General features: G+C 66.1%; 108 protein-coding genes (2 of these 108 only partly in view). 54 read left to right on the top strand and 54 right to left on the bottom strand.

Features of this window, described 5'->3' with window-relative positions; genetic code table 11:
• On the top strand, positions 1-1,187 hold the 3' portion of the coding sequence (murA, locus tag G370_RS0103890; RefSeq protein WP_019659444.1) for a UDP-N-acetylglucosamine 1-carboxyvinyltransferase. It extends 85 nt beyond the left edge of the window; the window shows 1,187 of its 1,272 coding nt (coding positions 86-1,272); the start codon falls outside the window, past its left edge; the stop codon is at positions 1,185-1,187.
• A complete protein-coding gene (locus G370_RS0103885; protein WP_019659443.1) occupies positions 1,184-1,501 on the top strand; it encodes a hypothetical protein in 318 nt (105 codons plus the stop codon). Before murA ends, G370_RS0103885 begins: the two co-directional genes overlap by 4 nt.
• A 114-nt stretch (positions 1,502-1,615) precedes the next feature.
• Here G370_RS0103885 and G370_RS0103880 read toward each other — a convergent pair whose 3' ends face one another.
• The 7 genes from G370_RS0103880 to purM all read right to left on the bottom strand — a co-directional run bounded on the left by G370_RS0103880 (position 1,616) and on the right by purM (position 6,532).
• Positions 1,616-2,299, bottom strand: coding sequence for a DUF3108 domain-containing protein (locus G370_RS0103880; RefSeq protein WP_019659442.1), 684 nt, complete (start codon positions 2,297-2,299; stop codon positions 1,616-1,618).
• Between the two features lie 2 nt (positions 2,300-2,301).
• On the bottom strand, positions 2,302-3,120 hold the full coding sequence (locus G370_RS0103875; RefSeq protein WP_019659441.1) for a DUF3108 domain-containing protein: 819 nt from the start codon (positions 3,118-3,120) through the stop codon (positions 2,302-2,304).
• A gap of 68 nt (positions 3,121-3,188) precedes the next feature.
• Positions 3,189-3,848, bottom strand: coding sequence for a phosphoribosylglycinamide formyltransferase (purN, locus tag G370_RS0103870; RefSeq protein ID WP_019659440.1), 660 nt, complete (start codon positions 3,846-3,848; stop codon positions 3,189-3,191).
• Entirely contained in the window at positions 3,845-4,504 is a 660-nt protein-coding gene (locus G370_RS0103865; RefSeq protein WP_019659439.1) for a DUF2238 domain-containing protein, read from the bottom strand. The genes purN and G370_RS0103865 overlap by 4 nt, the downstream gene beginning before the upstream one ends.
• Before the next feature lie 40 nt (positions 4,505-4,544).
• Positions 4,545-4,967, bottom strand: a complete 423-nt coding sequence (locus G370_RS0103860; protein ID WP_019659438.1) for a hypothetical protein — start codon at positions 4,965-4,967, stop codon at positions 4,545-4,547.
• Positions 4,964-5,452 carry a hypothetical protein gene (locus tag G370_RS0103855; protein ID WP_019659437.1) on the bottom strand — a complete coding sequence of 163 codons (489 nt, stop codon included), beginning with the start codon at positions 5,450-5,452 and terminating at the stop codon, positions 4,964-4,966. Before G370_RS0103855 ends, G370_RS0103860 begins: the two co-directional genes overlap by 4 nt.
• 21 nt (positions 5,453-5,473) lie before the next feature.
• Positions 5,474-6,532 (bottom strand): phosphoribosylformylglycinamidine cyclo-ligase, encoded by a 1,059-nt coding sequence (purM, locus tag G370_RS0103850; RefSeq protein WP_019659436.1) that lies wholly within the window; start codon positions 6,530-6,532, stop codon positions 5,474-5,476.
• 99 nt (positions 6,533-6,631) lie between these two features.
• Between purM and G370_RS0103845 the strand changes: the two genes are divergently transcribed.
• The 3 genes from G370_RS0103845 to hda are packed head-to-tail and all read left to right on the top strand — an operon-like array spanning position 6,632 to position 9,644.
• On the top strand, positions 6,632-7,771 hold the full coding sequence (locus tag G370_RS0103845) for a DUF2066 domain-containing protein (RefSeq protein ID WP_019659435.1): 1,140 nt from the start codon (positions 6,632-6,634) through the stop codon (positions 7,769-7,771).
• On the top strand, positions 7,768-8,937 hold the full coding sequence (locus tag G370_RS0103840; protein ID WP_019659434.1) for an AI-2E family transporter: 1,170 nt from the start codon (positions 7,768-7,770) through the stop codon (positions 8,935-8,937). Before G370_RS0103845 ends, G370_RS0103840 begins: the two co-directional genes overlap by 4 nt.
• Entirely contained in the window at positions 8,937-9,644 is a 708-nt protein-coding gene (gene hda, locus G370_RS0103835) for a DnaA regulatory inactivator Hda (RefSeq protein WP_019659433.1), read from the top strand. The genes G370_RS0103840 and hda overlap by 1 nt, the downstream gene beginning before the upstream one ends.
• A 238-nt stretch (positions 9,645-9,882) precedes the next feature.
• Here hda and murU read toward each other — a convergent pair whose 3' ends face one another.
• From murU to G370_RS0103815, 4 genes are all read right to left on the bottom strand, one after another.
• A complete protein-coding gene (murU, locus tag G370_RS0103830; RefSeq protein ID WP_019659432.1) occupies positions 9,883-10,593 on the bottom strand; it encodes an N-acetylmuramate alpha-1-phosphate uridylyltransferase MurU in 711 nt (236 codons plus the stop codon).
• Positions 10,590-11,615, bottom strand: a complete 1,026-nt coding sequence (locus tag G370_RS0103825) for an aminoglycoside phosphotransferase family protein (protein ID WP_019659431.1) — start codon at positions 11,613-11,615, stop codon at positions 10,590-10,592. Before G370_RS0103825 ends, murU begins: the two co-directional genes overlap by 4 nt.
• 62 nt (positions 11,616-11,677) lie before the next feature.
• Positions 11,678-11,947 (bottom strand): GlsB/YeaQ/YmgE family stress response membrane protein, encoded by a 270-nt coding sequence (locus G370_RS0103820; protein WP_019659430.1) that lies wholly within the window; start codon positions 11,945-11,947, stop codon positions 11,678-11,680.
• Between the two features lie 70 nt (positions 11,948-12,017).
• On the bottom strand, positions 12,018-13,511 hold the full coding sequence (locus G370_RS0103815) for a M20 family metallopeptidase (RefSeq protein WP_019659429.1): 1,494 nt from the start codon (positions 13,509-13,511) through the stop codon (positions 12,018-12,020).
• Positions 13,512-13,725: 214 nt separating this feature from the next.
• On the opposite strand from G370_RS0103815, the gene G370_RS0103810 reads away from it, so the two are divergent.
• From G370_RS0103810 to G370_RS0103795, 4 genes are all read left to right on the top strand, one after another.
• The gene (locus G370_RS0103810; RefSeq protein WP_224329378.1) at positions 13,726-14,037 is read left to right on the top strand and encodes a ComEA family DNA-binding protein; all 312 of its coding nucleotides are present in this window, start codon (positions 13,726-13,728) and stop codon (positions 14,035-14,037) included.
• A gap of 351 nt (positions 14,038-14,388) precedes the next feature.
• Positions 14,389-15,474, top strand: a complete 1,086-nt coding sequence (locus tag G370_RS0103805) for a L,D-transpeptidase (protein ID WP_019659427.1) — start codon at positions 14,389-14,391, stop codon at positions 15,472-15,474.
• Positions 15,475-15,491: 17 nt separating this feature from the next.
• Positions 15,492-16,217, top strand: a complete 726-nt coding sequence (locus G370_RS0103800) for a murein L,D-transpeptidase catalytic domain family protein (RefSeq protein WP_019659426.1) — start codon at positions 15,492-15,494, stop codon at positions 16,215-16,217.
• Positions 16,218-16,251: 34 nt separating this feature from the next.
• Positions 16,252-16,857 carry a HutD/Ves family protein gene (locus tag G370_RS0103795; protein ID WP_019659425.1) on the top strand — a complete coding sequence of 202 codons (606 nt, stop codon included), beginning with the start codon at positions 16,252-16,254 and terminating at the stop codon, positions 16,855-16,857.
• 84 nt (positions 16,858-16,941) lie between these two features.
• On the opposite strand, the gene G370_RS0103790 is transcribed toward G370_RS0103795, so the two are convergent.
• The 13 genes from G370_RS0103790 to G370_RS0103730 form a co-directional block, all read right to left on the bottom strand.
• Entirely contained in the window at positions 16,942-18,546 is a 1,605-nt protein-coding gene (locus G370_RS0103790; protein WP_019659424.1) for a sulfite reductase subunit alpha, read from the bottom strand.
• On the bottom strand, positions 18,543-19,514 hold the full coding sequence (locus G370_RS0103785; protein ID WP_026346960.1) for an FAD:protein FMN transferase: 972 nt from the start codon (positions 19,512-19,514) through the stop codon (positions 18,543-18,545). Before G370_RS0103785 ends, G370_RS0103790 begins: the two co-directional genes overlap by 4 nt.
• 52 nt (positions 19,515-19,566) lie before the next feature.
• The gene (locus G370_RS0103780; RefSeq protein ID WP_019659422.1) at positions 19,567-20,370 is read right to left on the bottom strand and encodes a DUF4198 domain-containing protein; all 804 of its coding nucleotides are present in this window, start codon (positions 20,368-20,370) and stop codon (positions 19,567-19,569) included.
• Positions 20,371-20,444: 74 nt separating this feature from the next.
• Complete coding sequence (locus tag G370_RS0103775) at positions 20,445-20,963, bottom strand: DUF2271 domain-containing protein (protein WP_019659421.1); 519 nt, start codon at positions 20,961-20,963, stop codon at positions 20,445-20,447.
• Between the two features lie 26 nt (positions 20,964-20,989).
• Complete coding sequence (locus tag G370_RS0103770) at positions 20,990-21,628, bottom strand: PepSY-associated TM helix domain-containing protein (protein WP_019659420.1); 639 nt, start codon at positions 21,626-21,628, stop codon at positions 20,990-20,992.
• A 127-nt stretch (positions 21,629-21,755) separates the two neighbouring features.
• A complete protein-coding gene (locus G370_RS0103765) occupies positions 21,756-24,176 on the bottom strand; it encodes a TonB-dependent receptor domain-containing protein (protein WP_019659419.1) in 2,421 nt (806 codons plus the stop codon).
• Positions 24,177-24,321: 145 nt separating this feature from the next.
• Positions 24,322-24,723 carry a hypothetical protein gene (locus G370_RS0103760; protein WP_019659418.1) on the bottom strand — a complete coding sequence of 134 codons (402 nt, stop codon included), beginning with the start codon at positions 24,721-24,723 and terminating at the stop codon, positions 24,322-24,324.
• Positions 24,724-24,885: 162 nt separating this feature from the next.
• Positions 24,886-25,563, bottom strand: coding sequence for a Fe2+-dependent dioxygenase (locus tag G370_RS0103755; protein ID WP_019659417.1), 678 nt, complete (start codon positions 25,561-25,563; stop codon positions 24,886-24,888).
• Positions 25,564-25,573: 10 nt separating this feature from the next.
• A complete protein-coding gene (locus G370_RS0103750) occupies positions 25,574-26,293 on the bottom strand; it encodes a tetratricopeptide repeat protein (protein WP_019659416.1) in 720 nt (239 codons plus the stop codon).
• Positions 26,294-26,361: 68 nt separating this feature from the next.
• Positions 26,362-28,668: a TonB-dependent receptor gene (locus G370_RS0103745; protein WP_019659415.1), complete on the bottom strand. Its 2,307-nt coding sequence runs from the start codon at positions 28,666-28,668 to the stop codon at positions 26,362-26,364.
• Positions 28,669-28,816: 148 nt separating this feature from the next.
• Positions 28,817-29,221, bottom strand: coding sequence for a hypothetical protein (locus G370_RS0103740; protein WP_019659414.1), 405 nt, complete (start codon positions 29,219-29,221; stop codon positions 28,817-28,819).
• A 203-nt stretch (positions 29,222-29,424) separates the two neighbouring features.
• Positions 29,425-29,757 carry a non-heme iron oxygenase ferredoxin subunit gene (locus tag G370_RS0103735; RefSeq protein ID WP_010483575.1) on the bottom strand — a complete coding sequence of 111 codons (333 nt, stop codon included), beginning with the start codon at positions 29,755-29,757 and terminating at the stop codon, positions 29,425-29,427.
• The gene (locus G370_RS0103730) at positions 29,754-30,293 is read right to left on the bottom strand and encodes a GNAT family N-acetyltransferase (RefSeq protein WP_019659413.1); all 540 of its coding nucleotides are present in this window, start codon (positions 30,291-30,293) and stop codon (positions 29,754-29,756) included. The genes G370_RS0103735 and G370_RS0103730 overlap by 4 nt, the downstream gene beginning before the upstream one ends.
• 241 nt (positions 30,294-30,534) lie before the next feature.
• Between G370_RS0103730 and G370_RS0103725 the strand changes: the two genes are divergently transcribed.
• The 10 genes from G370_RS0103725 (at position 30,535) to G370_RS1000000121805 (ending at position 43,135) form a co-directional block, all read left to right on the top strand.
• Positions 30,535-35,865, top strand: coding sequence for an RHS repeat domain-containing protein (locus G370_RS0103725; RefSeq protein WP_026346959.1), 5,331 nt, complete (start codon positions 30,535-30,537; stop codon positions 35,863-35,865).
• 3 nt (positions 35,866-35,868) lie between these two features.
• Positions 35,869-36,792, top strand: a complete 924-nt coding sequence (locus tag G370_RS1000000121185; RefSeq protein WP_080112493.1) for an RHS repeat-associated core domain-containing protein — start codon at positions 35,869-35,871, stop codon at positions 36,790-36,792.
• Positions 36,779-37,234 (top strand): hypothetical protein, encoded by a 456-nt coding sequence (locus tag G370_RS0103720; protein WP_019659411.1) that lies wholly within the window; start codon positions 36,779-36,781, stop codon positions 37,232-37,234. The genes G370_RS1000000121185 and G370_RS0103720 overlap by 14 nt, the downstream gene beginning before the upstream one ends.
• 447 nt (positions 37,235-37,681) lie before the next feature.
• Entirely contained in the window at positions 37,682-38,194 is a 513-nt protein-coding gene (locus G370_RS1000000121565; protein ID WP_154081314.1) for a hypothetical protein, read from the top strand.
• Positions 38,195-38,197: 3 nt separating this feature from the next.
• On the top strand, positions 38,198-38,401 hold the full coding sequence (locus tag G370_RS0103715; protein ID WP_019659410.1) for a hypothetical protein: 204 nt from the start codon (positions 38,198-38,200) through the stop codon (positions 38,399-38,401).
• A 480-nt stretch (positions 38,402-38,881) separates the two neighbouring features.
• Positions 38,882-39,247, top strand: coding sequence for a hypothetical protein (locus G370_RS0103710; protein WP_019659409.1), 366 nt, complete (start codon positions 38,882-38,884; stop codon positions 39,245-39,247).
• Between the two features lie 491 nt (positions 39,248-39,738).
• Positions 39,739-39,960: a hypothetical protein gene (locus G370_RS0103705; protein ID WP_019659408.1), complete on the top strand. Its 222-nt coding sequence runs from the start codon at positions 39,739-39,741 to the stop codon at positions 39,958-39,960.
• Between the two features lie 543 nt (positions 39,961-40,503).
• A complete protein-coding gene (locus G370_RS1000000121560) occupies positions 40,504-41,010 on the top strand; it encodes a hypothetical protein (protein WP_134730473.1) in 507 nt (168 codons plus the stop codon).
• Between the two features lie 685 nt (positions 41,011-41,695).
• Entirely contained in the window at positions 41,696-42,133 is a 438-nt protein-coding gene (locus tag G370_RS0103695; RefSeq protein WP_019659406.1) for a hypothetical protein, read from the top strand.
• A 699-nt stretch (positions 42,134-42,832) separates the two neighbouring features.
• Positions 42,833-43,135, top strand: a complete 303-nt coding sequence (locus tag G370_RS1000000121805; protein ID WP_010483559.1) for a hypothetical protein — start codon at positions 42,833-42,835, stop codon at positions 43,133-43,135.
• A gap of 176 nt (positions 43,136-43,311) precedes the next feature.
• On the opposite strand, the gene G370_RS0103685 is transcribed toward G370_RS1000000121805, so the two are convergent.
• The 5 genes from G370_RS0103685 to G370_RS0103665 form a co-directional block, all read right to left on the bottom strand.
• Positions 43,312-44,568 (bottom strand): cysteine desulfurase, encoded by a 1,257-nt coding sequence (locus G370_RS0103685; RefSeq protein WP_019659405.1) that lies wholly within the window; start codon positions 44,566-44,568, stop codon positions 43,312-43,314.
• Positions 44,565-45,827, bottom strand: a complete 1,263-nt coding sequence (gene sufD / locus G370_RS0103680) for a Fe-S cluster assembly protein SufD (RefSeq protein WP_019659404.1) — start codon at positions 45,825-45,827, stop codon at positions 44,565-44,567. Before sufD ends, G370_RS0103685 begins: the two co-directional genes overlap by 4 nt.
• Entirely contained in the window at positions 45,827-46,591 is a 765-nt protein-coding gene (gene sufC, locus G370_RS0103675; RefSeq protein WP_019659403.1) for a Fe-S cluster assembly ATPase SufC, read from the bottom strand. Before sufC ends, sufD begins: the two co-directional genes overlap by 1 nt.
• A 74-nt stretch (positions 46,592-46,665) precedes the next feature.
• Positions 46,666-48,141: a Fe-S cluster assembly protein SufB gene (sufB, locus tag G370_RS0103670; RefSeq protein WP_019659402.1), complete on the bottom strand. Its 1,476-nt coding sequence runs from the start codon at positions 48,139-48,141 to the stop codon at positions 46,666-46,668.
• Between the two features lie 18 nt (positions 48,142-48,159).
• On the bottom strand, positions 48,160-48,615 hold the full coding sequence (locus tag G370_RS0103665; protein WP_005408436.1) for an SUF system Fe-S cluster assembly regulator: 456 nt from the start codon (positions 48,613-48,615) through the stop codon (positions 48,160-48,162).
• A 206-nt stretch (positions 48,616-48,821) separates the two neighbouring features.
• Between G370_RS0103665 and G370_RS0103660 the strand changes: the two genes are divergently transcribed.
• Both G370_RS0103660 and G370_RS0103655 read left to right on the top strand, forming a co-directional pair.
• Entirely contained in the window at positions 48,822-49,289 is a 468-nt protein-coding gene (locus tag G370_RS0103660) for an SET domain-containing protein (RefSeq protein ID WP_026346957.1), read from the top strand.
• A 161-nt stretch (positions 49,290-49,450) separates the two neighbouring features.
• A complete protein-coding gene (locus G370_RS0103655) occupies positions 49,451-49,993 on the top strand; it encodes a type 1 glutamine amidotransferase domain-containing protein (protein ID WP_019659400.1) in 543 nt (180 codons plus the stop codon).
• A 72-nt stretch (positions 49,994-50,065) separates the two neighbouring features.
• Here the strand turns inward: G370_RS0103655 and G370_RS0103650 are convergent, their stop codons facing one another.
• The 4 genes from G370_RS0103650 to G370_RS0103635 all read right to left on the bottom strand — a co-directional run bounded on the left by G370_RS0103650 (position 50,066) and on the right by G370_RS0103635 (position 52,338).
• Complete coding sequence (locus tag G370_RS0103650) at positions 50,066-50,662, bottom strand: YceB family lipoprotein (RefSeq protein WP_019659399.1); 597 nt, start codon at positions 50,660-50,662, stop codon at positions 50,066-50,068.
• An 82-nt stretch (positions 50,663-50,744) separates the two neighbouring features.
• Positions 50,745-51,293 (bottom strand): hypothetical protein, encoded by a 549-nt coding sequence (locus tag G370_RS0103645; RefSeq protein WP_019659398.1) that lies wholly within the window; start codon positions 51,291-51,293, stop codon positions 50,745-50,747.
• A gap of 55 nt (positions 51,294-51,348) precedes the next feature.
• A complete protein-coding gene (locus tag G370_RS0103640) occupies positions 51,349-51,657 on the bottom strand; it encodes a DUF3861 family protein (protein WP_019659397.1) in 309 nt (102 codons plus the stop codon).
• 282 nt (positions 51,658-51,939) lie between these two features.
• Positions 51,940-52,338 (bottom strand): HU family DNA-binding protein, encoded by a 399-nt coding sequence (locus G370_RS0103635; RefSeq protein WP_005408442.1) that lies wholly within the window; start codon positions 52,336-52,338, stop codon positions 51,940-51,942.
• Positions 52,339-52,710: 372 nt separating this feature from the next.
• Here G370_RS0103635 and G370_RS0103630 point away from each other — a divergent pair, with 372 nt between their 5' ends.
• Positions 52,711-53,142 carry an OsmC family protein gene (locus tag G370_RS0103630; RefSeq protein WP_019659396.1) on the top strand — a complete coding sequence of 144 codons (432 nt, stop codon included), beginning with the start codon at positions 52,711-52,713 and terminating at the stop codon, positions 53,140-53,142.
• A gap of 99 nt (positions 53,143-53,241) precedes the next feature.
• Here the strand turns inward: G370_RS0103630 and G370_RS0103625 are convergent, their stop codons facing one another.
• Positions 53,242-54,120, bottom strand: coding sequence for a PhzF family phenazine biosynthesis protein (locus G370_RS0103625; RefSeq protein WP_019659395.1), 879 nt, complete (start codon positions 54,118-54,120; stop codon positions 53,242-53,244).
• Positions 54,121-54,233: 113 nt separating this feature from the next.
• The gene (locus tag G370_RS0103620; protein WP_019659394.1) at positions 54,234-55,109 is read right to left on the bottom strand and encodes a PhzF family phenazine biosynthesis protein; all 876 of its coding nucleotides are present in this window, start codon (positions 55,107-55,109) and stop codon (positions 54,234-54,236) included.
• A gap of 75 nt (positions 55,110-55,184) precedes the next feature.
• Between G370_RS0103620 and G370_RS0103615 the strand changes: the two genes are divergently transcribed.
• From G370_RS0103615 to G370_RS0103600, 4 genes are all read left to right on the top strand, one after another.
• A complete protein-coding gene (locus tag G370_RS0103615) occupies positions 55,185-57,779 on the top strand; it encodes a bifunctional aspartate kinase/diaminopimelate decarboxylase (protein ID WP_019659393.1) in 2,595 nt (864 codons plus the stop codon).
• A 76-nt stretch (positions 57,780-57,855) separates the two neighbouring features.
• A complete protein-coding gene (murL, locus tag G370_RS0103610; RefSeq protein ID WP_019659392.1) occupies positions 57,856-59,208 on the top strand; it encodes a UDP-N-acetyl-alpha-D-muramoyl-L-alanyl-L-glutamate epimerase in 1,353 nt (450 codons plus the stop codon).
• Entirely contained in the window at positions 59,189-60,598 is a 1,410-nt protein-coding gene (gene murD / locus G370_RS0103605) for a UDP-N-acetylmuramoyl-L-alanine--D-glutamate ligase (protein WP_019659391.1), read from the top strand. Before murL ends, murD begins: the two co-directional genes overlap by 20 nt.
• Positions 60,599-60,693: 95 nt before the next feature.
• Positions 60,694-61,227, top strand: a complete 534-nt coding sequence (locus G370_RS0103600; protein ID WP_019659390.1) for a hypothetical protein — start codon at positions 60,694-60,696, stop codon at positions 61,225-61,227.
• 60 nt (positions 61,228-61,287) lie between these two features.
• On the opposite strand, the gene G370_RS0103595 is transcribed toward G370_RS0103600, so the two are convergent.
• Positions 61,288-61,881 carry an SMI1/KNR4 family protein gene (locus tag G370_RS0103595; protein WP_019659389.1) on the bottom strand — a complete coding sequence of 198 codons (594 nt, stop codon included), beginning with the start codon at positions 61,879-61,881 and terminating at the stop codon, positions 61,288-61,290.
• Between the two features lie 133 nt (positions 61,882-62,014).
• On the opposite strand from G370_RS0103595, the gene G370_RS0103590 reads away from it, so the two are divergent.
• Positions 62,015-62,806, top strand: a complete 792-nt coding sequence (locus G370_RS0103590; RefSeq protein ID WP_019659388.1) for a dienelactone hydrolase family protein — start codon at positions 62,015-62,017, stop codon at positions 62,804-62,806.
• Between the two features lie 184 nt (positions 62,807-62,990).
• On the opposite strand, the gene G370_RS0103585 is transcribed toward G370_RS0103590, so the two are convergent.
• On the bottom strand, positions 62,991-63,989 hold the full coding sequence (locus tag G370_RS0103585) for a polyprenyl synthetase family protein (protein ID WP_019659387.1): 999 nt from the start codon (positions 63,987-63,989) through the stop codon (positions 62,991-62,993).
• Between the two features lie 214 nt (positions 63,990-64,203).
• Here G370_RS0103585 and G370_RS0103580 point away from each other — a divergent pair, with 214 nt between their 5' ends.
• Positions 64,204-65,817 carry an alpha-glucosidase family protein gene (locus G370_RS0103580; RefSeq protein ID WP_019659386.1) on the top strand — a complete coding sequence of 538 codons (1,614 nt, stop codon included), beginning with the start codon at positions 64,204-64,206 and terminating at the stop codon, positions 65,815-65,817.
• Between the two features lie 230 nt (positions 65,818-66,047).
• Here G370_RS0103580 and G370_RS0103575 read toward each other — a convergent pair whose 3' ends face one another.
• Together G370_RS0103575 and G370_RS0103570 are read right to left on the bottom strand one after the other, a co-directional pair.
• Positions 66,048-68,804 carry a TonB-dependent receptor gene (locus G370_RS0103575; protein ID WP_026346956.1) on the bottom strand — a complete coding sequence of 919 codons (2,757 nt, stop codon included), beginning with the start codon at positions 68,802-68,804 and terminating at the stop codon, positions 66,048-66,050.
• A gap of 225 nt (positions 68,805-69,029) precedes the next feature.
• Positions 69,030-71,084 (bottom strand): glycoside hydrolase family 97 protein, encoded by a 2,055-nt coding sequence (locus G370_RS0103570; protein WP_019659384.1) that lies wholly within the window; start codon positions 71,082-71,084, stop codon positions 69,030-69,032.
• A 237-nt stretch (positions 71,085-71,321) separates the two neighbouring features.
• Between G370_RS0103570 and G370_RS0103565 the strand changes: the two genes are divergently transcribed.
• From G370_RS0103565 to G370_RS0103540, 6 genes are all read left to right on the top strand, one after another.
• Positions 71,322-73,514 carry an MGH1-like glycoside hydrolase domain-containing protein gene (locus G370_RS0103565; protein WP_019659383.1) on the top strand — a complete coding sequence of 731 codons (2,193 nt, stop codon included), beginning with the start codon at positions 71,322-71,324 and terminating at the stop codon, positions 73,512-73,514.
• Complete coding sequence (locus G370_RS0103560) at positions 73,511-74,998, top strand: MFS transporter (protein ID WP_019659382.1); 1,488 nt, start codon at positions 73,511-73,513, stop codon at positions 74,996-74,998. The genes G370_RS0103565 and G370_RS0103560 overlap by 4 nt, the downstream gene beginning before the upstream one ends.
• The gene (locus G370_RS0103555; RefSeq protein WP_019659381.1) at positions 74,998-76,713 is read left to right on the top strand and encodes an alpha-amylase family glycosyl hydrolase; all 1,716 of its coding nucleotides are present in this window, start codon (positions 74,998-75,000) and stop codon (positions 76,711-76,713) included. Before G370_RS0103560 ends, G370_RS0103555 begins: the two co-directional genes overlap by 1 nt.
• Positions 76,714-76,838: 125 nt before the next feature.
• The gene (locus tag G370_RS0103550) at positions 76,839-77,225 is read left to right on the top strand and encodes an SseB family protein (protein ID WP_019659380.1); all 387 of its coding nucleotides are present in this window, start codon (positions 76,839-76,841) and stop codon (positions 77,223-77,225) included.
• A 140-nt stretch (positions 77,226-77,365) separates the two neighbouring features.
• On the top strand, positions 77,366-77,830 hold the full coding sequence (locus tag G370_RS0103545) for a GNAT family N-acetyltransferase (protein WP_019659379.1): 465 nt from the start codon (positions 77,366-77,368) through the stop codon (positions 77,828-77,830).
• Positions 77,827-78,135, top strand: a complete 309-nt coding sequence (locus G370_RS0103540; protein WP_019659378.1) for a hypothetical protein — start codon at positions 77,827-77,829, stop codon at positions 78,133-78,135. Before G370_RS0103545 ends, G370_RS0103540 begins: the two co-directional genes overlap by 4 nt.
• Here G370_RS0103540 and G370_RS0103535 read toward each other — a convergent pair.
• The 4 genes from G370_RS0103535 to G370_RS0103520 form a co-directional block, all read right to left on the bottom strand.
• Entirely contained in the window at positions 78,125-78,505 is a 381-nt protein-coding gene (locus tag G370_RS0103535) for a hypothetical protein (protein ID WP_019659377.1), read from the bottom strand. The genes G370_RS0103540 and G370_RS0103535 overlap by 11 nt on opposite strands.
• A 167-nt stretch (positions 78,506-78,672) precedes the next feature.
• Entirely contained in the window at positions 78,673-82,257 is a 3,585-nt protein-coding gene (locus G370_RS0103530) for an ABC transporter permease/M1 family aminopeptidase (protein ID WP_019659376.1), read from the bottom strand.
• A gap of 12 nt (positions 82,258-82,269) precedes the next feature.
• Entirely contained in the window at positions 82,270-83,172 is a 903-nt protein-coding gene (locus G370_RS0103525; RefSeq protein ID WP_019659375.1) for an ABC transporter ATP-binding protein, read from the bottom strand.
• A gap of 131 nt (positions 83,173-83,303) precedes the next feature.
• Complete coding sequence (locus G370_RS0103520) at positions 83,304-84,335, bottom strand: LacI family DNA-binding transcriptional regulator (protein WP_019659374.1); 1,032 nt, start codon at positions 84,333-84,335, stop codon at positions 83,304-83,306.
• 139 nt (positions 84,336-84,474) lie between these two features.
• Here G370_RS0103520 and G370_RS0103515 point away from each other — a divergent pair, with 139 nt between their 5' ends.
• The 6 genes from G370_RS0103515 (at position 84,475) to G370_RS0103490 (ending at position 89,759) form a co-directional block, all read left to right on the top strand.
• Complete coding sequence (locus G370_RS0103515; protein ID WP_019659373.1) at positions 84,475-84,870, top strand: hypothetical protein; 396 nt, start codon at positions 84,475-84,477, stop codon at positions 84,868-84,870.
• 171 nt (positions 84,871-85,041) lie between these two features.
• Complete coding sequence (locus tag G370_RS0103510) at positions 85,042-85,614, top strand: single-stranded DNA-binding protein (RefSeq protein ID WP_019659372.1); 573 nt, start codon at positions 85,042-85,044, stop codon at positions 85,612-85,614.
• A 202-nt stretch (positions 85,615-85,816) separates the two neighbouring features.
• The gene (locus G370_RS0103505) at positions 85,817-86,713 is read left to right on the top strand and encodes a hydroxypyruvate isomerase family protein (protein WP_019659371.1); all 897 of its coding nucleotides are present in this window, start codon (positions 85,817-85,819) and stop codon (positions 86,711-86,713) included.
• 27 nt (positions 86,714-86,740) lie between these two features.
• Positions 86,741-88,426 carry a GMC oxidoreductase gene (locus G370_RS0103500; protein WP_019659370.1) on the top strand — a complete coding sequence of 562 codons (1,686 nt, stop codon included), beginning with the start codon at positions 86,741-86,743 and terminating at the stop codon, positions 88,424-88,426.
• Entirely contained in the window at positions 88,426-89,001 is a 576-nt protein-coding gene (locus G370_RS0103495) for a gluconate 2-dehydrogenase subunit 3 family protein (protein WP_019659369.1), read from the top strand. The genes G370_RS0103500 and G370_RS0103495 overlap by 1 nt, the downstream gene beginning before the upstream one ends.
• Positions 88,986-89,759: a 3-keto-disaccharide hydrolase gene (locus G370_RS0103490; RefSeq protein ID WP_019659368.1), complete on the top strand. Its 774-nt coding sequence runs from the start codon at positions 88,986-88,988 to the stop codon at positions 89,757-89,759. Before G370_RS0103495 ends, G370_RS0103490 begins: the two co-directional genes overlap by 16 nt.
• 30 nt (positions 89,760-89,789) lie before the next feature.
• Here G370_RS0103490 and G370_RS0103485 read toward each other — a convergent pair whose 3' ends face one another.
• The 5 genes from G370_RS0103485 to G370_RS0103465 are packed head-to-tail and all read right to left on the bottom strand — an operon-like array spanning position 89,790 to position 94,425.
• Positions 89,790-90,086 (bottom strand): c-type cytochrome, encoded by a 297-nt coding sequence (locus tag G370_RS0103485; RefSeq protein WP_019659367.1) that lies wholly within the window; start codon positions 90,084-90,086, stop codon positions 89,790-89,792.
• Positions 90,087-90,104: 18 nt separating this feature from the next.
• Positions 90,105-90,971, bottom strand: a complete 867-nt coding sequence (locus G370_RS0103480; protein WP_019659366.1) for a sugar phosphate isomerase/epimerase family protein — start codon at positions 90,969-90,971, stop codon at positions 90,105-90,107.
• 19 nt (positions 90,972-90,990) lie between these two features.
• The gene (locus G370_RS0103475) at positions 90,991-92,115 is read right to left on the bottom strand and encodes a Gfo/Idh/MocA family protein (protein WP_019659365.1); all 1,125 of its coding nucleotides are present in this window, start codon (positions 92,113-92,115) and stop codon (positions 90,991-90,993) included.
• Positions 92,116-92,127: 12 nt separating this feature from the next.
• Complete coding sequence (locus tag G370_RS0103470; protein WP_019659364.1) at positions 92,128-93,345, bottom strand: nucleoside permease; 1,218 nt, start codon at positions 93,343-93,345, stop codon at positions 92,128-92,130.
• A gap of 27 nt (positions 93,346-93,372) precedes the next feature.
• Entirely contained in the window at positions 93,373-94,425 is a 1,053-nt protein-coding gene (locus G370_RS0103465) for a sugar phosphate isomerase/epimerase family protein (RefSeq protein WP_019659363.1), read from the bottom strand.
• 95 nt (positions 94,426-94,520) lie between these two features.
• Here G370_RS0103465 and G370_RS0103460 point away from each other — a divergent pair, with 95 nt between their 5' ends.
• The 3 genes from G370_RS0103460 to G370_RS0103450 all read left to right on the top strand — a co-directional run bounded on the left by G370_RS0103460 (position 94,521) and on the right by G370_RS0103450 (position 97,837).
• Positions 94,521-95,528, top strand: a complete 1,008-nt coding sequence (locus G370_RS0103460; RefSeq protein WP_019659362.1) for a LacI family DNA-binding transcriptional regulator — start codon at positions 94,521-94,523, stop codon at positions 95,526-95,528.
• Between the two features lie 114 nt (positions 95,529-95,642).
• Positions 95,643-96,695, top strand: a complete 1,053-nt coding sequence (locus tag G370_RS0103455) for a sensor domain-containing diguanylate cyclase (RefSeq protein WP_019659361.1) — start codon at positions 95,643-95,645, stop codon at positions 96,693-96,695.
• A 116-nt stretch (positions 96,696-96,811) separates the two neighbouring features.
• Positions 96,812-97,837, top strand: coding sequence for an AI-2E family transporter (locus tag G370_RS0103450; RefSeq protein ID WP_019659360.1), 1,026 nt, complete (start codon positions 96,812-96,814; stop codon positions 97,835-97,837).
• Positions 97,838-97,911: 74 nt separating this feature from the next.
• Here G370_RS0103450 and G370_RS1000000121865 read toward each other — a convergent pair whose 3' ends face one another.
• Positions 97,912-98,091 carry a hypothetical protein gene (locus G370_RS1000000121865; RefSeq protein WP_227851995.1) on the bottom strand — a complete coding sequence of 60 codons (180 nt, stop codon included), beginning with the start codon at positions 98,089-98,091 and terminating at the stop codon, positions 97,912-97,914.
• On the opposite strand from G370_RS1000000121865, the gene G370_RS0103445 reads away from it, so the two are divergent.
• The 7 genes from G370_RS0103445 (at position 98,084) to G370_RS0103415 (ending at position 104,802) form a co-directional block, all read left to right on the top strand.
• Positions 98,084-99,742: a GGDEF domain-containing protein gene (locus tag G370_RS0103445; protein WP_245541197.1), complete on the top strand. Its 1,659-nt coding sequence runs from the start codon at positions 98,084-98,086 to the stop codon at positions 99,740-99,742. The genes G370_RS1000000121865 and G370_RS0103445 overlap by 8 nt on opposite strands.
• A 229-nt stretch (positions 99,743-99,971) precedes the next feature.
• Positions 99,972-100,403: a pyridoxamine 5'-phosphate oxidase family protein gene (locus tag G370_RS0103440; RefSeq protein ID WP_026346954.1), complete on the top strand. Its 432-nt coding sequence runs from the start codon at positions 99,972-99,974 to the stop codon at positions 100,401-100,403.
• 94 nt (positions 100,404-100,497) lie between these two features.
• Complete coding sequence (locus G370_RS0103435) at positions 100,498-101,082, top strand: NMCC_0638 family (lipo)protein (protein ID WP_019659357.1); 585 nt, start codon at positions 100,498-100,500, stop codon at positions 101,080-101,082.
• Positions 101,083-101,266: 184 nt separating this feature from the next.
• On the top strand, positions 101,267-101,734 hold the full coding sequence (locus tag G370_RS0103430) for a DUF2975 domain-containing protein (protein WP_026346953.1): 468 nt from the start codon (positions 101,267-101,269) through the stop codon (positions 101,732-101,734).
• Positions 101,734-101,958, top strand: a complete 225-nt coding sequence (locus tag G370_RS0103425; protein WP_019659355.1) for a helix-turn-helix domain-containing protein — start codon at positions 101,734-101,736, stop codon at positions 101,956-101,958. Before G370_RS0103430 ends, G370_RS0103425 begins: the two co-directional genes overlap by 1 nt.
• A gap of 43 nt (positions 101,959-102,001) precedes the next feature.
• The gene (locus G370_RS0103420; protein ID WP_019659354.1) at positions 102,002-103,543 is read left to right on the top strand and encodes a TerC family protein; all 1,542 of its coding nucleotides are present in this window, start codon (positions 102,002-102,004) and stop codon (positions 103,541-103,543) included.
• Positions 103,544-103,665: 122 nt separating this feature from the next.
• On the top strand, positions 103,666-104,802 hold the full coding sequence (locus G370_RS0103415; protein WP_019659353.1) for a metallophosphoesterase: 1,137 nt from the start codon (positions 103,666-103,668) through the stop codon (positions 104,800-104,802).
• Positions 104,803-104,937: 135 nt separating this feature from the next.
• On the opposite strand, the gene G370_RS0103410 is transcribed toward G370_RS0103415, so the two are convergent.
• The 5 genes from G370_RS0103410 to G370_RS0103390 all read right to left on the bottom strand — a co-directional run bounded on the left by G370_RS0103410 (position 104,938) and on the right by G370_RS0103390 (position 108,467).
• Complete coding sequence (locus G370_RS0103410; protein WP_026346951.1) at positions 104,938-105,576, bottom strand: ferric reductase-like transmembrane domain-containing protein; 639 nt, start codon at positions 105,574-105,576, stop codon at positions 104,938-104,940.
• A 14-nt stretch (positions 105,577-105,590) separates the two neighbouring features.
• On the bottom strand, positions 105,591-106,361 hold the full coding sequence (locus G370_RS0103405) for an HvfC family RiPP maturation protein (protein ID WP_019659351.1): 771 nt from the start codon (positions 106,359-106,361) through the stop codon (positions 105,591-105,593).
• Positions 106,354-107,199, bottom strand: a complete 846-nt coding sequence (locus G370_RS0103400) for an HvfB family MNIO-type RiPP peptide maturase (protein ID WP_019659350.1) — start codon at positions 107,197-107,199, stop codon at positions 106,354-106,356. The genes G370_RS0103405 and G370_RS0103400 overlap by 8 nt, the downstream gene beginning before the upstream one ends.
• A 54-nt stretch (positions 107,200-107,253) precedes the next feature.
• Positions 107,254-107,727 carry an HvfA family oxazolone/thioamide-modified RiPP metallophore gene (locus G370_RS0103395; RefSeq protein WP_019659349.1) on the bottom strand — a complete coding sequence of 158 codons (474 nt, stop codon included), beginning with the start codon at positions 107,725-107,727 and terminating at the stop codon, positions 107,254-107,256.
• Positions 107,728-107,822: 95 nt separating this feature from the next.
• Entirely contained in the window at positions 107,823-108,467 is a 645-nt protein-coding gene (locus G370_RS0103390; protein ID WP_019659348.1) for an HvfX family Cu-binding RiPP maturation protein, read from the bottom strand.
• A 342-nt stretch (positions 108,468-108,809) separates the two neighbouring features.
• On the opposite strand from G370_RS0103390, the gene G370_RS0103385 reads away from it, so the two are divergent.
• The 4 genes in view from G370_RS0103385 to G370_RS0103370 are tightly spaced (at most 57 nt apart) and all read left to right on the top strand, a layout consistent with a single transcriptional unit that may run on beyond the window.
• The gene (locus tag G370_RS0103385; RefSeq protein WP_019659347.1) at positions 108,810-109,598 is read left to right on the top strand and encodes an alpha/beta fold hydrolase; all 789 of its coding nucleotides are present in this window, start codon (positions 108,810-108,812) and stop codon (positions 109,596-109,598) included.
• Positions 109,599-109,601: 3 nt separating this feature from the next.
• Entirely contained in the window at positions 109,602-110,147 is a 546-nt protein-coding gene (locus tag G370_RS0103380; RefSeq protein ID WP_019659346.1) for a redoxin family protein, read from the top strand.
• Between the two features lie 57 nt (positions 110,148-110,204).
• On the top strand, positions 110,205-110,945 hold the full coding sequence (locus G370_RS0103375) for a response regulator (protein WP_019659345.1): 741 nt from the start codon (positions 110,205-110,207) through the stop codon (positions 110,943-110,945).
• On the top strand, positions 110,942-110,997 hold the 5' portion of the coding sequence (locus tag G370_RS0103370; protein WP_019659344.1) for a sensor histidine kinase. The gene runs 1,258 nt beyond the window's last position; only the first 56 of its 1,314 coding nucleotides appear in the window; its start codon is at positions 110,942-110,944; its stop codon lies off the right edge, out of view. The genes G370_RS0103375 and G370_RS0103370 overlap by 4 nt, the downstream gene beginning before the upstream one ends.

Below are 110,997 nucleotides of genomic sequence, written 5' to 3'. Positions count from 1 at the left end.
TCTGCGCGACCCTGCTGGCCGATGCGCCGGTGGAGATCACCAACGTGCCGCACCTGCACGACGTGGTCACCACGGTGAAGCTGCTGGGCGAACTGGGTGCCAAGGTCACCATCGACCAGGGCACGCTGTCGCGCGGCAGCGCGATCGTGGTCGACCCGCGTTCGGTCAACCAGCACGTGGCACCTTACGAGCTGGTCAAGACCATGCGCGCCTCGATCCTGGTGCTGGGCCCGCTGCTGGCCCGCTTCGGCGCGGCCGAAGTGTCGCTGCCGGGCGGCTGCGCGATCGGTTCGCGTCCGGTCGACCAGCACATCAAGGGCCTGCAGGCACTGGGTGCCGAGATCGTGGTCGAGAACGGCTTCATCAAGGCCAGCGCCAAGCGCCTGAAGGGCGGCCACTTCACCTTCGACATGGTCAGCGTCACCGGCACCGAGAACGTGCTGATGGGCGCGGTGCTGGCCGAAGGCACCACCATCCTCGACAACTGTGCGATGGAGCCGGAAGTGACCGATCTGGCGCATTGCCTGATCGCGCTGGGCGCGAAGATCGAAGGACTGGGCACCGCCCGCCTGGTGATCGAAGGCGTCGAGCGCCTGTCCGGTGGCCGCCACGAAGTGCTGCCCGACCGCATCGAGACCGGCACCTTCCTGGTGGCCGCAGCGATGACTGGCGGCAAGGTCACGGTCAACCGTGCGCGCCCGAACACCATGGACGCGGTGCTGTCCAAGCTGGTCGAGGCCGGTGCGAAGATCGAGACCACCGACGACACCATCACCCTGGACATGCAGGGCAAGCGGCCGAAGGCGGTCAACCTGACCACCGCGCCGTACCCGGCATTCCCGACCGACATGCAGGCCCAGTTCATGGCGCTCAACTGCGTGGCTGACGGCGTGGGCGTGATCAACGAAACGATCTTCGAGAACCGTTTCATGCACGTCAACGAACTGCTGCGCCTGGGCGCGGACATCCAGGTTGAAGGCCACACCGCCATCGTGCGTGGCAGCGAGCACCTGAGCGGTGCGCCGGTGATGGCCACCGACCTGCGTGCGTCGGCCTCGCTGATCCTGGCCGGCCTGATGGCCAGCGGCGAGACCACCATCGACCGCATCTACCACCTTGATCGTGGCTACGAGAACATCGAAGAGAAGCTGTCTTCGCTCGGCGCCACCATCCGGCGCGTGCCATGATCCTGCGCGGCAAGTTCAGCCCGCGTCGCAAGGCACTGCTGGCCCTGGTGCTGATCGTGCTGGCGTGGCTGGGCTATGCCTGGTACGCCAACATCGCCATTACCCAGGGCATCGAGCAGAGGGACATGGACTGGAACGGCGATGGCACGGTCTCGCGCGACGAGATCATCGAGTCGTTCTACGCGGTCGCGGTGAACGACAGCCAGGACGGCAACCGTCATTGCCGCACCTTCGTCTGGCGCAGCACCGGCGAGCAGATCCGCGTGGACTGCCGCACCGAGTTCAAGCCCGCTGCGGCCGAGGAAAAGAAGTAAGAAAAACGCCCGCGAAAGCGGGCGTTTTTCCCGGGGCGTCCATCCACGCATGGCGTGGATCTACTCCAGGTTTCCAGTAGATCCACGCCATGCCTGGATGACGTGGATCTCCGGTCAGTTCAGCGCCTTGATGGTCAGGTCCAGCGCATCGCGTCCGCCCTCACGCTGCAGCATGCGCGCCGGCACCGGGAACTCCGGCACGATCCAGGCGATCAGCTCCTTGTTGCCGTCGGCGCGCGAGACCTTGGTGGCCTCGTAGCTCTTGCCGCCCACGGTGATCGATTCCTTGCCGACCACGCGGTAGGTCATGTTCTTGATGCGGCCTTCGTCGACCATGCGATAGGTCAGGGGCTTGCCGGCGGCCAGGTCACGGGTGATCGCCAGGTTGATCAGCAGCGCATCCATGTCACCGGCCTTCAGCGCGATGGGGCCGGCACGGTCCGGCTTGATGTCGCCGGTCCAGGTGGCCTGGTTGCTGGTCCAGTTGTAATTGGCCTGCACGTTGCGCTTCTTCACCAGCAGCGCCGAGCGGTCCTGGCTGCTCAGCGGGCGCAGTTGCCCACGTACTTCCTCGAACACGGTGCTCTGGCTCAGGTCGGCGAGCTGGTTCTTCACCTGGAGGCTGTAGCGCCACTTGTTGCTGCCTTCGTTGGACAGGGTCATCGTGCCGTTGGCCTGCATGCCCATGTAGCTGGCCAGGTAATCCGCCTTGAAAGGTTGCAGGGCCATGGCCGGCAGGCTGGCCACGGACAGGGCAGCGGCCGCGATCCAGGCGAGGGGGCGGGTCGGGATGCTCATGCTCAGACTCCTTGGTATTCGATCAGGCGCAGATCGACGCGGTCTTCGCCGTCTTCGCGTTGCAGGATGCGCACCGGGGTGGGGACCCCGTTGGCGATCCAGAGGATGGTTTCATTTTTGCCGCCGTTGGTCCGGTAGACCCGCAGCGCGTTGTAGGACAGGTCGCCGACCTCGACGTTCTCGGTCTGCGGCGCGGCCTGGTAGTCATGCTGGCGGACCTTGCCCATGTCCACGTAGCGGTAGTGCATCGCGGTACCTGGGCGGGCGTCGCGCATGATTGCCAGATTGATCAGCAGCGCACTCTGGTCGCCCGGCTGCAGCGGAATCGGCTGTGCGCGCTTCTTCTCGACATCGCCGCTCCACTGCGCGGTACCGGCCTGCCAGTTGTACGTGCCGACCGCCTTCTTGCCGAGAAACAGGCCCTTGCGCACCGTGCTCTGGCTCAGCGGTGCATAGGTGCCAGCGCGCTCCTCGAAGACCGTGCTCTGCTCGATGTTCAGTCCCAGCACGCTGGCGAACCCGCGGCGGCCGACCACCTGCATGTCCACCCGCCACTGGTTGCCGCCGGTGTGGGTGACCTGCATGCTGGCGTCGCCGGCCTCCTTGCCCTTGTAGAAGGCCTGGTAGGTGGCGCTGAACGGCTGCAGCGGCGGCGGTTCCCACGCCAATGCCGGCAGGGCCGGGGCCGTCGTTTCGGCCGGCGGCTGCACCGCTGGCGCCGGAACCGGCGAGGCAGGCGCCTGTGCCTGGCCCCAACCCACGCCGGGAAGCACGACAAGCGACAGCAGCAATGAAGTGGACAGCAGGGTCGTGGTCTTCATGGAGGACAGGAGCTGCAGGAGGGGGGCAGGATGCCAGCCCCGCAGTCAGCGGGGCGTGTGCGTGGGCGTTACCGGTTCAGGTTCCCGGCGGAATCTAGGACCAGTGGGCTAAACAGGGGGTGACCATCCAGCAGTGGCTGGCCCTCCCGTTCAGCCAGGCGGCCGGCGCACAGCAGCTGCAGGGTGGCGATCAGCAGCGGATGCTCCACCCCCAGCACACGCGCCGCCAGGCTGTCGGCGTCATCGCCGGGCATTACCGGCACCCGCGCCTGGGCCAGCACGGCGCCGGCATCCAGCTCGGGCACCACCAGGTGCACGCTGGCCCCATGCTCCGCATCGCCGGCGTGCAGCGCCCGCGCATGCGTGTCCAGCCCCTTGTGCAGCGGTAGCAGGGAGGGGTGGATGTTGACCAGCCGGCCATTGAAGCGCTGCACGAAGTCGGCGCCGAGAATGCGCATGTAGCCGGCGCAGACGATCAGATCCGGCGCGACCGCGGCCAGTGCATCGCCCAAGGCCTGCTCGTAGGCGGCGCGGTCACCGAATTCTTTCGGTGCATGCGCCCAGCGCAGGCTGGCGCGGACCCGTTGCAGCGCGGCTGCGGCTGGGCGGTCGGAGAACACGCCGACAACCTCGGCGGGCAGGCGGCCGTCAGCAATTGCGTCAAGGATGGCCTGCAGGTTGCTGCCGCGGCCGGAGGCGAGCACGGCAATGCGGGTGGGCGTGCTCATTGCCGGGCACTCCGGCGGATCAACGGCCAGGTCAGCAGACTGCCCAAGGTCGCCAGCAGCATGTCGGCATGAGCGTCCCACATGTCGCCCTGCTGCCCGTTGTAGGCCTCGGCGGCGTCGGGCGACAGGGCAAGCGCGATGGCCCACTCGAACCACTCGTAGACCAGGCTGGCGCACATCACCGTCATCACCGCCAGGCTGAAGGCCTGGCCCAGGCGCAGCGCCGGCCAGGCATGCCGGGCCAGCTGCAGCAGCGCGGGGGTGAAGCAGACGCCGAACAACAAGTGGATGAGACGGTCGAAGTGGTTGCGCTGCCAGCCGAAGGCGGCATTCGGCGACCAGCCGGCCAGCGCCTGTGCCCAAGCGTCGTAGGGCACGTTGGAGTACAGCCAGCGCGCGCCCACGCAATGCAGTGCGATGAAGCCACAGATCGCGATGAAGGCGCCATTGCCCAGCCAGCCACGCCGGTCCACCCAGAGCAGGGCAGCCAGGCCGACGACGGTCAGCGAGCTGTGCAGGGCCTGTTCGACGGGCCACAGCGGATCGATCCAGCTGACCAGGAACACGGCCAGTACGGCGGCGAAGGCCAGCTTCTTGGGCAGTGAAACACGATAGCCGCGGGCAGTGGCGTTTGCGGCGGTGGCGGGCGCGGACATGTCGGATCGGTCAGGAGGGAGCGATGGGTTGCCTGCGGGCTCAGGCACTGAGGTGGTCGCCGCGGTCGAACAATGCGGCCATGTCAGGCTTGGACAGGAACACCCGGGCATAGGCCGTCAGCGCCATGCCCAACGGGCCGGCAAGCACTGCCAGCCATGCCGCGCGCTGGCACCAGGCCAGCCCGGTGCGGCGCGACAGCAGGCGCGCGGTGTGCAGCTGTAAGAAGCCAAGCGCCGCCGCCAACAACGAAATGACCCCGTAGACCGTGGCCAGCGCCGTGCCTTCGTCCAACCCCCGGGAACTGGCGACCAGGCCGATGAAACCGAGGAAGGCCAACGCGGCCAGCCAGTGGAAACCTGCCAGCGCGTAGAACAGCACCTTCAGCGTCTGCAGGTGGCTGGCCAACTGCAGCTGCGCCAGGGTCTGCTGTGGCAATGGCGGAGGCGCGCCCGGCATCGTCATGCAGCCGTGCCAGCTGCATCGAAGGCGGCCTTCACCTGCGGGCGCAGCAGTGTGACCAGGGTGAAAACCCCTAGAACGGTGCCCAGCGGCGCGAACAGGCAGAGCAGGCCGGCCACGATCAGGCACAGCAGGTAACGACGCCGCCGGGCCACGCAGCGGCCGGCATGGATGACGAATGCGGCCATGCCCAGGCCGCCGGCGACGAACACGGTCCCCAGGACCGTGAACACCCAGCCGAACAGGCGCTGTTCGGCCGGCGACGAGGGCTGGCCCCCGGAGTTCATCGGCAGATGGCCGCTCAGCGCACTGATGCCGAGCACGATGTACAGAATGAAAAACAGCGAGAGCAGCGCAATCAGGCCACCGAACACATAGTGGGCGATGGACAGCGCGCGCAGGTGGTCAGCGTCCTGCCTGCTGAAGACCGGCACCGCCGCCAACGGCGGTGGTACCGGGGTGGGTGCCAGGGGGGGCGTTGCGTCCATGCGGGCTCCTGGTTGCCGGGCTCAGCCGATGTGGACGCGCTCGGCGCCTTCGGCGGTGACCACCTGGCCGATGGTCCAGTGCTCCAGGCCCTGCGCCCTGACCGCCTCGGACACGGCAGCCTCCTGGTCCGGCGCGACGATCAGCACGAAGCCGATGCCGCAGTTGAAGGTGCGCCACATCTCGCTGTCGGCAACGGCGCCTTCCTTCTGCAGCCACTGGAATACCGGCGGCAGGGTCCAGGACGAGGCCTGGATGTCCAGGCCGAGGCCGTCGGGCACCACGCGGATGATGTTCTCGGTCAGCCCGCCACCGGTGATGTGGGCCATGCCGTGAATGGCCTCGCCGTGTGACTTCAGCAGCGCCAGGATCGGCTTGACGTACAGGCGGGTCGGCGCCATCAGCGCATCGACCAGCTTCACGCCGCCTTCCAGCTCCAGCTCGGCCGGGCGGCCGGCACGGTCGTAGATGCGGCGCACCAGCGAGTAGCCGTTGGAGTGCGGGCCGGACGAGGCGATGCCGATCAGCACGTCGCCGGCAGCCACGCTGGCGCCGTCCTTCAGCTCGCTCTTCTCGACCGCGGCCACCGTGAAGCCGGCCAGGTCGTATTCGCCCGGGGCATACATGTCGGGCATTTCAGCGGTTTCACCACCGATCAGCGCGCAGCCGGCCTCGGTGCAGCCGTTGGCGATGCCGCCCACGACCGCCGCGGCGGTGTCGATGTCCAGCTTGCCGGTCGCGAAGTAGTCCAGGAAGAACAGCGGCTCGGCACCCTGTACCAGCACGTCGTTCACGCACATGGCGACCAGGTCGATGCCGATCGTATCGTGGCGGTTCAGCTGGTGCGCCAGCTTCAGCTTGGTGCCCACGCCGTCGGTACCCGACACCAGCACCGGCTCGCGGTACTTGTTGGACAGGTCGAACAGGGCGCCGAAGCCGCCCAGGCCGCCCATCACTTCCGGCCGGAAGCTGCGCTTGACCAGGGGCTTGATCCGCTCGACCAGCTCGTTGCCGGCGTCGATGTCGACACCCGCGTCACGATAGGTAAGGGGGGAGGGGGCGGAAGACGGGGTGTTGGTCACGGGCGTCGGCGCTGGCAGGGGTTGAACGGGCGATTTTAACAGGCCGCATTGGCGCAAAGGCCGTATTCGGGCAACAATTCCCCCGGATACGTCGAGCCAATGGATGTCCTGATGCGCCGCAGCCTGATTCTGACCCTGCTCCTTGCGCTGAGCCTGCCGGTGGCCACGATGGCCCAGAGCGGCCTTCGCACCGAGGGTGATGTCGCCACCGCCAGTGGCGCGTACGAGGCCGAAGTGCCCGTCAACAGCCAAGCCGAAGCCGATCGCAACGGCGCCCTGGCCCGCGCCCTGAGCGTGGTACTGGGCAAGCTGTCCGGTGATCGCAACGTGATGTCGCGCCCGGGTGTGGTGCAGGCACTGCGCAATGCCAAGGACTACGTGGCCAGCTACGACTACAAGCAGGACCAGAGCGTAGGCGCCAGCGGCGCGCCGAGCTTCCGGACCCTGCTGGTGGCCCGTTTTCGCGAGGACGACGTCGATTCGCTGGTCTCGGCGCTGGGCCTGCCGCTGTGGCCGCAGCCGCGACCGAAGCCGGTGGTGTGGCTGGCCGTGGATGACGGCAGCGGCCCGCGCCTGGTCAGCGTGCAGCAGGCCAATGCCGCCCGCCCACTGCTGAACCGCGCCATCGAGCGCGGCTACAAGCTCGGCCTGCCCAGCGGTGGTGCCGCCGAGCAGGCGCTGGCCGGTGCCATCTGGCGCCAGGACAGTGCCGCCGTGGCCCGCGCCTCCTCGCGCTACTCACCGCCGATGCAGCTGATCGGCAAGCTCTACCGCGCCAACGGCGGCTGGCAGGCGGACTGGGTGTTCGTCGACAACGGCCGTGAGCTGAACAAGTGGACCAGCAAGGACGCCAACGCCATGCGGGCGATGGCGGCCGGCGCCGATGGCGCCGCCGATGCGCTGGTCAGGCGCTATGCGAAGGCCGGCGCCGCCGTCGGCCAGGCCGGAACCTACCGCGTGGTGGTCACCGGCATCAACAGTGCCGACGACTACCTGCGCCTTGCCGCCGGCCTGCGCGAGGTGCCGGTGGTGCGCAACGTCACCCCGCTGCATGCTTCGGCCGGCCAGCTGGAGCTGAGCCTGGAGATGACCACCGGCCTGGCCGGCTTCAACCGCATGCTGGGCGACAACGGTGTACTGGTGCCGAGCGCGCCGCTGCCGGCCCTGCCGACGCCGATCGACGACACCACCGGTGCCCCGGTCGCAGCACCGGTCAGCAATGAGTACCGCCTGCGATGACCCTGCCCCCGGAAGCGGAAATCGCGCAGTTCCTGCGCCGGCTGAAGTACATCCTGTTCGCCGGCCTGGTCGGCTGGGTGGTGTGGCTGCTGGCCCCGATCCTGACCCCGTTCGTGCTGGCGCTGGCGCTGGCCTGGCTGGGCGACCCGCTGGTGGACCGCATCGAGGCCACCGGCCGCTCGCGCATGACCGGCGTGGTGCTGGTGTTCGCGGCGATGGTGCTGGTGATCGTGGCGCTGCTGCTGGTGCTGGTGCCGATGATCGAGCGCCAGATCACCACCCTGATCGCGGTCGCGCCGCAGGCGCAGGCGTGGCTGATGGAAAAGGGGATTCCCTGGTTCGAGCAGAAGACCGGCCTGGAAGTGATGCAGTGGCTGGATCCGGACCGCCTGATCGAGTGGGTGCGCAGCCACTGGCAGCAGGCCGGCGGCGTCGCCACCACGTTCATGGGCTACGTCTCGCGTTCGGGTTTTGCGATGGTGACCTGGGTGGTCAACATCCTGCTGCTGCCGATCCTGGCGTTCTACTTCCTGCGCGACTGGGACAAGCTGGTCGAGCGGGTGGCCTCGGTGATTCCGCGCAACCACATCGGCACCATCACTGCGCTGGCGCGTGAGTCCAACGAGGTGCTGGGGGCGTTCATCCGCGGCCAGTTCCTGGTGATGCTGGCGTTGGGCGTGATCTACGCCGGCGGCCTGTCGCTGGTAGGCCTCAAGCTGGGCCTGCTGATTGGCCTGATTGCCGGCCTGATCAGCTTCATCCCCTACCTGGGCGCGACCACCGGCGTGCTGATGGCGGTGATTGCCGCGCTGGTGCAGGCACAGGGCTTCGACCTGAAGCTGCTGATCCTGGTCGGCGTGGTGTTCACCGTGGGCCAGCTGCTGGAGAGCTACGTACTGACCCCGCGCATTGTCGGCGACAAGATCGGCCTGCATCCGGTGGCGGTGATCTTCGCGGTGATGGCCGGCGGCCAGCTGTTCGGCTTCCTCGGCATGCTGCTTGCGCTGCCGGTGGCGGCGGTGACGAACGTGCTGCTGCGCTATGCCCACCAGCGTTACCGCCAGAGCGAGCTGTACGTGGGCGAGAAGCCGGCGATCGTGCTTGATGGCGTGGTCGACGCCCCCCATATCATCGTTCCGACCGACAAGGGCCCCGACCTGAAGTGATGGGCGTGCCGCAACTGCCGCTGGCCCTGCATTACCCGCGGGACCAGCGCCTGGAGACCTTCATCGGCGCGCCGGATGGCGCGCTGGCGCAGCTGCGTGCGATCGCGGTCGGCGCCAGCCACGATTGGGTCTACCTGGAAGGCGCGGCGGGCACCGGCAAGACCCACCAGGCGCTGGCGACGTGCTCCAGCGCCGAGCAGGCCGGGCGCCTGCCGACGTACGTGCCACTGGCCAGCGCCGCCGGCCGCGTTCGTGCAGCGCTCGACGGGCTGGACGCACGTGAACTGGTGGCGTTAGACGGGCTGGACGAGGTTGCCGGCAACCGCGAGGACGAGATCGCGCTGTTTGATTTCCACAACCGCGCGCGTGCAGCAGGCGTGACCGTGCTCTACACCGCGCAGAAGGCACCGGGCGAGCTGGGCCTGGTGCTGCCGGACCTGCGTTCGCGGCTGGGCCAGTGCGTGCGCGTGCTGCTGCAGCCGCTGGATGAGGAAGGTCGTGCTGCGGTGCTGCGCGAGCGCGCGCTGCGACGCGGCCTGGCCATCGACGAAGCGGCCATCGAGTGGCTGCTGTCGCACACCGGGCGCGAGCTGGGTGGGTTGATCACGCTGCTGGACTGGCTGGACCGCGAATCGCTGGCGGCGAAGCGGCGGATCACCGTGCCGTTCCTGCGCCAGGTGCTGGAAGAAGGCCGGCCTCGTTACTGAGGGTGGGGTTTGTTTGCAGGGCTGCGCCCTGCACCCGCCGAAGCCGAAGCAACGTCAACGTCAACTTCAAAGGCTGGCTTCCTGAGGGGAGGCGGGGTGGCTCAGGTTGCGGGGGACGGCGCAAGTACGTCCATGTAGCCTCGATCGCGCCATCCATGGCGCTCACGCCCCCGCAACCGGACCCACCCCGACCGGCCAAGCACGGCTTCTGCTTTCAATGAGTCCAGCCACGAGGGGCTCAGCCGTTCGCCGCCAACTCAGCATCCAGCGCGCGCAGCCGATCCACGGTCCCGACATCGGTCCAGCGCCCGCGATGGTGCTGCCCGGTCATCAACCCCCGCGCCATGAAATGCTTCTGCAGCGGCACCACCGAGAACTTCGGCGGCAGCCGCTCGCTGCCCGGCGCATCGCCGATCACCGCGCGCCAGTCGGCCACGATGGAGGGGCGATACACGCCGATGCCGGCATAGGTCAGGCACGGCCCTGCGCGGTCGTGGTGCAGCAGGCCCTGCGCATCGAGTCGGTAGTCACCGTCGGGGTGTTGCGCCGGATTGTCGACCAGCACCAGGTGTGCCTGGCCCTGCGGCTCGCGCGGCAGCGTGGCGAAATCGAAATCGGTCCAGATATCGCCGTTCACCACCAGGAACGGGGCATCGCCCAGCACCGGCAATGCGTTGAGGATGCCGCCGCCGGTTTCCAGCGGGGTCTGCCCTTCGTAAAGGAAATGCAGGCGCAGGCCCCATTGGCTGCCATCGCCCAGCGTTGCAGGGAACTGCTCGGCCAGCCACGCGGTGTTGACCACCACCTCGCGCACGCCGAGTGCGGCCAGGCGTTCCAGGTGCCAGACGATCAGCGGCTTGCCAGCCACTTCCAGCAGCGGCTTGGGCGTGTGCAGGGTCAGCGGGCGCATGCGCTCGCCGAGGCCGGCGGCAAAGACCAGCGCCTTCATCGGGCCACGCGCATCGGTGCACCCAGCTCGGCCAGCGCCGGCTTGATGCGCTCGTCCAGCAGCTGCTGCAGCGGTGCCAGCTCGCGGTAGCGCGGCAGTACTTCATCCAGGTAGCCGATGAAGCGCGGCGCGTCGTCCAGGTAATGGCCCTTGTTGTCGCGGTAGCGCAGGCGGCAGAACAGGCCAAGGATCTTCACGTGGCGCTGGATACCCATCCAGTCGGCATCGCGCAGGAAGGTGGCGCGGTCGGGTACCGGCAGGCCGGCGTCGCGTGCGCGCTCGTGGTACTGCGCCAGCCACTCGTCCACGCGCTGCAGCGGCCAGCTCAGGAAGGCGTCCTTGAACAGGCTCACCGCATCGTAGGCGATCGGGCCACGCACCAGGTCCTGGAAATCCAGCACCGCGGGGCCGTCGTCGACCGGCATCAGGTTGCGCGGCATGTAGTCGCGGTGGGTCATCAGCTGGGCCTGGCCCAATGCGTTGTCCATCAACCGGCGGTGTACCAGCTGCAGCCCTTCGATCTCGCCGCAGTCCAGTTCCAGCTGCAGGTGGCGTTGCAGGAACCATTCGTCGAACAGGCCGGCATCGCGCTGCAGCAGCGCTTCGCCGAACTGGCCGAAGTCGGCCGGTACCGGGATCGCCTGCAGGCGCAGCAGCTGTTCGATCGAACGGCCGAACCATTCATCGGCGTTGCGCTCGTCGAGGATCCTGGCCAGGGTCGGGCCGCCGAGATCTTCCAGCAGCAGGAAGCCGGCTTCCAGGTCCTGCGCCAGCAATGCAGGCACGCGCAGGCCGTTGTCGTGCAGCAGGCCGCGCATGCGCAGCCACGGCCGCGGATCTTCCAGCCCCGGCGGAGCGTCCATCACGATGTGGCTGCCGCGCGTGCTGGTGGTACGCCAGTAGCTGCGCATGCCGGCATCCACCGAAGCGCGTTCGACTACCGCGTTGGCGTCATCGAGCTGGGTACGGGCCCACTGCAGGCGCTGCGCGCTGCGCTGGGGATCGGAGGCGGGTTCGGTCATGCGGGCATATCCGGGCGCGCCGGGCGCGCCAACGTCGGGAGCAGGGGGAAGGAGGGACGGGGTCAGCGGCGGCCGCTGAACAGGCGCAGGACGGCCAGCACGGCCACCGCGCCCACTACCGCACCGAGGAAACCGGCCGGTTCGCCGGGAGCGTACCAGCCCATGTACTGGCCGAACCAACCGGCCACCAGCGCGCCAATGATGCCCAGCACGATGGTCAGCAGGCAGCCCATGCGGTTGTTGCCGGGCATGAAGAAGCGCCCGAGTAGGCCGACGACGAAGCCGACCAGCAGGATGTACAGCCAGCTGCTGCTGCCGAACAGACCATTCATGTGCATGTGTTCCGCTTTGGGTGGACGCAGCCTAGCAAGGCCAGGCTGCGTCCGTCACGGTGTGCCGTAATCAGCAGCAGCCGTGGTCGCCGTGGCGGGTGCCGCTGTCGGCAGCCACCGGCGAACCGCTGGTCTCGCCGCGCAGGCTGGCGGCATAGTGCTCGCTGATCACCGTGGACACGCAGGCGGTGACCTTCTTGCCCATCGGGATGTGCAGGAACTCGTTGGGGCCATGTGCATTGGAATGCGGGCCGAGCACGCCGGTGATCATGAACTGCGCGCCCGGGAACTTCTCGCCCAGCATGCCCATGAACGGGATCGAGCCGCCTTCGCCCATGTACATCGCCGGCTTGCCGAAGAAAGCCTGGCTGGCGTCGTCAATGGCCTGGGTCAGCCACGGCGCCATGGCCGGTGCGTTCCAGCCGGTGGAGGCCTTTTCCAGGTCCAGGGTGACCTGCGCGCCGTTCGGCGGGTCGCGCAGCAGTGCTTCCTTCAACAGTTCGCCGCAGGTCTTGCCATCGGCAGTCGGCGGCAGGCGCAGCGAGAGCTTCACCGAGGTCTGCGGACGCAGCACGTTGCCGGCCGATTCCAGCGGCGGCATGCCACCGACGCCGGTGACCGACAGCGCCGGGCGCCAGGTGCGATTGAGCACCAGCTCGGTCAGGTCCTCGTTCATGGGGCGCAGGCCGTCGACCATCGGGAACTTCTCGAAGATCTCGGTATCCACCACTTCGGCCGCGCGCTTGGCCTGTTCCAGGCGTTCGGCCGGGATTTCCACGTTCATGCCGTCGATCAGGATGCGGCCGGTGTCCTGGTCCTCGATGCGCGACAGCAGCTGGCGCAGCAGGCGGAAGCTGGACGGCACCACGCCGGAGGCATCGCCGGAATGCACGCCTTCGTTGAGCACCTTCACGGTGAAGTTGCCGCCGGTCAGGCCGCGCAGCGAGGTGGTGCACCACAGCTGGTCGTAGTTGGCGCAGCCCGAATCCAGGCAGACCACCAGCGACGGCTTGCCGATGCGGTCGGCCAGGTGGTCGACGTAGGCCGGCAGGTCGTAGCTGCCCGATTCTTCACAGGCTTCGATCAGCACCACGCAGCGGGCGTGCGGCAGGCCCTGGGCCTGCAGCGCCAGCACCGCGGCCAGCGAGCCGAAGATGGCGTAGCCGTCATCCGCACCGCCGCGGCCATACAGTTTGTCGCCGCGCAGGACCGGGGTCCACGGGCCGAGATCGTCGTCCCAGCCGGTCATTTCCGGCTGCTTGTCCAGATGGCCGTAGAGCAGGATGGTGTCGTCGCCGGTTTCCGGGCCGGAGGCCGGAATTTCCAGGAAGATCAGCGGGGTGCGGCCTTCCAGGCGCACCACTTCAACCTTCAGGCCGGGCAGCTGCTGGGCCTTGGCCCAGTTCTCCATCAGCGTGACCGCCTGTTCCATGTAGCCGTTCTGCACCCAATTGGCGTCGAACATCGGCGACTTGTTGGGAATGCGGATGTAGTCGACCAACTGCGGGACGATTTCACTGTCCCACTTGTCATTGACGAATTGGCCGAGCTTGGCGCTGTCCATCTGAAACTCCGGTTGCATGGGCTGATCCCGCCATTCTACGCCTGTGCCACGGGTAGGGTTTTTCCTACATCACGTCGGGTATTTGGCTGGCTTTTAGAAATCCAGGAAACCGATAGGCTGTGTGCATGTGGTGACGGACACTGTTCCTACCGACGGGATTGCCGGTCGGGACGTCCAGAATCACAAGGAGATACACGTCGTGCCTTGGAGTGTCGTGTTGAGGGCACTGGTGCTGGTCGTGTGGATCGCTGGGGCGCATGCCGCCGAACCGATCGACATCAACCGCGCCGATGCCCAGGCGCTGCAGCAGGGATTGACGATGGTCGGAGCCGCCAAGGCCGAGGCGATCGTCGAGCACCGGCGCAGACACGGCCCGTTTCATCGCGTCGAGGACTTGGCGCAGGTGAAGGGGATAGGGAAAGCCATCGTCGAACGGAATCGACAGCGGATCACCGTAGGGAACAGGTTGTTGCCGGCGGATCCGGTACCTGGATCGGTACCGGTGCGAACCGTACCGAGGCGCTGACAGCAGGAATCGTCGGAACCGGCAGGACGCTGGTTCACCGGTCACGGACAGGACGCCCGTGACCACCGACCGCCGCAGGACGCGGCACCACTCACCAGGATGGTGGCATCACAGACCTGTGGAAGGGGCTGAGATACAAACAGGACAGACGCGGCCGCGTGCAGGATGCAACGCTACCCCCACAGCGCAGGATGCGAGGGGGCGGCAGCAGGCCGACAAGGACGTAACGATTGCCCGGTACGACACATGGCTGTGTCGCCGGGCAGTTTCATTTCCGGCGCCTGGTTTTGCCGCGGCCACCACGGGCCGATGGTGTACGGTGGCCGCTCCGAATGGAAAGGACCCCGCTGGATGCTTGTGCACCGCCCCACCACCCTGATGCTCGCCTTGGCACTGACCCTGCCACTGCAGGCCCACGCCGCTGCGCCTACGCCGGCCGCCAAGCCTGCAGCTGCCGCTGCGGCCACCGCCGAGGTACGCGGACCGACCGACCTCAAGCCGGGCGAATACCTGTGGCATCCGGAAATCTCGCCGACCGGCCCGATCGTGCTGGTGGTCAGCCTCGATGAGCAGCGCGCCTATGTCTACCGCAACGGTATCGCCATCGGCCTGACCACGATCAGCTCGGGCAAGGCCGGGCACGAGACGCCGACCGGCGTGTTCACCATCCTGCAGAAGGACAAGGACCACAGGTCCAACCTCTACAACAGCGCGCCGATGCCGTACATGCAGCGGCTGACCTGGGACGGTATCGCTCTGCATGGCGGCAGCCTGCCCGGGCATCCCGCCTCGCACGGCTGCGTGCGCCTGCCGCAGGCCTTCGCGCAGAAGCTGTTCAGCGAAACCCAGCGTGGCGATACCGTGGTCGTGGCCGATGCCAAGAGCTCGCCGATGACCCTGGCCTATCCGTCGGTACTGGCACCCGTGAATGCGCGTGGGCAGGCCCTGCCGGAGGCAGAGGGCGGAGCGCCGGCGCAGGCGTGGTGGAACGACAGCGCAGCCCCGGCCGGGCAGGTCGGCATCCTGGTCAGCCTGCACGACCAGCGCCTGTACGTGCTGCGCGATGGGGTGATGATCGGCGAGTCGCCGTTGAAGGCGGACGCGCTGCCGGCCTTCCAGGGGACCACGCTGTTCGTGATGGGGCAGGGTTACAGCGACACCCCCAGCCCGCTGGACGTGAACCAGCGCCTGCACCAGTGGACGGCCTACCCGTTGCTGGGCCAGGACCGCGCCCAGGCCACGCCGGACCTGCTGGCCACGCCCTCGCTGCCGATGGCGCTGCCGGCCGATTTCGCCCGCCAGCTGTACCAGGTGCTGGTGCCGGGCACGACCCTGCTGGTGACCTCGCTGCCGGCGGTCCGCCCAAGCCCGGCTGAATCCGGAATGCAGCCGGTCTTGGAATCCGAGCCGCCAGGGTCCACCCTCAAGGGCAACTGAGACCCCTCGTTGTGCCCATGACTGCATCCCGCCTGTGCCGGCTGGCCGCGTTCGGCCTGCTGGCGACCTCGGCCAGCGCCCCGGCGCTGGCACAGACGCCCGCCCTCGCCACCTCTGCCGATGATCTGGCTGCCCTGCTGTCGCGCAGTGCGCCCAAGGCCGACCGCCACGTGTTGCAGCTGGCGGCGCGCGCCATGCGCTGCGCGCTGCAGCGGCCGGAGCTGGGCATCAACGGTGATCGGCTCAGCGTGATCGATTACTCGCGCCCGTCCACCGAGCCGCGCCTGTGGGTGTTCGACCTGGCCCACCAGCGCCTGCTGTTCGAGGAATGGGTGGCACATGGCCGCAACAGCGGCGAGAACCGCACCGAGCACTTCTCCAACCGCGATGGCAGTTTCATGTCCAGCCTCGGCGCGTTCACCGCGCAGGAAACCTACATGGGCGGCAACGGCTATTCGCTGCGCCTGGCCGGGCTGGAACCGGGCTTCAATGACCGCGCGCGCGATCGCGCGATCGTCATCCACGGCGCACCGTATGTGAACCCGGCCACCGCTCAGCTGCAGGGGCGCTTGGGTCGCAGCCTGGGTTGCCCGGCGGTGCGCCTGTCGGTGGCCAAGCCTCTCATCGACGCATTGCGCGGCGGCACGATGGTGTTTGCTTACTACCCCGACCAGGATTGGCTGAAGCACTCGCAGCTGCTGGCCGGCGGGTGCGGTGGCCAGGGCACGCTCGCCACGCGGTGATGCACGACGGCGCGCGGCATGATGCAATGCGCCGATGAACATCGACTCCCTGCTGCACACTCCGAGCCAGTTGATCTCCAGCCTGGACTACCGCCGCGAACGTTGGCGCAACGGCCTGGGCTGGACCCGCGAGATCCTGCGCCTGCCCGCGCAGGGGGATGACTGGGCGCTGCGCCTGTCCGTGGCCGAAATCGAACAGGACGCCGCGTTCTCCGCCTTCCCCGGCGTGGAGCGCGAACTGGTACTGCTGCAGGGCAATGGCGTGCGTCTTCGCTTCGAGGATGGCCGTGTGGCCCAGGTGCTGCCGCCGCACGGGCGCGTGCGCTTTGCGGGAGAGGAAAGGCTGCACGGCGAACTGGTGGATGGCACCACCCACGATTTCAACCTGATGTGGAAACGCGATCTGCTGCAGGCGGAACTGCTGCATCGGCCGCTGGTGGGCGCGATGTTCTTCTTCTGCGAACCGGGCGTGGCCTGGGCGTTGCATCTGTTGGCCGGTCAGGCGGCGTTCGGTGCCGACAGTGGCCTGCCGCCGCTGCAGGCCGGCGATACCGCGTGGTTGTCAGCGGGTGAACGGCAGCGGCACGCTTTGCAGGGCGGGGGCGAGTTGTTGGCGATACGGGTGAGTGCGGCAGGGTGATGATTCGTTGGCGCCGGTGGGCACGGCCAGCCGAGCATGGCTCGGCTCTACAGTAGATCCACGCCATGCGTGGATGCGGCGACCTCAATACACATCGCGCCGGTAACGACCGGCCAGCAGCAGCGCTTCCTTGTCCGCAGTCCCCAGCACCTGCTCGATCACCGCATCCACCGCCGGGGCCATGCCCTGCAGGCTGCCGCAGACCAGGATCGTGGCGCCTTCATCCACCCACTGCCGCAGCGTTGCCGCTTCGGCCAGCAGCCGGTCCTGCACATAGCGATGCGCGCCGCCGTCGCGGCTGAACACGGCATCCAACCGCGCCAGTGAGCCGTCGGCCAGCCTTGCCTGCAGTTCTTCACCGAAGTGGAAGTCGTGCGCGGCGGTGCGCTCACCGAACAGCAGCCAGGTCCGTCGTGCGCCACTGCGGATACGTTCGTGCAGATGCGCGCGCAGGCCGGCGATGCCGGTGCCGTTGCCGATCAGCAGCAGCGGTACATCGGCGGGCACGCCATGGAAATTGTCGTTGCGGCGCAGGCGCAGCTGCACCGGTTCGCCGATGGCCGCGTGGTCGCACAGCCAGCCGCTGCCGATGCCAGGCGTGCCGTCCGCGCGCAGCTGGCGACGCAGCAGCAGTTCCACCGCACCGTCGGCCATCACCGAGGCGATCGAGTACTCGCGATGGGGCAGCGGTTGCAGGGTCGCCAGCAATGCGGGCAGATCACCCGGGGGAACCAATGAGGGCAGGTGCGAGCGCGCGACGCGTGCCAGCAACGTCTGCCCGTCATCCAGCACGGTATCCGCATCGAAGCGTTGTGCGTCCAGCCAGGCACGCACGGTGTGCGGTGCGTGCTGCGGGCCGATCTCGGCGATGTCACCGGCCTGCCACTGCGCATCTGCATCGGCCGGGGGCTGCAGGCGCAACCAATACACGGGGCCGCCGGGGCTGCCCGGGTTCAGATGCTCACGTTGCAGCAGCGTCCACGGCTGGTACTCGGCCGGGCTCCAGTCGGGCAGTTCGCTGGCGCCGCCGCCGAGCTGGCCCAGCAACTGCTGCCAATGGCGCAGCGCGGCCGGATCGGCGTTGTCGACGTCGATCGCATCGAACAGCGGATGCGCACCGTGCTGGCGCAGCCACTGGTCGAGCTGGTGGCCGAATCCGCAGAAGTGGCCGTAACTGCGGTCGCCCAGTGCGAGCACGCCGTACTGCAGGTGCTGCAGCGCAGGCGGTGAGGTCATCACGCCGCGCAGGAACGGCAGCGCATGATCGGGTGGGTCGCCTTCGCCAGTGGTGCTGGCGATGAACAATGCACGCTGGCTGTCGGCCAGCAGCGTGGCGTCGACCTCATGCAGGCCGCGCACACGCACCGGCACGCCGGCACCGCGCAATGCCTCGGCACTGCGTTCGGCCAGTTCGCGGGCAAAACCGGTCTGGCTGGACCAGACCATCAGGATCGGTGCGACGTCGCCACAGGCAGCATCGTCGCGCGGTCGCCCACGCCACCACAGTGCGGCGCAGGCCAGCGCATACAGCGCGGTGGCGATGATCGCAATCTGCGTTCGCCGTGCCGGCGGCGCGCCCTGCCACCAGGCTTCGCCGAGATGCAGTCGCAGCAGCGCCCAGGCGATCAGCGCCAGCAGGAGCAGGACCAGTGCGTTGCCGAGCCACGCGCGCGATGGACGTGCGCTCATGCGTCCTGCTCGTCGAGCAGGCGCTGGAAGGCGCTGCTGAGAAATTCCTGCGGGCCGTCTGCTGCACGCTGCAGGTAACGCGCGGCCAGGCCTTCGCGTTCGGCCAGCGCCATGCCCTGTTCGTGGCCGAGCACGGTCAGTGCGGTAGCCCAGGCATCGGCGTGCATGGCATCGTCGGCGACCACGGTGACCGCTGCGGCGACCTGGCGTACCGGCATGCCGGTGCGCGGGTCGAGACTATGGCTGAAGGCCTGGCCATCGGCCTGGTACTGGTGCCAGCGATCACCGGAGGTGGCCACCGCCTTGTCCTCCAGCGCCAGCACCCGCGGTGGTGTTTCGGTGTGCGCGTCTTCTTCCGGTGCGGATTCCACCAGTACGCGCCAGGGGTGGCCGTCCGGTTTTCGGCCGTAGCCGGCCAGTTCGCCACCGACCTCGATCAGTGCAGCAGCGATGCCCTGATCGCGCAGCCAGGCGGCCACGTGATCGACGCCGAACCCCTTGGCGATCGCAGAGAGATCCAGTTCCAGTCCTCCCGGTTGCAGCAGCGCATCGCTGCGCCATTGCAGGCGCTGCCAACCGCAGCGCTCGCGCGTGGCCTGCACGGTGGCGGCGTCGGGTTGGCGGCGTTCGCCGGCATGTGCACCGAAACCCCACAGTGCCACCAACGGGCCGACGGTGGGATCGAATGCACCATCGCTGGCGGCGGCGATGGCCTGTGCGCAGGCCAGCACCTGGCGGGTTTCAGCCGGCAGCACGCACCATTGGCCCGCGTTGGCGCGGTTGTAGCGGCTCAGGTCCGAGCCGCGCACCCAGGTGCTCATCTGCGCCACCACCGCATCCAGCCGCGCCTGGATGCCGGCATGCAGCGGGTGCAGGTCGCGCTGGTGCGGCGCGACCAGCGACACGCTCCACGTGGTGCCCATGGTGGTGCCGCCGAGGCGGGCGATGTCGAGCTGGGAATCGGTCATGGTGATGCGTTGCGGTGGCGATGCCGGGGAATGCCCGGCATCGCGGTCCACATTACTGCGGCAGCACTTCCAGCGTGGCCACGTAGCTGAGGCGGCGCTTGGCGGCCTGCTTCACCGAGGTCTTGTTGTCCTCGGTGCCGGTCTCCAGCCAGTACATGCCGGCTTCCGGCCAGGTCACCTTGATCTCGCCCTTGGCATCGCTGGTCAACTTCAGTTCGTCCTGTGCGTTGCGGTAGCGGGTGGCACCACGCACGATCTCGAATTCCAGGCCGGCGGCCGGCTTGCCGTCGACCAGCACGCGGAAGGTGGCTTCCTCGCCGGCGAACAGATCGTTCGGGTGGCCGACCGCGACCAGCTCGATGCCGCGGTTGGTCGGCTTCAGCGCGGTGTCGTTCGGCGCGCCGTTGGTGACGAAGGTCTCCACGCGGCCGACCGACTGGCTCACTTCCAGCTTCTTCGCATCCTTCGGCAGTTCGCCGAAGGTGGCGACGCTGCCGCGCCAGCGCTTGCGCTCGCCGTTCTGCTCGTAGGTGGCGAACAGGCCGTCATTGACCGACGCGATGCGGTAGGTGCCCGGCTGCTTCAATTCGATGTCGAACACGCTGCGGTACTTGCCGGTCGAGGCATTCTGCGGCTGCACGGTGCTGCCGTCCGGCGCGGTGATCACCAGCGATTCCAGGCGCAGTGGCACGTGGTTGAAGTAGAACAGGTCGTTGGAGACCGCACCGTCGACGGTGATCCACGGTGCGTTGCCGGCGATCACGGTCTGCGAGGGCAGCAGCCAGGCCTTGTGGGCCAGGGCGGAGAAGGGAAGGGCAGCGGCCAGGGCGGCGGCGAGGACGAGCGTGCGCTTCATGCGGAGGACTCCAGTGGATGCGGGGTGATGCGGCAAGGAGAAGGGGATTACGACTTAATCCCCTCCGTCCCCTCTCAGGGTTTGACGGACAGGGTGACCTGGCCCAGTTCGGTGGCGCCCTGCGCCTTGCCGTTCTGCGCGGCGGTGGCCGGCCAGGCAAAGGGGATCTTCAGCAGTTCACGGCCGCCGACTTCGCGCACCGCTTCCACCACCAGGGTGTAGTTGCCCGGGGCCAGCTGCTTCAGTGCCGGCTGCTTGTCGTTGAACGACAGCGCGTGCTTGCCGGCGGGGCGGGTCGGGCCGGTCACGCCGTCCACCGGCACCTGCAGGGTGCGGCCGCTCTTGCGCCACCACTGGCGCAGGTCGGGCAGCCACTTGGTGCCGTGGCCTTCGCTGTTGCTGGTCTGCTGGTACCAGACCGACAGATTGGCCGCGACCTTCTGGTCGGCGCCTTCCAGCCACACTGCCACGTACGGGCGGTGGTACTCGGCCACGTTGAGCTTGGGCACTTCGACGTTGATGTCGAGGGTGGTGGCATAGGCCGGCGAGGTGGCCAGCAGGCCGCTGAGGGCGATGGTCAGGGTGACGCGCATGGGGCGGCTCCGGAAACGAAGGAAAGTCAGTGGATCAGCAGCAGGGCGATCAGCAGCGGGATCATCAGACCGAGGCCGACCAGCGGCCAGGTCATGCGCCGCTGCCGCGCATGCAGGTGCAGCAGGAACAGGCCGGTGATGCAGAACACCAGGCAGGCCACGGCGAACAGGTCCAGGAACCAGCCCCACGCCGGGCCCGCGTTACGGCCCTTGTGCAGGTCGTTGAGGTAGGACACCGCGCCGCGCGAGGTCGATTCGTATTCCACCGCGCCGGTCTTGCGGTCGATGCTCAGCCAGGCGTCGCCACCGGGGCGCGGCAGCGACAGGTAGATCTCCTCGGTCGACCACTCGGCCGGGCGTCCACCAATGGCGATGCCCAGCTGCGTGTCCAGCCATTGCCGGGCCGGGCGCGGAATCGGTGCGTTGCCGTCCTCGCGCGTGCCCAGTTGGCCCAGCAGTTCGGCCGGCAGCTCCAGATGCTGGTTCTGCACCTCGGGCTTGGCCTCGATCTTCGCTGCATGGTTGAGGGTCAGGCCGGTCACCGCGAACAGCAGCATGCCGATCAGGCACACCGCCGAGCTGATCCAGTGCCACTGGTGCAGCGTCCGCAGCCAGAAGCCACGGTTCTGTTGCTGCTGCACGGTGGAAGAGGCAGGACGGCTCACGGCACGGTTCGAGGCGGACGGGGACTGCCCATTACATCATTGATGAGAATAGCTCGCAATTGCGTGTCGTTCTGTATCGCTGGAGCGCGATTGCCGGCCAGCGGCCGGCACTACCGGTGCGTGGCGGTCAGAACTTCGCGTTCAACGAAATCCAGTAGCTGCGGCGCTGGTCCTTGGTCGCGTAGTCGTCCACGCAGTTGAATTCGCTCTGGCTGATCAACAGGCACGACTGCGAGACGAAATCCTTGTCGAGCAGGTTGTTGACCCGTGCGTTCACCGTCAGCCAGGGCGTGGCCTTCCAGCTGCCACCGAGATGGAAGATCGTGTAGTCCTCGTAGTAGCGGGTGTGGCTGGCGCCGTTGGCGTCCAGCAGCGTGTCGCGGTAGCGGTCGTAGCGGCCCTCGCCGATCAGCGACAGGCTGACCGCTTCGTTGACCTGCCAGTTGAGGCTGGCGTTGGCCATGTGTTTTGCCGGCATGGTGCCGCTGATCGGCAGCCCCTTCTGTGCGCCACTGGTCTGCTCGCTCCTGGTCCAGGTGTAGTTGCCGCGCAGCTGCAGGGTGTCGAGCAGGTCGACGTGGGCGGCCAGTTCGGCACCCCGCGTTTCAGCCTTGTCGATGTTCACGCTCTGGGTGAAGGTGCTGTAGCCCAGTGCGGCCCAGCCCGGGCCGATGTCCACGCAGTAGCCGCTGCCGGCGCGGGCTACTTCGCAGTTCGGGAAGGTGCCACCACTGGCGATCTTGTCTTCGAACGTGTTGAAGAAGCCAGTGACGTTGAAGCCCCAGCGTTGGCCCTCGTAGTAGGCGGCCAGCTCGTAGTTGGTGCTGGTTTCAGGCTTGAGGTTCGGCGAACCGACCAGTGGCAGCACGCCCTGGCCACCGAAGCCGGTGATGCCCGGGAACAGCTGGTCCGGTCGCGGGGTCTTGTAGCCGGTGCTGACGCCGCCCTTGAAGGTCCACGCATCGCTGGCGTTCCACACAAGGTAGCCGCGCGGGCTGACATGGCTGCCGAACACGTTGTGGTCGTCGTAGCGCAGGCCGAAGGTAGCGGTGAGGGTATCGGTCAGCGCCCAGTTGTCCTCGGCGAACAGCGCCCACATGCGGTGCTTCTGCTTGGTGTTGCTGCGGTAGCCGGCGCCATCCATGCCGAACACGCCATCGATCATGTCGGTGTCGTTGTACTGGCCGCCAACGGTCAGCGTGTGCGCGCCGAAGTCCAGGTCGAGCATCGTGTCAAGCACGTAGCCTTCCAGTTCCATGGTGCGCAGCGGACGCGGCAGGAACGCCTGCAGGCGCGCCATCTCGCTGGGATTGAGCGCAGTCAGCGCATTGCCACGGCCGGCCGCGCAGTTGTTGGCAGCACCGGTACGACGGCAGACGTCATTCCACAGCGTCTGCAGGTTGGCGCGCTCGTCCAGGGTCAGCGGCAGCGAACGACCCAGGTTGCTGCTCTTGCTGTGGGTCAGTGAGGTCTGCCAGGTGCCGAAGCTGTAGCGGCCCTGGTGGGTCAGCGATACCTGGTCACGCTCATAGCGCTGGTAGGCGGTGTAGCCCACGCGCGGCTGCACCACGCGGCGGGTGACGGTGCCGCTGCCGTTCGGGTTGGGGATGACCGCATTGCCGACGCGCCACAGGCTGGCCAGGCTGTCCAGCGTGCCGGTCTGGCCTTCGCTGTTGTCGTACTTCTGCCGCGACACGTCGTAGTCCAGCCACAGTTCGTGGTCATCGTTGACCCGGAAGTCCAGGCGCACGCCGGTATTCCAGTTGGTGTTGGCCACCGACTTGCCACCGCCGCCGAAGCCGATGCTGCGCTCCCACAGGCTGCCGTCGGGCAGGGTCAGTGCATCCCACTCCGGGTTGGAGGCCTTGGCGTCGTAGTAGCTGCCGCGCACCGCCAGGCTGAGGCGGTCCTTCAGCAGCGGGCCGCTCAAGTAAAGGTCGGTGGTGCGCGCATCACCGAACTGGTCATCCTGCTGCACGGTGAAGCCCTGGGTCACGGCGCCGTGCCAGCGGTCCTGGTTGCGTCGGGTGATGATGTTGATCACGCCGCCCATCGCGTCCGAGCCGTACAGCGTGGACATCGGGCCGCGCACGACTTCGATGCGTTCGATCGCGTCCAGCGGCGGCAAGTAGGCGAACTGGCCGCCACCGAAGTTGTTCGGATACAGCTGGCCGACATTGCTCTGGCGGCGGCCGTCGATCAGCACCAGGGTGTATTCGGACGGCAGGCCGCGCATGGAGATGGTGGCGCGGCCGTTCTTGTCGGTGGCCTCCAGGCCGACGTCGATGCCTTCGACGTCGCGCAGCGCGTCGACCAGGTTGGTGTAGGGGCGCTTGCTGAGTTCTTCGCGACTGACCACGCTGATGCTGGCCGGCGCATCGACCACCTTCTGCTCGAAGCCGGAGGCGGTGACCACCACCTTGTCCAGCGTCTGTGGCGTGCCGGAAGCGTCACCGTGGGCGAAGGCAGGGGCGGTCATGGCCGCCAGCACGGCGCTGGTCAGCAGGCTACGGGACAGGGACGAACGGACACGATGGCGCTGGGCCATGGCAGTAACCTCGGAGGATGCAGGGTGGTGCGATGCCACGCGCGAACGGCGCGGCAGGCACGGAAGGCCCGCTCAGGGGCGGCAGGGATGAAGCAGGCGGCGGCGCGCGGGCACGACCGCGCAGGCGGTCACGCGGGGCCGTGGATCAGGCCAGCGGCGGCGCCTGGCCGCGTTGCTGGCGGCGCCCGGGCGCATCGGCCCAGGGCGTGTCCGGAGCGGCCAGCGGCCAGTCCGCGCGCACGCCGGGCATGGCCGGCGTGGCGGGTACGAGTTCAAGCTCGGTGCGCAGCCACTGGCTCGCCAGCAGCAGCGGCGGGGGAGCCTTCTCGGCTGATTTCACCGGAGCTGCAGCACAGCGACGCAGCTTGGCCGGGGCCTCTTCCTGCAGGGGCGCTTCGCCACCGCGTTCTTCCAGCGGCATCTGCACGGCCATTCCGGCTTGCCCGTGTGGCAGCAGTGGCAGGGTGCCCAGCAGCAAGGCCAGCATCGCGACCCACGCCAGCAGGCTGGTCAGCGCAGGACGCTGGCCACGCATGGCGGTGCCCATCTTGCGGTGGATGAGTGGGCGAGGGCGAAGCGGGCGCAGCAAGCGGGGTCCCCTGGGGCTGCCGGCAGCGGCCGGCATCAACGGGGCGTGATTGTAATGAGAGCCGTTAGCCGTTGCAAATGAGAATGATTTCCAAAATGTCGCAGGCCGGCCCGGCAAGGCTCAGACTTCGCTCCAGCGCCGCAGCAGGTTGTGGTACACGCCGGTCAGCTGCAGGATCGCCTCGGCGTCGCCGCCGGTCTGCCGCAGGCGCTCGATCGAGCCGTCCATTTCCCACAGCAGGCGGCGCTGCACATCGTCGCGGACCATGCTCTGTACCCAGAAGAACGAGGCCACGCGCGCACCTCGGGTGACCGGCCGCACCTGGTGCAGGCTGCTGGACGGGTACACGATCAGGTCGCCAGCGGGCAGCTTCACTTCATGCTCGCCGTAGGTATCGCTGATGATCAGTTCGCCGCCCTCGTACTCATCCGGCGCGGACAGGAACAGGGTGCAGGAGATGTCCGAACGCAGCTGTTCGCCGTTGGCCAGGTTCATCACCGCGCCGTCGACGTGGAAACCATAGGTGCCGCCACCGCTGTAGCGGTTGAAGCGTGGCGGCAGGTATTTCAGCGGCAGCGCCGCGCTGAAGAACAGCGGGTGACGCGCCAGCGCGACAAGGATGATCTCGCCCAGCTCGCGGCGCAGCGGCGAGGCCTCGGGCAGCTGCTGGTTGTGCTTGGCCTGCGCGCCCAGATGGCCGACGGTCTCGCGGCCATCGGTCCAGTCGGCGGCATCCAGTCGGCGGCGAAAGTCGGCCACCTGGTCGGTGCTGAGAATGTCGGGGATGTGCAGCAGCATGCGGGACTCCTCAGAGGGACGGCGTTGCGGCCAGGGCGCGCACCTGCGGATACGGCGACGCGGCCAGTTCCGGCACGATGTGCGCCATGAACGCCGGGCTGCCGTGCGCCAGCGCCAGCTGCAGCCAGTGCACGGCCTGCTCGACCTGGCCGGCCTGCAGCAGAATCGAGGCGTAGTTGGCCTGGCCGCGGAAATCACCGGCCTCGGCCGCGCGCTGGTACCAGCCCAGGGCGGCCTGCGGATCGCGCTCGATCTCCAGGCCGTCTTCGAGGTGGCGGGCCAACAGGTTCATCGATTTGGCATGGCCCAGGTGTGCGGCACGGGTATACAGGGCCAGTGCCTGCGCGCGGTCCTGGGTCACGCCGCGGCCGGTGGCCAGCAGGTTGGCCAGGTTGTACAGGCCCCAGTCCAGCCCGGTGTCGGCCGCGCGCCGGTACCAGACTGCGGCCAGTGCCGGATTGGCCGTGGTGCCTTGGCCCAGCTCATGGCAGCGGCCGAGCATGTTCATCGCCATCGGCGCGCCGTTGTTGGCGGCGGTTTCGTACCAGAGCAGCGCCGCCGAGGCGTCCTGTACGGTGCCCTTGCCTTCCATGTGCATCTGCGCGAGCAGCAGCTGTGCCTCGACCTGTCCGGCCCGCGCGGCGTCGCGCACATGCGCGAAGGCCGCCTGCGGATCGTGCTGCAGCAGCTCGGCCAGGGCATCGCTGTCGATGGGGGTACGGGTTGCCATGAGGTGAGTATCGCCGGAAACAAAAACGGCGGCAGGAGCGCCTGCCGCCGTGGTGGAGCGAAGCTACATCAGAACTTCACGTTCAGTGCCAGGGTGGCCGAGCGACCCGGGGCGATGCTCGCGTAGTGCGAGGCATAGGCCTTGGTGAAGTAGGTCTTGTCGGTCAGGTTCTGCACGTTGAGCTGCAGGCTGATGTTGTCCTGGATCGCGTAGCTGGCCATCCCGTCGAAGCGGGTGTAGCTGGCAATCCACTTGGTGTTGGCCACATCACCGTACTGCTTGTCCGAGTAGAACGCGCCAGCGCCGATGGTCAGGCCGATCGGGAAGCGGTAGGTGGTCCACAGGTTGGCGCTGTGCTTGGCGGTGTTCGGGAACACGTTGCCGTTGTTCGGCGACGGCACGTAGACGTTGGACGGGCAGGTGCGGCCCACCGGTGCGCCACAGACAAAGCCATTGTCCTTCAGCTCGGAATCGAGGTAGGTGTAGCCGCCGTACAGGCTCCAGGCGTCGGTCAACTGGCCGTTGAAGCCCAGCTCGAAACCGTTGATCTCTTTCTTGCCGGCGTTCTGGCTGGTGCCGTTGTCGACGGTCACGCGCGCGTTGTTCATCACGGTGTGGAAGATCGCAGCAGTCAGGTTCAGGCGGTTGTCCAGCAGGTCCCACTTGGTGCCCAGTTCGAGGTTCTTCGTGTCCTGCGGCTTGAGGTCGGCAACGGCCGCGCTCAGGCCGTCCGAACCGTCACCACCGTCCATGCCCGGCGGGGTCGAGGAGGTGCCCCAGGACAGGTAGATGCTGCCGTTGGTGGCCGGCTTGAACACGACGCCGGCCTGGTAGTTCAGGAAGTCGTTGCTGTTGCGCACGCGGGTCGGTGCCTTGCCGGCCACCGGCGTGGTCAGGGTGGTACGGAAGTCGTCGTAGCGCAGGCCGAGGTTGATCATCCACTGCTCATTGAGCTCGATGGTGTCGAACACGTAGGCCGAGGTGGTCCTGGTGCGCTGCTCGACGTCAAGCGCCTTGTCGCTGCGATAGACGATCTGACCGGCCGCCCACGGATCGTTCGGGTTCGGATTGTTGAAGTCGGTGCAGTTGTAGCCGGTGGTCGCGCCGGACACCTGGCAGCGAGTGCTGTTGGCGCTGTTTTCAAGGGGATTGGCGGTGCCCGGCGACATCAGGTAGCTGCCACGGGTCATCTTCTCGTCGCTGTACTCCAGGCCCGCGCTGTAGCTGTGCTTGAGCGCGCCGGTCTGGAACGCACCGGTCAGGCCCAGCTGGTCGGCGAAGCTCTTGACGTCGACCGCACGGGTGTTGGTGCGACGCCACAAGGTGCCGTACAGGTTGGGGTTGCCCTTGCTGTCGTCCGGCTGGGTCCACAGGTAGTCGTTGCTGGTGTTGCCCAGGCGCGCGATGTTGCGAAGCTTGTGGCCACCGAAGTCGTAGCTGGCGTCCAGAGTGCTGATGTCGGCGCGGGTGCGCTGGAAGTCACGGTCGACCAGGCCGTAGTAGTTGTTGCGGTCCGGCACCACTGGGCGGCCATCACCGTTCCTGGCCACGTTCGGGCCGCTGGAGAACGGATTGTTGTAGGGGAAGCCACCCGCATCGGGCAGGTCATCGCTCTGCATGTGGTAGTGGCTGGCGATCAGCTGCGCCGGGCCGTTCAGGCCGAACGCGATCGACGGCGCGATGCCCCAGCGGCTGACGTTGGCGGCGTCGCGGCCGGCGATGTCCGACTCGTGCTTCATCAGGTTCAGGCGGGCGGCGATGCCGTCGCCCAGCACGTAGTTGGCGTCCACGGTGCCGCGTGCGTAGCTGTCGGTACCGATGCCCATGCTGGCGCTGGTCTCGTTCTTCAGCTTCGGCGTCTTGCTCACCAGGTTCAGGCTGCCACCACCGGAGTCACGGCCGCCGTAGGCCGAGCTCGGGCCCTTGACCACTTCCACCTGCTCCAGGTCGAAGATCTCGCGGGTCTGCGAGCCGACGTCGCGCAGGCCGTCGACGAACACGTTGCTCTGCGAATCGAAGCCACGGATGAACGGGCGGTCACCGGTCGGATTGCCGCCTTCGCCGGCACCGAAGGTGATGCCCGGCACCATGCGCAGCGCATCCTGCAGGTTGGTCGCACCGGTTTCGGCGATCAGCTTCTCCGGCACGATCGACACTGACTTCGGGGTGTCCAGCAGCTCGGCGGTGAACTTCGGCGAGGACGGGTTGAACCAGCTGCCGCGCACCTGCACCTTGTCCAGCTCAGTGGCGTTGCGGGAGCCGGCGTCGGCGCTGTCGGCGGCCTGCGCAGCCAGCGGCGCGAAGCCCGCGGCCAGGGTGGCGGTGGCGAGCAGGGAAACGCGCGGGGCGTGCTTGCGGGACGTGATGTAGGTCATGGCGATGGGTCGTGGCGTGGATCGGGAAAGGGGGAGAGCCGTAGCGCAGGCAGCGCGTGGGCACGTGGAGGGCTTCGTCTGTAGAGCCGAGCCGATGCTCGGCTATGGGCGAATGACGTCAGACGCACGGCAACAGCCGCAGGGCGTCTCAGCTGGCGTGCGGTGCGGGCGGTGCGTGGCCGGGGTTCAACCGCAGTGCGGGATCGTGCAGCTGCCAGCGCAGGGCGTTGGAGCGCCACAGCGGAACATGCACGACCAGGGCGGCGCGCGGCGGAGCCAGTCCGGTACAGGGCGTGGTGCCCTCGCCATCCAGCGGCGGCTCCGGTGCTGGCGCGGCAGGGTGCGGGCACTCGTCCGCCGGCGGGGCCGGCATCGGCATGACCTGCTGCAGATCTTCAGCCTGTGCCTGCCAGCCGTTGGCAGCAGGGCCGTTGTCGCGTCCTTCGTGCAGTGCCGACCAGCCCAGCAGCAGCGTCAGCAGCACGGCCACAAGCAGCGGCCACCCCTGACGGGCAAGCTGGCACAGCGTGGCGGTGGGCGCGGGCGAAGCCATGGCGCGAGGGGCGGAGTCGTTACGAAGATGTTACGTAGAATAACATCAACGATAATGATTCGCATGTACGGAGCGTGGCGGCCCCCCGAGGCGCCACGGTGGGCCCTGGAAGGGTCCTCATGGCCTTCCGGTAGATCCACCCCATGGGTTGATGCTCTCTGGCGGGGCGCCCCATGAATGATCTCTCCGGGCGGAGCGCCGCCTCAATCCCGGTCGTCGCGGGTCCAGATGGCGTCGTGCTCGCGCTTCACCGGAAACTTGGGCACAGGGCTGTAGGCCGGCGCGCACAGCGCGCGCCCGTCCCGCACGTCGAAGCGCGCCCCGTGCAGCACGCACTCCACACTGCCTTCGGTGGTGTTGAACTCGCCCGAGGACAGCTCGAACTCTTCATGCGTGCACTGGTCTTCCAGGGCGTACAGCTCGCCGTCGAGGTTGAATACCACGATCGGCGTGCCGGTCACCTCGTCGAACACACTCTTCATTTCGCCCGGCAACAGCTCGGCGCCGGCACAGACAAAGGTCCAGGCCTCGCTCACGCGACGGCTCCGGTCAACGGCTTTTCAAGGATCTCGAAGCGCAGGTCGTCGCGCTTGGGGATGCCGAAACGCTCGTCGCCATACGGGAACGGCTTCTTGATGCCGGTGCGGCTGTAGCCGCGACGCTCGTAGAAGGCGATCAGTTCGTCGCGCACGTCGATCACCGTCATCTGCATCACCGGCACGTTCCATTCGCGTGCGGCGTGCGCTTCGGCGGCGTCCATCAGCTGCTTGCCGACGCCGCCGCCCTGCTGGGCCGGATCGACCGAGAACATGCCGAAGTAGCCCTTGCCGTCGACATCGGCGACGTGGGCGCAGGCCACCAGCCGATTCCCGCGCTCGGCCAGCAGGATGGTGGAGCGCGGGCGGTCCAGGTCGGCCTGAATGCCTTCGGCGTCGATGCGGGCGCCGTCCAGCAGGTCGGCTTCGGTGGTCCAGCCGACGCGGCTGGCATCGCCGCGGTAGGCCGAGGTGACGAGGGCAATGAGGGCGGGGATGTCGGCCGGCGTGGCGGCGCGGAAGGTCAGGGTGCTCATGGGGACATTCTAGGTGGAGCAGGGAAGGGCACGGGAGGCTGCTGGCTGACGTGACTTTGCCGAGTGTGGCCAATGCGTGGACTTGACGCCATCTTCATTATTCGTTCATATCTGTGACCAGCACCCGCCCACCGTGAAGCAACGCGTGGCTGTCTGCCGGCGTGGGTGCCGCCTGGTCGAAGGTCAACTGCCGTTCGGCGCGGGTGGGGCACACAGGGACGTCGATCCAGGGAGGATCTGCATGCAGTCTGGCCTCATTTCTCATCCGCGCGCGGCAATGGCTGCCAAGGGTCTGCTTCTCGGTGTCGTTGCCCTGTGCGTGCTGGCACCGGTCGGCGTTTCCGCCCAGATCGTTCCCACCTGGCGGCAGGAGTACGACAAGCGACTGAAGTATGGGGACCTCGTCGAGCCGCTGAAGGGCGAGATCTTCGGCGAGCAGGTCAATCTCTACGACGGCTCGATCAGTTTCAAAGCCACGGATATTTCGATTCCGGGCAACAGTGGGCTCGCGGTATCGCTCAGCCGCAGTTACGGGGATGTCAGCGGCAGTGCAAATGACAAGGAATATGGAAACTGGGATCTCGACATCCCATCGCTTTCAGGCATCTATGGAGACCAGCCCGAAACCGCGATCGGCGGACATTGGACGCCAAGTGCCCGTTGCTCGACAGTCTCCGCACCCCCGTCGCTGGATGTCTGGAATTACAAGCAAACCCAGACCATCAGTTTTGCTCCGTACACCTATTGGGAGGGGGTGAGGCTTTCATTGCCGGGTGGAGGCGGTGAAACCGTCCTGGCGGGCAGCGGGGACGCGCGCCAGCCAACGCCCCAGGTTGGCACGCCAACGCCCTGGAACACAAAAGGGGGATGGTTCTTCTCCTGCCTCAGTGCACTCAAGAGCGGCCAGCCGGGCGAGGGTTTCCTGGGCCACGCGCCAGACGGAACCAAGTACTACTTCGACTGGATGGTGGCGCGCGAGAACGAGTCTGCCGTTCTCCAGCCCTACGACACCATCACCCATGCCACGCTGAAACGGAAAAAGGTCTTCCTTTATCCATCACAGGTTGTCGATCGTTTCGGCAATTGGGTCCGCTACGAATGGAACGGCGGGCGGCTGGATCGAATCATTGCCAACGATGGGCGCAGCATCAGCCTTGCCTATGACTCCCTGGGCCGTATCGCAACGGCGACGGCAGCGGGTCGAACCTGGACCTATGGCTACACCCCGGCCGGTGTGTTGCAGTCGGTGACGCTGCCGGACGGGACGGCGTGGAGCTACAACCTGCCGCCTGTCAATGTGACGAAGAAGTACCAGGAGTACACCGGGCAGGACGTTTGGGCCTATATGGAGGTCCCGGCTCTTTGCGCGAAGACGAACAAGATTGTGCAGACCGAGGTTGCAGCCTCCATCACGCACCCATCAGGCGCGGTGGGAACCTTCGTGTTCCGACCCTTCCGGCATGGCCGCAAGAATGTTCCGTTCAACTGCCAGACTTCCGGCGACGACCAGTTGCTGGCCGACGGATGGAATCTCACGCCTATCTATCGGGACGCGATGTCGCTGGTGGCAAAGCGGATAAGTGGCCCGGGGATGCCCACGGCGGAGTGGAGCTATCAGTACACCAATCTGGGGTGGGAGTACGACAGGAGAGTCGACCAGGCTGGGTGGCCGGCGATCCCGGTGGGGCAGGCAGAGCCCAAGATAACGATTGAAACCCTGCCGGATGGCACGATCCGGACATACGAATTCGGAAAGGAAGTTGGCTATAACGACGGTCTGCTGCTGTCGACGACAACCAGCTCTGGTGGCGCGGTGGTTCGAACCGAGCGCAGTAACTACTACCCGGACGCGCAGCTTGCCAGCGCACCGTTCCCGCGCGAGGCGGGTCGGAATCTCAAGTACGGGGCCACGGAGCTGGGAGAGCATCTGAACCGCCCAGTGCAGAGCACGATCATCAATCAGGACGGCGTGCAGTTCACCCGTACGGTGCAGGCCTTTGATGCCTTCGTCCGCGAAGTTTCCGTTGTCGAAGCGAATTCCGCCGGCCAGAGTCGCACCAGCAGCACCAGCTACTACGACAATCCCGCGCTATGGGTGAACGGCCAGGTGGCGCGCAGTGTGCTCAATGGCATCGAGCAGTCGCGCACCGAATTCGATACGGCCAAAGCACTGCCGTTACGCGCCTATGCATTCGGCCGCCTGGCGCAGCAGGTGACCTACGCAGCCGACGGCACGGTTGCCTCGGTGGCCGATGGCCGCGGCAATACCAGCCATCTGTCGGGATGGAAGCGTGGCGTTCCGCAGCAGCTGCGCATGCCGGCCACGCCCGAAGCGCCCAATGGCGCGGTGCGCACGGTTGCCGTCGACGACAACGGTTGGATCACCTCGCTGACCGACGAAACCGGCGCAACCACCAGCTTCAGCTACGACAGCATGGGCAGGCTGCGCAGCCAGCAGTTCCCTGGCGGCGACAGCGTGAACTGGAATGGCGTAACCATGGACCTGCAGCGGCTGGGTGGCGCGCAGCTGGGGGTGCCCGCCGGTGCGTGGAAGCACTCCCGCACGCAGGGCGGGCGGCGCACGGATACCTACCTGGATGCGATGTTCCGCCCGGTGCTGGTGACCGAAAACGCCAACAACGTGCTGGACAGCGCCGTGGTGACCCGCTACGACACCAGCGGCAAGACCGTGTTTGCCTCGTATCCCACGCGGCAGCTCTCCGATATCAATGCCGCCCTGACCGGCACCACGACGCAGTACGACGCGTTGGGCCGCCCCACCGTGGTCAGTCAATCGTCCGAGCTGGGGGCACTGGTTACCCGCACCGAGTACGTGGGCAATCTGTCGGTGAAGGTGACCAACCCGCGAGGCCAGGCGACGACGACACGCCATCTTGCCTACGACCAGCCCAGCTACGAGATGCCGCTGACGCTGCAGCACCCGGAAGGCGTGGTGACCGAGATCCAGCGAGATACGCTGGGCAAGCCGCTGGCGATCACCCGCCGCAGTGCAGACGGCAGCCAGTCGCTCACCCGCCGCTACGTCTATGACGGCTACCAGCAGCTGTGCAAGACCATCGAACCGGAAACCGGTGCGACCGTGCAGGACTACGACGCGGCAGGCAACGTGCTGTGGTCGGCGGCCGGCACGGGTTTGACCAGCACCACCGACTGCAACCGCAGTGACGCCCTGGCCAGCGGACGTGCGGTGAAGCGCAGTTACGATGCCGCCAACCGCTTGTCGACCCTGATCTTCCCGGATGGGCGTGGAAATCAGAACTGGTCCTACGCGCCTGATGGTCTGCCTGCCGAGATCAGTACGCAGAACGACCCGGCCCGGCCGATGGTCGTCAACCGCTACCAGTACAACCGCCGCCGCCTGCTCAGCGGCGAAACCCTGCAGCATCCGGATCTGGGAAGCCTGAGCCTGGCCTACGGCTACGATGCCAACGGCACACTGGCCAGCAATACCTATCCGGGTGGGCGTGTCGTCAGCTATACGCCGGACGCACTGGGTCGGGCGACGACGGTCGGCGGCTATGCGAAAGAGGCCAGTTACTTTGCCAACGGCGCATTGGCCCGCTTCGTCTATGGCAACGGGATCGTGCACACGTTGACCCAGAATGCCCGCGGGCTGCCCGACCGCAGCCGCGATGCCACCGCAGCGGCCGCAGTGCTGGATGACAGCTACGACTACGATGCCGGCGGCAATGTGATGGCCATTTCCGATGGCCTGCCCGGGGCGCCCGGTAACCGGGACATGACCTATGACGGCCTGGACCGGTTGCGGACGGTCACTGCACCGGGCTTCGGCAACGCATTGTATGAGTATGATGCGCTGGACAACCTGCGCCGTGCCAAGGTCGGCAGCCGCGATCGTACGCACTATTTCGATCCGACCAATCGGCTGGTCAACGTGATCGAAACCGGAACCGGGGCAACCGTGACCGGTCTTGGCTATGACGTGCAGGGCAATCTTTCGGTGCGCAATGGCCAGGCTTTCGCGTTTGATTACGGCAACCGACTGCGTGCGGCGGGTACAGCAGAGAGCTACGAGTACGACGCTCACGGTCGCCGGGTGAAGGCCAGCGCCAGTGGCAAGGGGGCGATCTATTCGTTCTACGACAACGGCGGTGTGCTGCGATTCCAGCGCAACGAACGTACCGGCAAGCAGACCGACTATCTCTACCTGTCAGGCAGCCTGGTGTCCCAGGTGCATGGTGAAGCCGCACCCGGCGTTCCCGCGCTGAGTGCGCCGGGCTACATCACACAGGGCAGCGTGAACCTGACCTGGAGCCCGGCCGGTGGTGCCAACCGCTATGAGCTGCAGCGTGCCCTTGCGGGCACCTGGAGCACGGTCTTTGATGGCGCGGCGCAATCGTTCACCAGCACCGGCCTGATCACGGGAACCTATCAGTTCCGCGTGCGCGGCTGCCGGGCGGTGTGCGGCGGATGGAGCAATGTCGCATCAGTGGCCGTGGCATTGGCGCCATCCACCGTGCCGACCTTGAACGTGCCTGCCACGGCCTTCAATGGCAGCTACAGCGTGGCATGGTCTGCGGCTTCCGGTGCCGAGCGCTATGAGCTGGAGGAAAGCGCCAATGGCGGCGCATGGGCCCAGGTGCACAACGCCATTGGTCAGTCCAAGGCCTTCAGTGGCAAGGCAGCGGGAAGCTACAACTACCGGGTTCGCGCATGCAATCCGGTGGGATGCACGGGTTACAGCGCCACGGCTGCAGTGACGGTGGTGTATCCGCCTGCTACTGCGCCAGGTCTCTCTGCGCCAGCACGCGCTGCGCCGGGCAGTATCGGCATTGGCTGGAACGGGGTGGCTGGTGCCACGCGCTACACCCTGCAGGAAAGCAGCAATGGTGGTGGATGGGTCACGCTGTTCGACGGCAACGCGGGTTCCTATGCCACCGCCGCGCGTGGTGTGGGCAACTACGGCTATCGGGTTGCCGCCTGCAACGGCGCGGGCTGCGGACCCTGGTCGGCCACGTCGACGGTAGCGGTGATCGGACCACCGACGATCGAGCCGGTGATCAGCGCGCCGGGCCTGGTGAACGTGCCGCAGTACAGCCTGAGCTGGTCGGTGCCGGCCAACAGCGAGAGCTTCGTGCTGGAGGAGAGTGCCAACGGTGGTGGCTGGACGGTGGTGCATAACGGCGGCGGGAACAGCTTTGGTGCCAGCCGTGGCAAAGGCAGCTACGCCTATCGCGTGAGGGCGTGCAATTTCGCGGGGTGCAGTCCGTACTCGGGCATTGCGACGGTTGTGGTCGCACTTCCGCCAGGGACACCCTACTTCTATCTTGCGGAATGGCTGACCACCCGCAAGGCACCGTATCAGGTGCAGTGCTCGGTGGGATGGAATCAAGTGCCTGATGCCACCGAGTACCAGCTTGAGAGTGGCGGCGGAGGAAAGCGTTTGTATACCGGGCCCAACGCCTACGTGAGTGCAGACGGGAATGCCTACTGCGCCGGCGACTATCGCGTGCGTGCCTGCAATGCCGGTGGTTGCTCGCCGTGGTCGGCCGACCATCCCGTCACCCGCGGCGTACTGAGCTGGGACTAACCCATGAATGGACTCTCTTTGCTGTTGTTTCGGGCGGTACTCGCGGTGGTGGTGCTGGCGGCCTGTATGGCTCCGGCAGTCGCACAGGAAGTGGTCGAGTACATCCACACTGATGCACTGGGTTCACCGGTGGCGATCACCGATGCCAGCGGAAATGTCATCGAGCGTACGGTGTATGAGCCGTATGGGGCGGTGGTCAACCGGCCGTTGAAGGATGGGCCGGGATATACGGGGCATGTGACGGACTCCGGGACCGGGCTGAGTTACATGCAGCAGCGGTATTATGATCCGGCTATTGGATCTTTCATAAGTGCGGATCCGGTTGAGGCCAATGGGCATACGTCATCCAACTTCAATCGCTATAAATATGCCCTTGGAAATCCCTACGGTCATGTAGACCCTGACGGCCGTTGTGAGAGCGTATCCACATGCCAGATGATGAGAGATGATCTGGCTGTCATAAACGGCGAGATGGGGTTGGATGAGCGCCGGTCTCGCCAGGAGGCAAGAGCGGCCGGAGCCGTTGCGGGTGTTTCAGTTCTAGCTGCCAGTCGTATTCCGGCAGCGACTGCAGCTGTCATCGGTGGTGCGAAGAATGCATTTATCAATATTGCCAGTCGCGTTGCGTCGCTCACTCGATCTCAGCAGCAGGCAATTAAGAAAATAAATAACATTGTTGACAATAATGCAAAGCCTCACGACTTTGACGGAGTTGCTAAAGAGCTTCGCGGAATTGAGACCGGCTTTGATCATGTGACAGAGATGCAAAATTCACTGAAGGGGCTGAGCTCTGCCGCAAAAAGTTTGAGGGGGAGCTTGAATAATCCGAGTCTTTCTAGAGGGCAGCGTGTTAGGATCCAGCGAACGCTTGACAAGGCGGATGAAAACATAGCGAAGATGAAGGAGACGCTTGGTGGTGGAAGATAGCTTGCTGCTTGATAGGCTTTACAAGATCTCGGGTATTCTCACAGATGACCCCGATTCCTCAAGCTACATGTTGGTGTCGAGGTCGTTGTTTCATCGTGATCCGGAGATCCGAGAGAGGGCTATTTTCATCGGCGGGTTGCGTTGGGCAGATCCGTTGATTCTTGGTTGTTTTATTGGAATTGTTACGGTGGGGCAGGAACCTGTTGATGATAATCGTAGGCTTATGATTGAATCGCTTGTTTCTGCAGTGCTTCGGGGGAAGCTTGAAGCAGCTTCAATCGAGGAGTGGCTCAGGGCGGTGCTCCTTTCTAATGATTATGAGTCACTCCTGGCTAAGTCAGCCTACATTGGCTTGCTGCGCATTCAAGGGAAGATGTCGGTTTCTGATTTTGCATCTCTCGATTACGATGATGTATCTGTTGATTCATCATTCGTTTCTTGACGCCCGCATGTCGTTTTTCGCATTGAGAAGGCAGTGTCTCATGATGGTGGTTGAGGCTCGTTCGTCGATCAACTGTTAGGGACGGTTATGGCACTCCCTTCCTACTGGAGAACGGTGCCGATGGCGGGGGGGCATTCCGGTTCAGGCCTATGTCGGCTCCAGCTGCGATGTCTGCCGCGCTGGTGATTTTGCAGGCCTTCAATCGTAGCGTGCTGAGCTGGAACCTTTCCTGCTGATTCGAGCGAGGAGAGTGCCAACGGTGGTGCCTGGACGGTGCTGCATAACGGCGGCGGGAGCAGCTTTGGTGCCAGCCGTGATAAGGGTAGCTATGTGTATCGGGTAAGGGCGTGCAATTTCGCGGGGGCGAGTCCGTACTCGGGAGTCGTGTTCAAAGATCCGGCCGGGCGCTGCCCCCGGTGCTTGTGGGGTGCGCCAATAGGCGTAGTTGTGAAAATCGGTGTTCAGATGGCTATGGCTGAAGGGTCGATGGGCGAAAGATTCTCCCAAGTAAAATGGGGGCAAGTTGCTGCCGCAACAGCGGCTGGCGCGCTAAGTGGTGGAGTAAGTGCCGTTGCAAGCACAGCTGCCACTACCTGTGGAACCATTGCTGCAAACGTGGTTGGAAATGCAGCCGTCGGTGCATTTTCAGTCCAAGCAAATGCACAACTTGAAGGTAAGGCCGCTTCTATATCCGAGGTTGCGAAGGGCGCAGCCTTGAGCGGAGTAACGGCTGGCTTAGGGGCAGCTGTTTCTACTGCGCCTAGTGTTGCGGCTAGAAGTGCGAGTGCTGATCTGACACAGGCTGAGCGAGCTGCGGCAGGAAATATGATGCAGGGTATAAAGGAAGCCGCTCCTGGGTTTAAATACTCCAATCCCACCCAAGCAGCGGCCAATGCCGCCGGTGCGGCGGTCAGTTCATCAGGCGATCTCGAACCACTTGTGAACGATACGTCGAAGTAGGATATGAAGATCAAATTGATCCTGAAGGGCGTCGCCGTGTATTACGCGAAAGCTGCTGTTTTCACGATCGCCAGCTATGGATTGTTGCGTCTCGTGTACGGGCATACAGGGATTTCATTCATTGAATGGGCGCTCATACTTCTGGCGGCGTTCACGGTGGGTTACATGCCTCTTTACGTTGGCTTGCTACGCGGGAAGAGTTCGTAGCAGCCTTGTGCGGACGCGATACGTCCGCCGAATGGGGCCTCTTCTTTAGCGTAGCTATCTGGCAGGCTGCTGAAGCGCCAGTTGCAACGGGAGACGGCGTGATCGGCATTTTTTCGCCACAAGGCCTACGTGCAGTCGAGTGGCGGGACCTATTGCGCGCGTGAGTATCGCGCGCGTGCCTGCAATGCAGGAGATTGCTTGCCGTGGTCGAGCAACCATCCTGTCGCCCAGAGTGTGCCGAACTGGGACTAAGCCATGAATGGACTCTCTTTGTTGTTGATTCGAGTGGTGCTTGCGATAGTGGTGCTGGTGGCCTGTATGGCGCCTGGATTGCGGCATGAACGGGTCGGGATTGCGCCTTGCGGGGTGGGGTTGCCCAATTAGGGGGGGGGCAGTTGCACGTATGCCCGTAATGATCCGAACCTACGGTACTGAGCGTGTTCTTGCTTGAGCGCGAGGTCATTGGATGGGCTGGTTTCGATGAAGATCAAAGTTTTTCTATCTGCTGCCTTATCGATGCCGCTTCTTGCCTCCTGTGTGCAGGACCGCGGTTGTCTTCTTCGGGTCGCTAACCAGGACCACGACAGCTCCTCATCTCAGAAGATCCATGCTGATATGGATGAGCTCATGCATTCGCGTCCTGTGGACGGGGCGCGGAAAGTGAATGCAGAGTTGGTGGTATCGCAGCTCGAACTCTCTCGGGAGGGTCGGAGAAATAGAAGGATTTTCTATGTACTGACTGATGGCGGCGGGAAATTCTTGACTGCGGGGACTTGTGGTATTGACGAAGGCCAGTGTGCCTCGGTCATCGTGAAGCGAATGATCGGGGCCTGTGAAAGGATGTAGATTGCGCGTGCGCTAAGTTTTGGGAGGGGATTCAGTGAAAAATTCCCAAGTGCTTGATCGCTTTGGGCGGCTGGTCGATATTATTGTAGCGGCGCTTTGCTTGTTAGGGCTTGCAGCCTGTGGCGGGAGAGATGGAGGTTTGGGTGTGGTCATAAATCATGAGCCAAGAAACGCAGCGGCTAATCACTACGCACAGGCGCTCGAGTCAGTTTTCAGTTCCGAAAGTGTGCCAGAAGCGCAAATATGCAGGGTGCATTTAATTGATGTCAGGAAATCATTTGATCGGGCTGGAAGCGAAAGATTGAGGGTATATTTCGTCTTAGCCGATCATCAAGGTGTCGTCAGGTCGGCGGACACCTGTGGGCTTCCTGTGAATGAGTGCGTGACGATTGTTGCCGAGAGGTCGAGGGCGGGCTGTCGGCTGGAAAAAGGGCTGGCTCTCCACTGATTCGGGCGGTACTCGCGGTGTTGGTGCGTGTGGCCTGAATATAGTGCTGGCCGCTGCCCAGGAAGTGGTCGAGTACAGTTACACCGATGCGTTGGTTTCAACGGTGGCGATCACCGCTGTCAATGGAAATGTCATCGAGCGTACGGTGTATGAGCCTTCTGGTGAGCTGGTTCAGATGGCCATGGCTGAAGGGGCGAGGGGCGAAAGGCTATCCCAAGTAGAATGGGAGCACGTTGTCGTCAAACAGTCGCTGACGCGCTATTGATAGAATCATTACTGCAAGGGGGGGGGGGGGGGGGGCAGGCGGCCCACGGTGTTCCTTCCTGGGTTTCTCGACAAGTGGCGGGAGTGCTGTGAAATCCACAAGTTCATCTCGATGCCGACGACGAGCGATGGTTCTTCAAGGGCTTGCGCTAACTTCAGCGCTATGTCTCGTATCTGTCGCTGGTTGTTCGCTACATGAAATAGGAAGCGGTCGACTGGATGACGACTGTCTTTTGGTGGTGGCTGACTATGTAAAGTCGTCGCGGGGGTGGGGTGGGGATATCTACAACATTGCTCCTGAGGGGACGGTGGCAGGGTTGCGCGGATATGCAGTAATGCATCGCTCGGACGACGGGAAACTACCGTCCGAGGAGTTGAAATCATTTCATGTCGATTTGGATTCCAAGTGCAAGGCTGTTGTTGATGAACTTGGCTATCAATGATTCTGCGAATTTTTCGGCTGGCAGAGGAGGGGCGGTTTGCGGGAGTGCAGCGAAAGTGAGCGGTATCCCATGGCGCTGGATGGCGACGCGGGGGTGTGGGCGTGAATGTTGATTTCCGGTTTTTCGTGGTTATTGTTTTTATTTTTTATGGGGCTGGTTGCAGGTATCAAGAAGGTGTGGGCGTACCGTTTGGAACGACCTGTGGCGTCGAGGGCAGCTCCGCCTGCCGGGTCAGCTTCCGGGAACTGGCTGCTACGCCCCGGCTATTCGATGGAAAGTTGGTGCGGATGGAGGGCTATCTCGGGGTGAGCCGGGAGCTCTTTGTACTGAATTCAAGCAAAGAGTTGTTTGAGGCCGGAGTGACTGAGGAGACCCAAGTTCGAATCAGAGGGCCAATAGATCTGCAGCAAAGCGTATTTGATGAATACGCGTATTCATGGGTCTCGATAATCGGGGTGTTCAGGACAAGAGAGAGTGACAATTCGACAGGTGATCTGCTGCTTGGCGAAATTCACGCCCCCCTTGAAGTTCGCTCCCTACGAATCCCTGGTCCCGTTCCACGTGCGGAATTTGGAGATGTGCTCGTCAATCTTGAAGATCTGAAGTGAGTGATAGGTTGTGGAAATGGCGTTATGTGCTTTCATTTCTGCCTTCTGTGGCAGGAAAGCGGGATGATCCACAGGCGCGCCTAACATGTGATCGCATGGTCTCCATGTTAGGATTGACACTTGCCAGACAGAGACTTCGGAACATTCTCGATGGCTGGCAGAGTCACAGATATCACAGTACGCCATTTCACTCCTGGGCTGTTCAATTCTACACGTTGCGCGATTGCGTCTGTGTCATTGCGAGCTGATCGATCACGTCGATAGGCTTTGGGGGGTTGCCCCTTGGTTGAAGAATATGAGGTATCGCATTGGGCGCTATCGATGAAAAGAATCTCGTTCTAGCCTGTCTGTGGAGGCTGTTGGAATCCGAGCCTGCTTCCGAGGAACAGGTGTCTGGTTGGTACCAGAGGGCGCAATTTATCAAGAACGTGATTCGGTCAAGTTCGTATGAAATCGGGGTTCCTCACGTGATATGGCACTATCTTGATGATGCTGATATCCGTATTCGCGATTCCCGCTATGCCGAAGCACAAGTGTTGGCCGTTAGACGGAGTATTGATGAGTGGGCTTGAGTGCACTCAGAGAAGCCATGAGCATTACATGTTGCTGGCCAGATTTCATTGCGGCATCCCTCTCGGATGCTAACCCTCCGGATATCCCTCTCCTCCGTGAGGACTGGGTAGGGATGGCGTTTGATCGCAACCTGTATGAGGATTTTGCTCCGAACGATGTTTGGGCGGCGTGGCTGAGCGCACTTTCGGAGCACTTTGCAGATATCGCAATGTGCGCGGTTCGATGTTCAGAGTGCTCCGACAGGGGAAGCCTCGTGGAAATTGAGCGAGGTCTGGATGGCCTGCGCTCCTACTGGCTGGAAGATGGGAACTTCATGCGTGATCATTTCTTGCTTTCGCGTGATGGTCGCTGGGTTGTAAAGCTGGATCAGGACGTGACGTTATTTGCGGGAGATGTCACTTTCCTTGCGGATGTTGTCGCGCGACTTGGTGGTGTAGAGCATGTCGAGAAGATGATGCGACGGGACCTGATTGGTACAGCTGAGGACGTAGTTGGCCTCGGTGGGTACGTCAAGGGGCTTCTTGCGCCATTGAACGCATCGAATCCATAGCTGATTGCTACGTAGAAGATTGGGTGTGCGGGCGCTATGTGATGGAGTAGCTTCAAAGGGCCTGCAACGCCGGTGATTGTTCGGCATGCTCCGCAGGCTTTTCCGTCACCCGCGGCGTATTGAATTGGGACTAAGCCATGAATGGCTCTGTTTGCTGTTGATTCGGGTGGTACTCGCGGTGGGGCCGTGGCTTGTGTGGCTCCGGCAGTCGCACAGGAAGTCGTTTCAATGTTCGGAGGCTGCAAGAAATGGCGAAATGCAAGCTGGGTGCTGAGCACTCAACCGCGTGGAGTGGTCGAATCCGATCATGCCTGGCTGCTGTGGTTCTTTCGCTGGGGTTGCAGGGTTGTGATTGGTTGTCGGATCCGGTGATTGTTGTAAAGAATGTTGGAAGGGACGTGATTTATGGCGTCAGCTTGGAGGTTGGCGGTGGTGTGGTAGGCGTAGGATCAATTCCTGTCGGTGAAAGTAGGGTTGTGAAGCCTGAGGTCGCTACTGATTCCTCACTTCTTGTAACTTACTACGAGAGCAGTGTCCGCGTGGTTTGCCATGGGGATGTGTATTTTACGAATAATCTCTACGTCAGAGTTGAGGCGGATGTGGGTGGAGGGGTTTGCCGTATTGCAGAAATTGCGGATTGATTTGATCTTCGGCGCCTGTTTGACCAGTTTTTATAGCGCGGTGCCAGTGTGAAGAACGATGAAAAGCCTTGTTGAGAGCTTCCCCATTTGGGCTTCCATCATTCTAGGTGCCATGTGGATAAACGCATTTGCGGCTCACAGGATGTTGCTGAAAATCGAGCGTGAACGACCGGAAGTACTCGCTGCAGTCGGAATCATCAAGGTTGATTGGTGGCTTAGGTGCTTGCGCGGTATTGCAGTGCTTGCCCTTACTTCCAAAGGGCAGGCGCTCCATCAGGGGGAACGGTGGGTGCTGAGGGGCGTCGTGATGATGTACGTCTTCTTGATTGCATCCGGGGTATCCATGCTTGTTGGCATGTAGGAGACGGTGCCTCAAGGCCGTTGATGGTGGACGGATCGGCATTACGGTGAGATTGCCCGTTCCTGGCATCACTCGGTGCTTCCCGGTCACGCCTCTGCTTGGTTGCGTTCAGTGCGCAATAAAAAACGCCGCAGTTTCCTGCGGCGTTCTCATACTTCCTCGATTCTGGCGAATCTTCAGCCCAGCAGCTTTCGCACCTTCGTCAACGCCGTCATGAACCGCTCGATCTCGGCATGCGTGTTGTAGAACGCGAGCGAGGCGCGGCAGGTAGCCGCGACGCCGAAGTACTGCAGCAGCGGGTGTGCGCAGTGCTGACCCGAGCGCACGGCCACGCCTTCCAGATCCAGAAGGGTGGCCAGATCGTGCGCATGCGCGCCATCGATCAGGAACGAGACCACCGCAGCCTTCTCCGGCGCTTCGCCGATGATGCGCAGGCCGTCGACGCGGCGCAGTTCTTCGGTGAAGTGCGCCAGCAGTTCGGCTTCGCGTGCTTCCACGTTCTCCTGGCCAAGCTGCTGCAGGTAGTCGGCAGCCACACCCAGGCCGATGAAACCGGCGATGTTCGGGGTGCCGGCTTCGAATTTGTGCGGGGCATCGTTGAACACGGTGCCGTCGAAGCTGACTTCCTTGATCATCTCGCCGCCACCGAGGAACGGCGGCATCGCATCCAGATGCTCGCGGCGCGCCCACAAGGCGCCGGTGCCGGTCGGGCCGCACATCTTGTGGCCGGTAATGGCGTAGAAGTCGCAGCCGATCGCGGCGACTTCGACCTTGCGGTGCGGCACGGCCTGCGAGCCATCGACCACGGTGATGATGCCGCGCTTGCGCGCTTCACGGCAGATTTCGCGCACCGGATTGACCGTGCCCAGCACGTTGGAGACATGGGTGACAGCCAGCAGCTTGACCTCCGGGGTCATCGCCGCGCGCAGCGCATCCAGATCGAGTGCGCCGTCAGGCGTGATCTCGGCCACGCGGATGGTGGCGCCGGTACGCTGCGCGACCAGCTGCCACGGCACAATGTTGGCGTGGTGCTCCATGCGCGTGATCAGGATCACGTCACCGGCCTTCAGCCGCGGCAGCGCCCACGAATAGGCCACCAGGTTGATGGCGAAGGTGGTGCCGCTGCACAGCACCAGGTCGCTGGGGCGCACGTTGAGGAAGCGCGCCAGCGTGTTGCGTGCGCCTTCGTAGGCGTCGGTGGCTTCGCTGCCCAGTGCATGCACCGCGCGGCTGACGTTGGCGTTGTAGCGGCGGTAGAACTCGTCCACCGCGCCGATCACCTGCACCGGCTTCTGGCCGGTGTTGGCATTGTCGAAATAGACCAGCGGCTTGCCATGCACTTCACGCATCAGCAGCGGGAAGTCGAGGCGGACGCGGTCCCAGTCGGGGGCGCCGGTGCGTTCTTCGATCGGTCGCGGCGTGGATAGGTTCATGCCACACCTGCCTCGGCCAGCGCCTTGTCCAGGCGGCGTGCCAGCTGCGCACGCAGTGCGTCCGGCAGGATCTTCAACGGCTCGTGGCAGAACGCGGCGCTCAGCAGTGCCTGCGCCTGTGCCTGCGGCAGGCCGCGCGAGCGCAGGTAGAACAGCGCGTTGGCATCGAGCTGGCCGACAGTCGCACCGTGCGCGGCCTTCACTTCATCGGCGTCGATCACCAGCGTTGGCTGGGTGTCGATCTCGGCATCGGCCGACAGCAGCAGGTTCTTGTTGGACAGGTTCGCGTCGGTGCCATCGGCGCCTTCGCGGATCTGGATGCCACCATGGAACACCACGCGGCTGCGGTTGGCGGCGACGCCGCGCCACAGCAGTTCGCAGGCGGTATCGCGTGCGATGTGGTCGATACCCAGGCGGGTTTCGACGTGGCGGCGGCCATTGCCAAGCAGCACGCCGTTGGCGGTCAGCTGGGCATTGTCGCCTTCCAGGCGCACGTTCAGTTCATGGCGGCTGAGCGCGGCGCCCAGTTCCAGGTCCACGCGGTGGTACTGCGCGTCGCGGGCCAGCACGGCGTCGGTGCGCAGGAAGCTGGTCTGGCGCGCGCTGCCGGCCTGCACGCGGGCGTGCTTGAGCACGGCATCGCGAGCGACGTGGGCATGCAGCACGGTGTTGTCCAGGTGGGCGGAGTCACCCACGCTGAAGCGGTGCTCGACCACGCCCAGGCTGGCGCCGGCACGCAGTTCGATCAGGTGGCGGTGATGCCAGGCCAGGTCGGTGTCACCGGCGACGCTGGCGAACACCAGCTGCAGCGGCACGTCGACCTGCACGCCTTCATCCACGCGCAGCACCACGCCTTCATCGGCCAGCGCGGCATTCAGGCGGGCGAAGATCTCCTCGCTGCGCTCGTAGCGGCGGCCAAGGAAACGCACGGCGTCTTCGCCGGCGGCCAGTGCGGCCGACAGCGGCTGCAGCTGCACGCCGGCCGGCAAGGCCTGCACGTCGCTCAGCGCGGCGTCCAGGCGGCCGTTGACGAACACCAGGCGCGGTGCCGGGATGTCCTCCAGCAGCGCGGCATCCAGGGCCGGCGGGGACAGCGGTGCAGCCGCGAACGCACGGCGCTCCAGCTGGCGCAGCGAGGTGTACTTCCAGGCCTCGTTGCGGGCGGCCGGCAGGCCATCGCGCAGGGCCGCATCCAGCACTTCGCGGCGCGCATCGCTGCCGCAGAAGGCCTGGGCCATCGAATCAAGCAGGGCGCTCATCAGACCGCCGCCTCGGGCACGACCCGGTCCTTCAGGAAATCATAGCCGTGCGCTTCCAGTTCCAGTGCCAGCTCCGGGCCGCCACTTTTGACGATGCGGCCATCGGCCAGCACGTGCACCACGTCCGGCTTGATGTAGTCCAGCAGGCGCTGGTAGTGGGTGATGACCAGGAACGAGCGATCAGCAGCGCGCAGTGCGTTGACACCATCGGCCACGCTCTTCAGTGCATCGATGTCCAGGCCCGAGTCGGTTTCGTCCAGGATCGCCAGCTTCGGTTCCAGCACGGCCAGCTGGAAGATCTCGTTGCGCTTCTTCTCGCCACCGGAGAAGCCTTCGTTGACGCCACGGTGCAGCAGTTCGTCCTTCAGGTGCAGCACGGCCAGCTTCTGGCGCACCAGCTTGAGGAACTGCATGGAATCGAGTTCCTCCTCACCGCGTGCCTTGCGCTGGGCGTTCAGTGCCGCGCGCAGGAAGTAGGTGTTGTTCACGCCCGGGATCTCCACCGGGTACTGGAACGCCAGGAACAGGCCGGCAGCGGCGCGCGCTTCCGGGTCCTGGTCGAGCAGGTCGACGCCGTCGAACTGCACGCTGCCTTCGGTCACTTCGTAGCCGTCGCGGCCGGCCAGGACATTGCCCAGGGTGGACTTGCCGGCGCCGTTCGGGCCCATGATGGCGTGCACCTGGCCCGGCTGGACGTCCAGCGACAGGCCCTTGAGGATTTCCTTGTCGCCGATACGGGCGTGGAGGTTTTCGATCTTCAGCATGGTGGGGATTTCCGTGGGGCGGGCCGCGGCCCGCCGGTAAAGAGAATGCGTTTGCGAGGGGCAGGGGCGGGCGGTCAGCCCACCGAACCTTCCAGCGAGACTTCCAGCAGCTTCTTGGCTTCCACCGCGAACTCCATCGGCAGTTCGCGGAACACCTGCTTGCAGAAGCCGTCGACGATCATCGACACCGCGTCTTCCTGGCTGATGCCACGGGCGCGGCAATAGAACAGCTGGTCGTCGGAGATCTTGGAGGTGGTGGCCTCGTGCTCGACGGTGGCGCCCGGGTTCTTCACCTCGATGTAGGGGAAGGTGTGGGCGCCGCACTGCTTGCCGATCAGCAGCGAATCGCACTGGGTGTAGTTGCGCGCGCCATCGGCATTGCGGTCCACACGCACCAGGCCGCGGTAGGTGTTCTGGCCGCGGCCGGCGCTGATGCCCTTGCTGACGATCTTGCTCTTGGTGCGCTTGCCAACGTGGATCATCTTGGTGCCGGTGTCGGCCTGCTGGCGGTGATGGGTCAGCGCCACGGAGTGGAACTCACCCACCGAGTCGTCGCCCAGCAGCACGCAGGACGGGTACTTCCAGGTGATCGCCGAGCCGGTTTCGACCTGGGTCCAGGTGACCTTGCTGCGCGCGCCACGGCATTCGGCACGCTTGGTGACGAAGTTGTAGATGCCGCCGACGCCGTTCTCGTCGCCCGGGTACCAGTTCTGCACGGTGGAATACTTGATCTCCGCATCTTCCAGCGCGACCAGCTCGACCACGGCGGCGTGCAGCTGGTTCTCGTCGCGCATCGGCGCGGTGCAGCCTTCCAGGTAGGACACGTAGGCCTTGTCCTCACACACGATCAGGGTGCGCTCGAACTGGCCGGTGTGGCCGGCGTTGATGCGGAAGTAGGTGCTCAGCTCCATCGGGCAGCGCACGCCCTTGGGAATGAACACGAAGCTGCCATCGGAAAACACCGCCGAATTGAGCGCGGCGAAGTAGTTGTCGCCCACCGGCACCACGGTGCCCAGGTACTGGCGCACCAGCTCCGGGTGTTCCTTGATGGCCTCGGACATCGAGCAGAAGATGATGCCCTTCTCGGCCAGTTCCTTGCGGAAGGTGGTACCGACCGACACCGAGTCGAACACCGCATCCACCGCCACGCCGGCCAGCTTGGCGCGCTCGTGCAGCGGCACGCCCAGCTTGTCGTAGGTGTCCAGAAGCTCCTTGGGCACGTCATCCAGCGAGGCGTACTTCGGGCCCTTCGGCGCGGAGTAGTAGCTGAGTGCCTGCAGGTCGATCGGGGCGATCTCCAGCTTGGCCCAGTCCGGCATCGGCAGGGTCAGGAAGTGGCGGTAGGCGTCCAGGCGCCACTGCGTCATCCACTCCGGCTCGTCCTTCTTGGCCGACAGGGCACGGATGGTGTCCTCGTCCAGGCCCGGCGGCAGGGAGTCCGACTCGATCTCGGTGATGAAGCCGGCCGAATACTTGCGGCCGAGCTGCTCGTGGATCTCGCGGTTGGGGGTGTCGTCGTGGGCGACGTTTTCGATGGTTTCGGTGGCCATGGGGGGGCTGCCTGTGGATCAGGAGACGACGTCGACAGCGATGGTGCGGCGCTGTTCGTCATCGGCAAGGGGAAGAGGGGGCAGGATCTGGGCGAGGGTGACATCGCGCAGGGCCTCGGAGACCACGTCGTTGATCAGCCGCCAGCTGCTGCGCGCGCCGCACTTGGGCGCCATGCCGCACTGGTGGTGGTCGTGGCTGCATTCGGTCAGGGCCAGCGGCCCTTCCATCGCTTCGACCACTTCGAACAGCGAGATCTCGATGGCCGGGCGGGTCAGGCGGTAGCCGCCACGGACACCGCGCAGGCCTTCGACCAGGCCGGCCTGGGCCAGGGGCTTGAGCACCTTGCTGACGGTGGGCGGCTCCAGGCCGGTGAATTCGGCCAGCTCGGTGGCACTGAGCACCTCGCCCGGACGGGCGGCAAGCACGGTCAGTACCACGGTGGCGTAATCGGTGAGCTTGGTGACACGCAACATGGGGATGCGAGTGGTTCTTAAAGCGGACTGAAATTGTACGCTTTTATTCGCCGCCATCCAACCCGGGCATTCAGCCGGCGCTGGGCCGGGCGGGAGGACGCGCCCGGCCGTTGCCGGGGCGCCATGCTGCGCTACCGGGGTGATTTTCGCAATCACCCGGAATGGGCGAGAATCCAGGTTCCATCCGCTGCAAACAGCCCGTGCCGATGCCGAAGAAGATCCAAGCCCGCAAGTCCGCCATCCATGGCAACGGCGTGTTCGCCGTGGCCCCGATCAAGCAGGGCGAGCGCGTGATCCAGTACAAGGGCCTGCTGCGCAGCCACGGCGATGTTGATGCCGATGACAGCGGCGACGTCGAAAGCGGCCACACCTTCCTGTTCACCCTCAACGACGACTGGGTGATCGATGCCAACTACAAAGGCAATGACGCGCGCTGGATCAACCACAGCTGCGAGCCGAACTGCGAGGCCGTGATCGAGGAAGACGAGGACGGCGACAGCCGCGGTGACAAGGTGTTCATCGAGGCGCTGCGTGACATCACGCCCGGCGAGGAACTGACCTACAACTACGGCATCACTCTGGCCGAGCGTCACACTGCCAAGCTGAAGAAGATCTGGGAGTGCCGCTGCGGCTCGCCCAAGTGCACCGGCACCATGCTGCAGCCCAAGCGCTGACCGGTACCGGGTAGGGCCGGCCGCTGGCCGGCATGGCGCGATGCAGGTGCCGGCCAGCGGCCGGCACCACCTGGAGCTCTCCACCTGCCGTGCACGGCAGGGTCACTGCCCTGCAAGGGCCGTTCTTCCATTCTGTCGGCACCCCCAACCGGAGTGCACCCATGGCAGAACGATTGAAGGGCAAGCAGATTGCCATCCTTGCCACCCACGGCTTTGAACAGTCCGAACTGACCGAACCCAAGCGGCTGCTGGAAGCCGAAGGCGCGCGCGTCAGCGTCGTGTCGCCTGCAAAGGAGGCGACGATCAAGGGCTGGAAAGAGAAGAACTGGGGCGACGCCGTTGCAGTGGATATTCCGCTGGATGAGGCCGATCCGGCCAGCTTCGATGCCCTGGTGCTGCCGGGAGGGGTCATCAATCCGGACACGCTGCGTACCGACGAGGCTGTACTCGGCTTTGTCCGCGCAGTAGACGAAGCAGGCAAGCCTGTGGCGGCGATCTGCCATGGCCCGTGGCTGCTGATCAACAGTGGCCTCGCCGATGGCCGCGCGCTGACGTCCTGGCCGTCCCTGCAGCAGGATCTGACCAATGCGGGGGCGAACTGGCGCGATGCCGAGGTGGTGGTCGACGGTAACGTGATCACCAGCCGCAAGCCGGATGACATTCCGGCCTTCAGCGAGGCGGTGGTAAAAGCACTTGCCGCGTGATGCCTTGCCGGTAGTGCCGGCCCCTGGCCGGCACGCAAGTGAGACGCGTGCCGGCCAGCGGCCGGCACTACCTTATTTGCCCAGCAGGCCCGCTGGCACCAGGTTGCCCAGGTTCTGGTTGAAGGTGACCACCAGCTTGCCGTTCTTCACCTGTGCCGACTGCACCTGCAGGGCGCCGAGCATGCCGGCCACGGCCGGGTCCAGCTTGTAGATCGGCTCCCGCTGGGCGTAGTCGCTCAGCCAGGCGTTGAGCAGGCCGCGGGTACGGGAGTCGAGACGACCGCCCTGGTTGGCCGGGGTGAAGTCATCCACGCTCGGCTGCTGCAGGTGGAACCCCTGGGTCTGCGCGTCGTAGCGCAGGCCGCTGCTCAGCTTCACCGTACCCAGTTTGGCCGGGCTACCACCGGCAGTGGCCAGTGCCACGTCCATGCCAAGGTTCAAGCGCTCGCCGGCCGGAAGGCTCAGCTGCGGGTGGCTCATCGTCAGGGCGATCAGGCCGCCGAGCGCGTCCTGCGTGCGCGGGAAGCTGCCATCAAGGTACTGCTGTACGTCGCTGGCACCGACCGACAGTTCCCGGCCGGAAATGGAAGGCGCAGCCTGGGCGCCGATTGCAGCGGCGATCAGCACGGTGGAGGCCGCGAGGCGGGTCATCAGGGAACGCAGGCGCATGGCAGAGACCGATGGATGCGGAATGGATGGTTCAAAGAGTAGCCTTGCCGGCTGAATCGCGCGTGCATGCCGCCGCAACGGTTCAGTCCAGCGATGGCCGCAGTTGTGCCGACTGGATCTGCCAGGCGCTGCCGTCGGCGCTGGGTTGCACCCGGTACCAGCCGCCGAAGCGGAAGGTTCCCTCAGGAGTCACCGCGCGGATCCGCACCGGAACCTCCAGCAGCTGCGGCGGCTGGTGGCCGTCGCGCGCGATCGGCAGCTCGCTGGTCAGGCGCAGGCTGCGTACGTCCGTCAGCTGGCGCAATGCGGCATCGTCAGCGCGCCGGGCATCACTGGGCGGGAAAGTCCACGCGGCGTCGGCGGCCTTGCGATCGCGATTGAGCAGGGCCATGACATACGCGTTGAGCATGGCCGCGGGCAGCTCGGCGTCGGCCGCGACGGCGGCAAACAGGGGATCGACATCGATGGCCCGCGCAGCCGCTGCATCGCTTGCTGCGGCGGTCTGCGGCTTCGTGCTGGCAGTCGTCCTGGCCGCTACCGGCGGTGCGGCATCCGCTGCGTCGGATTGCGATGGCGGCCTGGAGCAGGCCAGCAGCACCAGTGGTGCGATCAGTATCAGGAACCTGCGCATGCCAGCCTCCTCCCCGAGGCGAACGGAAGGAGGCAGTGTATCGGCTGTGCGGCGATCAGCGGGAGGAGGGCAGCTGTTCCAGTGCATCCAGCGCCGGCAGCACCTGCGCGGCGATGGCGGCCAGGGCATGGCCTTCTGTTTCGGCGTGGCGCTGCACGATGTCGCGCAGCAGCTGGGTGGCGATCACCAGGGTCGCGCGCTCGTCGCCGCTGACGCCAGCGGTGCGCGGCGCCGCTTCCAGCAGGCGCATGAGGTCTCGGCTGGCGCGATGTTCCAGTTCGATGGTGCAGCGCCCGGTGCACTGCAACCCGTCCTTTTCGATGGGGGTCACCGAGATCCGGTAGCGGGTGGAGGGGCTGGCCATGGGGGTGCTCGCCGTAGCTGTGGAGGATGTGCTCACCATAGGCAAGGCCACGGCCGGCTGCGACGGCTGGCGCCGCACGCAGTGTTCCACCCGGTACGTTCCGGGGCCTGCACAGGGCGCGCCCTGCCAGTGACGGCGGGCCTGAGCGGTCGTTTCCCGATATGCGGCAACGCTGTGTTGCGGATGGCCCCGGGGCGGCGCATCCACGCATGGCGCGGGAAGCGCGCAAAAAAAACGGGACGGCCAGAGCCGTCCCGTTGCAATCCGCGTTGGGGCGCGCGCTTACAGCGCGGCGTCCTTCAGCTTCTTCAGCGGACGCACCTTCAGCTTGGTGGTGGCCGGCTTGGCAGCGAACCACTGCTCTTCCTTGGTGAACGGGTTGATGCCCTTGCGCTTCGGCTTGGCCGGCACATTGACGGTGGTGATCTTCAGCAGGCCCGGCAGGGTGAACGAGCCAGCGCCCTTCTTGTGCACCGAGGAGGCGACGGCGCTTTCCAGCGAGGCCAGCACAGCGCGGACGTCCTTGGCGACGACGCCGGAGGCTTCAGCGATGTGTGCAACCAGGCCGGACTTGGTCAGCACTTCCTTGATCGGCTTCGGAGCGGCCGGCTTGGCGGCTGCCTTCGTCGCGACTTTCTTCACTGCCTTCTTCGGGGCAGCCTTCTTAGCGGTCTTTGCCATGGTTTCCTGTTCCGTGAACGGTTGGTTGTTTGGTCGGCGCCGAACCCCGTCGGCAAGCGCAATGTAGGGCAACTCTTGGGCGCCGCCAATAGCCCGAAGCGCGGAAAGTGCATGTTTTTTCATATCCAGGCCGATTCAGTACATGGCCGGCGGTGGGGGCTGGGGGCGTGTCAGCGTGCTCGAAGCCCGCCGCCTGCCCATTGGTGCACTGCGCGAAACCACTGAAAACAAGAGGAAAATGCGTTGCGCGCTGGCGAGGAAGTGTCCATCTTCCGGGGTCGGGGGCGACGTGGGGCGTGCGGCGGAGCGACGCAGGGCTAACGCGTGGCATGCGAGGGTGGCCGTTCATCACCGCCACGCAGGAGCAGCACAATGGGAATCTCGCGACACGCCACCGCGCACTGGGAAGGCGATCTGAAGTCGGGCAAGGGGCAGCTGAGCACGCCGCAGAGTGGACTGCTGGACAAGACCCGCTACGGCTTCAACAGCCGCTTCGGCGACGAAAAGGGCACCAATCCGGAAGAGCTGATTGCCGCCGCACATGCCGGCTGTTTCACCATGGCGCTGTCGGCCAAGCTCGGCGAGGCTGGCTTTACCCCGACCTCGCTGGACACCGAAGCCAAGGTCGACCTGTCGATGGAAGGCGGCCCGCAGCTGTCGCAGATCCGGCTGAAGGTAAAGGCGGTGGTGCCTGGCATCGACGCGACGCAGTTCCGCGCCATTGCCGATGACGCCAAGCAGAACTGCCCGGTGTCCAAGGCGCTCAGTGCGGTGCCGATCAGCCTGGAAGCCGAACTGGGCTGAGCCGACGCATCTGTAGAGCCGAGCCCATGCTCGGCTTCTGCAGCTCCCGTGATCTGGCCGGAGAGCAGCCGAGCGCGGGCTCGGCTCTACAGTGTCCCTTTACCAGTCGATGGTGCCGGTGATGACGGTCTGCACCTGGCCGCCTGACCATACCTCGCCATCCTCATCGACCAGCAGGGTCAGGCGCGCGTCATGGCCGACTTCGCGGCCCTGGCTGACTTCGAACGGCGTCCGCCCACGCGGCAGCGCGTCGCGCAGGTCCAGCCATGCGGCAAGCACCGCATTGGCCGCACCCGAGGCGGCGTCCTCGAAGCGGCGACCGTTGCCGACGAAGGCACGCACGGCCAGATCGAATCCCTCACCGCCATCGCTGAAGGCATAGGCGAACACGCCCATGCTGTCGGTGGACTCGGCCAGTGCGGCCACCGCATCCCAGTCGGGTTGCAGGGCGCGCAACGCGGCTTCGTCGGCCACCTGCACCACCCACCAGCTACGCCCGCCCTGCATGCGCGCCGGCGGCAACGAACCCAGCGGCCAGCCCCTCAGTGCAGCCTGCAGGCGTGGATCGCAGGCCTCGGCAGTTTCGGCCAGCTGCGCGCGCGGGGTGCGGATGGCGATGCGCTGTTGCGTACCCTCACCGCTGACGCGCAGCGGCAGCGCGCCGGCAATGCCGTCCTGCACCAGCACACCGTCAACCGCTCCGGCCAGGCCCACCTGCAGCACCGCATGCGCGGTGCCGACGCTGGGGTGGCCGGCGAACGGCACTTCCTTCTGCGGGCTGAACATGCGCAGCCGGTAGCTGGCACCGGCTGCCTGGGGCGGGAACACGAAGGTGGTCTCGGGCAGACGCGTCCAGCGCGCGATCGCCTGCATGCTGGCGTCGTCCAGGCCCTCGGCATCGAGCACCACGGCCAGCGGATTGCCAGCGCCGGCGCGCGGGGAGAACACATCCAGCTGCAGGAAACGGCGGGTGGTCATAGGGGCGAAACTCCAGGATCGGTTGGCGCGCAGCTTAACGCGCGGTTGTAGAGCCGAGCCCATGCTCGGCTGTGTCGGGGTGTGAGAAGAAGCAGCCGAGCGTGGGCTCGGCTCTACAGCCAACGGATCTGGCCGTCGATGACCGGCTGCACCTGGCCGCCGATCCACACCGTGCCCTGCGCGTCGACCTGCACCTGCACGCGGCCATCGCGGCCCACTTCGCGGCCCTGGCTGGCCACGTAGCGGCCCTCGCGGCCGGGCAGGGCATTCCGCTGCCGCAGCCAGGCGCCTATCAGCGCATTGGCACTGCCGGTCACTGGATCCTCGGGCACGGCGGGCGCATCAGCGGGGCAGAAGGCACGCACCACGCGGGTGTGGTCGGAGCTGGCCTCGTCGGCGAAGACGGCCAGGCCTGTAGCATCGGTGGCCAGGCTCCAGTCGGCCAGCGCGGCCATGTCCGGCAGCAGGCTGCGCACGGCGTCGGCATCGCGCAGTGGCAACAGCCACCAGCGCGCGCCGTTGTCCCAGAGTTCGGGCACGTGCCCGTTGGCGGCGAGGGCCAGCAGTGTTTCGGGTGCTCCGTCCGCGGCCGTGTCCAGTTGCCGTGCCGGCGGGCTGGCCAGCTGGATCTCCAGTGCCTCGGCCGGGCCGCTCACCCGTACTGGCAGCAACCCTGCCACGCATTGCTGCAGCAGGGCGCCGTCGCGAGGCTGGGCCAAGCCGCAGCTCACCGCCGCCCAGGCCGCGCCGACGCTGGGGTGGCCGGCAAACGCCAGCTCGCGGGTCGGAGTGAAGATGCGGATGTGGTAATCGGCGCCGGGCGCGGTGGGGCGCAGGAAGAACACCGTCTCGGAGAGGTTCAGCCAGGTAGCCAGGGCCTGCATCTGGCTGCTGGAGAGCCCGTCGGCGTCCAGGATGGCGCCCAGCGGGTTGCCGGTGCCGGGGCGGGCGGCGAAGACATCGAGCTGCAGGTAACGGAGGACGGCCATCTACGGGGATATTGCGCTTAGAATCAAAGGTTCCGCCCTCGAGGGCGGCTTCCCCACATTCTACATAGCCAATCCATGTCAGCTTCCCCCCTTGTCGATCGTTGGATCGTACTGAAGTTCGGCGGCACTTCGGTGTCGCGTCGTCACCGCTGGGACACGATCGGGAAGCTGGCGAAAAAACGCGCGGAAGAGACCGGCTCGCGCGTGCTGGTGGTGGTATCGGCGCTGTCCGGGGTCACCAACGAACTGACCGCGATTGCCGACGGCGCGCCCGATAGCCGGGACCGCGTGGCAGCGCTGGTCGAACGCCATGAAGGCTTCCTGGCCGAACTCGGCCTGGGTCGCGAGGTGCTGGCCGAACGGCTGGCCGCGCTGCAGGGCCTGCTCGACGATGCGCGTGCAGCCACCCGTCCGCTCGACTGGCAGGCCGAAGTGCTGGGCCAGGGCGAGCTGCTGTCCTCCACCCTGGGCGCGGCCTACCTGCGCGCCTCGGGCCTGGACATGGGCTGGATGGATGCTCGCCAGTGGCTGGACGCGATGCCGCCGCAGCCGAACCAGAGCGACTGGTCGCAGCGGCTGTCGGTGAACTGCCAGTGGCGCGCAGACGCGGAGTGGGTGCAGCGCTTCCGCGCGCAGCCGACCCGCCTGCTGATCACCCAGGGCTTCATTTCGCGGCATGCCGATGGCGGTACCGCCATCCTCGGCCGTGGTGGCTCGGATACCTCGGCGGCGTACTTCGGTGCGCTGCTCGGCGCCAGCCGGGTGGAGATCTGGACCGATGTGCCGGGCATGTTCAGTGCCAACCCGAAGGATGTGCCGGACGCGCGCCTGCTGACCCGCCTGGACTATTACGAAGCGCAGGAAATCGCCACCACCGGCGCCAAGGTGCTTCACCCGCGCTCGATCAAGCCGTGCCGCGATGCCGGCGTGCCGATGGCCATCCTCGATACCGAGCGCCCGGAACTGCCGGGCACCAGCATCGATGGCAGCGCCGCACCGGTGCCGGGGGTGAAGGCGATCAGCCGCCGCAACGGCATCGTGCTGGTGTCGATGGAAGGCATCGGCATGTGGCAGCAGGTCGGCTTCCTGGCCGATGTGTTCAACCTGTTCAAGAAGCACGGCCTGTCGGTGGACCTGATCGGTTCGGCCGAAACCAACGTCACGGTGTCGCTGGACCCGTCCGAGAACCTGGTCAACACCGATGTGCTGGCCGCGCTGTCGGCCGACCTGTCGCAGATCTGCAAGGTGAAGGTGATCGTGCCGTGCGCGGCCATCACCCTGGTTGGCCGTGGCATGCGCTCGCTGCTGCACAAGCTGTCGGACGTGTGGGCCACCTTCGGCCGCGAGCGCGTGCACATGATCTCGCAGTCGTCCAACGACCTGAACCTGACCTTCGTCATCGACGAAGCCGATGCCGATGGCCTGTTGCCGGTGCTGCACGCCGAGCTGATCGACAGCGGTGCGATGCCGGTGGAAGAGACCGAGGTGTTCGGCCCGCGCTGGCGCGAAATCGCCGGCACCGTGCGCCCGCGTGGCACGCCGTGGTGGCGGGGCCAGCGTGCCCACCTGTTGCAGCTGGCCGATGCCGGTACGCCGCGCTACGTCTACCACCTGCCGACGGTGCGCGCCCGCGCCCGCGCGCTGGCCGCGATCAAGCCGATCGACCAGCGCTACTACGCGATCAAGGCCAACAGCCACCCGGCCATCCTGCAGCTGCTGGAAGCCGAAGGCTTCGGCCTGGAGTGCGTGTCGCACGGCGAGCTGAAGCATGTGTTCCAGCACCTGCCGGAACTGTCGCCCAAGCGCGTGCTGTTCACCCCCAGCTTCTGCCCGCGCAGCGAGTACGAGGCGGCGTTCGCGCTGGGCGTGACCGTGACCGTCGACAACGTCGAAGCGCTGCAGCGCTGGCCGGACCTGTTCCGCAACCGCGAGCTGTGGCTGCGTGTCGACCTGGGCCGTGGCGAAGGCCACCACGCCAAGGTCCGCACCGGCGGCAAGGAGTCCAAGTTCGGCCTGCCGATCGCCCGCGTCGACGAGTTCGTGCGCGCGGCCACCGACCTGGGCAGCCGCGTGGTCGGCCTGCATGCGCACCTGGGCAGTGGCGTGGAGACCGCGCAGCACTGGCGCCTGATGTGCGATGAGCTGGCCGGTTTCGCCCGCCGCATCGGCAGCGTGCAGACCATCGACATCGGTGGCGGACTGCCGATTCCGTACAGCGACGAAGACGAGCCGTTTGACCTGGACGCCTGGGCCGAGGGCCTGGCCGAGGTCAAGGCACTCCATCCGGCATTCCGCCTGGCGATCGAGCCGGGCCGCTACCTGGTGGCCGAGTCCGGCGTGTTGCTGACCCATGTCACCCAGGTGGTGGAAAAGGAGGGCGTGCGCCGCGTCGGCCTGGATGCCGGCATGAATGCACTGATGCGCCCGGCGCTGTACGACGCCTGGCATGACATCGAGAACCTCAGCCGCCAGGGCGGTTATGCCGAAGCGGCGTTCGATGTGGTCGGCCCGATCTGCGAATCCAGCGATGTGTTCGGCAAGCGCCGCAAGCTGCCGGTGTCCACCGCGCCGGACGACGTGATGCTGATCGCAGATGCCGGTGCCTACGGCTATGTGATGGCCAACACCTACAACCAGCGGATGCTGCCGCGCGAAGACGTGATCGAATGACCACCGCGCGCGCCCTGCACCCGCCCACCGACACGCCCCGCGCCCTCGCGCGGGCCCGTGCCTGACCGGATACACCATGACTGCTTTCGACAAACACCAGGTTTCCCGCTTCCGCTTCGTCCGCTGCGACTTCGCAGCGGATACCGGCGTGGCCCGGCTGGTCTACGCCTTCGACGACGGCCCGGAGATGGTGGAAACCATCACCGTGCCCGGTGCTCCGTTCGTGTTGGACGAGGCGCGCGCCGCCGCCGTGCAGCGCGCGCTGCAGCTGCTGCACCTGATCGCCGGCGTCAGCTACTACAAGGCCGGCGTACCGGATACGGTCAGCATCGACAGCTACAGCATCGATGCCGATACCGCCGCGCTGGTGGAAACCATTTACCTCAACGGCCTGGGCGAATTCGCCTACCGCAACGGTCTGAACCTGCGCGGCCGCTTCCGGTTGCCGGTGCAGGGCGAGGCCGTGCAGGCGCCGGCGCTGGGTCTGCGGCCGCACGCGCTGGTGGCCATCGGCGGCGGCAAGGATTCGCTGGTGAGCATCGAAGCGCTGCGCCGTGCCGGCGTGGACGAGACCGTGACCTGGATCGGTGGCTCGCAGCTGATCCGTGCGTGCGCTGAGCGCACCGGCCTGCCGACATTGAACCTGGGCCGCACGCTGGCGCCGGAACTGTTCGAGTTGAACCGCCAAGGCGCCTGGAACGGCCATATCCCGGTGACGGTGGTGAACTCGGCAATCATGGTGCTGGCCGCGTTGCTGCACGGCGTGGACCAGGTCGTGTTCTCCAACGAGCGTTCGGCCAGCTACGGCAGCCAGATTCCGGGCACCGGCGAAGTGAATCACCAGTGGTCCAAGGGCTGGGCCTGCGAGCAGGCGTTCGGCAGCCATGTGCGGAAGTACGTGGCGGCGGACCTGCAGTACTACTCGCTGCTGCGCCCGATGTCCGAGCTGGCGGTGGCCCGCCAGTTCGCCAAGACCGATTTCTACGACGCGCACTTCTCCAGCTGCAACCGCAATTTCCACATCCTCGGCGAGCGCCCGGTGAACCGCTGGTGCGGCGTCTGCCCGAAGTGCCATTTCGTCTTCCTGGCGCTGGCCCCGTTCATGCCCAAGACGCGCCTAGTGCGCATCTTTGGCCGCAACCTGCTGGACGATGCCGAACAGGCCGGTGGCTTCGACGCGCTGCTGGAATTCCAGGACCACAAGCCGTTCGAGTGCGTGGGCGAAGGCCGCGAATCGCGTGCGGCGATGGCGACCTTGGCGCAGCGCCCGGAATGGAAGGAAGACCTGTTGGTGAAGCGCTTCTGCAACGAGATCCAGCCGCAGCTGGATGCCGCCGAACTGGAACTGGCACCGCTGCTGCAGCTGCAGGGCGAGCACCGCGTTCCGGCTGCGCTGTGGGAACGGGTGCGTGAAGATTTCGAAGCTTGAAGGAAAGCGCGTCGCGCTGTGGGGCTGGGGCCGTGAGGGCCGCGCCGCGTTTGCGGTGCTGCGTGAGCGCCTGCCAACGCTTGGCCTGAGCCTGTTCTGCCCGGCCGCTGAAGCCGAAGCCGCGCGTGCGGAAACGCAGGGCGCGCTGCAGGTACTTGGCGAACCCTCGGCCGAAGCGCTGGCCGCGTTCGATGTGGTGATCAAGTCGCCCGGCATCAGCCCTTACCAGCCGATCGCGCTGGCGGCGGCAGAGCAGGGCACCACCTTCATCGGCGGCACCGCGCTGTGGTTTGCGGAGCACGCGGCTGACGATGGCATCGTGCACGACACCGTGTGCGTGACCGGCACCAAGGGCAAGAGCACCACCACCGCGCTGGTCGCGCACCTGCTGCGGGCCGCCGGGCATCGCACCGGACTGGTCGGCAACATCGGCCTGCCGCTGCTTGAAGTGCTGGATCCGCAGCCCGCGCCCGAGTACTGGGCGGTGGAACTGTCCAGCTACCAGACCGGTGAGGTGGCGCGCAGTGGCGCCCGCCCGCAGGTGGCCGTGGTGCTGAACCTGTTCCCGGAACACCTGGACTGGCACGGCAGCGAACAGCGTTACATCGAGGACAAGCTGCGGCTGGTGACTGAAGCCGCACCGCGCATCGTCGTGCTCAATGCCGCAGATCCGCACCTGGCGGCACTGTCGCTGCCCGAGAGTGAGGTGGTCTGGTTCAACCAGCCGCAGGGCTGGCACATGCGGGGCGACATCGTGCATCACGGTGAGCAGGCCGTGTTCGATACCCGCAACACGCCGCTGCCGGGCCGTCACAACCGCGGCAACCTGTGCGCGGTGCTGGCCGCGCTGGAGGCACTGGGCCTGGACGCGGTGGCGCTGGCACCGGCGGTGCAGGATTTCCGCCCGCTGCCGAACCGCCTGCAGCGCATCGGCGTGGCCGATGGCCTGACCTACGTCAACGATTCGATCAGCACCACGCCCCACGCCAGCCTGGCCGCGCTGGAGTGCTTCGCTGGCCAGCGCATCGCGCTGCTGGTAGGCGGGCACGACCGTGGCCTGGACTGGACCGATTTCATGCAGCACATGGCGCACGATGTGCCGCCGGTGGAGATCGTGACCATGGGCAGCAACGGCCCGCGCATCCATGCCATGCTGCAGCCGCTGGCCGATGCCGGTCGCTTCGGCCTGCACGCGGCGGGCGATCTTGCGGAGGCGATGGCGCTGGCACGTACCGCGCTGGGCGAGCAGGGCGGGGTCGTGCTGCTGTCACCGGGCGCGCCGAGCTTCGGGGCCTACCGCGACTACGTGGCCCGTGGCCGTCATTTCGCCGAACTGGCCGGGTTTGACCCGGACAGCATCAGCGCGATTCCGGGGTTGGGCATCGCCTGATCCGCCGGATCGGGGTCGAATCCCTTTCCGCAGGAAAGGGCTCTGACCCCGGCGAGTTACCATCGGCGCATCCCCGGACGGACCCGGATACCCGCATGTGCACCTTCGTCACACTGTTCCTGCCCACCTCGTTTGCGCACGTGAAAGCCGCCACGATCATGGAGCGCAGCGGCCGACGCCTGTTCGTACAGGATTCTCCCAGTCTGCAGGCGGCCGTCGGGCCCGGCTGGCAGCCGTGGCTGAGCGCAGCGCACTGCGATTGTGGCACCGCGCTGGCCTCGGCGCAGGCGGAGCCGGAATGGCAGGGCGATGCCGAGCGCTGGCGGAAGAAGGGCTGGAGCGAAGCCAAGATCGCCCGCGCGCTGGCCGCGCAGTTGGCGCGGCATGAACAGGATCAGCAGGCACGCCGCGATGAAGCGCTGGACGATGCCGGCCAGTGGTTACAGCGTATCGACGCGCTGTTGCGGGCCGGAGCCGCGCGCATCGGCCTGCTGGTGCGCGACTACGACGGTTCGGTGGGTGCCCGGCAGCCGAAGCCGCCGGAACGCCACTGGCCGCGGAATCAGCTGGCCGCAGCGGACCTGCTGGCGCTCATGCCGGGCACGTTGCATTGGATCGAGCGCGGGTGAACCCGCCATCCACGCATGGAGTGGATCTACTGTAGAGCCGAGCCCATGCTCGGCTGGATTTCAGTCCTCATGCAGGATGAACGCGTAATCGCGATCAATCAGTTGCTGCAGGTACGCATCGAAGCTGGGTGCGATGACCGTGTAGCTATCCGGGTCATGCAGGTAGCGCACCACCTGGCCGACGGTGCCGCCTGGCGCGGGATCGAAATCCAGGTACAGCATCGAGGTGCCGCCGTTGTTCATGCAGTGCGAGAAACACAGCCGGCGGCTCATCGGCAGATCCGCGTTGATGCCCTCGCCGAGAATCTCCGGTTCGTCATCCAGCCACTCTTCGTAGATGGAACGGATGCTGTCGTCCCACCGCTGCTGGTCCTCGAAGATCTGGGCGACCGATCGCAGGTAGTACGGGTAGCCACCGTCCTCCACGTCCGAGCCCAGCATCAGTACGCAGACCTTGCCGCCGGGGTACTCCCGGTAGTGCGTGCCATCCACGCGCGATAGGAGTTCCACCAGGCTGTCCGGCACCTGCGGCCACTGCACACGCAGGCGCTGCAGGTCTTCAGCGCTGGCGCCCTGCACGTGGACCCACTGCGGGGCATCCTCGGCAGGCAAACGCGGGATCAGGCCAGACAGAAAGCGATCAACAAGAGTCATGCGAAAAAAGGGGACGGAGGGGATCAAGTCGTATCCAACCACACCTGCGTCACGCCGCCAATGCAGAATGCGACGCGGGAGGGGCGAATACGGCTTAATCCCCTCCGTCCCCTTTTTCTTGCGGAGCAGGCGCATGAATCGTTGGCGATGCGGTGTGGCGGTGATGCTGGGGCTGGCGGCGATGCCGGCGTGGGCGGCGATGAAGACGCAGCCGGTGGAGTGGAAACACCAGGGCACGACCTTCAGTGGTGTGCTGGTCTATGACGATGGGGACAACGACAAGCGCCCGGGCCTGGTGATGGTGCCGAACTGGAAGGGTGTGAACGAGTCGGCAGTCGAGAAGGCCAAGCAGCTGGCCGGCGATGACTACGTGGTGCTGGTGGCCGATGTCTATGGCAAGGACGTGCGGCCGAGGACCGATGCGGAGGCGGGGCCGGTGGCCAGCAAGCTGCGCAACGACCGGCCGCTGCTGCGCGCGCGTGCACTGGAAGCGGTGAACGTGCTCAAGGCGCAGGCCGGCAAGGTACCGCTGGATGCCAGCCGGATCGGTGCGGTCGGTTTCTGTTTCGGTGGCACCACGGTGCTGGAGCTGGCTCGCGCCGGTGCGCCGCTGGCCGCTGTGGTCAGCCTGCACGGCGGGCTGGGTTCACCGCTGCCGGCGCAGGCCGGTGGCAGCCATCCGTCGGTGCTGGTGCTCAACGGCGCCGACGACAGGAGCGTGAGCGCCGAGGACATCGCTGGCTTCCAGAAGGAAATGGACGCGGCCAAGGTCGATTGGGAGTTCACCAACTACAGCGGTGCGGTGCACTGCTTCGCCGAGCGCGACGCCAACAGGCCGCCGGGGTGCCAGTACAACGAGCGGGCGGCCAAGCGCGCGTGGAAGGCGCTGGATGAGTTCTTCGAGGAGCGCTTCGAGAAACGTTGATTCGTGCAGTGGTAGTGCCGGCCGCTGGTCGGCAACCTCATGATGCTGCGGATGTCATCGGGAATGCCGGCCAGCGGCCGGCACTACCAGATGCGGTCAATGCGACCGTTTCAGTGCCGACCAACGGTCGGCACCCACCGGAATGCTGGTTTGGTAGGTGCCGACCGTTGGTCGGCACTACCGGTCAATGCGAGCGCTGCACCGCGTAGCGGGCCAGGCCACGCAGGGCGGCCACGGCATCGTTGTCGCCCAGGCCATCGAGCGCGCGCTCGGCGGCTTCGGCATATTCCTCGGCACGCGCGCGGCTGTACTCCAGGCCGCCGGTGGCACGGATCGCGGCCAGCACTTCCGGCATCGCCGAGGCGTCGCCGTCCTGCACGATGGTGCGCAGGCGTTCGCGGGTAGCGTCGTCGGAGTGGGCCATCGCGTGGATCAGCGGCAGCGTGGCCTTGCCCTCGGCGAGGTCGTCGCCCAGGTTCTTGCCCAGCTCCTCGGCGTTGGCCGAGTAGTCCAGCACGTCGTCGGCAATCTGGAACGCGTAGCCCAGGTGCATGCCGTAGTCGAACAGGGCCTGTTGCTTGGCTTCGTCCACGCCGCTGGCCAGCGCGCCCAGGCGGGTGCCGGCGGCGAACAGCACCGCGGTCTTGCGCTCGATCACGCGGAGGTACGCGGCTTCGTCGGTATCGGGGTTGTGCACGTGCAGCAGCTGCAACACCTCACCCTCGGCGATGCGGTTGGTGGCATCGGCCAGGATCTGCATCACCGACATGCGCTCCAGCTCGACCATCAGCTGGAAGCTGCGCGAGTACAGGAAGTCGCCGACCAGCACGCTCGGCGCGTTGCCCCACAGCGCGTTGGCGGTGCTGCGGCCGCGGCGCAGGCTGGATTCGTCCACCACGTCATCGTGCAGCAGGGTGGAGGTGTGGATGAACTCGATGATCGCCGCCAGCTGGTGGTGTTCCGGGCCGGCCTGGCCCACCGCGTGGCCGGCCAGCATCACCAGCATCGGGCGCAGGCGTTTGCCGCCGGCGGAAATGATGTGGTCGGCGATCTGGTTGATCAGCACGACGTCCGAAGACAGCCGGCGCCGGATCAGGGCGTCGACGGCGGCCATGTCGGCCGCGGCAAGCGACTGGATCTGGGGCAGGCCCAGGGCGGGACGGGTGTCTTCGGTGATGGTCATGCGATCAGGCTTTCAGGCTCACCACCGATTATAGGCGCTGGCCGTGAATTCGGGCGCAAACCGGTCCGCGCGGCAATTCCAGCCCGGCCTGCGCGGCCCTCCGCGTGAATACGTATGCAGGTTGCGCCATGCCCGGGAGCCCGCCGCTAAGCTTGCCGGATCAGGATTTCGGCCCGCTGCCGGCGGGTCCCGCATGCCCGGAGGGGGGCTGTCGATGTCGCACTATCCATGGTGGCGCGGAGCCGTCATCTATCAGATCTACCCGCGCAGTTACCTCGATGCCAACGGCGATGGCGTGGGCGATCTGCCCGGCATCATCCAGCGCCTGGACCACATTGCCGCGCTGGGCGTGGATGCAATCTGGATCTCGCCGTTCTTCAAGTCGCCGATGGCCGACTTCGGCTACGACATCGCCGATTACCGCGACGTTGATCCGCTGTTCGGCAGCCTGGACGACTTCGACCGCCTGTTGGCCAAGGCCCACGGCCTGGGCCTGAAGGTGATGATCGACCAGGTGCTGAGCCACACCTCGATCGAGCATGCGTGGTTCCGCGAGAGCCGCCAGGACCGCAGCAATCCGAAGGCCGACTGGTACGTCTGGGCCGACCCGCGCGAGGATGGCACCCCGCCCAACAACTGGCTGTCGCTGTTCGGTGGCTGCGCTTGGCAGTGGGAGCCGCGCCGTGAGCAGTACTACCTGCACAACTTCCTGGTCGACCAGCCGGACCTGAACTTCCATCACCCGGATGTGCAGCAGGCCACCCTGGACAATGTGCGCTTCTGGCTGGACCGCGGCGTGGATGGCTTCCGCCTGGATGCGATCAACTTCTGCTTCCACGACGCACAGCTGCGTGACAACCCGGCCAAGCCCGCCGACAAGCGGGTGGGGCGCGGCTTCAGCCCGGACAACCCGTACGCCTACCAGTACCACTACTACAACAACACGCAGCCGGAGAACCTGCCGTTCCTGGAGCGCCTGCGCGCGCTGCTGGACGAATACCCGGGGGCGGTCAGCCTGGGCGAGATCTCTTCGGAAGACTCGCTGGCCACCACGGCCGAGTACACCCGCGATGGCCGCCTGCACATGGGCTACAGCTTCGAGCTGCTGGTGGACGACTACAGCGCGGCCTACATCCGCGATACGGTCTCGCGGCTGGAAGCGGCGATGACCGAAGGCTGGCCGTGCTGGGCGGTGTCCAATCACGACGTGGAGCGTGCGGTCAGCCGCTGGGGCGGTCACCCGGCCGATCCGCGCCTGGCGCGGATGCTGGTGGCGATGCTGTGCTCGCTTCGCGGCTCGGTCTGCCTGTACCAGGGCGAGGAGCTGGGCCTGGCCGAGGCCGAGGTACCGTTCGAGGCCCTGCAGGACCCGTATGGCATCACCTTCTGGCCGAATTTCAAGGGCCGTGACGGCTGCCGTACCCCGCTGCCATGGACCGATGCGCCGTTAGCGGGTTTCACCACCGGGCAGCCCTGGCTGCCGATCCCGGCCGAGCACCGCGCGGCGGCGGTGGCCGTGCAGGAGCGCGACCCGCATTCGGTGCTGGCGGCGTTCCGCGCGTTCCTGGCCTGGCGGCATACCCAGCCGGCCCTCCTGCACGGCAGCATCAGATTCCTTGAAAGCGCCGAGCCTGTGCTGCTGTTCGAGCGTATGCTTGCAGATGAAACCCTCCTGCTGGCCTTCAACCTGTCGGCCGAGGCGGCGACCCATCCGCTGCCGCCGGGGAACTGGCAGCAGGTGGCGGTACCGGGCCCGGATGCGGGCACGGTGCAGGGCAACGAACTCCAGCTGCCGCCGCGCGCGGTGTATTGCGCCCGACGCAGCTGACCGTTTTCTCCGGTGGCGGTACTTGCGGGGACGGGGCCGAAGCGCCCCGTCCCTTTTTTGTGAGCGGCATGGCCGGGCGCCGGTCGGTGGCATGCCGGTGACCGGGCGAAAGAAAACCCGCTGCCTGCGCAGCGGGTTTCCGGTCCTGCTCCTGGCTTCCGTCGCCGGGCATGGCCCGGCGCTACCGATGGGGTGGTTGCCGGCCAGCGGCCGGCACTACCCGGCTGTGGTCAGAACTTGTAGTTCACGCCCAGCATGTAGGTGCGGCCCCATTCGATGTACTCCAGCGGGCGGTCCTTGCTGCCGGCGTAGGTGCGGTACGGCTCGTTGGTCAGGTTGCTGCCCTGCAGCAGCAGGGTCAGGCCACGCAGGGCGCTGCTGTCGCTGAAGGTGTAGCTGACCTGCGCATCGGTCACGTTTTCGCCGACGACATAGCGCAGGCTGCGGTTGCCGTTGAAGTTGCCGATCTCACCGATGAAGTCCGATCGGCGGCGCTGGCTGACGCGTGCTTCAAAACCGCTGCGCTCGTAATAGGCAGTGAAGTTGTACACGCGCTTGGACAGGCCCGGCAGGCTGATCGGGTCACTGCCCACGCTGGAGGCGCTCTCCGGATCCAGGATGGTGATGTCGCTCTTGTTGAAGGTCGCGCTGGCCTGCACGCCGAAGCCGCGCAGGCTGTCGGTCAGCATCTCCAGCGGGAACGATGCGGTCAGCTCCAGGCCCTTCAGCGTGCCGCCCTTGCCGTTCTGCGGCGCGGAGAAGGTGCCGGTGGTCAGCACCGGTGCGGTCATGCCCGGCGGCGGCACGTAGCTGCCCAGCAGCGCGGTGAAGTCGTAGTTATCGACCGACTGGGTGTAGACGTAGCTCTTCAGGTCCTTGTAGAAGATCGCGGCGGCCACGTAGGCCTTCTCGCCGAAGTACTTCTCATAGGACAGGTCCAGAGCGGTGGCACGCCATGGGTCCAGCAGCGGATTGCCGCCGCTGCCGCCGGGGCGGCCGGTGCCGGTGTCCACGCCGAACTCCAGGCCGGCGCGCATCTGGTCCACACGTGGGCGTGCGACCTGCTTGGCGACGGCGAAGCGCAGCGTCTGCTGGTGCGGGAACAGGAAGGCCAGGTTCAGGCTCGGCAGCCAATCGTTGTAGGTGCGGCCGTTCGAGTACGGCTGCACGTTATTGCCGGCCGACTGCGAGCTGTCCCAGTAGCGCGAATCCGAGCTCTGGTCGGTGTGCTGCATCTGCACGCCGATGTTGCCGCGCACGCCGACGTCGCCGATGTCGGCGTTGATGTTCAGGCGTGCCCAGGCGGTGGTGATCTTCTCCTGCACCGTCCACGACTTGGGAATCAGGTAGTCCAGGTTGTCGACCGGGTTGAAGGTCATGTAGCGGCCGACCGCGGCCGGGACGTTCCAGGCCGGGATGGTGCCGAGGCCGGCGAAGCCGAGGTTGACCGGGCGATACTGCAGGTCCGAGGCGATGTTGGCATCGCCCTGCGCACCCAGCAGGATGTTGCCTTCGGACTGGGTCTTCACCTTGCGGCGGTCGGCGTAGTTCACGCCGATGTCGATGTCCGGCGCCCACGACGCGATGGCATCGGGCAGCGCGATGGTGGCGGCCAGCTTGCCACCCTTCAGGCGGTCTTCCACCTGCGGCACCTTGCCGTAGCCGGAGCCGTAGATGGTGTTGGTCAGGAACAGCGCATCGGGATTGGAGTAGTTCAGGCCCGGGCTGATCTGCGAGAAGCCGTTCTGGCGGATCGACACGCCGACCGTATCCAGCTGTGGCATCGGGGTCAGCTGCAGGTTGTTTTCCAGGTTCAGCTCATCGCGCGTGGCCTTGGAGTAGTTCAGGTCGGCGACCAGCTTGACGCCGCCGAAGTTGAACTCGTTGTTCCAGCCGAACGCATCGATCTTGTCCTTGCGCTTGTTGTACATGCCGCGCACCAGCGGATACACGCCGCTGGCGGTGCCGCCGGTGAACGAGCCATTGGCGTTGACCTGCGGGTTGCTGACCAGCAGGCCCGGGGTGTAGTTGCCGTTGTAGTTGCTGAGGTTCAGCTCGAACTGGTTGGCGGTGTCGATCTGCTCGGCTTCGGTGTGGAAGGCATCGAAGGTGCTGGTCCAGCTGTTGTTCGGCCGGAACTGGATCGTCGCCATCACGCCGTCGCGCTTGTTGTTGCCGGTGCGGCGCAGCGCCTTGATGCCATCGGAGAAGTAGGTGCCGACGCCCACGCCCGGACGGTCGCCCTTGTCGGTGTGCTCGGTGGTCCACGGCTCGTACAGGCCGACCTGGTTCTCCTGGATCGGCATGTCGCTGTGCGCGTAGCCGATGGCGATGCCCAGGGTCTTGTCCAGGAACTGGTCGATGTAGCTGGCGCTGAAGCGGTTGCCGTATGGATCGACGTTGGCGGCGCGGCCCAGCGAACTCTTCTGGTAGCGGCCACTGACCGCGATCACGCGCTCGCCGAAGCTGAGCGGGCGCGCGGTCTGCATGTCGATGGTGCCCGACAGGCCCTGGCCGACCAGCGCCGCGTCCGGGGTCTTGTACACCGTCACGCCGTTGACCAGCTCGGACGGGTACTGGTCGAACTCGACGCCGCGGTTGTCGCCGGTGCTGACCACTTCGCGGCCGTTGAGCAGGGTGGTGGCGAAGTCCGGCGACAGGCCGCGCACGCTGATCACCTGCGCACGGCCCGCCACGCGCTGCGCGGCCAGGCCGGGCAGGCGCGAGATGGACTCGGCGATGCTGACGTCGGGCAGCTTGCCGATGTCTTCGGCGGAGATCGCTTCGACCACCGAGGTGGCGTCCTGCTTGACCGCGATCGCGCTCTCGATGCCGCGGCGGATGCCGGTGACCTGCACCGTATCGAGGTTGGTGGCGGCGGTGCCGGCCGGCGTGGTGGTGCTCTGCGTGGACTGTGCCGACGCCAGCGTCGGCGCCAGGACAACGGCCAGCGCGATGCTCAGCGCGCTGCGCTTGTGGTTCAACATTTTCCCCTCCCAGGCAATGTTGCAGATCGATTTGTGAGCGTTCCGGCGGGGCCGTGAACGTGCGACGCGGTGGCCGCTGTCGTCGCCGCTATGGTAGGCAGCGCGTTCTTCGCGGGAATCACCCTGCATACGTATTCAATGGCGTTTGCAGGGATGTAATCGCTTTCAGACCCCCGCCACGGTAGCGCCGGGCCATGCCCGGCGAGCGTCACGCGGGGGCGTTCATCAATCCGATGGCGTGAAGCGAATGGCCTGGCCACCGCCCGGTGCCAGTACCAGCGTCAGTGCATCGGCGCTGGTCACCTCGCGGGTTTCGCGTGCGAACGCGAACGGGTTGCTGCGGAAATCAGCGCCTTCACCATCACGGTAGATCTCGGCTCGATAACGCACGCCCGGCTCCAGGAAGCCCAGCGATACCGGCAGCACGCGTCCGTGTTCATCCGTGATGCTGCCGAGGAACCAGTCGCGGCTGTTGCGGTCGCGGCGCACGATCGTCACGTAGTCGCCCACTTCGCCATCGAGCACGCGGCTCTGCTCCCAGTCCACCGCCACGTCCTCGATGAAACGGAACGCCTCGCGATGCTGCAGGTAGTGTTCGGGCAGGTCCGCGGCCATCTGGATCGGGCTGTACAGCACCACGTACAGGGCAAGCTGGCGGGCCAGCGTGCTGGGAATGGCCTGGCCGTGGCGGCCCTTCAGGCTGAGGATGCCGGGGGTGTAATCCATCGGCCCGGCCAGCATGCGGGTGAACACCAGGTTGACCTCATGCTCCGGCGGGTTCGGCGGCTGGCCCCAGGCGTTGTACTCCATGCCGCGTGCGCCTTCGCGCGAGATCCAGTTGGGGTAGGTGCGGCGCAGGCCGGTGTCCTTGATCGGCTCATGCGGGTTCACCGACAGGTGCCGGCGCGCGGCTTCCTCCACCACCTTCAGATGGTGGCGGGCCATGAACTGCCCGTCATGCCACTCGCGCCACAGTGGGCCCCCCGTCGAATTGCGGCGGTCGACCTGGCCGTCGTCACAGACGTAGCCGGTCTTGAACTGGTCTACGCCCAGCCGTGCATACAGGTCCAGCGCGGCGCCCAGCTGGTCCTCGTAGTGCTCGATGGCGCAGCCGGTTTCATGGTGGCCGATCAGGTGTACGCCCTTCTTCAGGCCATATGCCGACAGCGCTTCAATGTCGAAATCGGGCGTGGCCCGGGTGAAATCGAAGTCATAACCATTGCCCACCCACATGCCGTCCCAGCCCGGGTTCCAACCCTCCACCAGCACGCCACGGAAGCCGTGCGCGGCGGCGAAGTCGATGACTTTTTTCGTCTTGGCGGTGGTAGCCGCATGCTTCCGCCCGGTCGCCCAGCTCTCGTTGTCCAGGTGCATCGACCACCACACGCCCAGGTACTTGGCTGGCTTCACCCAGCTCACATCGCCCAGCGCGTTGGGTTCGTTGAGGTTGAGGATCAGGTCCGATTCGACCAGACCACCGGCACGGTCGGCGATCTGCAGCGTGCGCCACGGCGTGGCGAAGGGCAGGGCGCGGCGTACCTTCCAGCCTTCGGCCGAGGGCGAGAGCTGCGCGCGCAGGCGCTGCGCCTCGGTGCGCCGCAGCCACATGCCGGCATAGTCCACCAGCGCGGCCTCGTGGATCGCCACGTGCAGGCCATCGCGGCTGCGCAGGGTCATCGGCGTGTGCACCAGCGGTACTTCGCGTAGCGGCGTGCGCTGGTAGAGGTATTCGTAGTGGATCGGTTCGCCGGCGGGGATCCACCAAGCGGTGGATTCAGGCGCGATGGCGAACTCGGTCAGTTCGTCATCGATGATCGCCTCGCGCAGGTTCGGTTGCTCAGGGAACACATAGCGGAAGCCGAGGCCATCGTCGTAGACGCGGAACACCACATCCAGCCGGCGCTTGCTGCCGGTGGCTTCGGTCAGCTGGACGGTCAGCTCGTTGAAGTGGTTGCGGGTGAGCCGGCGTTCGCCCCACGGCTGTTCCCAGGTGTCATCAACGCTGCGCCGCTGCTGGCCCAGCAGGGCGAAATCGCGGTCCAGGCGACCGTCGCGCAGGGCGAAGCCGAGCTTCGAATCCTCCACCACAGTGTCGCCCAGGCGCTCGACGCGGTAGCGCGCGGTGCCGCCGTCCAGCACCAGGCTGACCTTCAGCACCTTGCCCGGCGATTCGACGCTGGCCACCTGCGGCGCGGCTTGTACCAGCGTGGCCCATCCGATCAGGGCCAGGCCCAGCATGTGCGCGAACAGCGCGCGTACAACCGTGTGTGGCATCGGCATTTCCCCTCCCAAGGCGCCGTTGGCAGACCCGGACCATAAGCCAGCGCGGCGGGTGCGCTACCGCGTGACGCCATGAATACGTATGCAGCTGGACGCAGCCGACAGCCCCGCGTCTACCATGGGGCCAAGGCACCTTGAGGGAGGGGCCGCGCCCGCCCACCGGCAATGGTGGTGCGGACCTACAACGCGTGCAGAGAGGGAGGGAGGCCGACGGGCGCAAGCCGGTCCGCCGCTTCGATGCTGAAGATCATTTGCCTGACCGCTGCCCTGGGGGCAGCGCTGGGATCGACCGCGCAGGCGGCCGACCTGCAATTCGACGGACGCCATGCGCGCGCCGAAGCCGCTGCCAAGGGCAGCTTCGTGCTGCATGCGCCGAAGGGCGCAGTGCAGATCGCAGCCGCACCGATGCGCAGCCAGACCGGCAGCGTGATGTTCGATGCCCTGTTCGCGCTGGCCCAGCAGGAGATGGACCAGGACCGCGTGGACGCGATTCGCGATCCCGCGTTCGACGAAGGGCGGCCGGTGCCGTGCGAGTGCTTCCAGACCGGCGCGCGCTGGCCCTATGTGTGGACCCGCGATGTCAGCTTCGCCGCCGATCTGGCACTGGCACGTCTGGACCCGCAGCGCACCCGGCAGTCGCTGCAGTTCAAGCTGTCGGCAGCCCGTGACGGGCGTACGCCCGGCCTGTTCGTGGCGCAGGACACCGGTTCCGGCGGCAGCTGGCCGATCAGCAGCGACCGCGTGGTGTGGTTCCTGGCGGCACGCCACCTGCTGGAGGACCGAGCGTTTGCCGACCAGGTCTGGCAGGCGCTGCAGGGCACGCTGGCGCAGGACCGCGCGATGGTGTTCGACGCGCAGATGGGCCTGTACCGCGGCGAGACCTCGTTCCTGGACTGGCGCGAGCAGACCTATCCGGACTGGACCCGCGAGGACGTGCGCTTCATCGGTGATTCCTACGCACTGTCCACCAACGTGCTGCACTACCAGGCACTGCGCCTGGCCGAACGCCTGGCCGGGCAGCACGGCGATGCCCGCGCGGCCGAGTACAAGGCGTGGGCCGATGCGTTGGCGCAGCAGATCGATACGCGCTTCTGGCGCGAAGACATCGGCCGGTACATGAGTTACATCGGTGAAGCCGCGCACCCGGTGCCGTACGCCAAGGTGGATCTGCTCGGCCTTTCGCTGGGCATCCTGGCCGGGGTGCTGCCGCCGGAGCGCGCGCGGCGTGCGCTGGCGGCGTATCCGATGGGCCCGGCCGGCAGCCCGGTGGTGTGGCCGCAGGAGGCGCAGCAGCCGATCTACCACAATCGCGCGATCTGGCCGTTCGTCAGTGCGTACTCGCTGCGCGCGGCGCGGCAGCTGGATGATGCGCCGCGCATCGCCGCCGAAATCCGCTCGTTGATGCAGGGCGCCGCGCTGGCCGGCTCCAACATGGAAAACTACGAGCTGGTCAGCCAGGCCGTGCATGTCGGGGAAGGCGCACTGAGCGGCCCGGTGGTCAATTCCGAACGCCAGCTGTGGTCGGTGGCCGGCTATCTGTCGATGGTGGTCGAGGGCGTGTTCGGCGTGCAGGACGATGGCCGCGTGCAGCCCAAGCTGCCGGCCGTGCTGGTGCCCGAACTGTTCGGCAAGCAACGCCGCATCTCCCTGGAGGCCAACGGCAAGCGTTATGTGCTGGAGCGGCCGAAGCAGCTGGCCGATGGATTGCTGGTAGCGGGCAAGGTGACGACGCGTGGTGCCACCACCACCGTGCAGCTGGTCCCCGCAGCAGCGGCGCCGCGCAGCGTAGCGATGACGGCCGACGCCAATGCGCGCGCACCGGCCACGCCGGCCGCACCGCAGGCGCGGCGCAAGGACAGGGGCTGGAACGTTGAGGTCGCTGCCGGCCAGGTGCTGTGGCAGGACGGTCGCGCGCTCACCGCCAGCAACGGCCAGGCGCACATCAGTGACGATGGCCTGCAGCATTGCCTCAGCCTGACCCGGCGCGACAACGCATTGGAATCGCTGCACAGCCCGACGGTCTGCGTCGGTCCGCAGCAGGTGCTGAAGGGCGAGGATCGCTGGCAGTTCACCTCGGCCAAGGCCGGGCAGGTGCGTCTTCGCCTGCAGTACCGCAACCCGAACGGGCCGATCAACACCGGCGTCACCGCTGCGGTGAAGCAGCTGGTGCTGCAGTGCCCGGGCCAGCCGTTGCAGCGGCACACGATTACGCTGCCGCACAGCGTGGCGGTGCAGGACTCGACTTCGGCAACGTTCGTTGTGGCCAAGGGGCAGTGCACCGTCGCGCTCGAAGAAGGCTTCAACATGAGCGCGCTTGAACATTTCGCGCACTACACCGGCGGAAAGGGCGGGCGCGACGGCGTGCTCAACCATGCGCAGGTGCAGGCGTTGAAGGTGACGCAGGTGGCGGCGGAAGAGGACGCACGATGAATCGTCCCGCCAAGCCACAACTGTCGTTCTGGCAGATCTGGAACATGTGTTTCGGCTTCCTCGGCATCCAGTTCGGATTCGCTCTGCAGAACGCCAATGCCAGCCGCATCTTCGAGACGCTGGGCGCGGATATCGACGCGGTGCCAGGGCTGTGGATTGCCGCGCCGCTGACCGGCCTGCTGGTGCAGCCGGTAATCGGCTACCTGTCCGACCGCACCTGGACGCGCTGGGGGCGCCGTCGTCCGTACTTCATGATCGGTGCGGTGTTGACCACGCTGGCGCTGCTGGTGATGCCGAACTCGCCGACGCTGTGGATCGCGGCCGGCACGCTGTGGGTACTGGATGCCTCGATCAACGTATCGATGGAGCCGTTCCGTGCCTTCGTCGGTGACCAGCTGGCGCCACGCCAGCGTCCGGCCGGCTATGCCATGCAGAGCTTCTTCATCGGCGTGGGTGCCATCGTCGCCAGCTTTCTGCCGTTCATCCTGGCCCACTTCGGCGTTGCCAACACCGCGTCCGCCGGGGAAGTGCCCGACACTGTGCGCTATGCGTTCTACTTCGGCGCGGTGGTGCTGCTGGCGGCGATCACCTGGACGGTGGTCAGCACCCGCGAATATTCACCGGCGGAGCTGGCCGGGTTCGATGATGCCGAGCCACCGGAACATCACGCGGCGGCCGCGATCAACGGCCCGGCTTCATGGACGCGGGTCACCCTGTGGCTTGGGCTGGGTGTGCTGTTGGCGCTGCTGATCGCCTGGCGGCAAGGCGACCGGATGCTGTACGTGCTGGCCGGCCTGTGCGCCGGCTACGGCCTGCTGCTGGCGGCCGCGCGCGCGCTGCCGGCCACGCATATGCTGGCCGCCATCGTCGGCGACCTGCGCGCGATGCCGGTCACCATGCGCCGCCTGGCGTGGGTGCAGTTCTTCTCGTGGTTCGCGCTGTTCGCCATGTGGATCTACACCACCGCTGCGGTGGCCGGTACCCACTTCGGTTCGACCGATCCACAGTCGGCCGCCTACAACGAAGGTGCCAACTGGGTGGGCGTGCTGTTTGGCGCCTACAACGGCTTCGCTGCGCTGGCGGCGGTGCTGATTCCGCCGATGGTGCGTGCGATCGGCCTGCGCTGGAGCCACCTGGTCAACCTGTGGCTGGGCGGCGCCGGCTTGGTCTCGCTGATGTTCATCCGCGACCCGCACTGGCTGCTGCTGTCGATGGTGGGTGTGGGCTTTGCCTGGGCCTCGATCCTGTCGTTGCCGTATGCACTGCTGTCCGACAGCGTGCCGGCGTCGAAGATGGGCGTGTACATGGGCATCTTCAATTTCTTCATCGTGATCCCGCAGCTGGTGGCGGCCAGTGCGCTCGGCTTTGCCCTGCGCGCATGGCTGGGTGGCCAGCCGATGCATGTGCTGGTGCTGGGCGGCTGCAGCCTGTTCCTGGCCGGCCTGTGCGTGCTGCGGGTTCCGTCCCGTCCGGAGGTGGTGTGATGCGTGGTGTCCTGGCTGTTGCTGTTTCCCTTGCCCTGTTCGCCGGCCAGGCCGTGGCCACGCCGCGCCCGGACTACGTCGGCACCACCGAGCCGTTCGCCAGCGATGCGGTGTACTTCGTGGTCACCGACCGCTTCGTCAACGGTGACCCGGCCAATGACCATCGTGACCAGGGTGGCGCGCACCGCACCTTCGATATCCCGGTGCCGTGCCCGGACAAGGTGGACGGCAACATCGGCTACCTCGGTGGTGATTTCCGCGGTGTGCTCGACAACGCGCAGTACATCCGCAACCTCGGTTTCGGCGCGGTATGGATCACGCCCATCGTCGACAACCCGGACGAGGCGTTCACCGGCAGCAAGCCGATCAGCTGCACCAGCACGCTGACCGACCGCGGCAAGACCGGCTACCACGGGTACTGGGGCATCAACTTCTACAAGCTCGATGAGCACCTGCCCAGCAAGAACCTGGATTTCGCCGGGCTGACCAAGGGCCTGCACGGTGCTGGCTTGAAGGTGGTGCTGGATATCGTGGGCAACCACGGCTCGCCGGCCTGGACCATGCCGACGCGACAGCCGCAGTTCGGCCAGATCTTCGACAAGGACGGAAAACTGATCGCCGACCACCAGAACCTGCCGCCGCAGAAACTGGATCCGAAGCACAACCCGCTGCACGCGTTCTACAACAACATTGGACCGGTCGACAGCAAGGATGGCTCGATCTTCGATGGCAACCTGGCTGAGCTGTCCGACTTCAACCAGGACAATCCGGCGGTGATGGACTACCTGGTCGGTGCCTACCTGCAATGGACCGCGCAGGGCGTGGACGCATTGCGCATCGACACCATCGGCTGGCTGCCGCACCCGTGGTGGCATGCCTTCGTCAAGCGCATCCGTGCCGAGCACCCGGGCATGTTCATGTTTGGCGAAGCCTTCGACTACAACGCGGCGACCATTGCCGAGCACACCTGGCCATCCAATGCCAACGTGAGCGTGCTCGATTTCCCGTTGCGCGGCGCACTGGAGCAGACCTTCGGCACCGCCAACAAGGGCTTCGAGACCCTGGCTGAGCCACTGCACCTGAGCGGTGGCCCGTATGCCAATCCGTACGAGCTGATGAGCTTCTACGACAACCACGACATGCCGCGCCTTCAGGCCAGCGACACCGGCTTCATCGATGCGCACAACTGGCTGTTCACCGCGCGCGGTATTCCGGTGGTCTACTACGGCTCGGAAACCGGCTTCATGCGCGGCCGCGCCGAGCATGCAGGCAACCGTGCCTACTTCGGCCAGCCGCGCGTGGACGCTGCACCGCAGAGCCCGATCTTCGCGCCGCTGCAGCGCATTGCCAAGCTGCGCGAGGCCACCCCGGCCCTGCAGCGCGGCCTGCAGGTGAACGAACGCCTGCAGGGCGATGAGGCGGTGTTCTTCCGCGTGCTGCAGCAGGGCGAGGTGGCGCAGACCGCGCTGGTGCTGCTGAACAAGGGCGACAGGGCAAAGAGCTTCACTGTGGCGCGTTACGTGCAGGCGGGCCGCTGGCGTGATGCGCTGGACGGCGGTTCGTTGCAGGTGGATGCCTCCCTGAAGGCCGAAGTGCCCGCACACGGCGTGAAGGTGTATGTGCTGGATGCCGCCGTGCAGCAGCCAGCGCTGCAGGCCGAGCTGGACAAGGCGATGACCGACCAGAAGGCTCGGGACCAGCGTCTGGGACGGTGAGGGCGCCGCCGGGCATGGCCCGGCGCTACCGCTCTGGTGGGTGCCAACCTCGGTTGGCACGCTCTTCGAGCAGTCGAGCAGGCTCGACCCTACAATAGGCCCCCCTCACGCCCCGCCGTACCGCCATGACCGACCTCGCCCCGCAGACCCCGATCGAAACCCTGTTGAAGGCGGCGATGGACGGGGCGGTGCCGATCCGCGCCTTCATGGAGGCCTTCGTCGCTTCCGAGGTAGTGCTGCTGACCGGCAGCCTGGTCACGCCCGACGGCAGCGGCTTCGACCCGCTGCTGTTCGACAAGCAGGGCATCCTGCACGTGGCCGTGTTCACCGATCCGTCGCGGGTGGGCATCTACAGCCAGCAGGCCGAACACCAGATCCGCTGGCTGATGCTGGACGTGCTGCGCCGCGTGCCGGGTGACTACGGCGTGGTGATCAACCCGGGCACCCAGCTGGGTTTCGAGATCTCGCCCAGCGGCGTCGGCGAGATCCTGAAGGACTTCGCCCAGGGTTGATTGTCATGTAGAGCCGAGCCCATGCTCGGCTGCCGTTCGCGCAATGCCGGATCAGTCGAGCACGGCGCGACTCTACAGAAGGCTTCCCTTCGAGCGCCGTCCGTGATCCTCTTGGGCAATATCGGGATCAAGGCATTGCCATGGAATTCAGGGTATTACCCGCTGGCGCACCGGAACGGCAGCAACTGGCCGAGTGGTACCACGCACAATGGGGCCAGGACGCGGGCCTGTCGCTGGAACAGGAACTGCAGCGGCTCAATCCGCCGCAGGACGCCGGAGGTTTCCCGCACCTGATCGCCGCCTTCGATGGAGACCAGTTGGTTGGTGCCGTGCAGCTCAAGCGCAGGGAGATGCAGGCATTCCCGCAGTATGAACACTGGCTGGGCAGCGTGTTCGTGGCCGACAGCCATCGGGGCCGCGGGCTGGCCAGTGGGCTGGTCGAGCAGGCAGCGGCGCAGGCGGTTCGGATGGGCGTTTCCGCGTTGTATCTACAGACCGAAGCGCTGGATGGCGGCCTGTACGCTCGGCTGGGCTGGAAGCCGCTGCAGGAAGCCGACAACTGCAGCTATCGCGTGCTGGTGATGGTGCGCAGGTTGGCCGCATGAACGCATCTGCATCGCGTCATTCCCGCTCTGCGCTGATCTTCCTGATCGCGGCGATCGTTGCCGCGCTGGTGTCCATGCCCCTGCTGCGCGCGGTGGGCATGGTGCTGTGGCCGGTGTTCGTGGTTGCCTGGCTGATCAACCTGGGCGCGGCCTGGCATCTGGCCCAGTGGGCACGCCAGCAGGGCCGTTCGGCGTGGGCGTTCGGGTTACCGGCGGTGCTCGGCACCGTCGCCTCGGTCGTGGTCTTCGTGCTGCTGGCGTTGCTGGGGCCGAAGGCCGGGCCTCAGCCGGAAATCACCGGCTGAGTGCTTCGTTCCACTCGTTCCACAGGACACCGTCCACGGCGGTGAGCAATGTCTGCTGGACCTCGATCAGCGTGTTCATCTCATCCAGCACCGCCTCCAGGTCGGTGATTGAGATCTCGAATCTGGCCATGCACTGGCTCATGGCATGTACGTGTTCGGTGCCATGCGCTAGCTCGATGGCTTCCTGGAGGACATGGGGCGCGTCGTTGAGAGAGAGCCCCAGACGAACGTCTTCATCGCCCGTAATGAGAACGCTGTTCTCACCCAGCTCCAATTCGAGCTCAAGACCACAGTCAGCCAGTACCTTGGCTGCCCAGTTCAGTGATGCGGAAATCCTGTGTGCATCGAAGTAGATATGGCTGGATGTCATCGCGGCTTCTCGAAGGTTCGCGGAGAGTATCGCTTGCCTTCAAATGGATCCTGTTGGTGCTCCCGCATCTCTGGTCAACCAGGTCTTCAAATGACGCAATTGGTCGCGGCATGTCGCTTTTGTCTGCAGTAGTGATGCCAGCCATTTGACTGGCACCACCGCATACCTCACATCGTTACCTTGCGCCGATTGTCATCGCTCACCCGGTCGACCAGCTTGTTGTAGGGATCGAAGCCTGCTTCGTCGGGCTTTTCATCCACCGTCACCGTGATATTCGGCGCGGCGCTGGTGATGTGGTGGCGCTGCAGGTACAGCACCTTCTGGTCGCGCTCCTTGCCCGACGGCCCATTGGCGAACACGCCGATCTCCACCCAGTCATCCATCTTGCCGGCGGTCTCCTTGCCCTTGCCATCGGCATACTGCTTGCTGGCATGCAGGTCCAGGGTCACGTCGTAGCGACCGTCATCGCGCTTGCGGGCGCTGGCGGCCATCACGCGGTTGTCGTAGAAGCTGATCTTCTCGAACAGGTCAGTGACCAGCTGCTGGCGGTCGGCCGGGGTCTCGGCACGGATGTAGCTCAGCAGTTCGCGTGAGGTGGTGTACGGCGGCTGCTGGTAGCCCTTGTCCTGCAGGAAGCGCTTCAACGCGCGGTTCAGGGCCACTTCGCCGATCTCTTCACGCAGCCGGTAGAACACCAGCGAACCCTTCTGGTAGTGGATGTACTGCTGGTTTTCCACGCGCTCCAGCGGCTGTTCCTCGATGGCCTCGCCGCCGCGGCCGGACAGGTAACCGTCCAGTTCGCGCTTGAGGAACTGGCGCATGTGCTGGCGGCCGTACTCCTGCTCCATCACCATCAGTGCCGAATACTGCGACAACGATTCGGACAGCACCGTGGCGCCCTGCACGTTGGCACCGATCACCTGGTGCGCCCACCACTGGTGTGCGATTTCGTGCGCGGTCACGTAGAACACGTAGTCCACCTTGTCCGGGTCACGCAGGTCAGCGATGAAACCGATGGCTTCGGAGTAGGGGATGGTGTTGGCGAACGACTGCGCGAAGCGGGCATAACCCGGGAACTCGATGATGCGCACCTGGCGATGCTGGTACGGGGTGAAGTTCGCCTCGTAGTAGGCCAGCGATTTGTGCACCGCTTCGATCATCCGCTCCACGTTGTAGCCGTGCGCCGGGTCGAAGTAGACCTCGATCGGTATGTCCTTGTACTTTGCCTTGCGCACCTCCCAGCGCGCCGACAGATAGGCGTAAAAGTTCAGCATCGGTCGATCCATGGCATAGCTGAAGCAGCGCCGGCCATTGACCGTGCTCTCATGCTGCAGATAGCCCGGGGCCAGCGCCACCTGGTCTGGTGCCGTGCAGATCGTGGTGCGGAAGTCGAGCCAGTCGGCATCGTTGGCTATGTACGTGTTGGCACGCGCGGCTTCGTCTTCCAGCTTGGGCATGCGCCGCGGCTCACCCAGGTCGCGCTTGCGCCGCTCGTTGCGGTCGGTGATCTCCGCGCCCTCGTTGTAGCCGAACGACGGCAACACGCGGCTGTTGAAGAACGTGCCGTTGTCCACGATGTTGCTCGGCGCCTGGCCGGCGGTGATGCCATTGGGCTTCTGCACCACCCGGAAATGGACACGGCGGCTTTCGCCCGGTTGCAGAGGCTTGTCCAGCCGATAGATGCGATACCCCAGGTCCTTGGCATGGAAGGCCATCGTCTGTCCGCCAAGATCGGCGGCTACCAGCTGTTTGTCATCGCCCATCGAGACATGCAGTTCCGGGATCGGCTGCGCGTGGAGATTGCGGATCGTCCAGTTCGCATCGATCACCATCGACTGCGATTCGGGGGACAGGTCCACGCGGTTGTCCACCGCCACGATGCGGGGCTGCGGCAGGTTGCGGTACTTCGACAGCTCGCGCTCGTAGCGGGCCTGCAGATCCAGCTGCTGGTCCGGAGAAAGGAACTCGTTGCGGATGTTGGTGCTCCAGTACAGCCAGCTCCCCACGCCGACGAACGCCAGCGCGGCCACCGCGGCGAAGGCGCCGGTCGGACCACGCAAGCGGCGGCCGGCCAGGGCCAGGCGCTGGCGCAGGCCCTGGCTGACACCCCGTACCCAGAAGGCCGACGCCAGGCACATCAAGGTCAGCAGGAACAGGGCCCAGTAGCCCTGGAATGCCAGCTGCCCGGTCAGGAAGTGGCCGTAGCCGTTCATGTCCGAATAGGGTGCGTTGGGCCAGCTGCCGAAGTTGTACAGGTTCTGCGTGTAGTCGAGCATGCCCAGCACACCCTGACCGATCATCACCACGATCAGCAATGCGTAACCGACGAACTTGTTGTTGGTGAGCACCTGCAGCACCAGCGCCAGGCCCCCCATGAGGATGTAGACCACCGAATCCAGCGCCAGGCTGCGCAGGTACAGCAGCGGCTCCAGATGCGTGTAGCCCTTGGCCAGCTGCACGCCCATCGCCGCCAGCGCGCCGGCGGCCTGGAAACAGACGATCACGGCCAGAAGTGCGGTGAACTTGGCCAGCAGCGGCACCCAGTTCGGCACCGGCATGGCATCGGTCACTTCATTGATGCGCGCGCTGCGTTCCTTCCAGACCAGCTCACCGGCGAAGAACAACACGATGATCACCAGCAGCCAGCTGAAGGCGCCCTGCAGCCCCATGATCATCTGCGACGTGACCGGCCAGATCGAGGTGCCGTACAGGGTCTGCCGGAACAGCGCGCTGGGCAGGAAGTTGGCCAGGCCCAGTACCAGCAGCACGATGAACGGCACGCTGCGCAGGACGCCGCGTGTATCGAAGCGGACCTGGCGCAGGAACTGCTGCCACGCGGTGGTGGCAGTGAACGCCGGTACCACGCGCGGCAGTGTTGCGCGGGTGGGGCGGGCCATGGCGGCTTCGGCAACCGTTTGCGCGTGCCTGCGGCCCCAGCGCCGACGGCCACTGCCGCTGCGTTCGGTGCGGAACAGCGCGAAGGTGGCGGCGAACAGCGCGGCAGCCACGCCCAACCACAGGGCGCGATTGGCCAGCAGGTAGCCGGCCAGCTCGGGGACCCCGCTGTTGCGTTCGGCGGTGGACCAGTAGCGGATGGTACGGCCGAGTGCGCGCATGCCCAGCGGTTCGCTCAGCACCGCGATCCACGTATTGTCGATGTCGCGCAGCAGGGCCGCGCTGGCGCCATACAGCACCAGGTAGGCCACCAGGCCGATGTAGACCCACAGGATCGAGCGGGTCAGCGCTGCCAGCAGCGACAGCAGCGCGGTGGTGAACAACAGGTTGGGAATGACGATGACTGCGAACGTCCACGCATAGCCCTGCCAGCTGATCGGGCCCATGCGTTCGGGATCGACCCACGGCATGAATGGTGCCAGCCATAGGCCGAACGCGATCAGCACGTAGACCAGCAGGCCTGCCGTCAGGGCGGCGGCGATGCGCCCGGCCAGATAGTCGCGGCGTTTCACCGGGCTGGCGAAGATCAGTTCAGCGGTACCGAGTTCGAAGTCACGCAACAGCGCGTTGCTGACGAACAGCGCGGTGACCAGCATGCCGAGAAGGGTGAAGATGCCCAGCATCTGTGCGATCACGGTGGGCGCGTTGCTGTGCACGTTGCCGGCGCCACCGCCGATCTGCACCGCGTCGCTGGACGCGGCGGCGAAGGCAAGCAGGGCGAACAGCCCGGCCAGCAGCCACAGCAGCGGGGAGCGCAGCTGCTCGCGCAGCTCGAAGCGGAAGAAGTTGAGGATCATGGCGTGCTCCGCTCAGGCTGCGACGCGGCTACGGGCCTGAAGGCGCAGGCGCTGGAAGTACACGTCCTCGAGGTCGGGAGCCACGGCCGCGAAGCCGTCGCCAGGGTCGTTGGCGCTGTGCACGTGGATCACCGGGCGGCCACCGACCAGGCGGGTGGACAGCACCACGTAGCGTGCCTCGTGGTCGGCCAGTTCCGAAGGATCAACCTGCTTGCGCCAGACCTGCTGCTGCAGGGCGTCGATGGCATCGGCCGGGCGCCCGGTCAGCAGCACCTGGCCCTTGTTCATGATCGCCATCGTCGGGCACAGATCGGTCACGTCCTCGACGATGTGGGTGGAGAGGATCACCGCCACGTTCTCGCCGATCGCCGCCAACAGGTTGAGGAAGCGGTTGCGCTCTTCCGGGTCGAGGCCGGCGGTGGGTTCATCGACGATCACCAACCGCGGGTCACCCAGCAGCGCCTGGGCAATGCCGAAGCGCTGGCGCATGCCGCCGGAGTAGGTGCCCAGCTTGCGCTTGCGCGCGTCCCACAGGTTCACCTGCTGCAGCAGCCCATCGACCACCTCGCGGCGCTGCGCGCGCTGCGTCAGGCCCTTGAGCACCGCGAAATGCTCCAGCAGGTCCAGCGCGCTGACTTTCGGGTACACGCCGAAATCCTGCGGCAGGTAACCCAGCCGGCGGCGCACCGCATCCTTGTCGCGCAGCACGTCGATCGGCGCCTCGCCTGGAATGCTGAGCGTCGCCGTGCCGCTGTCGGCTTCCTGCAGGGTGGACAACGTGCGCATCAGCGAGGACTTGCCGGCGCCGTTGGGGCCGAGTAGGCCGAACATGCCCCGCGGGATGTCCAGGTTGACGTTGTTGAGGGCATGCACGCCGTTGGCGTACGTCTTGGACAGCGAATCGATCTTCAGCATGCGACGTACACCTTTCCATGGGCGATGTCTGCGCGTTATCCGCGCATCAGCCTCCGTGCGCATCCGCCGTTGGTCATGGGGGAAGAATTCCGCCGTCGCACGTTGAGGCGTGGCGTAAGGCCTGGTGGCGCTTACCGGCGCAGCGACGATTCCCGCACCACCAGCTTCACCGGGATGCTCTGGCTCTGCACCGGCTGTCGGCCGATCAACGCCAGCAGGCGCTCCACCAGCAGCTGGCCGGCCTGCTTGGTGTCCTGCTGGACCGTGGTCAGCGCCGGGGACACCGAGGCCGCCAGCGGGATGTCGTCGAAGCCGGTCACCGCCACGTCCTGCGGCACCCGTAGCCCGGCCTCGCGCAGGGCGCGCATCGCACCGATGGCGATCAGGTCGCTGGCGGCGCAGATCGCATCGATCGGCTCGCCACGCGCCAGCAGCGCCTGGCAGGCCTCCTGGCCGGAAGCCTCGGTGGTGATCGCATCGTGCTGCAGCGCCGGTTCGGCGGCCAGGCCGTGGTCCTGCAGGGCCGCGACGTGGCCGCGGTAGCGTTCCTGGAATTCGGGGTAATGGCTGGAGGCATGGCCGAGGAAGGCGATGCGGCGGCAGCCCTGCTGCAGCAGGTGGGTGGTGATGTCATGCCCGCCCTGGAAGTTGTCGCTGCCGATCGACACGCCCGGCTGGCCGGGCAGGGCGGCGCCCCAGCGCACGAAGTGCGTGCCCTGTTCGACCAGCCGCTGCAGGCGGTCGCGCGATTCGTGGTAGTCGCCGTAGCCGAGCAGGATGATGCCGTCGGCCTTGTTGCTGTCCTCGTAATCGGCCTGCCAGTCGGTGGACAGCTGCTGGAACGAGACCAGCAGGTCCTGCCCGTGCAGCGCGCAGGCGCGGGTGATCGAGCCCAGCATCGAATGGAAGAACGGATTGATCAGCGAATCGTCGTTGGTCGGGTCTTCGAAGAACAGCAGGGCCAGCGTGCCGGCGTTGCGCAGGCGCAGGCTGGAGGCGTTCTTGTCGACCTTGTAGTTCAGCTCGCGGGCGATGCGCAGGATGCGCTCGCGGGTCTCGGCGTTGACCATCGGGCTGCCGCGCAGGGCCCGCGACACGGTTGGCTGGGAGACCCCGGCCAGATGGGCGATGTCCAGGGAGGTGGCTTTGCCTTTGATGGTCATGGGAACGCGGGAGGGGGCAGGGGGAAGGGTGCCCGGGCATGATGCCATGGGGTGGCTGCCGGCCGTCCTGGCCGTCACTGCTTGTGGCCACGGTCGCGGTCGTGCGACGGTCAACACCATAGCCTGATGGAGCCAAGCGGTGACCTTTCGCCTGTACCCGGGTGTCCCCGACGATTTCGAGGCGCGGATCCGCATCCTTGCGCCAGAGGAGGGTGGGCGTCGCAGCCCGGCCCGGAACGGTATCCGCTGGGACTTCGCCTACGCCGATGACGCCGGGGCGCCAGAGCTGTTCATGATCTGGCCCGACTTCCGTCACGCCGAGGGCGACAGCTGGGCGACCGAGCTGCCGCTGCCGGTGGGCGAGCCCCTGTTGGCCGGCCTGACCGTGGTCAATGAGGTGCTCAGGGTGGGGCTGCACCGGGAGCGTATCCGGCCCGGCGTGCGCTTCCACTGCCATGAAGGGCCCAGGGTGGTGGCGGTGGGGGAGGTCACACGGGTCACCGGCTTGCTGCTGGATCGCCCCCTGCTTCGTTGAGGTCGGTTCCGACCCGGATCGGCCGGATTCCCGACGGGCCGGGGGCGAAGGGAATGGTAAGATGCCTCGTTCCGATATCCCCCCATTCGCAACCGCGGGAGGTCCAGCGTATCGGCACCCCGTCGGGTGTGCTATCACTGGTCCAGCCCCGGACAACGGAAGAATCCATCTATGGCGCGCGGCATCAACAAAGTCATCCTGGTCGGCAATCTCGGCAACGACCCGGACGTGAAGTACACCCAGAGCGGCATGGCGATCACCCGCATCAGCCTGGCCACCACCAGCGTCCGCAAGGACAAGGATGGCAACCAGCAGGAGCGCACCGAATGGCACCGCGTGGTGTTCTTCGGCAAGCTCGGCGAGATCGCCGGCGAGTACCTGCGCAAGGGCAGCTCGGTCTACGTCGAAGGCAGCCTGCGCTACGACAAGTACACCGGCCAGGACGGCGTGGAGAAGTACTCCACGGACATCATCGCCGATGAAATGCAGATGCTGGGCGGCCGCGGTGAAGGCGGCGGCGGTGGCGGTGGCGGCAACTACGGCGGCGATCGTCCGCAGCGCCAGCAGGCGCCGCGCCAGGAGTACGGCGGCGGCGGTGGCCAGCGCGGCGGCCAGGGCGGTGGCTATGGCAACCAGGGCGGCAACCAGGGCGGCGGTTACGGCAACCAGGGCGGCAACCAGCGCCCGCAGCCGCAGCAGGCGCCGCCGATGGACGACTTCGCTGACGACGATATTCCGTTCTGATCGGACGCTCGCCTGCAGCAGAAAAGAAAGCCCCGCTCATGCGGGGCTTTTCTTTGTCCGCGATTGCTACGGAGTTGTGCCCCGCAGCATTGAATTTTCGTGCACCGCAACTTGCAAGCATCCAATTTCCTCCCCTATGGTGCAATCGATTGCATTGCTGTGAATCGTTGCGTTTGATACCGGTTGGGAGGCCGGAAGGTGGATGTCCATCCATTCGATCAGACCGGCTCCTTCGAGGGGGCTCACGCGGCGCGATGCGCTGCGCATGGCGGTTGCTGGAGGCGTAGCTCTGGGTACTGCGGGAGCGTTGCCTGCATTCGCCACCACTGCACCGCTGAAGGGCAACCTGAAGCAGGCCGTGGCCCGCTGGACCTTCCCGCAGCTGTCAGTTGCCCAGCTCTGCGCGACGGTGAAGGACATCGGCTTTGCCGCGATCGACCTGGTCGGCCCCGAAGACTGGCCCACGCTGAAGGCCCATGGCGTCTACAGCTCGATGTGCAACGGCGCGGAGCTGGGCCTTACCAAGGGCTTTGCCGGCCGTGAGTTCCACGACCAGCTGGTAGAGCGCTACACGCGGCACATCGATCTGGTGGCCGATGCCGGTTACCGGAATCTCATCTGCTTCTCCGGCAACCGCAACGGTATGGACCCGCATGACGGCATGGCCAATGCCGAGGCTGGCCTCAAGCGCATCCTCGGGCATGCCGAGAAGCGCGGTGTGGTGCTGGTGATGGAGCTGCTCAACTCCAAGGTCGATCACCGCGATTACCTGTGCGACCACTCGGCCTGGGGCGTGGAGCTGTGCCAGCGGCTCGGCTCGGACAACTTCGGCCTGCTGTACGACATCTACCACATGCAGATCATGGAGGGCGACATCATCGCCACCATCGGCAAGCATCACGCCTGCTTCAAGCACTACCACACCGCAGGCGTGCCTGGCCGGCATGAGATCGGAGGCCAGCAGGAGCTGAACTATGCAGCGATCTGCCGCGCGATCCGCGACACCGGTTTCAAGGGGTATCTGGCGCAGGAGTTCACGCCTGCCGCGCCCGATCCCGTTGCCTCATTGCGCGAGGCGATCCGCCTCTGCGACGTCTGAAACGATATCCACCCAGGTGAGAGACCCATGGCAGATAATCACTACGACGCCATTGTTGTTGGCTCGGGAATCAGTGGCGGCTGGGCAGCGAAGGAGCTGACCGAGAAGGGCCTGAAGGTCCTGATGCTGGAACGCGGGCGCAACATCGAGCACGTCAAGGACTACGTCAACGCGATGAAGGAGGCGTGGGATTTCCCGCACCGCAACCGGCCAACGCAGGCAATGAAGGCCGCGTTCCCGGTGCTGATGCGCGACTACGGGCTGGCTGAGAACCTGGAAGGGATGTGGGCCAACGAGCAGGACTCGCCCTACATCGAGACCAAGCGTTTCGACTGGTTCCGCGGCTATCACGTGGGTGGCCGTTCGCTGTTGTGGGGCCGTCAGAGCTACCGCTTCTCCGACCTGGATTTCGAGGCGAACCTCAAGGACGGCATCGCCACCGATTGGCCAATCCGCTATGCCGACATCGCGCCGTGGTACGACCATGTAGAGAGGTTCGCCGGCATTGCCGGCACGCGCGAAGGACTGGACGTGTTGCCGGACGGCGAATTCCTGCCGCCGATTCCCTTGAACATCGTCGAGAAGGATGTGGCCGCGCGGATCAAGAAGGCCTTCGGCGGAACACGGCACATGATCCACTCGCGCACTGCCAACATCACCCAGCCGATGCCCGAGCAGGGCCGCGTCAACTGCCAGTACCGCAACAAGTGCATCCTGGGCTGTCCCTTCGGTGCCTATTTCTCGACCCAGTCGGCGACGCTGCCGGCGGCGATGAAGACCGGCAACCTGACGCTGCGGCCGTTCTCGATCGTCAAGGAAGTGCTCTACGACAAGGACCGCAAGCGTGCGCGTGGCGTGGAGGTGATCGACGCCGAAACCGGGCAGACCTACCAGTACACCGCCAAGGTCATCTTCCTCAACGCGTCGTCGTTCAACTCCACCTGGCTGCTGATGAATTCGGCGACCGACGTCTGGGACGGGGGACTGGGTTCTTCGTCGGGTGAGCTCGGGCACAACGTGATGGACCATCATTTCGGTGCGGGCGCCTCGGGCCGGGTCGAGGGCTACGAAGACAAGTACTACTTCGGCCGCCGGCCCTGCGGCTTCTACATTCCGCGTTTCCGCAATGTCGCGTCCGACAAGCGCGGCTACCTGCGCGGGTTCGGTTACCAGGGCGGTGCCAGCCGCACCGGCTGGTCGCGCGAGATCGCCGAGCTGAACATCGGTGCCGACCTGAAGGAGGCGCTGACCGTGCCGGGCGACTGGCGCATCGGCATGACCGGGTTCGGTGAAATGCTGCCGCACCACGACAATGCGATCCGCCTGGACCGCAACCGCAAGGACAAGTGGGGGCTGCCGGTGCTGGCGATGGATGTGTCCATGCGTGCCAACGAACTGGCGATGCGCAAGGACATGGCCGCCGATGCCGCCGAGATGCTGGAGGCGGCCGGGGTCAAGGACGTGAAGATGCACGACAACGACTATGCCCCGGGCAAGGGCATCCATGAGATGGGGACCGCGCGCATGGGACGTGATCGGAAGAGCTCGGTGTTGAATGCACACAACCAGGTCTGGGATGCGCCCAATGTCTATGTGACCGACGGTGCCTGCATGACTTCCAGCGCCTGCGTGAATCCCTCGCTGACGTACATGGCGTTGACGGCCCGTGCGGCCGACCATGCGGTGCGCGAACTGAAAGCGGGGAACTTCTGATGGATCGCCGCGAACTGCTGAAGATGATCGTCGCCGCCACCGGTGCGGCCATGGTTGGCCTGCCGGCGCTGGTGCAAGGGCAGGCGCCGGCCGCGGGGGCGATGCCCGCGTTCACCGATGCCGATATCGGCACGCTGGACGAGATCGCCGAGACCATCCTGCCGCGGACCCGGACACCCGGGGCGAAGGACGCGGGCGCCGGTGCCTTTATGGCGACGTTCGTCAGCGACTGCTACACCGCTCGCCAGCAGGCGGTGTTCCGTGCCGGCCTGGCCGACATCGACAAGCGTGCCGGTGGCCGCTTCCTGTCGCTCACGCCGGAGGCACGCACCGCGTTGCTGCGTACCCTGGATGCCGAAGCCAAGGCGCGCAATGCCGATGTGACCGAGACCGGTACGCCAGAAGAAGGCGAGGCGATGCCGCATTACTTCACGATGATCAAGCAACTGGCCATCTTCGGCTTCTTCACCTCCAAGGTCGGTGCGACCGGGGTGCTGCAATACGTCGCCGTGCCGGGACGTTACGACGGCGACCTTGCCTACGTTCCCGGTACGCCTGCATGGGGGACCAGCTGATGGACGACACCTGGATGATCCGCGCTCTGCTGGGCACCGCCGGCCTGCTTGCCGCTGCGACGGCATTCGCACAGGACGGTGCCGATGCTGCGCGTGACCCGAAGAAGACCGAGGTGTGGACGCCGGTGCCTGCGGTGGTGGCCACGCCACCGGGCAAGGCACCGTCGGACGCCATCGTGCTGTTCGATGGCAAGGATGTCTCGGCCTGGGAGGCGGAGCAGGGAGGGCGTGTACCCTGGAAGGTTGCCGATGGCGCCATGACCGTCGTTCCGGGCAGCAAGGGCATCCGCACCAGGCAACGCTTCTGCGATATCCAGCTGCATGTCGAATGGCGTACCCCCACCGAGACGAAAGGCTTCGACGGCCAGAACCGGGGCAACAGCGGCATCTTCCTGCAGGAACTGTATGAGTTGCAGGTGCTCGACAGCTACAACAACCCCACCTATGCCAACGGCCAGGCGGGTTCGATCTACAAGCAGGCGATGCCGTTGGTGAACGCCTCGCGCGCACCGGGGCAGTGGCAGGCCTACGACATTATTTGGAAGGGACCGCGCTTCTCTCCGGGCGGCGGGCTGCTCTCGCCGGCGCGCATCACGGTGCTGCACAACGGTGTTCTGGTGCAGGACGATACGGCTGTGGCGGGCAGGACTGAGTACATCGGTCCTCCCTCCTACTCACCGCACGGATGTGCGCCGCTCTACCTGCAGGAGCATGACTCGAAGGTCAGTTACCGCAACATCTGGGTGCGCGAACTGTAGCGGCACGCGGCCGGCGTGGTCGCCGGCCGCCTACTTCGCCAGATAGCTGGCGAGGTCGTCGATCTCCTGCTGCGACAGCTGGGCAAAGGGCGGCATCAATCCTCCGCCCTTCCTGATCTTGTCCTTGACCTGGGCGGGCTGAAGCCGCTTGCCGACGTCGGTAAGCGCCGGGAAGGTCGGCGGTACGCCGGCGCGTTCAGCACCGTGGCAGGCAGTGCAGTGCTGGGCGTAGAGCTTCGCGCCGGCGGCCGGGTCGTCCTTGGCCCACGTTGCCGTCGCAACGCTCATGCCGCCCAGGGCGACGGCCACTGCCAGGATCATTTTCATGTGGGGCTCCTTCACGCGTCAGTGCTGTGCACGGGCGGGCACGTTGGCCGGCAGGTGTTCACGCAGGTAGTCCGCGCCGGTCTGGATCACCTTGGCCGGATCGCGTGGCTGGTCGTGTTCGACGATGTACCACTGCACGCCAGCGGTGGCGGCGGCCGGCAGGATCGCGTTCCAGTCCAGCACGCCCTGGCCGACCGCAGCGAAACCACCTTCGTCTTCGGCGTGGCCCTTGGGTGTATTGTCCTTGGCGTGTACCGCAAAAACGCGACCGCGGAACTTGCCAAGCATCACCGCCGGGTCCAGTCCCGCTCGCGCGACCCAGGCCAGGTCCAGTTCGGTCTTCAGATCGGGTCCGGCCGCTGCGAACAGCAGCTCCAGCCCGGTCTGACCGTCGAAGTCGGCCAGCTCGAAATCGTGGTTGTGATAGGCCAGCTGCATGCCCTTGCCGCGCACCTGCCTGGCAATCCGGCCCAGCTCCCGGCCCAATGCGGTCCAACCGGCGGCATCGCGCGGACGGTCCTTCTGGTCCAGATAGGGCACCACCAGCGTGCTGTTGCCAATCGAGCGGTTGAAGGCCACCACGGCATCTAGGTTGTCGCGCAGCTCGGCCAGCTGAACGTGCGACGAAACCGCTTTGATCGAGTAACGGTCCAGCAACTGTTTCAGTTCCGCAGCGCTTGCATTCTGCGTACCGACGGTTTCCACCGCACGCACGCCCGCGTCGTGGACGATCTTCAGCTGTTGGTCAAGCGGGCCGGCGTTGCGCAGCGTGTACATCTGCACGGCGATGGGCTTCTGCGCACCGGCTGTGTTCCCTGCGAAGGCGGGCAGGACTGCGAGCAGCAGCAGGACGAGGGTTGCAGTTCTACGGACAGGGATGTTCATCAACAGATCCTCCCGGGATTCAACCGATGGCGGTCCAGGCGCGTGACCTGGCCGATGCAATGACGCGATCGACGATCCGCGCCGAGCGCAGGCCGTCTTCGAAGGTGGGCAGGCCTTCGAAGCGCTCGCCGTCAACGGCACGATAGGTGTCGGCGACGAACGCTTCGAAGCAGTGGCCGTAGCCCTGGGCATGCCCCGCTGGCAGCGGCGACAACCGGCGCTGTTCGGCACTGCCGGCACCCGGGCCGCGCACGAAGATTTCCTCGCGCTGCTCGGGCCGGCCGATCCACAGCCGCTCGGCATCCTCCTGGTTGAACGCCACGCTCGCATTGGCGCCATCGATCTCGAACCAGAGCCGGTTGTGGCGTCCGGCCGAGACCTGGCTGACCGTCAATGACGCCAGCGTGCCGGCGCCGGTCCTGAACATCGCTGCGGCCACGTCCTCGCTCTCGACCGCCTGCCTTGCGCCGCCTGTCGCCGGCGTGCTGAAGCTCTGGCCAGTGGTGGCGCTGCGCTCGGCGATGACCGTGGCGAACGCCGCGCTCGCTTCGGTGAAGCGTTCGCCACTGACCCATTCCACCAGGTCACACCAGTGCGAGCCGATGTCGGCGAACACGCGCGACGCGCCGCCCAGCGCCGGGTCAACCCGCCAGTTGTTGCTGGCCGGGTCCAGCAGCCAGTCCTGCAGGTAGCTGCCATGGATCAGGTGCAACGGCCCAAGTTCACCCTGCGCGATGCGTGCACGCGCCTCGCGGACCACCGGGTGGTAGCGGTAGACGAAGGGGACGGTGGCAACCAATCCGGTCGAGGCAGCCAGCGCCGCGAGCGCCCGTGCATCGTCCAGCGTCGTCGCCAACGGTTTCTCGCAGATCACGTGCTTGCCGGCTTCCAGCGCGACCTGCGCCATCGCGCGGTGCAGGTGGTTGGGCGTGCAGATGTGCACGACCTGTACCTGGGGGTCAGCGACGACGTCATTGATATCGCGATAGGCGCGCGGGACATTCCACGCGTGTGCCACCTCGCTCGCGCGCTGTGGCGACGAGGCCAGTACGCCGCGTACCGCGGCGCCCGCCAGCAGTGCCGCGCGGCGATGCACCGCGCCGATCATGCCGGTACCAACGATGGCGATTCCAAGGTGGGGCATCGGCCGGTCTCCTCAGGGTGTGTACGGCGCTGCAGCAGCTGCCGGGCGGTCGCGGAACAACAGCAGGAAGGCGATCAGCACCACCAGTGCAACACCGGCCGGGAACAACCAGATCTGTTGCCAGTCCGGGCCTGCTGCGGTGGTGAAGTGCTCCACAACGGCACCGGACAGGAAGGTGCCGATCAGCATGCCCACGCCGTAGGTGGCCAGGGTGATGAAGCCCTGTGCGCTGCTGCGCGCGGCGGGGCCGGCATGGGCGTCGGTGTAGATCTGGCCGGTGACGAAGAAGAAGTCGTAGCAGATGCCGTGCAGCACGATGCCGATCACCAGCAGCGGGAAGCCGCTGCCCGCATCGCCGAAGGCGAACAGGGCGTAGCGCACCACCCAGGCGGCCATGCCGACCGCCAGCATGGTCTTCACCCCCAGCCGCACGAACAGGAAGGGCATGGCCAGCATCAGCAGCACTTCGGACACCTGGCCCAGCGACTGCAGGCCGGCGGCGCCCTGCACGCCCAGATCGTTGAGATACGGATTGGTGAAGTTGTAGTAGAACGACAGCGGAATGCAGATGGCGATGGAGGCCAGGAAGAACACCAGATAGGCACGCGATTTCAGCAGCCGCAACGAATCCAGCCCCAGGATCTGTCCCAGCCCGGCCTCGCGCTGCTGCGCCAGTGGTGGCGTGTGCGGCAGGGTGAACGCATACAGGCCCAGCACCAGCGATGCCGCCGCCGCCATCCGGAACGTCAGTTCAAGCCGATGCGCCTGTTCCCAGCCCAGCCAGCCGATCAGCACGCCTGCGACGATCCAGCCGACGCTGCCGGCCACGCGTACCAGCGGGAACTGCTTCTCCGGCGATTGCATGTGCCGCATCGCCACGCTGTTGGCCAGGGCCAGCGTCGGCATGAACAGCAGCATGTAGCCCATGACGCACGCGGAAAACACGCTGAAACTGGTGGCGGTGGAAGCCAGCCACATCAGCACCGCGCCAGCCAGGTGCAGTACTGCCAGGATGCGCTGCGCCGCGAAATAGCGGTCCGCGATCAGGCCGACCAGGAAGGGTGCCACGATGGCGCCGATGGACTGGCTGAGGAACGCGGTTGCCACTTGGCTCGCGCTGGCCTGCAAGGGGCCCTGCACAAGGTACGTCCCCAGGGTGACGAACCACGCCCCCCAGATGAAGAACTGCAGAAACATCATCGCGCCCAGGCGCGACATCGCGTGCGTCATGGCTTGCCCTCCCGGGGCGGAAATGGTTCAGATTCCCAGCATGCGGTGAAGTGATTCCAGATCCGTGCCGCTCCCGGCAAAATCGTCGAAGGCGCGTTCGGTTACACGGATGATGTGATCGCGGATGAAGGCGGCGCCCTCGCGTGCACCGTCTTCCGGGTGCTTCAGGCAGCACTCCCATTCCAGTACCGCCCAGCCCGGGAAGTCGTACTGCGCGAATCTGGAGAAGATCGCCTTGAAGTCGATCTGGCCATCACCGAGTGAACGGAACCGGCCCGGGCGATCGATCCAGTCCTGGTAGCCGCCATACACGCCGCTGCGCGCGCTGGGCCGGTACTCCGCGTCCTTCACGTGGAAGACGCCGATGCGCGCGTGGTAGCGATCGATGAAACCGAGGTAGTCCATCTGCTGCAGCAGCAGGTGGCTGGGGTCGTACAGGATCTTCGCGCGCGGGTGGTGATCGACCACGTCAAGGAAGCGCTCGAAGGTTGCGCCATCGTGCAGGTCCTCGCCCGGGTGGAGCTCGAAGCACAGGTCCACGCCACAGGTGTCGAAGACATCCAGGATCGGTCGCCAGCGGCGGCCGAGTTCGGCGAAGGCTTCTTCCACCAGGCCCGGCGGGCGCTGCGGCCACGGATAGAAATAGGGCCAGGCCAGTGCGCCGGAGAAGGTGGCATGCGCGGCCAGCCCCAGGCGCTGGCTGGCCTGAGCCGCCAGCCGCAGCTGCTCCACCGCCCACGCCTGGCGCGCCGGCGGGTTGCCGCGCACGTTCGCCGGTGCGAATCCGTCGAACAGGCTGTCGTAGGCAGGATGGACCGCGACCAGTTGCCCCTGCAGATGGGTAGACAATTCGGTGATCTGAAGGCCGTAACCGGCCAGCATGCCGGCAATATCGTCGCAGTACGCCTGGCTGCGTGCCGCCTCGGACAGATCGAACAGGCGGGGCGCGGAGGTGGGAACTTGTACGCCAGAATAGCCCAGACCCGCGGCCCATCCGGCCAGCGTGTCCAGCCGATCAAAAGGAGCTGTGTCGCCGATGAACTGCGCCAGGAACAGCGCTGGACCCTTGAGCGTCTTCAACGTGATTCGCCCTCGATGCAATCGATTGCATTATCCTAGCAGGGGCGCACGCAGGACCTGTTGTGCACTGCACAGCGGACGGGAGAACTAACGCCATGGCCACCATCTACGACATCGCAAAGCACGTCGGCGTCTCCGCCGGCACGGTGTCGCGGGCACTGTCCCGGCCGGACAAGGTCCTGCCGGCCACCCGTGCGCGCATCGAGCAGGCGGCCGCCGCGCTGGGCTATGTGCCCAACACGGTGGCGCGCACGCTCAAGACCCACCGCAGCGGCAAGATCCTGGTCACCGTCCCGGACATTGCCAATCCGTTCTTCGCCCAGATCCTGCAGGGCGCGGAGGACGCAGCGCAGGCGGTCGGCTACGCGGTCCTGCTGGGGGATACCCAGCATCAACCGGACCGCGAGGAGCGCTACGCGCAGATGCTCCGGCGCAACGAGGCCGACGGCATGATCGTGCTGGGGCATCGCCTGCCACCTACGGCGCGTGACATCGTTGAGCAACGCGGTTCCGCCGCACCGGTGGTCAACGGCTGTGAATTCGATCCCGCACTGGGGATTCCCAGCGTCCACATTGACAATGCCGCCGCCGCGCGCACGGTGATGGAACACCTGTATGGACTGGGACACGAACGGATCGCGGTGGTGGGAGGACCACCCGACAATCCGCTGCACCAGCAACGGATGGAAGGGGTCCGGGCGGCGGGCAAGGCGCGTGGGCGCCTGCGCCAGCTGCACATCATGCCGGGTGACTTTTCGGTGGAGTCCGGCCATGCAGCTGCGATGTCGATGTTGGCCGTCGCGCCGGTGCCGACTGCGGTCTTCTGTTTCAGCGACCAGATGGCGCTGGGCACTCTCGCTGCCTGCCGGGAGCTGGACATCCGCGTGCCGGAGGACCTGTCCATCGTCGGCTTTGACGACCTGGCCTCCTCGCGCTACCTCACGCCGCCGCTGACGACGATCAGGCAGCCGATGCGGCAGATTGGCGAGCGCGCGGTCAACCTGCTGCTCGCCATCATCGAACAGGTCGATGTGCCGCTGCAGCAGACGCTGGAGTTCAGCTTCATGCTGCGCGGTTCCACGGCGGCCCCCAGGGGCGGGTGAACACCGCGCCACGGGGCGCCGCCTTGATCCCGAATTGACGCGAACCTGTCAGACTCACCGGCAACCAGCCCGGCAAGGGCCGTAGCAGCAGGTGCGATCGCGCAGGAGGGGGCAATGCCATTCTTCACCGATTCGGCGGAAGGCGCGGTCGAAGGCATTGGCGCGGCACGTCGCATCGGCTGGATGCGTTTTGTCGGCAATGGACTGGGGGCGATCCCCATCGCGTCGATCATCCTCGAACGGCAGAATGGCGGATGGGCGTGGGTCCTGCTGCTGCTCAACGCGCTGGCGTGGCCCGCGCTGGCGCTGCTGCTGACCCGGCGCTCCCGCCAGCCGGCGCGCGTCCAGTTCCGCTGCATGGTGGCCGATTCCCTGTTCGGCGGCGGCTGGATCGCATTCATGGCGCTCAGTGCCGTGCCCAGCGCGCTGTTTGCCGCGCTGCTGGTGGCCGACAAGATCGCAGCCGGTGGCGTGCGCCTGGCGACGCGCGCCACGTTGGCGCTGCTGCTGGGCTTCGCACTCACCTGGTGGGCGCTCGGCTTCCCATTCCAGCCGGTGACCTCGCAACGCACGATCATGCTGAGCATCCCGTTCCTGTTCGTGTATGGCATCGGGCTGAGCATTCTCAGCTGGCAGCTGGCCCGTCGGGTGAAATCGCAGAACCGCCAGTTGAAGCGGCTGAGCCGGATGGACCCGCTGGTGGAGCTGGCCAACCGCGGCTTCCTGATCGTCCGCGCGCAGCAGGCACTGGACAAGGCGCAGGGTCAGGGTGGTTTCGCCTGCCTGCTGATGCTTGATGTGGATGACTTCAAGCGCATCAATGACTCGCATGGTCATCGTGCCGGGGACGAAGTGCTGCGCCATATCGCGTCCACCTTGCGCGCCTTCGCCCGGCCCGGTGATACCCCTGCGCGGCTGGGAGGCGACGAGTTCGTGGTGCTGCTGCACGACTGTGCGCCCATCGATGCTATGCAGGTGGCCGAGCGGGTCCGCCTGCACCTGCTGGAAGCAGCACGGCAGGCAACACCGGGTATCGAGTTCAGCGTCAGCATCGGCATCGCGGCAACGCCGCGCGGTGGCAGCGTCGAGGACTGGCTGGCACTGGCCGACCGTGCGCTCTACCACGCCAAGCGCCAGGGCAAGAACAACGCCAGCTATGGCGAATAGTGGGCCGGGGGCGGTGGGCATACCGCAGAACGAGGGCGTAGCGCTCGTCCATGCTGTACCCGGAATCATCGCCACCAATCCTCTACCATGGGCCACCCCGCCCGGACGCACCGCCCATGCAAGACGCCCTCGTTGCACAGCCCAAGCCCCCCGTTGCGCGGATCGCGGCGTGGTTGATGATGTTGCTGGGCATGTGGCTGGCGTTGAAGCTGGGCCTGGTGGTGACCCTGCTGTCGGGGCTGCTGGTGTTCCAGCTGACCCACGTGCTGGCCTCCACCGTGGAAGGCAAGCTGCCGCCGGGACGAGCGCGGGCGATCGCGGTGATCGTATTGTCGGCCATCATCATCAGCGCGCTGGTATTGGCCGGCATCGGCGTGGCCTCGTTCTTCCGCAATGAGACCGGCGGCCCGGACGCGCTGCTGGCGCGCCTGATGGAGATCCTCAACACCTCGCGGCACCAGGTGCCGGCGCTGCTGCAACCCTACATTCCCGAAGACATGCCGGCGCTGCGCGCGGCGCTGAACGACTGGGCCGCCGAGCACCAGCGCCAGCTTGGCGTGGCCGGTACCTCGGTGGTGCAGGTGGGCGTGCGCGTGCTGATCGGCATGGTGCTGGGTGCGATGATCGCGCTGTACGACGAACTTCCCGTGCCCAAGATGGGGCCGTTGGCGCAGGAGCTGATCGGGCGCACCAGCCGCCTGGCCACCGCATTCCGCCAGGTGGTGTTCGCACAGGTGAAGATCTCGCTGCTCAACACCGTATTCACCGCGATCTTCCTGCTGGGCGTGCTGCCGCTGTTCGGTGTGCACCTGCCGCTGTCCAAGACCCTGGTGTTGATCACCTTCGTCGCCGGCCTGCTGCCGGTGGTGGGCAACATCATTTCCAACACGATCATCACCATCGTTGCGCTGTCTGTCTCGTTCTACGTGGCAGTGGCGGCGCTGCTGTACCTGATCGTGATCCACAAGCTGGAGTACTTCCTCAATGCGCGCATCGTCGGCGGTGAAATCCAGGCCCGCGCCTGGGAGCTGCTGCTGGCCATGCTGGTGATGGAGGCGGCGTTCGGCCTGCCCGGCCTGGTGGCGGCGCCGGTGTTCTATGCCTACGTGAAGCGCGAACTGGTCGACCAGCGCTGGATCTGACCCGGCGTAACCTGTCGCATCTGATCGGCTGGCGTCGGGGCGCCGGCATTGTCGGCGCGTTCGCGCGCGCTGCGCTATATCCCCCCTCGCGGATCGGGCGGCACTGGCTTGGCGCCGCCGGAGCCGGTCGCTACAGTGAGCCGCACTTCAGGGGAATTCTGCATGGCCGGCAAGGTATCGCCCATCAGGTTGCGGACCTGGGTCTGGATCCTGGCTGGGCTGTTTGTCGTGTGCACGTTGCCGTTGATGGCCATCGCCCTGGTCCAGGGAACACTGCGCTACACCGACGCCGAAGGCAACCTGGCCAGCCTGCGGCAGCTGCGGCAGACCTTCGATCTTGCCAACCTGGCTTCGGCCGAGCGAGGCCCGGCCAACAGCCTGCTGGGGGCTGACCCGGCCGATGCCGCCGAACAGGCACGGCTGGCTGCGCAGCTGGCGGCCGCGCGCAAGCGGGTCGACACCGCCCTGCTGCAGCTGGACACCGTGTTCAAGGATGACCCGGGCGTGTACGACGAGCATTGCCTGCTGGCCAGCGCGCAGCGTCGCCTGAAGTCGGCGCGGGCTGCGGTCGATCATGTCGCGGCGCAACCGCATGACGCACGCCGTGTGGAGGAGGTGGAGCTTGCGATCAGCGGCATGTTCGCGGTGGTTGATCGCCTGCATCTGCTGACCTCGGCGCAGATCAACGCGCTGGTCAGTGCCGACCGTGAGGCGGCGATTCCGGCAATGCAGGGCCAGCTGTTGTTCGATCTTCGCGAGCATGGTGGCCGCCTGGCCTCGAACGTGATGGCGCCGGTGGCGGTACCGGGGGCGTGGCGCGAGGAACAGGTGCGCGCTGCGCTGCAGACCGAGGGCCGCCTGCTGGAGCTGTGGCGGTTGGCGAGCAGCCACGAGTCGGTGTTCCGCAGCGACCCGGAATTGTCCTGGCACTGGGACATGGCGCGGCGGCAGCTCTTCGGTGAGTCACTGCCGATGATCGAGCAGCTGATCGAGGATGGCCGCCGTGGCGTGCCGCCGTCGTGGACCGCCGCCGCGTTCACCAATCGCTACGTGCCGACCCTGCAGTCGCTGGAGGCGCTGCGCGATGGCTACCTGAGCGTGTCCATCGCCCGCTTCGAACGCAGTCGCAACCGTGAGACCATGCGCCTGGCCGTGCTGGTGGCTACCGCGCTGGGCACGCTGGTGGTGCTGGGCATGGCCCTGCGCATTGCCCACCTGCAGATCCTGCAGCCACTGCTGCAGGCGCAGCAGCAGGTGATCCAGCTTGCCTCGGATACCCCCGGTCCGGAGGAGAATGTCACCCACCCGCTGGCCGAGATGCAGCGCCTGTTCGATGCCATCGAAGTGCTGCGCGAGAAATCGCGCGAGCGTTCGGCGTTGACCAGCGAGCTGCGCCAGCTGGCCGGTACCGACCAACTGACCGGGCTGTTGAATCGGCGCGCGCTGGATGAGGTGGTGCAGCGGAGACATGCGGGGGGCGAGGCAAGCGCCGTGGTGATCCTGCTGGACGTGGATCGCTTCAAGGCCATCAACGATGGCCATGGCCATGAAGCCGGCGACGAAGTGCTGGTGCAGGTGGCGCAGTTGCTGCGGCACCACCTGCGGCGCAGCGACAACATCGCCCGCTATGGTGGCGAGGAGTTCCTGGTGCTGCTGGCCGACGGTGATCTGGCCGGCGGGCGCCAGCTGGCTGAATCATTGCGATTGGCGCTTCAGCAGATGGACATCGCGCTGGCCGGGGGCATCGTGCTGCGCGTGACCGCCAGTTTCGGGGTGGCCAAGGGCGGCACCGATGCGCTGGGCTGGCGCAGCCTGCTGCGTGCCGCCGATGCGGCCATGTACCAGGCCAAGGCACAGGGGCGTGACCGGGTACGGGTGGCGGGTGGCGGTCGCATCACGCGCTGATGGCACGCGTCAGCCAATGCGTGCATGCACCCGTCGCAGCGTCTGCAGGATCGCCCGACGCGCGACGGGGCGTGCACCTGCTGCAAGCGCAGGTGGTGTGGTGAGCAGCGCGTCACGCACGCGCCACGCGCCCTATCTCGTTTTCTGTGAAGAAGTCGCCATGGACCTTCCACGCTTCGGTCACCGCTCTGCGCAGACGCTGGGATTCCACTTGATGAAGGACGACACCATGACCCAGCTCACCCTGCCCGAACTGGCCAGGAAGATGGCCGACATCGATTTCACCATGCTGCAGACCCGCGCCGGCGGAGAAATTGCCGGTCGTCCGATGAGCAACAACGGTGACGTGGACTACGACGGTGACAGCTGGTTCTTCACCACGGAAGACACCGACATGGTGCACGAGATTGAGGCTGACCCCGCCGTTGCGCTGGGTTTTTCCGGCAGCAAGTCGCTGCTGGGCAAGCCGCCGTTGTTCGTGCACGTGCAGGGAAGGGCGGCGCTGGTGCGCGATCGCGCTGTGATGCGCGAGCACTGGGTGAAGGATCTTGAGCGCTGGTTCGAGCAGGGCGTGGATACACCGGGGCTGGTGCTGATTCATGTGCGCGCCAGCCGCATCCACTATTGGGATGGCGAGGACCAGGGCGAAATGGCCGTCTGACCCGGCAGCGGGAGGCTGGCGGCCATCGCGGCCATTGCGCGGCGCGCCAGGCCTTTGCCATCCTCCCCGCTGTTTTCCGTAGCGTGGAATCCCGATGCGTCCTGCGTTCTTCTGGCTGGCTTTGGCCCTGCTGCCCACACTGGTGGTGGCGCAACCCGCGCGTGCGCCCAAGGCCAAGGCCCCGGCGCAGGATCCCTTCAGCGAGCTGTTCGATACCGCCTGCATGCAGCACATCGGGGCCCCGGCGCGGTTGCAGTCGCTGATGGAATCCAATGGGCTGTCGCCGCTGCAGCCGGCCGAAGCCGCCACGCTGTTGCAGGGGCAATCGGGCGTGGCGTGGATGGTGCCGCTGGCCAGTGGCCGCTATGCGGTGAGCTGGGCTGACGATGGAACGTGTACGGTCTACGCCGAGAAGGCCGACGCGGCGGTGGTGCAGAAGGGGTTTGCCCGGTTGGTGCAGGCCGCACCGAAGCCGTTGCAGGTACGGTCGCTGCCAGGGCGTGGGCCACTGTCGGCCGATCAGGTGGCCATCCAGTACGGCTGGGCTACGCCGGGGCAGGGCAAACTACAGGTGCGCTTCCGCCTGGTCACGCGGCAGGCGGCCGAAGCCGGGGTGCAGGCCATGGCCTCGGCCGCCCCTGGCGAAGCGATGCAGGCACAGGACGCACCTGGGCCCTGACAGGGGCGACGCTCGCGATTCAGCCTTTCACGCGGCATGTGATATATCGTTTATCGATAAATCCACCCCGGGGCGGCGAGGCCACCCCAATGCCGGAGGCCGCTTGACCGCTCGTCCCGCCCGCGCCAGACCCGCGCGAGGCTTGTTCACCCTGGCCCTGGCGGCCGTACAGGCCGTCAGGGCGATGTGCTGGCTGGGCATCCTGGCCGCGCTGCTGGCCGTGCCGCTGGTCGCCCACGACCGCCGCTGGCTGCTCGACAGCGTGCATGACGCTGCGGCTGTCGCCGCGCATGGCAATGACCTGTTCCTGCATTTCTGCCTGGGCCTGGGCGCGATCGTCGCGCTGCTGGTGCTGTGCCTGATGTTCCTGCGCCACCTGCTGCGGCTGCTGAAGTCGGCGGCGCGCGAGCGGCCGTTCACCCACGCCAACGCACAGCGCCTGCAGCGCATGGCCTGGCTGATGCTGGCGATGGAGCTGCTGTCGATCCTGATCGGCGCCTACGCGGCCTGGATGGGCCCGGATTTCACCTGGATGGAGGTCGGCGGTGGCATGTCGATCACTGGCTTGGTGGCCGTGCTGATGCTGTTCGTGCTGGCGCGCGTCTTCGCCGTGGGCGCAGCGATGCGCGATGACCTCGACGGTGTCATCTGATGGCAATCGTCATTACCCTGGACCGCATGCTGCAGGAAAGGGGCATGACCCTGTCCGAGCTGGCCGGGCGCATCGACATCACCCTGGCCAACCTGTCGATCCTGAAGACCGGCAAGGCGCGCGCCATCCGCTTTTCCACCCTTGATGCGATCTGCCGCGAGCTGCAGTGCACGCCCGGTGACCTGCTCGGGCACGACCCGGCGCAGGCACATGACGCTGACTGAGCGGTCGCTCTTTTCCCTTATCTACTGACGAAACGGACCTGAAATGGAATGGTTGGCTGACCCCTCGATCTGGATGGGCCTTGCAACCCTGGTCGTGCTGGAGATCGTTCTCGGCATCGACAACCTGGTGTTCATCGCGATCCTTGCCGACAAGCTGCCGCCGCACCAGCGTGACCGCGCGCGGGTGATCGGCCTGGCGCTGGCCTTGCTGATGCGGCTGGTGCTGTTGGCCGCACTGGCCTGGATCATGAAACTGACCGCGCCGCTGCTGACGCTGTTCGACCACAGCTTTTCCGGGCGAGACCTGATCCTGCTTGGCGGTGGTCTGTTCCTGCTGTTCAAGGGCACCATGGAACTGCACGAACGGCTGGAAGGCCGCGAACACCACGAGGACGGCAAGAAGGTCTACGCCAGCTTCGCAATGGTGGTGGCGCAGATCGTGGTGCTCGACGCGGTGTTCTCGCTGGACTCGGTGATCACCGCGGTCGGCATGGTCGACAACCTGGGCGTGATGTATGCGGCCGTGACGATCGCCATGGCGCTGATGCTGCTGGCCAGCAAGCCGCTGACCCGCTTCGTCAACAAACATCCCACCGTGGTGGTGCTGTGCCTGGGCTTCCTGCTGATGATCGGCTTCAGCCTGGTGGCCGAAGGACTGGGCTACAAGATCCCCAAGGGCTACCTGTACGCGGCGATCGCCTTCTCGATCCTGGTCGAGGCGTTCAACCAGTGGGTGCGTTTCAACCGCGAGCGCAACGAGCGCCGCCTGCCGTTCCGCCAGCGCACCGCCGATGCCGTGCTGCGCATGCTGGGCGCGCGCCCGGCCAATGGTCACGACGATGAAGGGGGGGACGGGCAGGTGGACACTGCAGAGCGCTTGCAGCCGGCCGAACACGAGATGATCCGCAGCGTGCTGGGCCTGGCCGATCGCCCGGTGTCGAGCGTGATGACGGTGCGTGCCGACGTGCAGTGGATCGACTTGGCGCGTGGGCAGGAGGATGTGGTGGCACGCTTGGTGGCGTCGCCGCACACCCGCCTGCTGGTGGGTGAGGGTGACCTGGACAGCCTGCGTGGCGTGGTGCAGAGCCGCGACCTGCTGGCCGACCTGCTGCAGGGCAGGCCGCTGCAGTTGGAGGGCAACCTGCGCGAGCCGCAGTACGTGCTGTCCAGTGCCAGCGCGCTGCAGGCGCTGGAACTGATCCGCCAGCACCCGGTGCCGCTGGCGGTGGCGGTGGACGAGTACGGCAGCGTGGAAGGCCTGGTGACCGCCAACGACCTGCTGGCGGCCATTGCCGGTGACCTGGTCGATACCCAGGACGAGCGCTATGGCGTGGTCGCGCAGGGCGAGGACCAATGGGAGGCCGACGGTGCGCTGACTCTGGACGACCTGCAGCGGCTGGCCGGCGTATCGCTGCCGCGCAGTGCCGACTACATGACCATCTCCGGGCTGGTGCTGGAGCAGTTGGGTCGGCTGCCGGACATCGGCGATGTGGTGGAGGTGGCGGGTGTGCGCATCACCGTGCTGGCGATGGAGAAGCGCCGCATCGCCCGCCTGCGGGTGCAGCGCCTCGACGGAATGGCCTGACCCACCTGTTGATGTAGAGCCGAGCCCATGCTCGGCTGCATGTTGAGAAGCCGAGCATGGGCTCGGCGCTACACAACGCCGCCCGCAGCCGTCACCATGGCGGCCCCCACTTTCCCTCCCGGATGGTTGCAGTGCTGAGTACGATCGGTTTGTTGATGGGCCTGTATGTGGCCTGGCGCCTGTTCTGGCCACTGCGCATGCCCCCCTGGCAGAAGGTCGTGCTGTCGCTGCTGCTGGTGGGCGTAGCCGTGCAGCTGCGTATCGTCGCCACGTTCTGGGGCACGATGGCCTCGCCCGAGATTCCGAAACTGGCCATCGCCACGCTGGCTACCGGCTCCACGGCGGTGTTGCTGTTGGCGTTGCTGATGCTGGCGATGGATGCGGGCCTGCTCGCGTCCCGCCTGCTGCTCTGGCCACGTGCGGTAGCCGCATTGCGCACGCGGCGCTTGCGGCCGGCGGCCGGCGTGCTGGCGCTGCTGGTCAGTGGTTATGGTGTCAGCCAGGGCATGGCGGTGCCTCATGCCCGGCAGATCGAGGTGAGCATTGCCGGGCTGCCAGCGGCGTTCGACGGCTATCGCGTGCTGCAGCTGACCGACATCCATGCCAGCCGTCTGCTGACCGGCGACTGGGTGCGTAGAGTGGTGGCCGAGAGCAACGCGCTGAAGCCGGACCTGATCGTGATCACCGGCGATCTGATCGATGGCAGCGTCGAGGCCCGTCGCGACGACGCGCGTCCGTTGGCCGATCTGCATGCGCCGGACGGTGTCATCGCCATCACCGGCAACCACGAGTACTACGCGCAGTACCAGGCATGGATGCAGGCGTTCCGCGCACTGCACATGCAGGTGCTGGAGAACAGCCACCTGCAGGTGCGACGCGGTGATGCGGCGCTGACCATCGCTGGTGTCACCGACCCGGTGGCGGCGCGTTATGGCCTGCCGCTGCCGGATCTCCAGGCTGCACTGGAGGGTGCCGATCCGTCCGCGCCGGTGATCCTGCTCGATCATCGCCCACGCAATGCGCGTGAGGCCGCTGCGCGCGGTGTGAAGCTGCAGTTGTCCGGGCATACCCACGGGGGGCAGATCATCGGCATGGACCAATTGGTGAAGCGGGCCAATGGTGGCTTCGTCTCCGGCCGCTACGACGTGGATGGGATGACCCTGTACGTGAGCAATGGCGCTGGCCTGTGGGCCGGATTCCCCGCGCGCATCGGGGTGTCCTCGGAAATCACCCTGATCACGCTGCGCCGCGCCCCGTGACCTGAAGTGGGGCATATCCCTTTCCGCAGGGAATTCGCTGCCTATCGTGCTGGGATCCCTCTGTAGAGCCGAGCCCATGCTCGGCTGAGCCAGGGGCAGCCGAGCATGGGCTCGGCTCTACAGGTAACCGCCTCCTCAAGAACTCCGCAGCGGTGGCCGCGCATGCGCATTGCGCCGCAGCGACTGCGCCCGCTTGGCGATCGCACGCACCACGACAGCGGTGAAGAGCAACGCGGAGGGCACCGCGTACCAGAAGTTGCCGGGCACGCGCTTGAAGTACGAATAGGTGAACACTGCGGCGATGATCCACATGCCGGTCACGTGCAGGCGACGCCACACGGTGGGGCCCATGCGGCGGGCGATGCCACGATACGAGGTGATGGCCAGGGCGAGGATGGCTACATAGCCGATCGTGCCCGGCAGGTTGGCCAGGGCCGAGCGTGCCGGCCAGAACGCGGGGTTGAGGATGCCGAAGGCGGTGATCGCCACCGCATGCAGCAGGTGCGAGAACGCGAATGACAGGCCGATGATGCGCCGCTCGCGCAACATGTGCTGGGTGAACGGGCCGGGCAGCAGGCTGGCGAACGACGATGCGGTGAACGCGGCCAGGAACAGCAGGAACGACGTGCGTGCAGTGACCCGGATCGCCGCGCGGCTGCCCTCGACCACGTCGGGCTGCAGGGTGAACGCCGCCAGTGCGACGGCGATCAGGACCACAGCCATGGTCACGAAAAGGCGCCAGCCGTGCAGGAAGGAAGTGTTGGAAGCAGCCATGATCAAACCTCGAATCAGACAGGGGTAGTGCCGGCCGCTGGCCGGCAGTCGCAGAACCCGGCCAGCGTGACCAGCACGCCGGCCGCGCATAGTTCGCCCAGCAAGGGCGTGGCCACCACGCGCAGTTCGTCGGCGGCCACGCCATGCGCATCGGCCAGTGCGTTCAGCGCGTCATCCACGTGGGTACCGTCATCAGCGAAGGCCGACAGCAGCGCATACGCCAGTGGTGCCAGTTCCTCGACCTGCAGCTGGTAGTCCGCCAGGCGGCGCAGCAGCAGAAGCGTCGGGTCGCTGGCGGCGGCATCGTCCAGCGCGGCGTCCTCATGCACCGGCCACCGGTAGCCCAATACCCGCACCAGCGGCGACAGCGCCAGCACATCGCTGCCCGCCGGCATGGACTGCAATGAATGCCCGGCATCACGTGCCACGATGTGCAGCGTCTGCTGCGTGCTTTCGTAGTGCGCCAGTTCCGCCGCCCAGCCGGGCAGCGCGAACGCATACTGCACAGCCAGCCACGCAGCGAACTCGCTGGCGATTTGCGGGAACAACGGGGTATGGCAGACGTGATGTGCGTAGTAGCGCTCGACCAGACCGCGCCAGCGCGCTTCGCCCAGCTGTTCCAGCAGTCGCGGCAGGCTGCCTGCCAAAAGGGTGTCCAGGCTGTCGATGCACAGGCGGCGGTAGACCGCCATCCGCCGTGCCTCGACGCCATCGGGCGCAGGCATCGACGGGTCCCGTACATGATCGGCCCAGCGCCGTTGCACGATGGCCAGAGACTCAGCCATGGGCCACCTCCTGCCAACGTGCCTCAACCTGCGCCTGGCGGATGTGCGCAACCTCGGCCAGCAACTCCGCCAGCGGCGGAAAGTTGAAGTCGCGTTCGAGCAGCGTGGGGCGCACGCCCAACCGCGCATAGGCCTCGCGCAGGAGCGCCCAGACCACGCCTTTCACCGGCGCCCCATGGGTATCGATCTTGAAGCCGTCGTCTTCATCGAAGTGGCCCGCTACGTGCAGCGAGGCGACACGGTGGGACGGCACGCGAGCCAGGAATTCGAAGGCGTCGTAACCGTTGTTGCAGGCATTGACGAAGACGTTGTTGACGTCCAGCAGGAGGTCGCAGTCGGCTTCGGCGAGCACGGCGTTGATGAAGTCGATCTCGCTCATGTCCGCGCCGGCAACGGCGTAGTAGGAAATGTTCTCCACGGCGATGCGTCGGCCCAGCATGTCCTGCACCTGGGCGATACGGCCGGCGACATGGTGAACGGCCTCGGCGGTGAACGGCAGTGGCAGCAGGTCGTAGACATGGCCACCGGCGGCGCAGTAGCTCAGGTGTTCGCTGTACAGCTGCACCTGGTGCAGGTCGAGGAAGGCACGGGTCTGTGCCAGCAGGGTGCGGTCCAGCGGATCAGGACCGCCCAGCGACAGCGACAGGCCGTGGCAGGTCAAGGGGTGGCGCTCGCTGAGTTGGCGCAGCGCGTCGCCGTGTGCACCGCCGACGCCGATCCAGTTGTCGGGGGAGACTTCGAGAAAGTCGATGGCACCGGCCGGCATGGCCAGCAGTTCGTCGATCAGGCCACGGCGCAGGCCAAGACCGGCGGCATGGGTGGGCAGGGGCAGGGACATGGCGGATGCTCCACAGAGAGCGCCGCCTTGAAGGCGGCGCCGGGTGAACGTCGATCAATCGGCAACGCGGGAGAACAGGCCCTTCGGCATCGGCTTGCCGTTGGCGGTGTAGACGCTGCGCAGGTAGTCGTGCGCTTCCTGCTCGCTGATGTAACCGTCGTGGTCGGTGTCGATGCGGTCGAACTCGGCGGCACGCTTGGCGGCCACAGCGTTGAATTCGGCACGCGAGACCTTGCCGTCGTGGTCGCGATCAGTGCGGGCAAACGAGGCGTCGCCGCACTTGCCTTCGCCACACTGGCCCTCGGCCACCTTGGCCTTGCCGGCGGGCTTGCCGGTGGTGGCCTTGTTGGCCCCGCACTTGCCTTCACCGCACTTGCCTTCGGCGGCGCTCATGGCCACCGCGCTGATCGCCAGCGGCTGGATCGCCGCGGCCTGGCCGGCCAGCAGCAGGCCACCGGCCAGGGCGATGCCGATGGCACCGATGCGCGGCAGGCGAGAGGAAGAGGTGTTCTTGGTCGAGATGGACATGGTGGTGACTCCTTGGGAAAGCACGCGGGGCGTGCGGGATGGACGCCGCCGAAGAGGCGACGGAAAGCGAAACGCGCGGGAACAGGGGAGTCGGCTCAGGCGGCGCGGCGACAGCGCAGCAGATGGCCCAGCAGCAGCACACCGCCGAGCAGGGCACCGCCGAAGCCGATGCCGGGCAACAGCGCGGCAACCGGCAGCAGCAGGGCGATCAGGCTGACGCCCCAACCCAGGCCGTCATTGCCTGCCGTGGCACGGCCGGGGCCGGCCAGCAGCCGGTCCACGCTGAGTGCGCCACCGCCGTTGAGGATCAGTGGCAGCAGCATGGCCAGGAACAGCAACGGCAGCTTGAAGTTGCCGTAGCCCTGGTCGGTGATCGCATAGCCCTGCCAGAGTTCACCCAGGCCGTTCCATTGGTCGGGCCAGTGCACGGCGGCGATGGCAACGATGGTGAGTACCCAGAACACGTAGGCAACCGAGCGCGTGGCCAGGCCGAGCAGCAGCATCACTGCACCCACCAGTTCCAGCCACGTGGCCAGCTGCCAGTTCAGCGACGCGGGCAGTGTGGAGAACGGGAACGGGAAGCGGCCTTCCAAGTCGGCGAACCAGTTCTGGCCGCCCAGCTTCTCGCGGCCGGATTCAAAGAACTCCCAGGCCAGCAGGGTGCGCAGCGCCAACGGCGAGAGCCAGCGGCCGACGGCGTCCAGGCGGGGCGTATACACGGAAGAAGCGGTGCTGATCATGGTGGTGTCCTGCGGGCCAGTGGTCGATGGAAGCCATTCCAGGCGGCGCAGGTATCGGCAACGTGTGCCGTTGCCCGGGGTTTTGTCAGCGACTGTGGCCGCGGCCGGGGTTTCGTACAGTCAGATACAAAGACGATGCGCTGATGCGCATCGGGGCGTTGCGCGCCCGCGTGCGGGCAGCGATATCCACCCGAAAGCGCCCGGCCAGGACCGGCGCGCGAATGTATCCCACTGTAGAAACCCGCCTGCGCCCTACAGTCCGGTACAACTCCGCGCTGCGGAGAAACAGCGCCGATACACCGGCAGGCGGAAATGGCCACTCCCAACTCCGGAGTGCCCCCCATGATCCGTACCTGCTTGCTGGCCGCCGCTCTCGCCCTCGCCGCCGCCCCTGCCTTCGCTGCCCAGGCCGATACCGTTGCACCGCCCACCGTCATCCTGGTGCACGGCGCGTTCGCTGATGGCTCCAGCTGGAGCAAGGTCATCAGCACCCTGCATGACTGGAAGCTGCCGGCGGTGGCTGTGCAGAATCCGCTCACCTCGTTGGCCGACGACGTCGCCGCCACCCGTCGTGCGATTGCCGCTGCGCCTGGCAAGGTGGTGCTGGTCGGCCACAGCTGGGGTGGCACGGTCATCACCGAAGCGGGCAATGACCCGAAGGTGCAGGCGCTGGTGTACGTGGCCGCGTTCGCACCGGATGCAGGACAGTCTTCGGCGCAACAGGGCGAGGGTTTCCCGGTTGGCCCGGGCCTGGCCCGACTGCAGGAAAGGGATGGCTACCTGACGTTGCCGGCTGATGCCGTCGCCCAGGACTTCGCGCCGGACGTGATGAAGAAGTCGGCCGCACTGCTGTACAGCACGCAGGTCCCGTTGAAGGCCAGCGCGCTGGGCGAAGTAGTGAACGTTGCGGCGTGGCGCAGCAAGCCGAGCTGGTACGTGCTCAGCCGCGATGACCGCATGCTGTCGCCGCAGCTGCAGGCCGCCACCGCCAAGCGCATCGGTGCACAGCTGCAATCGATCGGCAGCAGCCATGTGTCGCTGCTTTCGCATCCGGCGCAGGTGGCCGACAGCATCCTGGAAGCGGCGGGAGTGAAGCCGGCCGAATTGCCGCTGGCCGAGCAGGGGGGCTGAACGATGGCCGCCCTGCGTGTGTGTGCGCTGCCGTTGCTGCTGAGCCTGCTGGGTGGGGCTGCGCTACTGATGGCCTGGCGCAGCCCGGAGGCCGACGCGCAGCCGGCACAGGCCGTTCCCGCCGCCGGGTTCGACGGTGGCGGGCCCTGGCACAACAGCCCACCGCTCACACTGAAGCAGTTGCGCGGGCAGGTGGTGCTGGTCGAGTTCTGGACCTACACCTGCAGCAACTGCCTCAACGTGGCGCCGTATGTTCACCGGTGGCATGCACGCTACGCGCCGCAGGGTCTGAGGGTGATCGGCGTGCATACGCCGGAGTTTGCCCATGAAGGGCTGCCCGGCAACGTGCGCAAGGCCATCGCACGGTTGGACATCACCTGGCCGGTGGTGCAGGACAACCAATACCGGATCTGGAACGCCTGGCGCAACCGCTTCTGGCCCGCACTGTACCTGCTCGACCGGCAGGGGCGGGTGGTCTACCGCCATTACGGCGAGGGCGACTACGCACGTACCGAAAGCGAGATCCAGCGCCTGCTGGCCAGCCCCTGAGCCGCGCTACCATGGCCGCGCAGCGCGGCCCTGACCTCCGTCTTCATCGAGAACGCAATGAACCATGTACCGCACATCCTGGTCGTCGACGATGACAGCGAGATCCGCCAGATGCTGGCCGACTACCTCCAGCGCAACGGCCTGCGCGTGAGCCAGGCCGACGGTGGCCGGGCCATGCGGGCGCTGATGGATACCCATGCCGTGGATCTGGTGGTGCTGGACGTGATGATGCCGGGCGAGGACGGGCTGAGCCTGTGCCGCAACCTGCGCGCCGGCAAGCATCGGGCGGTACCGGTGGTGCTGCTGACCGCGCGCGACGACGAGACCGACCGCATCATCGGCCTTGAAATGGGCGCCGACGACTACGTGACCAAGCCCTTTTCTTCGCGCGAGCTACTGGCACGCATCAATGCGGTGATCCGTCGCACGCAGATGCTGCCGCCGAACCTGCAGGTGAGCGAAGCCGGCCGCCAGTTGGCCTTCGGCGAGTGGCGCCTGGATACCACCGCCCGCCACCTGCTGGATGCACAGGGCACCGCGTATCCGCTCAGCGGCGCCGAGTTCCGCCTGTTGCGCGTGTTCCTCGATCACGCCAATCGGGTGCTCAGCCGCGACCAGCTGCTCAGCCTCACCCAGGGCCGTGATGCCGAACTGTTTGATCGCTCGATCGACCTGCTGGTCAGCCGCGTGCGCCAGCGCCTGGGTGATGACGCGCGCGAGCCGACCTACATCAAGACCGTGCGCAGCGAAGGGTATGTGTTCAGCCTGCCGGTGCAATTGCTGGGGCCGGACGAATGAACACCGCCGCACGTCGTCCACGCTGGCCACGCACGCTGTCGGCGCGTCTGCT

This window comes from Stenotrophomonas hibiscicola ATCC 19867 (genome assembly GCF_000382065.1).
Classification (GTDB): Bacteria; Pseudomonadota; Gammaproteobacteria; order Xanthomonadales; family Xanthomonadaceae; genus Stenotrophomonas; species Stenotrophomonas hibiscicola.
This window is presented reverse-complemented; position numbering and strand designations above follow the sequence as displayed.

What these genes read in the sequence shown, in the direction of transcription:
- G370_RS0103570 (WP_019659384.1), bottom strand. Translation starts at nt 71,084, where the DNA reads ATGCCGATGCCACACACGGTTGTACGCGCGCTGTTCGCGCACATGCTG.
- G370_RS0103445 (WP_245541197.1), top strand. Translation starts at nt 98,084, where the DNA reads ATGGCCATCGCCCTGGTCCAGGGAACACTGCGCTACACCGACGCCGAA.
- G370_RS0103740 (WP_019659414.1), bottom strand. Translation starts at nt 29,221, where the DNA reads ATGGCTTCGCCCGCGCCCACCGCCACGCTGTGCCAGCTTGCCCGTCAG.
- G370_RS0103420 (WP_019659354.1), top strand. Translation starts at nt 102,002, where the DNA reads ATGGAATGGTTGGCTGACCCCTCGATCTGGATGGGCCTTGCAACCCTG.
- G370_RS0103530 (WP_019659376.1), bottom strand. Translation starts at nt 82,257, where the DNA reads ATGATCCTCAACTTCTTCCGCTTCGAGCTGCGCGAGCAGCTGCGCTCC.
- G370_RS0103390 (WP_019659348.1), bottom strand. Translation starts at nt 108,467, where the DNA reads ATGATCAGCACCGCTTCTTCCGTGTATACGCCCCGCCTGGACGCCGTC.
- G370_RS0103480 (WP_019659366.1), bottom strand. Translation starts at nt 90,971, where the DNA reads ATGAACATCCCTGTCCGTAGAACTGCAACCCTCGTCCTGCTGCTGCTC.
- G370_RS0103785 (WP_026346960.1), bottom strand. Translation starts at nt 19,514, where the DNA reads ATGACCGATTCCCAGCTCGACATCGCCCGCCTCGGCGGCACCACCATG.
- G370_RS0103505 (WP_019659371.1), top strand. Translation starts at nt 85,817, where the DNA reads ATGTCCATCCATTCGATCAGACCGGCTCCTTCGAGGGGGCTCACGCGG.
- G370_RS0103385 (WP_019659347.1), top strand. Translation starts at nt 108,810, where the DNA reads ATGATCCGTACCTGCTTGCTGGCCGCCGCTCTCGCCCTCGCCGCCGCC.
- G370_RS0103580 (WP_019659386.1), top strand. Translation starts at nt 64,204, where the DNA reads ATGTCGCACTATCCATGGTGGCGCGGAGCCGTCATCTATCAGATCTAC.
- G370_RS0103760 (WP_019659418.1), bottom strand. Translation starts at nt 24,723, where the DNA reads ATGGGCACCGCCATGCGTGGCCAGCGTCCTGCGCTGACCAGCCTGCTG.
- G370_RS0103615 (WP_019659393.1), top strand. Translation starts at nt 55,185, where the DNA reads ATGTCAGCTTCCCCCCTTGTCGATCGTTGGATCGTACTGAAGTTCGGC.
- G370_RS1000000121185 (WP_080112493.1), top strand. Translation starts at nt 35,869, where the DNA reads ATGAATGGACTCTCTTTGCTGTTGTTTCGGGCGGTACTCGCGGTGGTG.
- G370_RS0103660 (WP_026346957.1), top strand. Translation starts at nt 48,822, where the DNA reads ATGCCGAAGAAGATCCAAGCCCGCAAGTCCGCCATCCATGGCAACGGC.
- G370_RS0103545 (WP_019659379.1), top strand. Translation starts at nt 77,366, where the DNA reads ATGGAATTCAGGGTATTACCCGCTGGCGCACCGGAACGGCAGCAACTG.
- G370_RS0103585 (WP_019659387.1), bottom strand. Translation starts at nt 63,989, where the DNA reads ATGACCATCACCGAAGACACCCGTCCCGCCCTGGGCCTGCCCCAGATC.
- G370_RS0103595 (WP_019659389.1), bottom strand. Translation starts at nt 61,881, where the DNA reads ATGACTCTTGTTGATCGCTTTCTGTCTGGCCTGATCCCGCGTTTGCCT.
- G370_RS0103825 (WP_019659431.1), bottom strand. Translation starts at nt 11,615, where the DNA reads ATGACCGAACCCGCCTCCGATCCCCAGCGCAGCGCGCAGCGCCTGCAG.
- G370_RS0103765 (WP_019659419.1), bottom strand. Translation starts at nt 24,176, where the DNA reads ATGGCCCAGCGCCATCGTGTCCGTTCGTCCCTGTCCCGTAGCCTGCTG.
- sufC (WP_019659403.1), bottom strand. Translation starts at nt 46,591, where the DNA reads ATGCTGAAGATCGAAAACCTCCACGCCCGTATCGGCGACAAGGAAATC.
- G370_RS0103395 (WP_019659349.1), bottom strand. Translation starts at nt 107,727, where the DNA reads ATGTCCATCTCGACCAAGAACACCTCTTCCTCTCGCCTGCCGCGCATC.
- G370_RS0103380 (WP_019659346.1), top strand. Translation starts at nt 109,602, where the DNA reads ATGGCCGCCCTGCGTGTGTGTGCGCTGCCGTTGCTGCTGAGCCTGCTG.
- G370_RS0103525 (WP_019659375.1), bottom strand. Translation starts at nt 83,172, where the DNA reads ATGCTGAAGATCGATTCGCTGTCCAAGACGTACGCCAACGGCGTGCAT.
- G370_RS0103575 (WP_026346956.1), bottom strand. Translation starts at nt 68,804, where the DNA reads ATGTTGAACCACAAGCGCAGCGCGCTGAGCATCGCGCTGGCCGTTGTC.
- G370_RS0103795 (WP_019659425.1), top strand. Translation starts at nt 16,252, where the DNA reads ATGAACATCGACTCCCTGCTGCACACTCCGAGCCAGTTGATCTCCAGC.
- G370_RS0103455 (WP_019659361.1), top strand. Translation starts at nt 95,643, where the DNA reads ATGCCATTCTTCACCGATTCGGCGGAAGGCGCGGTCGAAGGCATTGGC.
- G370_RS0103855 (WP_019659437.1), bottom strand. Translation starts at nt 5,452, where the DNA reads ATGGACGCAACGCCCCCCCTGGCACCCACCCCGGTACCACCGCCGTTG.
- G370_RS0103715 (WP_019659410.1), top strand. Translation starts at nt 38,198, where the DNA reads ATGAAGATCAAATTGATCCTGAAGGGCGTCGCCGTGTATTACGCGAAA.
- G370_RS0103470 (WP_019659364.1), bottom strand. Translation starts at nt 93,345, where the DNA reads ATGACGCACGCGATGTCGCGCCTGGGCGCGATGATGTTTCTGCAGTTC.
- G370_RS0103875 (WP_019659441.1), bottom strand. Translation starts at nt 3,120, where the DNA reads ATGAAGACCACGACCCTGCTGTCCACTTCATTGCTGCTGTCGCTTGTC.
- G370_RS0103750 (WP_019659416.1), bottom strand. Translation starts at nt 26,293, where the DNA reads ATGGCAACCCGTACCCCCATCGACAGCGATGCCCTGGCCGAGCTGCTG.
- G370_RS0103805 (WP_019659427.1), top strand. Translation starts at nt 14,389, where the DNA reads ATGCTTGTGCACCGCCCCACCACCCTGATGCTCGCCTTGGCACTGACC.
- G370_RS0103500 (WP_019659370.1), top strand. Translation starts at nt 86,741, where the DNA reads ATGGCAGATAATCACTACGACGCCATTGTTGTTGGCTCGGGAATCAGT.
- G370_RS0103415 (WP_019659353.1), top strand. Translation starts at nt 103,666, where the DNA reads ATGGTTGCAGTGCTGAGTACGATCGGTTTGTTGATGGGCCTGTATGTG.
- G370_RS1000000121805 (WP_010483559.1), top strand. Translation starts at nt 42,833, where the DNA reads ATGAAAAGCCTTGTTGAGAGCTTCCCCATTTGGGCTTCCATCATTCTA.
- G370_RS0103555 (WP_019659381.1), top strand. Translation starts at nt 74,998, where the DNA reads ATGCGTGGTGTCCTGGCTGTTGCTGTTTCCCTTGCCCTGTTCGCCGGC.
- hda (WP_019659433.1), top strand. Translation starts at nt 8,937, where the DNA reads ATGGGCGTGCCGCAACTGCCGCTGGCCCTGCATTACCCGCGGGACCAG.
- G370_RS0103540 (WP_019659378.1), top strand. Translation starts at nt 77,827, where the DNA reads ATGAACGCATCTGCATCGCGTCATTCCCGCTCTGCGCTGATCTTCCTG.
- G370_RS0103400 (WP_019659350.1), bottom strand. Translation starts at nt 107,199, where the DNA reads ATGTCCCTGCCCCTGCCCACCCATGCCGCCGGTCTTGGCCTGCGCCGT.
- G370_RS0103560 (WP_019659382.1), top strand. Translation starts at nt 73,511, where the DNA reads ATGAATCGTCCCGCCAAGCCACAACTGTCGTTCTGGCAGATCTGGAAC.
- G370_RS0103620 (WP_019659394.1), bottom strand. Translation starts at nt 55,109, where the DNA reads ATGGCCGTCCTCCGTTACCTGCAGCTCGATGTCTTCGCCGCCCGCCCC.
- G370_RS0103880 (WP_019659442.1), bottom strand. Translation starts at nt 2,299, where the DNA reads ATGAGCATCCCGACCCGCCCCCTCGCCTGGATCGCGGCCGCTGCCCTG.
- G370_RS0103685 (WP_019659405.1), bottom strand. Translation starts at nt 44,568, where the DNA reads ATGAACCTATCCACGCCGCGACCGATCGAAGAACGCACCGGCGCCCCC.
- G370_RS0103820 (WP_019659430.1), bottom strand. Translation starts at nt 11,947, where the DNA reads ATGAATGGTCTGTTCGGCAGCAGCAGCTGGCTGTACATCCTGCTGGTC.
- G370_RS0103725 (WP_026346959.1), top strand. Translation starts at nt 30,535, where the DNA reads ATGCAGTCTGGCCTCATTTCTCATCCGCGCGCGGCAATGGCTGCCAAG.
- G370_RS0103695 (WP_019659406.1), top strand. Translation starts at nt 41,696, where the DNA reads ATGGCGTTTGATCGCAACCTGTATGAGGATTTTGCTCCGAACGATGTT.
- G370_RS0103840 (WP_019659434.1), top strand. Translation starts at nt 7,768, where the DNA reads ATGACCCTGCCCCCGGAAGCGGAAATCGCGCAGTTCCTGCGCCGGCTG.
- G370_RS1000000121865 (WP_227851995.1), bottom strand. Translation starts at nt 98,091, where the DNA reads ATGGCCATCAACGGCAACGTGCACACGACAAACAGCCCAGCCAGGATC.
- G370_RS0103860 (WP_019659438.1), bottom strand. Translation starts at nt 4,967, where the DNA reads ATGACGATGCCGGGCGCGCCTCCGCCATTGCCACAGCAGACCCTGGCG.
- G370_RS0103885 (WP_019659443.1), top strand. Translation starts at nt 1,184, where the DNA reads ATGATCCTGCGCGGCAAGTTCAGCCCGCGTCGCAAGGCACTGCTGGCC.
- G370_RS0103410 (WP_026346951.1), bottom strand. Translation starts at nt 105,576, where the DNA reads ATGGCTGCTTCCAACACTTCCTTCCTGCACGGCTGGCGCCTTTTCGTG.
- G370_RS0103730 (WP_019659413.1), bottom strand. Translation starts at nt 30,293, where the DNA reads ATGAGCACCCTGACCTTCCGCGCCGCCACGCCGGCCGACATCCCCGCC.
- G370_RS0103800 (WP_019659426.1), top strand. Translation starts at nt 15,492, where the DNA reads ATGACTGCATCCCGCCTGTGCCGGCTGGCCGCGTTCGGCCTGCTGGCG.
- G370_RS0103630 (WP_019659396.1), top strand. Translation starts at nt 52,711, where the DNA reads ATGGGAATCTCGCGACACGCCACCGCGCACTGGGAAGGCGATCTGAAG.
- G370_RS0103755 (WP_019659417.1), bottom strand. Translation starts at nt 25,563, where the DNA reads ATGCTGCTGCACATCCCCGACATTCTCAGCACCGACCAGGTGGCCGAC.
- G370_RS0103460 (WP_019659362.1), top strand. Translation starts at nt 94,521, where the DNA reads ATGGCCACCATCTACGACATCGCAAAGCACGTCGGCGTCTCCGCCGGC.
- G370_RS0103490 (WP_019659368.1), top strand. Translation starts at nt 88,986, where the DNA reads ATGGGGGACCAGCTGATGGACGACACCTGGATGATCCGCGCTCTGCTG.
- G370_RS0103625 (WP_019659395.1), bottom strand. Translation starts at nt 54,120, where the DNA reads ATGACCACCCGCCGTTTCCTGCAGCTGGATGTGTTCTCCCCGCGCGCC.
- G370_RS0103475 (WP_019659365.1), bottom strand. Translation starts at nt 92,115, where the DNA reads ATGCCCCACCTTGGAATCGCCATCGTTGGTACCGGCATGATCGGCGCG.
- G370_RS0103780 (WP_019659422.1), bottom strand. Translation starts at nt 20,370, where the DNA reads ATGAAGCGCACGCTCGTCCTCGCCGCCGCCCTGGCCGCTGCCCTTCCC.
- G370_RS0103430 (WP_026346953.1), top strand. Translation starts at nt 101,267, where the DNA reads ATGTGCTGGCTGGGCATCCTGGCCGCGCTGCTGGCCGTGCCGCTGGTC.
- G370_RS0103600 (WP_019659390.1), top strand. Translation starts at nt 60,694, where the DNA reads ATGTGCACCTTCGTCACACTGTTCCTGCCCACCTCGTTTGCGCACGTG.
- G370_RS0103590 (WP_019659388.1), top strand. Translation starts at nt 62,015, where the DNA reads ATGAATCGTTGGCGATGCGGTGTGGCGGTGATGCTGGGGCTGGCGGCG.
- G370_RS0103845 (WP_019659435.1), top strand. Translation starts at nt 6,632, where the DNA reads ATGGATGTCCTGATGCGCCGCAGCCTGATTCTGACCCTGCTCCTTGCG.
- G370_RS0103520 (WP_019659374.1), bottom strand. Translation starts at nt 84,335, where the DNA reads ATGACCATCAAAGGCAAAGCCACCTCCCTGGACATCGCCCATCTGGCC.
- G370_RS0103440 (WP_026346954.1), top strand. Translation starts at nt 99,972, where the DNA reads ATGACCCAGCTCACCCTGCCCGAACTGGCCAGGAAGATGGCCGACATC.
- G370_RS0103640 (WP_019659397.1), bottom strand. Translation starts at nt 51,657, where the DNA reads ATGGCCAGCCCCTCCACCCGCTACCGGATCTCGGTGACCCCCATCGAA.
- G370_RS0103435 (WP_019659357.1), top strand. Translation starts at nt 100,498, where the DNA reads ATGCGTCCTGCGTTCTTCTGGCTGGCTTTGGCCCTGCTGCCCACACTG.
- G370_RS0103815 (WP_019659429.1), bottom strand. Translation starts at nt 13,511, where the DNA reads ATGGACAGCGCCAAGCTCGGCCAATTCGTCAATGACAAGTGGGACAGT.
- sufD (WP_019659404.1), bottom strand. Translation starts at nt 45,827, where the DNA reads ATGAGCGCCCTGCTTGATTCGATGGCCCAGGCCTTCTGCGGCAGCGAT.
- G370_RS0103405 (WP_019659351.1), bottom strand. Translation starts at nt 106,361, where the DNA reads ATGGCTGAGTCTCTGGCCATCGTGCAACGGCGCTGGGCCGATCATGTA.
- G370_RS0103510 (WP_019659372.1), top strand. Translation starts at nt 85,042, where the DNA reads ATGGCGCGCGGCATCAACAAAGTCATCCTGGTCGGCAATCTCGGCAAC.
- G370_RS0103645 (WP_019659398.1), bottom strand. Translation starts at nt 51,293, where the DNA reads ATGCGCAGGTTCCTGATACTGATCGCACCACTGGTGCTGCTGGCCTGC.
- G370_RS0103635 (WP_005408442.1), bottom strand. Translation starts at nt 52,338, where the DNA reads ATGGCAAAGACCGCTAAGAAGGCTGCCCCGAAGAAGGCAGTGAAGAAA.
- G370_RS0103550 (WP_019659380.1), top strand. Translation starts at nt 76,839, where the DNA reads ATGACCGACCTCGCCCCGCAGACCCCGATCGAAACCCTGTTGAAGGCG.
- purN (WP_019659440.1), bottom strand. Translation starts at nt 3,848, where the DNA reads ATGAGCACGCCCACCCGCATTGCCGTGCTCGCCTCCGGCCGCGGCAGC.
- G370_RS0103650 (WP_019659399.1), bottom strand. Translation starts at nt 50,662, where the DNA reads ATGCGCCTGCGTTCCCTGATGACCCGCCTCGCGGCCTCCACCGTGCTG.
- murU (WP_019659432.1), bottom strand. Translation starts at nt 10,593, where the DNA reads ATGAAGGCGCTGGTCTTTGCCGCCGGCCTCGGCGAGCGCATGCGCCCG.
- G370_RS0103565 (WP_019659383.1), top strand. Translation starts at nt 71,322, where the DNA reads ATGCTGAAGATCATTTGCCTGACCGCTGCCCTGGGGGCAGCGCTGGGA.
- G370_RS0103375 (WP_019659345.1), top strand. Translation starts at nt 110,205, where the DNA reads ATGAACCATGTACCGCACATCCTGGTCGTCGACGATGACAGCGAGATC.
- G370_RS0103655 (WP_019659400.1), top strand. Translation starts at nt 49,451, where the DNA reads ATGGCAGAACGATTGAAGGGCAAGCAGATTGCCATCCTTGCCACCCAC.
- G370_RS0103865 (WP_019659439.1), bottom strand. Translation starts at nt 4,504, where the DNA reads ATGTCCGCGCCCGCCACCGCCGCAAACGCCACTGCCCGCGGCTATCGT.
- G370_RS0103535 (WP_019659377.1), bottom strand. Translation starts at nt 78,505, where the DNA reads ATGACATCCAGCCATATCTACTTCGATGCACACAGGATTTCCGCATCA.
- sufB (WP_019659402.1), bottom strand. Translation starts at nt 48,141, where the DNA reads ATGGCCACCGAAACCATCGAAAACGTCGCCCACGACGACACCCCCAAC.
- murL (WP_019659392.1), top strand. Translation starts at nt 57,856, where the DNA reads ATGACTGCTTTCGACAAACACCAGGTTTCCCGCTTCCGCTTCGTCCGC.
- G370_RS0103665 (WP_005408436.1), bottom strand. Translation starts at nt 48,615, where the DNA reads ATGTTGCGTGTCACCAAGCTCACCGATTACGCCACCGTGGTACTGACC.
- G370_RS0103710 (WP_019659409.1), top strand. Translation starts at nt 38,882, where the DNA reads ATGAAGATCAAAGTTTTTCTATCTGCTGCCTTATCGATGCCGCTTCTT.
- G370_RS0103745 (WP_019659415.1), bottom strand. Translation starts at nt 28,668, where the DNA reads ATGACCTACATCACGTCCCGCAAGCACGCCCCGCGCGTTTCCCTGCTC.
- G370_RS0103495 (WP_019659369.1), top strand. Translation starts at nt 88,426, where the DNA reads ATGGATCGCCGCGAACTGCTGAAGATGATCGTCGCCGCCACCGGTGCG.
- G370_RS0103485 (WP_019659367.1), bottom strand. Translation starts at nt 90,086, where the DNA reads ATGAAAATGATCCTGGCAGTGGCCGTCGCCCTGGGCGGCATGAGCGTT.
- G370_RS0103425 (WP_019659355.1), top strand. Translation starts at nt 101,734, where the DNA reads ATGGCAATCGTCATTACCCTGGACCGCATGCTGCAGGAAAGGGGCATG.
- G370_RS0103790 (WP_019659424.1), bottom strand. Translation starts at nt 18,546, where the DNA reads ATGAGCGCACGTCCATCGCGCGCGTGGCTCGGCAACGCACTGGTCCTG.
- G370_RS0103450 (WP_019659360.1), top strand. Translation starts at nt 96,812, where the DNA reads ATGCAAGACGCCCTCGTTGCACAGCCCAAGCCCCCCGTTGCGCGGATC.
- G370_RS0103775 (WP_019659421.1), bottom strand. Translation starts at nt 20,963, where the DNA reads ATGCGCGTCACCCTGACCATCGCCCTCAGCGGCCTGCTGGCCACCTCG.